Consider the following 114995-nt stretch of genomic DNA (forward strand, 5'->3'; position numbering starts at 1 on the left):
CCCCGACAGCGACACGCGCTCGTTGGACAGGGTGTTGCGGGCCACCCGCCAGCCGTCGTCCACCTCGCCGACGACGTGTTCCTCGGGGACGAACACGTCGTCCAGGAACACCTCGTTGAACATGTTCTCGCCGGTCATCTCGGTCAGCGGCCGGACGGTCACACCCGGGGCCTTCATGTCCACCAGGAAGTAGGTGATGCCCTTGTGCTTGGGTTTGTCCGGGCTGGAGCGCGCGATGCAGATCGCCCACTGGGCGACGTGGGCGATGGAGGTCCAGACCTTCTGGCCGGTGAGCCGCCATCCGCCGGGCGCGCGCTCGGCGCGCGTCGACAGGGAGGCCAGGTCGGAGCCCGCTCCGGGCTCGCTGAAAAGCTGGCACCAGATCATCTCGCCGCTCAGGGTGGGCGGCAGGAAACGCTCGCGCTGCTCGGGCGTGCCGTAGGCGACGAGGGACGGGACCACCCACGCGCCGATGATCAACTGCGGCGGGCGGACGCCCGCCGCCCGCAGTTCCTGGTGAATGAGAACCTGTTCGAGCGCGGTCGCGTCGCGGCCCCAGGGCCGGGGCAGGTGCGGCATGACGAAGCCGCTCGCGGCCAGCGCCCGCCGCTGCTCGACGCCGCCCAGGCCGGCGATCTCGGCGATCTCGGCGCGCAACCGCTCTCGGGCGGGCTGCGCCTCCGCCGGGAGGTCGATCTCCATCTTGCGCGTCACACCGGCGAGCGCCCGCCCGGCCACGGCCGAGGCCCAATCCGCCGACGGCCCGAGCAGGGCCCGGATGGTGAGGGCACGCCGGTAGTACAGGTGGACGTCGTGCTCGAAGGTGTACCCGATGCCGCCGAAGGTCTGGATGGCGTCCTTCGCACACTGCGACGCGGCATCGGGCGCCGTCACCGCCGCGACCGCCGCGCTGAACGCCGCCTCCTCCCGACCCGAGCCGTCGGAACCGCCAAGGGTGGCGGCCCTGGCGGCGTCCCAGACGGTGGCGCGGGCCTTTTCCAGCTCTACCCGCATGCGCGCGATCTTGTGCTTGATGCCCTGGAACTGGCCGATGGGGCGGCCGAACTGTTCGCGCACCCTGGCGTACGCGGCGGCCGAGGACACGCACCAGGCGGCGAGCCCGGCGGCCTCCGCGCCGAACAGGATCGCCGCGAGGTCGCGGACCAGGCCGCGCCGTAGCCCGCCGAGCACCCGCTCGGCCGGGACGGCGGCGCCGTCCAGCGTCACCCTGGCGACGCCGCGCGTCAGGTCGAGCGCGGGGATCGGGGTCGCGGTCGCGCTCTCCCGCCCGACCGCGATCCACTCCTCGCCGCGGTCGGTGGTCACCGGCAGCACGAGCAGGTCGGCGTCGGCGCCACCGAGTACCGGCTCGATCGTCCCGGTGACGGTCAGCGGCCCGTCGCCGTCGCCGTCGCGGACGCCGGTGAGGCCGCGGCCGAGCGCCACGGCGCCGGCCAGCGCGCCGCCGGCCATCCCGGGCAGCAGCTCGGCTGGTGCCTTGCCGCCCGAGGCGAGGACGGCGGCGCCCGCGAGCACGGTGGGCAGGTAGGGACCGGGGGCCACCCGCTCGGCCAGTGCCTCGACCGCGACGGCCGCCTCCAGCAGGCCGTATCCGGAGCCGCCGTGCTCCTCTGGCAGGTGCAGGCCGAGGAGCCCCTGGGAGGCCAGGCCGTCCCAGAAGCCGGGTCGGACGGCCGACGCGGACGGATCGCCCTTCGCGCGGGTCACGACCGCACGGACCACCTCGGCGGGGATGTTCCGCTCGGCCCAGCCGAGCACGGACTCCCTGAGCGCCTGGTGTTCCTCGCTCAACCCGATCGCCATTGTTCACCTTCCCCGCGGGTGACCCGCTCGGCTCGCGCTCTCCCTCGCTCCCAGAATCATATTCTGGAATATCGTTCCATTGCGAGCCCGGAAAATGAGGATTCCGCCCTAGCGGATCGTGATGCCGTTCACCACCTTGGCGATGTCGGGCCACAACGCCTTGCGGGTGTCGGGGACCGTCATCAGCACCATGCCCGGCTTCGCGCGGCCTATGTCGGCCACCGCGATCGCCGTGCGCGAAGTGCGCTTCCTGCCGTCGATCTGGTAGGTCGCCGTGTAGGTGAGCGCCCAGCCCTTACCCCCGGCGATCCGGGCGCTGCCCGTCCAGGCCAGCGTCGCCCCCGCCGGATGGTAGGTGCGCAACGCCCACTTGGCCCCGGAGACGGCGGCCTTGCGCAGCGCCGCGTCGCCGGTCAGCGACTTCGGGGCCGTGCCGGGCAACTGCCCGGACACCAGCATCGTGTACGGCGCGCGCCACTTGCCCACGCGCTGCGCCGTCGAGAACGGCGTGGACGCCGCCGGAACCCAGGGAGCCCCCAGCCGCGAGTAGCCGAGCCCGGCCTTGGCGTCGTCCACCAGGCCGATCACCACGCTGCCCGCGCCCGCGTAGACCGGCAGGGCCTTGGCCTTCGGGGCGGCCGGCACCACGATCGCGGCGGGGCTGGGCGTCGCCGCGCCGGAGTCGCGGACCACGACCTCGGCCCCCGCCTGGCCGTCGGGCTTGTTCCGCGCCTCGTCGCCGGAGAAGACCACGAAGATCAGCAGCACGATGACCACGGTCGCGATGGTGGCCCCGACCGTGTAGACGATGCGCACCGGCAGTTCGGAGGCACGACCCAGCAGGCCGCGCGGCCCAGGTGCGGCGGCGGCGGGCTTACCCGGGGCCTTACCGCCGGAGCCGCCGGAGCCGCCGGGGCCACCGGGGCCACCGGAGGCGCCGTACTGGCCGCCGCCCGGCAGGAGCGAGGAGAACTGGCCCGGCGGGCGCGACGGCGGGGCGGGCGGCAGCCGGCGAGGGAACGATCCAGCGGGCTTCGACGAGCGGAGGTCGGCGGTGGTGTCGATGTCGTCGGCCCCCACGACCTCGACGAACATCTGCGCCCGCGACTTGGCGTCCTCCCTCCCCCGCACCCCGGTCGCGGCGCCGGAGCCTCCCGCACGCGACGCGGCGACCGAACCCCCCGATGCCGCCGCCGGCTCCCGATCACCGGAGGCCGGCTCACGCTTACGGGAGGCCGTCTTGTCGGGGTCGGGGCCGGAAGAGGACGACGGTAGATCGGCGGGCCTGCCGTCGGCGCGCACTCGGGGCATTGGGGCTGTGGCATCGTCAAGGTCCGCCATGGCCGCAGGCTACGTCACCCGGGGCTCGCCCGCAGCCCCCCGCCCCCTCGTTAACGACGCCGTGGAGCCCGTGCGTAACCGCGCGACTACTCATCGCCGGGACGGGGAACGTACCGGGGATGGGGAAGGGATGGGGAACGTGACTCGGCGGCTCGTGTTCGCCCTCTGCGCGGTCGCGCTGGCCGTGAGCGCGGGATGCGGGGCGCCCATCGGCGGCAGGCAGACCGCGACGCCGACGGTGACGGCCACCGCGACCCCCGGCACGCCGACCGGAACGCCGGCGACCCCCGGCGCCACCCAGACGGCCGGGCCGCCCGTGACCCCTCCCGACAGCGCGCTCGCCGTCGAGCAGACCAACGAGAAGGTCATCGCCGCCGTGCTGCCGTCGATCGTGCAGATCACCACCAAGACCGGCCTCGGGTCGGGGGTCATCTACGACACGGCCGGGCACATCATCACCAACGCCCACGTGGTCGGCGGCGCGCGGACCTTCCAGGTCACCCCCGCGACCGGCGGCTCGCCGCGAGACGCCGTGCTTGTGGAGGCCTTCTCGATCGGCGACCTCGCGGTGATCAAGGTGTCCGACGCCCGGGGGCTCATCCCCGCCAGGTTCGGCGACTCCGGCGAGCTGCGGGTGGGCCAGATGGTGCTCGCCATGGGCAACCCGCTGGGCCTGTCCGGCAGCGTCACCAACGGCATCGTCTCGGCGCTCGGCCGTACGGTCTCCGAGCCCGAGAGCAGCGGCACGCCCGGCGCGACGATCACCAACGCGGTGCAGACCTCCGCCGCGATCAACCCCGGCAACAGCGGCGGCGCGCTGGTCAACCTGCAGGGCGAGGTGATCGGCATCCCCACGCTCGCCGCCACCAACCCCGAGCTGGGCGGCGGCGCGGCCCCCGGCATCGGCTTCGCGATCCCGAGCAGCACGGTGACCGACATCGCCAACCAGATCATCACGCAGGGCAAGGTCAGCAACACCCGCCGGGCCGCGCTGGGCGTCACAGTCAGCGGCGCGGTGGGCGCCGACGGCAGCCCGGCCGGGGTCAACATCGTCCGGGTCGCCAAGGGCGGGGGCGCCGACCAGGCGGGCATCCGGGCGGGCGACATCGTGCTGTCCGTGAACGGCACGGAGACGCTGACCGTCGCCGCCCTGTCCGAGGTGCTGGCGACCCTCAAACCCGGTCAGACCGCCAAGGTCAAGGTGATGCGCCCGGACGGCTCGACCCAGACGGTCGACGTCAAGCTGAGCGAGCTGCCCAGCGACTAGCCCCCTCACCGAGCGGGGGCCGGTCGCCGGGCCCCGGCGCTAGGCCAGGCTGTCCAGCCACGCCTGGTGCAGGCCCGCGAAGCGTCCCGAGGTGGCGATGAGCCGGTCGGGCGAGCCGTCCTCGACCACCCGCCCGCCGTCCATCACCAGCACCCGCTCGGCGATCTCGACGGTGGACAGCCGGTGCGCGATGATCAGCGCCGTGCGGTCGGCGAGGATCGTGCGCAGCGCCCGCTGGACCAGCCGCTCGCTCGGCACGTCCAGGCTGGAGGTCGCCTCGTCCAGGATCAGCACCGCCGGGTCGGCGAGGAAGGCCCTGGCGAAGGCGATGAGCTGGCGCTGTCCCGCCGACATCCGCCCGCCGCGCTTGCCGACCTCGGTGTCGTAGCCGTCGGGCAGCCCGGCGACGAAGTCGTGCGCGCCGATGGCCTTGGCCGCCGCCACGATCTCGGCCCGGGACGCCTCCGGGCGCCCGAACCTGATGTTCTCCGCCACCGTGCCGGTGAACAGGAAGTTCTCCTGGGTCACCATGACCACCGCGCGGCGCAGCGTGACCTCGTCGAGGTCACGCAGGTCCAGGCCGTCCAGCAGCACCCGCCCCGCGCGCGGGTCGTAGAAGCGGGAGATCAGCTTGGCCAGCGTGGTCTTGCCCGCGCCGGTCGCGCCCACCACGGCGACCGTCTGCCCGGCCGGGATGCGCAGGTCGAGCCGGTGCAGGATGGGGATCTCCGGCACGTAGGAGAACTCCACCCCCTCGAAGGTCACCGCTCCCCTGGGCTCCGGGAGCGGCGACGGCGACGCGGGCTCGGCCACCTCCGGCTCCTCCTCCAGCACGCCGGACAGCTTCTCCAGCGCCGCGCCCGCCGACTGCAGGGTGTTGTAGAACTGGCTGATCTCCTGCATCGGCTCGTAGAACTGCCGCAGGTACAGCATGAACGCGGCGAGCACGCCGACCAGCACCTCACCCTGGACGGCGAGCCACCCGCCGTACACCAGCACCACCGCGATGGTGGCGTTGCCGATCAGCTTCACCCCCGGCATGAAGACCGCGACCAGCCGCATGCTCCGGGCGTTCGCCTCCCGGTAGTTCTGGTTCAGCTCGCCGAAGATCTCCTGGTTGCGCGGCTCCCGCCGGAACGCCTGCACGGCCCGGATGCCCGTCATCGACTCCACGAAGTGCACGATCACCAGCGCGACCGTCTCGCGGGTCCTGCGGTAGGCGACGGCGGACTTCCGCCGGAACCATCCCGTCAGGAACAGCAGCACCGGCAGCGGGAGCAACGCGACCAGGCCCAGGTGGACGTCGAGGACGAGCAGCAGCACGGCCGTCCCGGCCAGCGTCAGCACGGCGGTGACCAGGCTGTCGAAGCCGGACTGCAGGAGTTCGGCGATGGCCTCCACGTCGGAGGTCAGTCTGGAGATGACCCGCCCGGAGGTGTAGCGCTCGTGGAAGGCCATGGACAGCTTCTGGAAGTGGTCGAACACCCTTCTGCGCAGTTCGAGCAGGATGTCCTGGCCGATCCGTCCGGACAGCGTGAGGAACGCGCGCCGGGTGAACGCCTGGATCAGCGCCGCCGCCAGGATCAGCCCGACGATGAGCAGCAGTGTGCCGGAGCCCCGGCCCTCCAGCATCGGCGGGATGCCGTCGTCGATGCCGATCTTCACCAGGAACGGGATGGACAGCGCGGCGGCGTTGCACACCACGATGATGACGATGAGCACGGCGATGGCCCTGCGGTGGGAGCGCAGCAGCTCGCCGAGCAGCCGCCGGGAGCGGGCCCGCAGCAGCACCGAGACCTGTTCGGACAGCTCGTCCTGGTTCTCACTGGCGACGCCGCGCCAGTCCTGCCCCTCCGGGGCGGTCTGGGTTTCGGAGACGGTCATCGCAGCGCCTCCCGCTGGTCCTCGCTGTCGAGCCCGGCGTCCTGGGCCAGCAGCTCGCGGTACTCCGGCACCCGGGCCAGCAGTTCGTGGTGGGTGCCGACGTGGGTGACCGTGCCGTCGCGGAGCAGCGCGACCTTGTCGGCGAGCAGCACGGTGGAGGCCCGGTGGGCGACGATCAGGCCGGTGGCGTCGCGCAGCACGTTGCGCAGCGCCTCCTCCACCAGCGCCTCGGTCTCGACGTCGAGGGCCGACAGGGTGTCGTCGAGGACCAGGATCCTCGGACGGCTGAGCACGGCCCTGGCCAGCGCGAGCCGTTGCCGCTGCCCTCCGGACAGCGAGAGACCCTGCTCGCCGATCCGCGTGTCGAGCCCCCACGGCAGGTCGTAGGCGAACCCGGCCTGGGCGATCTCCAGCGCCTCGCGCATCTCCTCCTCGGTCGCGTCGCGGCGGCCCAGCGACAGGTTCTCCCGCACGCTCATCGAGAACAGCGTGGGCTCCTCGAACGCCGTCGCGACCGCCGAGCGCAGCACGGGCAGGGGCAGGTCGCGCACGTCGTGCCCGTCGATGGTGACCCGCCCCCCGGTGACGTCGAGCAGCCGGGGCACCAGCGCGGTCAGCGTGGTCTTGCCGGAACCGGTGGCCCCGACCACGGCGACGGTCTCCCCCGGACGCACGTCCAGCCACACGTCGCGCAGCAGCGGCCGGTCCTCCTCCCCGGTGAAGTGGAAGCCGACGCCCTCGAACCGCAGGTGCCCGCGCGGCAGTTCGACGGAGGCGGGGCCGCCGACGATGTCCGGCTCGGTGTCGAGGACCTCCATGACCCGGTCGGCGGCGGTCATCGCCTCCTGCCCCATGGCCAGGATGTGGCCGAGCGAGGCGATCGGCCAGACCAGGGACAGCATCAGGGTGGTGAACGCGACCAGGGTGCCCAGGGTCAGCGTCCCGCTCCCGACGCCGAGCGCGCCGAGCAGCAGCACCAGGGCGAGCGTGAAGTTCGGCAGGACGGTGAGGAAGGTGAAGAACCTGGCCGACAGCCGCACCTTGTCCATCGAGCTGCGGAAGAGCCTGCGCGCGGACTCGTCGTAGATGTCGTAGACGTGGTGCCTGCGGCCGAACGACCGGATGGTGCGGACGCCCACCGCGGCCTCCTCGACGAACGTGGCCAGGTCGCCCTGCTCGTCCTGCACCTGCCGGGAGATGCGGATGTAGCGCCGCTCGAAGCGCAGCGACATGACCACCAGCGGGACGGCGGAGGCCGCCACCAGCAGGCCGAGCGGCCAGTGCAGGTGCAGCAGCAGGCCGGTGACGATGACCAACTGGATGATGTTCATCACCAGGAACAGCATCCCGAAGCCGAAGAAGCGCCGGATCACCGAGAGGTCGGTGGTCACCCGCGACAGCAACTGGCCGGACTGCCAGGCGCCGTGGAAGCTCATCGGCAGGCGCTGCACGTGCTCGTAGATGTCGTCCCTGATCACCGTCTCCAGGCCGAGGACCGGGCCGATCTGGGTCCAGCGGCGCAGGAAGGTGAGGAACGCCTCGGTGCAGCCCAGCGCGAGGGCCAGCAGGCCGAGCGGGAGCAGTCCACTGGGGTCGCGGTGGGCGATGGGGCCGTCCACGACCTCACGGCTGACCAGCGGGATCGCGATTCCGGTGGCGATCCCGAGCGAGGCCGCGAGCCAGAGGACGATCAGGCGGCCGACGTAAGGGCGGAGGTACGACTTCATCCGCCACAGGGAGTTGGCGGCGAGCCGGGATCGGCCGGCGGGGACGGAGGTAGGGGAAGCGGGATCAGGAGTAGGGGCCGGGGGCGCGGAGGTTCTGCTGTCGGAAGTCATCGCTGGGCGGGGCACTCCTCATCGACGCGGGGTTCGGGCTGATGCAGGACTGACTGATTCGCGCAGGCGGACACGATCGAGTACGGACGGAGGACGGGAGGCGGGGCGGCCGGGGTCGGGCCGGGGGCGTGGGTCGGGGTGGATGGGGATCGGGCCGGAGGGCGCGGTAGGGACGGGCCTCGGGCGTGGTGGACCGGGCGGCATAGGGCCGGCGCTCCGGCGCGCGGGCGTGGCGCGGCGGACCCCGTGCGGGCGTTTCTGCGGCCGGAACATGGCGGAGCGGACCTGAACGGACGTGCTGAGCAGTGCGTACCTGGTCGTGGCACCACTGAGCCCGGCAGCGGTGTTCCGGCGGTGTCACGACGTTTTCCGGTGGTGATCCGGCGATGATCCGGCGACGCGGATCGGGGCCGTTCGGCAGACCGCGCCTGGTTTCCCCCCTCGGCGGCCCCTCGTCTGACGCTCCTGCCTTAACAGGGTATTACGACCGATCAAACGATTTAAGAGCGCCACCACAGAACTGACTTCGGCGACCACGCATTGTCACCATTACAGTCTTGTCGCGCAGCGTGATCGCATGAACGATCTCCGTTATGACCTACCGCACGCTCGACGAGATCCGTGAGACGCTCAGCCCCGCCGAGGAGCGGTTCGAGCGCGCCCGCCGTACGACCGGGCTGTGGCTCGCGCCGCTGACGGGGGCGGGGGTCTGGCTGGCGGCCTCCGGCCTGCCCGGCGCGCAGCGCGGGCTGGCCGCGATCCTCGGCGTGGTGGTGGTGGCCTGGATCACCGAGGCCGTGCCGATCCCGATGACCGCGACGCTCGGCCTGGCGCTGTGCGTGCTGACCGGCGTGGCCCCGGCGGCCGAGGTGTTCGGCGCGTTCGCCAATCCGACGATCTTCCTGCTCATCGGGAGTTTCGTGATCGCCGAGGCGATGACGCGGCACGGCCTGCACCGCAGGTTCGCCTACCGGATGCTCTCGCTGCCGGGCGTGGCCGCGTCCACCCACCGCACGATCATCGTGTTCGGGGTGACCACGATGGCGCTGAGCGCCTTCGTGTCCAACACGGCGACCACCGCCATGCTGTTGCCGACCGCGCTCGGCGTGGTCTCGGCGCTGTCCGGGTTCATGACGGCGGGCGGCCCCGCCGGGTCCGCGCGGCCCCGGTTCGCCGCCGCGACCATGCTCATGCTGGCCTACTCCGCCTCCATCGGCGGCCTGCTGACGCCGATCGGCTCGCCGCCCAACCTGATCGGCCGCCGCCTGATCGAGGACGCCACCGGCCGGCCGATCCCGTTCTTCACCTGGGTCGCGGCCGCGGCCCCGATCGTGCTGGTGATGTTCGCGGTGCTGTGCGTGGTGCTGCTGCGGCTCAACCGGCCGGAGTCGCGCCGGATCGACGGCGCCGCGGCCTACGTCGCCGCCGAGCGGGCGCGGCTGGGCCGGATGTCGGCCGGGGAGCGCAACGCCCTGGTCGCGTTCGGCACGGCGGTGACCCTGTGGGTGCTGCCCGGGGTGGTCGCGCTGGCCGCCGGAGACGACTCGGCGGCCTACCGGGACGTGCTCGCGCACCTGGACGAGGGGGCGGTGGCCGTCCTCGCCGCCGTGCTGCTGTTCGTGCTGCCGGTGGACTGGCGGGCCAGGCGGTTCACGCTGACCTGGAACGAGGCGGTTCGGATCGACTGGGGCACGATCCTGCTGTTCGGCTCGGGGATCGCGCTGGGCGGGCTGATGTCGCGGACCGGGCTCGCGGCGAGCGTGGGCGACGGCGTGGCCGGCCTGCTGGGCGCGTCCTCGACGCTCGGCCTGACCGTGCTGGCCACGGTGGTGGCCATCGTGATCAGCGAGACGACCAGCAACACGGCGAGCGTGGGCGTGGTGGTGCCGATCATCCTGCCGATCGCGGCCGCCGCCGGGGTCGATCCCGTCGTCCCGGCGCTGGCGGCGATCTTCGGCGCGTCCTACGGGTTCATGCTGCCCGTCTCCACCCCGCCCAACGCGATCGTGTACGGCTCGGGCATGGTGCCGATCGGCCGGATGCTGCGGTCCGGCCTGGTCTTCGACGTGCTCGGCGCGATCGTCATCGTCGCGGGCGTCACGCTGATGGCCCGCCTGGCCGGCCTCGCATGACGACTCCGGAGGGCGAGGCGGCGGATGTCATCACTTGGGCGCATAATACAGTTCGCAACCCTGACGAAGGCCGGAGAACGACCTAGGGGGTTTGACGGTGGATCGGTTGCGGTCCGAGGCCCGTTCGAAGATCGCTATTGGCGTGGCCGGCCCCCACGACCTGGTCGAACAGCTCATCCACATCGGCGCGGAGCTGCCGGACGCCGCCGCGTTCCGACTGGTCGGCGCGCCGCACGCGGGCGAGGACGAGGCCCACGAGAAGCTCGCCAAGATCGTGGACGGTGTCGACGCGGTGCTCTTCACCGGGCCGCTCCAGCACGACCTGGCCAGGCGGTCGGGTGAGCTCACCGTCCCGGCCACGTTCGTGCCGGTCGGCGGCGCGGTGCTGTACTCCGGGCTGCTGCGCGGGGTGCTCGCCGGGAAGGCGGACCCGGCCAGGGTGAGCGTCGACTCGGTCTGCCGCGCCGACGTCGCCGAGGCGTACGCGGAGATCGGCGTGCCGATCGAGGGCGTGCACGTCTCGGAGCACCAGCGGCCCGAGTCGGCGCGCGAGCTCATCGACTTCCACGTCGACTTCCACGAGAAGCTCCACCGCGACGGGGCCACCTCGGCCGCGCTCACCACGATCCGCGCGGTCGCCGGGAGGCTGGAGGCCGTCGGGGTGCCGGTGGTGCGGATGACGCCGCCCGCGCACACGCTGCGGCTGGCGCTCAACACCGCCGTCCTGCTCGGCACCGGCAACCGCATGGCGGAGTCGCAGATCGCGATCGTGCTGGTCGAGCTGGCCGCCGCGGTGCGGCCGGGCGACTCCGGGCCGGGCAACTACTGGCAGCAGGAGCTGAAGCTGTCGCTGCACCGGGCGCTGCTGGCCGAGGTCCGGCTGCTGGGCGCCACCGTGGTGCCGCGCGATGAGAACGGCTACGTGGTGACGGCCACCGTCGGCGCGCTGGCGCGGATGACCGACGGCTTCCGCGTCGCGCCGTTCATGGACCGCGTCCGCGCCGAACTCGGGGTGGCGGTGGAGGTCGGCATCGGGCTCGGCCACACCGCGCGCGACGCCGACGCCAACGCGCTGGCCGCGGTGGAGCGGGCGCGCGGCACGGGGGCCACGGCGGCGTTCCTGATCGGCGGCGACGGCGCGGCGCTGTCGCTGCCGGTGCGCCCGAGGCGCGGCGAGCCGGTCAGCGAACCGGCGGCCGGGGCCAAGGCGCTCAAGGTGCTCGACCGGTTGGTCACCCGGCTCGGCGACGGGCCGGAGGCGATGGTGGTCGACGCCGAGACGGTGGCGAGGGTGCTCGGGGTCGCACCGCGCAGCGCGCGGCGGGTGCTGCAGAACCTCGCGGAGGAGGGCCTGGCCTGGGCGCTGCCGCCGGTCAGGAACTCCCACGCGGGACGGCCGCGCCAGCCCTACCGCCTGATGGCCGAGCGCACGACGAAACCCCAGTAGCCCCCCACCGCCCTGGTCACTGGCGGTAGCCCGCGAGGAAGCGGCCGATCCGGCTGATGGCGGCGTCGAGGACGTCGGCATGGGGCAGGGTCAGGATGCGGAAGTGGTCGGGGCGCGGCCAGTTGAAGCCGGTGCCCTGGACGACCTGGATCTTCTCCCGGAGAAGCAGGTCGAGCACGAACCGCTCGTCGTCGTGGATCTTGTGCACCGCGGGGTCGAGGCGGGGGAAGGCGTACAGCGCGCCGCGCGGCTTGACGCAGGACACGCCGGGAATCTCGTTGAGCCGCTCCCAGGCGCGGTCGCGCTGCTCGCTCAGCCGCCCGCCGGGCAGCACCAGGTCGTTGATGCTCTGCCGGCCGCCCAGCGCGGCCTGGATGGCGTGCTGGCCGGGCACGTTGGGGCATAGGCGCATGCCGGCCAGCGTGTTGAGCCCCTCGATGTAGCCCTTGGCGTGCTGCTTGGGGCCGGACAGGAGCATCCAGCCGGAGCGGAACCCGGCCACCCGGTAGCCCTTGGACAGGCCGCCGAAGGTGGCGCAGAAGACGTCGGGCGCGAGCGTGGCGACGCAGTGGTGGACGGCGTCGTCATAGAGGATCTTGTCGTAGATCTCGTCGGCGAACACCATCAGGTTGTGGCGGCGGGCGAGGTCGAGCACGCCTTCCAGCAGCTCACGGGAGTAGACGGCCCCGGTGGGGTTGTTCGGGTTGATGATCACGATGGCCCGGGTGCGATCGGTGATCTTCGAGGCCATGTCGTCGAGGTCGGGGAACCAGTCGGCGCCCTCGTCGCACGTGTAGTGCACGGGCCGGGCCCCGGCCAGCCGGGTGACCGCCGTCCACAGCGGGAAGTCGGGGCTCGGGATCAGCATCTCGTCGCCGTCGTCGAGCAGGCCCTGCACGGCCATCGCGACCAGTTCCGACACGCCGTTGCCGAGGTAGATGTCGTCGACCTCGACGTCGGGCACGCCCGCCCCCTGGTAGTACTGCGCGACGGCGCGGCGCGCGGACAGGATGCCGCGCGAGTCGCTGTACCCGTGGGCGGCGGGCAGCGTGCGGATCATGTCCTGGAGAATGGCGTCGGGGGCCTCGAAGCCGAACAGCGCCGGGTTGCCGGTGTTGAGCCGCAGCACGCTGTGCCCGGCCTCCTCCAGGGCGTTGGCCTGCTCGATCACCGGACCCCTGATCTCGTAGCAGACCCCGGACAGCTTGCTCGACTGCCTGAACTCCATCGCGACGGCCTCCACCTCGATTTCGCGTTACTTGGTTCTACCAAGTATCTCCTTGGAAAGTCCAAGTCTTTGCCTACAATGGTGCCATGGGACGCCGCAGCTATGACCAGCACTGTGCGATCGCCCGCGCCCTCGACGTCATCGGGGAGCGCTGGGCGATGCTGATCGTCCGTGAGCTGCTGTCCGGGCCACGTCGCTACACCGACCTGCACGCCGACCTCCCCGGGGTCAGCACCGACGTCCTGGCCGCCCGGCTGAAGGAGCTGGAGGGCGACGGCGTGGTCGAGCGCCGCCGCCTGCCCTCGCCCGCCACCGGTCACGCCTACGACCTCACCGCGCGCGGGCGGGCGCTGCTCCCGGCGCTGTCCGCGCTCGCCGAGTGGGGCGGCGCCGAGCTGGGCGCCCCCCGCCCCACCGACGCGGTCCGCGCGCACTGGTCGGCCATTCCGCTGATCCGCCGCCTGGGCGGGGTGGCCGCCGAGGGCATCCTCGACGTGCGGCTCGACGAGGGGGCCTTCCACCTCGACCTCACCCCCGCCGGCGCCACCTACCACGACGGCGCGGCCCCCAAGGCCGACGCCACGCTCACCCTCACCCCCGACGCCTGCCATCTCCTGGTCACCGGCGCGGCGGAGCCGCACGACGTGACCGGCGCCCGGGTGCAGGGCGACACCCCGCTCGCCGACGCCGTCCGCGCCGCCTTCTAACTTTGTCTCTCATGTTGACGATGTTCTAGCGGGGCGCTAGCGTCGTGGTAGTTAAAGAACCATGACCGAGCACTATCTGGGCGTCATCGGCGTCGCCGGGGAACTGGGGGTGAGCAGGCACGCCGTGCACAAGTGGCGTTCACGCCACCCGGAGGGCTCCGATCACCCGTTCCCCGCTCCCGACGTCGAGGTGGACGGCACGCCAGGCTGGCGCCCCGACCGGGTGAGCGAGATCGTCCGATGGCGCGACGGCCTGCCCGGCCGGGGTGCGGGCGGCGGCCGTCCCACCCTCGCCCGCCGCGACTACCTCAACGCGGCGATCGCACGCGGCCTTGACAACGACGAGGCGCTGCGCGCCCTCGCCACGTTCGCGGCCGAGTTCCCCGAGATGACCGAGCCCGAACTCTGCGCCTGGATAGTCGGAAAGTGGCGCGACTGACCTGAACCGCACCATGAGAGGCGATGACGCATGCCCGAGATCGATGGGGAGACCGCACCGGGGTTCGAAGAGGTGCGCGAGGTGTTCGCGGCCGGCCTGGGCGAAGGGGGCGCCGCCGTCGGCGTCTACCTGCACGGACGGAAGGTCGTCGACCTGTGGGGCGGCCTGGCCGACCCCGGGCGCGACCGCCGCTGGGAACGCGACACCGTGCAGGTGGTGTACTCCACCACCAAGGCCGTCACCGCCGCGTGCGCACACCTCGCCGCCCAGCGCGGCGAACTCGACCTCGACGCGCCCGTCGCGGCGTACTGGCCCGAGTTCGCCGCGAACGGCAAGGCGGACATCCCGGTCCGCTGGCTGCTCACCCACCAGGCCGGGCTCGCCGCGTTCGACCACCCGCTGACCCCCGCCGACGCCGTCGCCTGGGAACCCGTGGTGTCCGCGCTGGCCGCGCAGCGACCCAACTGGGAGCCCGGCACCGATCACGGCTACCACGCCCACACCTACGGCTGGCTGGTCGGCGAGGTCGTCCGCCGCGCCACCGGCCGCACGATCGGCACGTTCCTGGCCGACGAGATCGCCGCCCCCCTCGGCCTGGACCTGTGGATCGGCCTGCCGGAGTCCGAGCACCACCGCACCGGCCGGGTCATCGCCACGCCGCTCGACATGGAGGCGTTCGCCCGGATCGACCTCGACGCCCTGCCCGAGCCGATGCGCGACATGATGGCCGCCTACGCCGACCCCACCTCGCTCACCAGCCGCGCGACGTTCGCGTTCCAGCCCGCGCTCGACCACAACGACCCCCGCGAGCTGGCCGCCGAGATGCCCTCGACCAACGGCGTCTGCACGGCACGCTCCCTGGCCCGCTTCTACGCCGCGCTGATCGGCGAGGTGGACGGGCACCGGATCCTCAGGCCCGACGTCCTGGCGGCGGCCATCGCCGAGCGGGCCGCCGGGCTCGACCGGGTGCTGCGCGTGCCGTCCCGGCTGGGCACCGGCTTCGGCCTGCCCACCCCCGACGCCTTCTGGTACACCACGGCCGCCTTCGGCTTCCCCGGCTACGGCGGCTCGCTCGGCTTCGCCGACCCGGCGAGCGGCCTGGCCTTCGGCTACGTCATGAACCGGATCGTCGCGGGCCCGCCCGACTCCCGCGCCGCCGATCTGCTGGCGGCGGTCCGCAAGGCCATGTGATCCGGTTCTTTGCCGGGGCGATACCGAATGATCCCAGGTCAGGCGACACGCGGTACATAGACTCGACGCGCACCGGATCAACCAGGAGTTCCCGCCGTGGCCGAGTTCGACCCACCGGAAAGCGTCGTGCTGGCGATGGTGACCTTCCTCGCCGCGAGCGAGCGGGTCACCGAGATCGCCGCCGGGCATCCGCCGCCCACCAAGGTCGCGGCCGGGGAGGCGCGGGTCACCGACGAGCAGCGCCACGACCTCGCGACGGCGCGCGCCGACGAGCAGCGCGCGGCGCGCGAGCTGCGCTACCACGAGTGGTGGGCGTCCCTTGAGCCCGAACACCGGGTCGAGGCCGACATGTACGTCCGCCGCCTGGCCCAGGACCGGATGCGTCAGAGCTGACGGCCGCGCGCTCCCCGGTCAGTGCACGTGGGCGCGCGGGAGATCCTGGGAGCTGAGCAGCCGCTGCAGGCGTTCCAGCCCGGTCTGGAGGCTCTGGTCGTCCAGGGCGTAGGACAGGCGCAGGCAGCCGGGGGCGCCGAACGCCTCACCGGGCAGCAGCGCCACCGACGCCTCGTCCAGGATGAACGTCGCCAGTTCGGCGGTGTTCGCGAAGGAGTGGCCGAGGATCGACTTGGTGAGCAGGCGCTTGACGGAGGGGAAGCAGTAGAAGGCGCCCTGCGGGGTGGGACAGTCGACGCCACGGATGCCCTGCAGGACGTTCACCATCAGGCGGCGGCGCCGGTCGTAGGCGGCCAGTACGCCGTCGAACCCCGGGCGGCCGTTGCGCAGCGCGCAGATCGCGGCGACCTGGGCGACATTGGTGACGTTGGACGACATGTGCGACTGGAAGTTGACGGCCGCCTTGATCGCGGCGGTGGGGCCGTAGATCCAGCCCACGCGCCACCCGGTCATCCCGTAGGTCTTGGACACCCCACCGATGACGAGGCACCGGCCGGCCACCTCGGGGGCCGCGGCGGGCATGGACCGGGCGACGGCTCCGTCGTAGACGAGATGCTGGTAGATCTCATCGCTGATCACCCAGATGCCGCGCCGCGCCGCCCAGACGCCGATGGCCCGGGTCTCCTCCGGGGTGTACACGGTGCCGGTCGGGTTGGCGGGCGAGCCGAAGAACAGCACCTTCGTCCGCGGCGACACGTGCGCGTCCAGGAGTTCGGGCGTCACCTTGTAGTCGGTGCGATCGCCGGTGTGGACGGTGACGGGGGTCGCGCCGGCCAGCCGTACGGCTTCGGGGTAGGTGGTCCAGTAGGGGGCGGGGATCAGCGCCTCGTCGCCGCCGTCGAGCAGGACCATGCAGGCGAGGTAGACGGCCTGCTTGGCGCCGTTCGTCACCAGGATGTCGCCGTCGGCGACGGTGAGGCCGGTGTCCGCCAGGATGGTCTCGGCGACGGCCCTGCGCAGTTCCGGCAGTCCCGCCGCCGAGGTGTAACGATGGTTGACGGGGTCTCCGCAGGCCCGCTGGGCCGCCTCGACGATGTGTCCGGGGGTGGGGAAGTCGGGCTCACCCGCGCCGAAGCTCACGATGCGATGCCCGGCGGCCCGCAGCTCGGCCGCCCGCGATGAGACCGCCATGGTCGCGGAGCCCGCGATGGCGCCCGCTCGTTCGCTCAATCCGATGGACATGGTTTCTCCGTTCACGATGACGAGTCGGCGAGGGTTCTGAGGAAGGCGTCGTTCTCATCGGGACTCCCCACCGTCACGCGCAGCCAGCCGGCCGGGCCCAGATCGCGGACGAGCACACCGTGCGCGGCGAGCCGGGACGCCACGTGCGTGGAGTCGCCGCCGGTGTCGAAGAACAGGAAGTTCGCGTCGCTCGGCGCGACGTCGTGTCCCGCGCGGACCAGCGCGTCGCGCACCCTCCGGCGCTCGGCGAGGATGCCGGGGACGTGCGCCAGGAGTTCTTCGGAACGTTCCAGCGCGGCGAGCGCGACCGCCGTCGTCAGCGTCGACAGATGGTACGGCAGCGCGACCAGGCGCAGCGGCTCCAGCACGCCCGGCGCGGCGAGCAGGAAGCCCGCTCGGATCCCGGCGAAGCCGAACGCCTTGGACATGGTCCGGGAGATCACCAGCCGAGGGTGATCGGAGAGCATTCCGGCCCGGCTGCCCAGGCGGGAGAACTCGACATACGCCTCGTCGAGGACGACGAGCCCCGGCGCCGCGCTCAGGACGGCGTCCAGGGTCGCGGGGTCCAGCGGCGTTCCCGTCGGGTTGTTGGGCGCGCAGAGAAAGACGAGGTGCGGCCGGTGCGCCCGCACGGCGGCGGACGCGGTCTCTGCGTCGAGGCCGAAGTCGCCGCCGCGAGCGCCCGCCGCCCACCGGGTGCCGGTGATCGCGGCGATCCGCTCGTGCATGGAGTACGTGGGACCGAACCCGAGTGCCGTGCGGCCGGGGCCGCCGTAGGCCAGCAGGAGATGGAGCAGCACCTCGTTGGAGCCGTTGCCCGGCCAGACCATGTCGGGCCGTACGTCATGCCCGACATATCGGGCCAGTGCCGTGCGCAGGGCTGTCAGGTCGGTGTCCGGGTACCGGTTGGTGGTGGCCAGCGCCCCGGCGGCGGCGTCGCGCAGCGCCTCCAGGTGACGGCCCCGTGGCGGGAACGGGCTCTCGTTGTTGTTCAGCGGCGCGACCGGAGCCCCGGCCGAGGGGAACGGGCGGTTGTCGTACGGGCGGGCCGTCCGCAGATCAGCACGGACCAGCAGGGGTGACATTCATTCTCCGGTGTCGTCTGATGTCCCGTTGATCCGCGCGAGCAGGCGGTACATCGAGGTCTTCCAGTTGCTCTCCAACTCGCGGGCGGCCGCGGCCAGATCCCGGGCGGCCAGCGCCTCGGCGATGCGCGTGTGCTGGTGAAGCGACTCCTGGACACTCTCCCGATCGCCCAGGTAGGCGTGTTCGTAGCGATGGACCACGCGTTTCGTGTCGTTGATCATGTCGATCAGCCGGCCGTTGGGGCAGACCTCCAGCAGGCTGGCGTGCCACTCGTCGTCGGCGCGCTGTGTCTCGCGGACGTCGCCGGCCGCCGCCATCCGCTCAGCGAGCTCGATGAGGCGCGGCGCCAGGGCGGCGAGCTCATCGGGGTCGGAGAGGGTGATCGCGAGCACTTCGAGCTGCGCGATGATCGGGTAGCTCTCGCGGATGTCCCGCTCGCTGAGCGCCGCGACCCAGTAGCCTCGGTTCGGGCGGGCGTCGAGGATGCCTTCCTGCGCCAGGCTCGCCAGCGCCTCGCGAAGCGGGGTGCGGCTGACGCCGATCTCGGCGGCCAGATGGACCTCGTTGATACGAGAGCCCACGGGAAATCTGCCTTGCAGGAGACGATCGAGGATCTCGTCTCTCACTTGCTCACGCAAGAGCTTGCGGGCGACCGCCATCTCGTCTCCAGGGCATGCTTTCGGTGATGTAGTCATGAGAATACTACATACTGAACTCAGAGTGCAGCAGCGCTACTCTGATCGCGATTCCCATCCCGCCCCCTCCCGGAGGCCGTATCATGCCCGATTTCGCCCTTCACAGATCACCGAGAGTCACCAGAACGCCGGGCCTCGGCGAGGATCCCCGCGACGCCCCCCGACGATTCCACCGGTCGATGCCGGGCTACGCCCCCAGCCCGCTCGCCGACTCCCCCGAGCTGGCACGGCGGATGGGGGTGGGCAGCGTCCTGATCAAGAACGAGCAGACCCGCCTCGGGCTGCCCTCGTTCAAGATCCTCGGGTCGTCGTGGGGCATTCATCGTACGTTGTGCGAGCGCCTGGACCTGGATCCCGGCATCTCCTTCGAGGAGCTGCGCCGGGCCGCCGGGCCGCTCCGGGACCACCTGCTGACCTGCGCCACCGACGGAAACCATGGCCGGGCCGTGGCCCACATGGCCAGGCTCCTCGGCCTGCGCTCCCGCATCTACGTGCCGGTGGACGTGTCGGCGTCACGGGCCGCGGCGATCGAGAGCGAGGGGGCGGAGGTCGTCCGGGTGTTCGCCGGATACGACGACGCGGTGCGTTACGCCGCCGTGCAGGCCGACCGCGATCCGCACGCCATCCTGGTCTCCGACACCGCCTGGCCGGGATACGAGACGGTGCCCAGGCGGGTGATCGAGGGCTACTCGACGATCTTCCTCGAACTGGACGAGCAGCTCGTGGAGCGCGGGCTCGATCCCGAGGCCGCGGTGGACCTGGTGATCGTGCCGGCCGGGGTGGGCGCCTTCGCCGCGGCCGTCTGCCTGCACTTCGGCCCGCGCCCGGCGACGCGCGTCGCCACCGTGGAGCCGGACAGCGCCGACTGCGTGCACCGCTCGCTGCGGGCCGGCGTCCGCACCACCGTCCCGGGGCCGCACTATTCCATCATGGCGGGCCTGAACTGCGGCGAGACGAGCGTGGTGGCCTGGCCGATCCTGCTCGGCACCGTCGGCGCGTCCATCACGGTGGACGACCGGGCGGCCCGCGAGGCCATGCGGATCTTCGCGGAGAGCGGCGTCGAGTCGGGAGAGAGCGGCGCCGCCTCACTCGCGGGCGCGCTGCTGGTGTCGGAGGACTCCGGCATCCGGGCCGAGCTGGGCCTGACGCCCGAGAGCACGATCCTGCTGCTGAACACCGAGGGCGCCAGCGACCGCGAGAGCTACCGGCACATCGTGGGAGCCCTTTCCACCGTGACCGACCACCCGGACACCGCCAGGCTATTTGCGGGGTAATGTCCGATTCGGCGGGCGTTTTCCCAGGAAAGTTCTTCCCGACACCTTCTTGACACCGGCGCGCACACATCTGCATTCTGTGTGCAGAACGCAGTTAGAAGCGTGTGGGGGACCTGCCTCGACTGCCCGTTGTCAACCGACCGCCTGATCCGGCGTCCATCGACGAAACCAACAGAGGTGGGAGGATTGTGTTCCTTCGCGCCAGAGGCCTTGCGGCCGTCGGCATAGTCTCAGTTCTGTCCTTGTCCATCGCTTCCTGTGGGAGCGCCCCGGCCGCAGGCAAGGAGGGGTCGTTCTCCGCGGCGATCCTCGAACCCTCCTCGCTGCTGCCGGCCAACTATTCAGAGGTCTACGGCTCGCAGGTCGTGTCCGCGCTGTTCACGCCACTGGTGACGTTCGACGTCAAGACCAACCAGATCCGGCTGGACGTCGCCCAGAGCATCGAGAGCGACGACAGCAAGCACTGGAAGGTCACCCTCAAACCGGGGTGGAAATTCCACAACGGCGAGGCGGTCACCTCCCGCTCGTTCGTGGACGCGTGGAACTTCGCCGCCGCCAAGAAGTCGGCGCAGCTCAACGCATACGTCTTCGGCGACATCGAGGGCTACGCCGACGTCAGGTCCGGAAAGACGGACAAGATGACGGGCCTGAACGTCATCGACGACCTGAACTTCGAGATCAAGCTGTCCCGCGCGTGGTCGCAGTTCAAGCAGTTGCTCGGCTACCCGGCGTTCTCGCCGCTGCCGTCCGTCGCCTACGCCGACCCCCGGGCGTTCGAGCAGCGGCCGATCGGGAACGGTCCTTTCGCGATGGCGGACGCCTGGCAGCACGACCAGTTGATCACCCTGCGCCGCAACGACTCCTACGCCGGCGTCAAGGCCAAGGCGATGGGCGTCAACTTCAAGATCTACCAGAGCTTCGACACCGCCTACAACGACCTGCTCGCCGGCAATTTGGACGTGCTGCCCGCCGTGCCCACCGCGCGGATCACCGAGGCCAAGGGCCAGCTCGGGGACCGCTTCGGCGAATCTCCCAGCGGCCGGATGGAGTACCTCGGCTTCCCGGTGAAGAGCGAGAAGTTCAAGTCGGCCGGAGTGCGCAAGGCCGTCTCCATGGCCATCGACCGGGACGCCATCACCAAGGCGATCTTCAGAGGCACGCGCACGCCCGCGACCGGCTTCGTCCCGCCCGTCGTCCCCGGCGCCGCGCAGGACGCCTGCGGCACGCTGTGCCGTCACGACGCCGCCGCGGCCAAGGCGGCCTTCGACGAGGCCGGCGGTGTTCCCGGCGGCTCCTTCACCATCGGCTACAACAGCGACGCGCCCGAGAACAAGGAATGGGTCGAGGCCGCCGCGCGGCAGATCTCCAAGTCCCTTGGCCTGAACGTGCAGACCAAGGCGTATCCCAAGCTCGCCGTCCTGCTCGGCGACCTGGGCAGCGGGAAGGTCGACACCGCCTTCCGCACCGCCTGGACCTTCTACTTCCCCAGCCCGGAGAACTACCTCAAGCCGCTGTTCACCCAGGACGCGGGAGAGAACTTCTCCGGCTACGCCAACGACGAGTTCGAGAAGCTGCTGCGCGACGGCGCCGCCGCCCACGACACCGAGACCGCCACCGCCAAGTACGCCGAGGCCGAGAAGGCGCTTTTGCAGGACATGCCGTACGTGCCGCTGTGGTACCAGGGCACGATGTCCGGGCACTCCAAGCGGGTCGGCGACGTGAGCGTGGACGCCTTCCGCAGGCTGCGGATCGAGTCCGTGGTCGTCAAGTAGCCAGAGGATCGACCGTGCTCCGTTACATCACGAGCCGCCTCGCCCAAGCGGTGCTGGTCCTCGTCGGCGCGACCTTCGTCATCTTCGTCATCACCTTCGCCCTGCCGGGCGACCCGGTGCAGGCCCTGGCCGGCGAGCGTGCGGCCGACCCGGCGTTCGCCGAGGCGATCCGCGCCCGCTACCACCTGGACGAACCGCTCATCCAGCAGTACGGCCGCTTCCTTTTCGGGGTCGTCCAGGGCGACCTGGGACAGACCTTCAGCGGGCAGGACGTGGCCCAGATGCTCGGCGAGCGGATCGGGGTCAGCGCCAGGCTCGCCGCCGTCGCCCTGGCGTTCCAGATCGTCATCGGCGTGGGCGCGGGCGTCGTGTCCGCGCTGCGCCGCAACGGCGTCGCCGACGCCGGCGTGCGGATCATGACCCTCGCGGGCCTGTCCGTCCCGTTCTTCGTGACCGCCTTCGTGCTCCAGCTCGTGGTGGGAGTACAGCTCGGCTGGCTACCGGTCGCCGGCACCGAGGACGGCCTGCTCAGCTACATCCTGCCCGGATTCGTGCTCGGCTCGCTGTCCACGGCCTACGTCGCCCGGCTGACCCGGGGCCAGCTCGCCGAGTCGCTACGCGAGGACTACGTGCGGATGGCGACCGCGAAGGGGGTGAACCGGGTCCGGGTCGTCGTGCACCACGCGCTGCGCAACAGCCTGATCCCGGTCATCACGTTCCTCGGCCTGGAGATGGGGGCGCTGCTCAGCGGCGCCGTCATCACCGAGAGCATCTTCAACCTGCCGGGCATGGGCCAGGCCATGGCACGTGCCGTCTACCTGGGCGAACGCACCACGGTCGTGGGGGTGGTCACCGTCTTCGTGCTCGTCTACGTGGTGGTGAACCTGATCGTCGACCTGCTGTACGCCGTACTCGATCCGAGGATCCGCTATGCCTGAGCTCGCCACGGCCACCGACGTCCCGCAGTGGACCGAGGCCCCGCCGCGCGGGCGGCGGCGTTCGGTCTGGCGCAGGCTGTCGCGCAGCCCCCTCTTCTACGTGTCCGCCGCGCTGCTCGTCGTCATGGGGCTGATGGCCCTCGCGCCCGGCCTGATCGCCACCACCGACCCGCAGGACTGCGACCTGGGCAGGACGCTCGCCCCGGCGGACGCCGGCCAGTGGCTGGGCCGCGACCTGCAGGGCTGCGACGTGTTCTCGCACAGCGTGTACGGCGCGCGCGCCAGCCTCGGCATCGGCGTCGCCGTCTCCCTGCTGACCGGCCTGATCGGCGGCGTGATCGGCGCCGCGGCCGGGTACTTCGGCGGCTGGATCGACGGCGCGCTGTCCAGGATCACCGAGATCTTCCTGGCCATCCCGCTGCTGCTGGGCGCGAGCGTGCTGCTGACCCTGTTCGGCACCTCGGGCAGCGGCGCGTGGATGGTGATCGTCGCGTTGTCCCTGCACGGGTGGCCGCAGGTCGCCCGGATCACCCGCTCCTCCGTGCTGGAGGTCAGGCAGCAGGACTTCATGGTGGCCGCCGCCGCCATCGGCTGTTCACGGTTCAGGGCGCTGGTCCAGCACGTCGTGCCGAACAGCCTCGGCCCGTGGCTGGTGGTCGTGACCACGAACCTCGGGGTGTTCATCACCTACGAGTCGATCATCTCCATGCTGGGCGTCGGGCTGCGCCCGCCGACCATCTCGTGGGGCCAGATGATCCACGACGCCCAGGCGCGCTTCCTGGAGGCCCCCCTCCCCCTGCTGGGCCCGGCGCTGTTCCTCAGCGTCACCGTGCTGGCCTTCATCCTGCTCGGCGACGTCGTCCGGGACGCCATCGACCCGAGAGGTTCATCATGAGCGGGCATCTGCTGGAGGTCGACGGGCTGCGGGTCGAGTTCGTCTCGGACGACGGGCCCGTGCGGGTGCTGCGCGGGGTGAGCTGGCATGTGGACCGCGGGGAGACGCTCGCCATCCTGGGCGAGTCGGGTTCGGGCAAGAGCCTGACCGCTCAGGTGATCATGGGGATCCTGGAGACGCCGCCGGCCAGGATCAGCGACGGGAGCGTCCGCTGGGACGGCCGCGACCTGCTCCGCCTGCCTGAGTCGGGGCGTCGCGAAGTGCGCGGGCAGGGCATCGGCATGGTCTTCCAGGACTCGCTGTCCGCGCTCAATCCGGTCGTTCGCGTCGGCCCGCAGATCGGCGAGACGCTGCGCACCCGGCTCAGGCTGTCCCGGTCCGAGGCCAGGGCGCGGGCCGTCGAGCTGATGCGGCAGGTGCGGATCCCGGACGCGGAACGGCGCTACCGCCAGTACCCGCACGAGTTCTCCGGGGGCATGCGGCAGCGCGCCGTCATCGCGATGGCGCTGGCGCTCTCCCCCGGGGTGCTGATCGCCGACGAGCCCACGACGGCGCTGGACGCGACCGTCCAGGTCCAGATCCTGCGGCTGCTCCAGACGCTGCAGCGGGAATCCGGCATGGGCCTGGTGCTGATCACGCACGACTTCGGCGCGGTCGCGTCGATCGCGGACCGGGTGGCGGTGATGTACGCGGGCCGCGTCGTGGAGACGGGCGCGGTGCGCGACATCTTCCGGCGTCCCGCCCATCCCTACACCAGGGCGCTGCTCGATGCGGTGCCCCGGGCCGATCGCCGGGCCGGACGGCTGGCCGCCCTGCCCGGCCAGCCGCCCGTGCTCGGCGGGGAGACCACCGGCTGCGCGTTCCGCTTCCGCTGCGCCGCCGCCCACGCCGCCTGCGAAGAGCGGGAGCCGGAGCTGACCGAGCACGCGCAGGGCCGGTGGAGCGCCTGTCACATGGGAAAGGAGATGCTCGCTCATGTCCCCGCCGATTCTTGAGGTCTCCGGCGTCACCCGCCACTACGCGGTCGGACGTCGATGGCCGCTGGGCCCCTCGACGCGCGTGCACGCCGTGGACGGGGTGTCCTTCACCCTGGGCGAGCGGGAGACGCTCGGCCTGGTCGGCGAGTCCGGCTGCGGCAAGTCGACGCTCGGCCGGATGCTCGTGGCCCTCGACCGGCCCACGTCCGGAACCATCAAATACCGTGGCGAGGACATCCACCGGCTCAGCCGGGCGGGGCTGAAGGCGCTGCGCCGCAAGATCCAGATCATCCTGCAGGACCCGTACACCAGTCTGGACCCTCGGATGAGGGTGGGCGACATCGTCGCCGAGCCGCTGGTCGTGCACGGCGAGGGGACGGCGGCCACGCGGCGGCGCCGTACGCAGGAGCTGTTCGAGCTGATCGGGCTCAATCCCGACCACATGAACCGCTACCCCCACGAGTTCTCCGGCGGGCAGCGCCAGCGCATCGGCATCGCCCGCGCGCTGGCCCTGGGGCCGGAGGTCGTCATCTGCGACGAACCCGTCTCGGCGCTGGACGTCTCGATTCAGGCGCAGGTGCTCAACCTGCTGGCCGACCTGCAGGAAGAGCTGAACCTCTCCTATGTCTTCATCGCCCACGACCTGACCGTCGTCCGGCAGATCAGTCACCGGGTGGCCGTGATGTACCTCGGGAAGGTCATCGAGATCGGCGCGGAGGACGCGGTCTACGGGCATCCGGGGCATCCCTATACCCAGGCGCTGCTGTCGGCCGCACCGCCGACCGATCCGGATCTGGCTCGCGAGCAGGACGTGATCATGCTTGAGGGCGATCCGCCGAGCCCGGCCTCGCCGCCCAGCGGCTGCCGCTTCCGCACCCGCTGCTGGAAGGCGGAGGAGGTGTGCGGGATCCACGAGCCCGAGCTGGTGGAGGGCATCGACGGGCGCAGCCGTACGGCGTGCCACTTCGCCACGGCCGCCCCCGCTCCTCCCGCCGCGAACTGAGGCTCCGGCGCGACCCGCGTAACGATCATCCATTACTGTATTCTGTACACAGAATTCTGGAGGAAATGTGAATCAGGCCCCGCACGACCGTCAGTACGCCGTACGCGCCGCCCGCGTGCTGGACCCCGCGTCCGGTGAGTACTTCGAGAACGCCGGCGTCGTCGTCGCCGATGGCCGGATGGTCTCCGTCGTCGACACCCCGCCGGCCGACGCCGAGATCATCGACGTGGGCGACCTCACCCTCATGCCGGGCCTCGTGGACTGTCACACGCACATGCTGCTGCGCCCCGAGGACCAGGTGTGGCCCCCGGCCATCCTGTTCAAGACGCAGGTGTACCGGGTGATCGAGGGTGTCGCGGCGTGCGACCGGGCGCTGCAGATCGGCTTCACCAGCGCCAGGGACACCGACAACGAGCAGGTCTGGCACGGTGACACCGCGCTGCGCGACGCCATCGAGGCCGGCATCATCCCCGGGCCGAGGATGGCCGTCGCCTCCGACGGCATCTCCATCACCGGCGGCGACATGCGCATCGACGACAAGGTGAACCCGGAGCTCCACCTCCCCGACGTCGCGGGAATGGTGGACACCAGGGACGAACTGATCAAGGAGGTCCGCCGGCAGATCAAGATCGGCGCCGACTGGGTCAAGATCTACGCGACCAGCACCCGCAAGGACGTCGAGCCTGAGGAGCTGGAGCCGCTCCACCAGTTCACCGAAGAGGACATCGCCGCCGTGGTCGCCGAGGCCAAGCGGTACCGGCGCGACGTCGCCGCGCACGCGTACGGCAAGGACGGCGCGCAGGCCGCGATCCGCGGCGGCGTCCGCACGCTGGAGCACGGCCCGCTGCTCACCGAGGAGGACCTGCAGGCCATGCTCGAATTCGGCACCTTCTGGGTGCCGACCATGGGCACCTACTACAAGCGCCAGCACACCGAGTTCGACCGGCGCTTCGTGAAGCGGCACGAGGGCGCCTTCAAGCGCGGCCTCGAACTCGGCGTCAAGATCGCCTTCGGCACCGATGTGGGCTCCTTCCCGCACGGGGAGCAGATGGACGAGTTCAGCCTGATGGTGCAGTACGGCATGAAGCCGGTGGACGCGATCAGGTCGGCCACCGTGGTGGCGGCCGAGGTGCTGCGCAAGGAAGGGCAGATCGGCACGCTCGCCGCCGACTCCCACGCCGACCTCATCGCGGTGGAGGGCGACCCCCTCCAGGACATCGAGGCGCTCAAGCGCGTGGCGTTCGTGATGAAGGGCGGCCTCGTCCACCGTGACGACCGCGCGGTGTCCGCGAAGACCCCCGAGGTCCAGTGGACTCCGGCCCGCTGAGTCCCGGGACGAGGAGCAGGCCGTGAACCGGTCGAACGACGTCCTGGCGGTGTTCGCCGGACGGCTGCGCACGGACCCGTGGGCGACCGACCCCGGCCCGGCGTGGCTGCTCATCAGGGACGGTCGCTTCGCGGCGATCGTCCCCGGTCCCACCAGACCGGCGGAGTGGCCCGCCGCCTGGCCCACCCTCGATCTGGGGAAGGCCGTGGTCCTCCCCGGGCTCGTGGACTCTCACGTCCACCTGACCGAGTCGGGCGACGGTGCCGGCGAGGAGGACTCCGCGGCCCGCACCCTCGCCGAGAAGGTGGAGCTGGGCGTCGAGAACGCCCGGATCGCGCTGCGCGCGGGCGTCACCACCGTCGCGGACTGCGGCGGCCCGGCCGAGGCCGTGCTCGCGGTGCGGGCCAGGGCCGCCGCCCTGCCCGACCGCGCCAGGGCGGTCGTGTCCACGCCGCCGATCACCTCGGTGCGCGGCCACGGCTGGCGCTTCGGCGGCGAGGCGGCCGACGCCGGGCAGGCCGAGGAACTGGTCGCCCGATTCGTCGCCGCCGGGGCCGACTTCGTCAAGGTCATGGCCTCCGGCGGGGGCACGGCGGGCGCCCCGCCCTGGGAGCCGGGCTTCCCGCAGGACACGCTCCGCGCGCTGGCCGGCAAGGCCGCCACGCTGGGCCGTCCGCTGAAGGTGCACTGCCTGTCGGCCGATTCGATGCGCGCCGCCGTCGCGGCGGGCGTCAGGCTGATCGAGCACGGCAAGTTCCGCACCGCGGCCGAGGACGGCGGCGGCTTCGACCCCGCCGTGGCCGACCTGCTGGCCCGGACCGGCACGGTCGTCTGCCCCACCCTCTCCGTCGGTCACCACGTGCTCGCCGTCCCGCCGGAGGTCGCCGGGGAGGCCGGCCGGATGTGGCGGCGGCGTCACCCCCACGACCTGGAGCACCTGCGGCGCCTGGTGGACAGCGGGGTCCGCATGGTGAGCGGCACCGACGCCGGCTGGCGGTTCACCCCGTTCGACGCGCTGCCCAACGAGCTGCGCCTGATGGCCGGGGCCGGGATGACGAACCGGGACGTCCTGGCGGCGGCGACCACCGACGCCGCCGCCGCGCTGGGCATGGGCGACGCCATCGGCCGGATCGCGCCCGGCCACCAGGCGGACTTCATCGCCGTCGACGCCGACCCCGTGGACGACCTGTCCGCGCTTGAGCGGATCCAGGCCGTCGCCCGCGACGGCCTGGTCGTCCGGTGACCTCCTCTGATCCCATGCGCCTCCTGCTCTCCTGGCAGGCGGCGGCCCGGGAGGCCGGTGATCCGCAGGCCGACCTGATGGCGCTGAGCACCACGGACGCCAGCGGGGAGCCCCGCCTGCGCAACGTCTCGATGAAGCCGATCGAGGACCACCTGATCGGCTTCGTCACCGACGGCCGTTCGGGCAAGGCGCGTGACATCGCCGCCCGGCCCCGGGTGGCGGTGATGTTCACCTGGATGACGCTGCGCCGCCAGGTCACCGTCCGCGGTGCCGCGGTGCGCATGAGCGAGGAGCGGGCGGCGCGGGAGTTCCACCGCCGCTCCCGGCCCGCCCGGCTCGGGAGCTGGGCGAGCCACCAGTCCGCGCCCATCACGGACCGCGGCGTGCTGGACGCGGCCTTCGCCGCGGCCGAGCGCCGCTGGCCCGAGGGAACGCCGGTGCCGGTGCCGCCGCACTGGACCGGATACGTGATCGACCCGGCGGAGTTCGAATTCGTCCAGGCGGGCCGCCCCGACCGGCTGCACGATCGAGACCGGTACCGGCTCGCCGGGGACACCTGGGTACGGCAAGTGCTCGGGTCCTGAGCCCACCCGAACGGAAGACGAGCATGAAACGTCGACAACTGCTGGCCGGTACCGTGCCCGGCGTGATCGCCGGCGCCACCGGCGGCCTGGCCCTGACGGATGACCAGGGCCAGGGCATCCGCGTACGCGAAGTGGGCGGTTTCCACATCGGTGGACGCCCGGTCACCCTGACCGACGCCGAGACCAGGGACGCCTTCGTCGCCGAGGGACAGCCGCCGGTGCGCGTGAATCCCAACGGCGACTTCGAGACCGGCCAGGTGTACGTGCAGTACGTGCGCCTGGCCCGCCCCGGCGGTCCGCCGCCCGTGCTCATGTGGCACGGCGGCGGCCTGAGCGGCGCCTCCTTCGAGACCACCCCGGACGGACGGCCCGGATGGCAGCAGCTCTTCCTGCTCCAGGGGCATGACGTCTACGTGACCGACGGGTTCGGCGCGGGCCGCGCGACCTCGCAGCGGTATCCGGAGGTCGTCCCGGCCGAGCCGCTCTTCCGCACCAAGCGGGAGCTGTGGGAGCTGTTCCGGATCGGGCCCGCGGGCTCCTACGCCACGAATCCGCCCGAACGCCGCCCCTATCCCGGCACGCTGTTCCCGGTGGACGCGTTCGACACCTTCGTCAAACAGGTGACACCCCGCTTCCGCAGCTACGACAGGTCCACCCAGGCGGGTTACGACGCCCTGGTGGCCAAGGTCGGGACGAGCGTGGTCCTCACCCACAGCGCCGCGGGCCCGCTCGGCTACGCGGCGACCATCGCCGCCCCCGACCGCGTCCGCGCCCACGTCGCGATCGAGCCGTCCGGCGCGCCCGACCCGTCCACCGTGGACATGAGCCGGCTGCGCCACATCCCGCATCTCGTCATCTGGGGCGATCACCTGGAATCGGACGCCTCGTGGGGCGAGCTGTACTCCTCGGCCAGGCGCTTCCACGACGCGCTACGCGCCGCCGGGGGCAGGTCCACCTGGATCGACCTGCCGGACCGGGGGCATCGCGGCAACTCTCACATGATCATGATGGACCGCAACGGGCACCGGGTGGCCCAGATGATCACCTCCTGGCTGGCGGGGCAGGTGAGGCACCGGTAGCGACATGCGATGATCGTCTGGGCGCTCGCCGCTCCGCCCGACGCCTACGCCTGCGAGCTGACGGTGCTCCCGTCCCCCTGATCCTCCGCCCAGACGGTGGTATACGCCCTGACCAGCCATTCGTCGGCGCGGGCGTGATCGGGGTGTTCCGGCAGGTCGGAGGTCGTGACCAGGGCCTCCAGCCGGGCTTCGAGGTCGGTGGCCAGGGCCAGCGTCTCCTCCTTGGTATGCCCACCCTGCCGCAGGCTCACGATCCAGGAACGCCACGGCTCGGGCATCGGCAGCGTGATCCGCCCGGTGGTCAGGAGCTCCACGCCCTGCAGGCCGAGACGCACCATGTGCGCGGCGAACTTGACGTCGAAGCCGTATTTGTCGACGAGTTCGGGACGGTTGGTGCCCTTCCCCTCCGGGTGGGCCACCATGCGGTCGCGCTGCGCGCGCAGGTACCCCAGGAAACGCAGCCCGGCCTGCCGCCACAGGATGAACTCCGGGCCGTCGCGGAGCAGCTCCCGGCCCAGGCCGGTGATCGCGACGATCTCCTTCTCCGGGGCGAACAGCGGGATCAGCACGGTGGGGTTGCCGACCAGGGCGAGGGCCATCCACTTGCGCAGCGAGTAGACGGTGAGATCCAGGTCTCCGACGCCGGACCGGACGCCTTCGGGCTGGGACCGGTAGACGTACTGGTCGAACGCGCGCAGCCCGATGACATAACGCGCGGGCTCCACGCAGATCCCCATCTCGTCCCGGTCCCCCGCGCCCGGAACGTTGGTGCCGTGCACCCCCGAGCCGATCTGGCACCGCAGGATGGTGAACCGCTCCGCGATCGCCTCGAACTCAGGCCCGGAGTGCTTCGTCCAGCTCAACGTCCTTCCCCTTCTCCGGGTGGGCCTGGCGCCCTGCCGTCCCCACCAGGGGACGGCAGGACACGGACGGTCAGGCGGTGAGGCGTTCCGCCTCGTGGTGCAACGCCTCGATGAGTAGCAGTTCTAATCGGATGTCCTGATCGAGTCCATCGATTACCTCCATACCGGGCCTCCCGGTAGGCAGACGTGGAGAACGGGGTAAAAGTTCACGCCTGTCACGGATTCCCCACTACTAACATCAAAGACCCATCCCACCGGGTGGGTTCTGAACGAGCGGGCAGCAGCTCCCACTCGTAGTCCCGGCCGACCAGCGAGTAAAAGACCTGGTGGGCGACGTAGCGCGGGTACCCGTGCCGATCGGCGACCGCGAGCGACTTCATCGCCTGCCAGCCGGGGAAGTTGGAGACGCCGACATAGCGGACCTTCCCCGCACGCACCAGGTCGTCGAGCGCGGACAGCACCTCCTCGACGGGCGTGACCGCGTCGAAGGCGTGCAGTTGGAGCAGGTCGATGTGGTCGGTGCCGAGCGTCACGGGTCGGCTTGAGTAGAGAGCCATGCCGCCATGAACGACCAAAAGTGGGCGGCACGGCCGGAAAAAGAGCACAGAAAGGGCTGCCGAGTGGTCACCGGTGCCACCGAAGCTGGTCTCACCCAACCGGAAGGTGACGAAAATGCCCTTATCGCTTATCTCGACGACCTGGGCGACCATTAGGCCCTGATTTCCGGATCGCATGATCTCGGCCATCGCGCGGTGCGCGCGATGGCCGAACCCGAATCCGGAGGCCGGTAGCGGAGAAAGAACTGAACCGCGGCCGACATGGCCGCCGCCGGCCTCGACCTCTCCCCCAACCTCTGGCGCGCCCAGCACGGCCCCTGGACCCGCCCCGAACTCTCCGCCGTCGAGGCGACGCTGCTCCTGCTGGCCGACAACATCAACGACATCGCCCAGGACGACGACCAGGCCGTCCGCATGGTCTCCGATGTCCTGCACGCCCACTCGTGACCCCCTGTCGGGGCGGCGATGAAACGGGCCTTGACAGACCGGACCCGCCAGCTAAGTTTCGGTTAGGAAACTTTCTTAATAGAGAAGACGGATTCGGTCCGTCGCGCGGAAGGAGCAACGCTCATGAGTGTGAAAAGGGCCGCCGCCATCCTGTCCAGTGGGGTACTCGTCGCTGCCACCGTTATCACCGGTATGGCGTCGCCCGCCTATGCCCTGCCCGACTCCTGTTCAATCACCTATCAGGACGGGTGGTACTCCTCGTACTGCTCCAGTGGCACCGGCTACCATCAGATCTCGGTCTACGGTTGCTGGGTCAACCCGCAGGTGAACTACTGCCAAACGGATCGAGGTCCTAAAGTCCCTGTGGGCTCCGTCTCCTCAGTTCAGCCCGCCGGCGCGAGAAGCAATACCCCCGCGATCATAAAGTACGAAAGCTGAACGGCTGACGAACGGACACAAAAGGGCGCCTCCGGTCCCGGATTGACGCGGGCCGAAGGCGCCTTACTTGGGCGGAGGTGGGGGGAATGCGCCCCGACGACAGGAGAGCCATGCTCATCGTGGTCTACACCGACCGCCTGTGGGAATGCGCCGACTTCTACTCCGGCATCGGCCTGCCCCTGCGGCCCGAACAGCACGGGAACGGCCCCGAGCACCACGCCGCGGAGCTCGACGGCATCGTGTTCGAGCTCTACCCCGCCTCCGAGCGCCGCCCCGCGACAGGCAACCTGCGTCTCGGCTTCACCGTCCCTACCCAGACCGTCGCCCACCTCCAGCCCGGCCGCCACCTCCTCACCGACCCGGACGGCCGAACGGTCGAACTGCGGATCACTCGTCCCGCAGCGCCTTGATGTGTCTGCGGATTCACCGCCGTCGTCGATTGTCAGCGATATGTCCGCCCGCACGGCTACGCTCCGGCGTCGATGAAGACCATCCGAAGCGGCCGGCGCGCGATCGGGGCCGCCTTGCTCGGCGGGGCCCTCGGAGCGGCGATCTCAGTGGTCTACGACGTAGCCGAGTCCGCGGGCCGGCGGGAGTGCCTGAGCGTGAACACGCCGTGTTTCGGCACGGCGCCCGTGGTCGGTTTCGTGGGCGGCGTAGCAGTGGTGATCATCGTGTGCTGGGCCGGCTTCGCCGCGTTGGAGGTGCGACCGCTCACGCAGTCCGTACCGCTCGGCGTCGGGGCGTTCGCGGTGGCGACGGTCGTGTACATGGCGGTGGTCGCCGTCGGCCACCTGATCCGCTGCCCGCGTTCGCCGTGGTCACCGCCCTGACGTGAGGGCTGCTCGCCGCAGCGATCGGCAGGGACCATATCTGATCACAGGAAAACCGCCTCCTACCTTGTTCGGTAGGAGGCGGTCTGGCTTGGTGGAGGTGGCGGGAATCGAACCCGCCTCTACACGCCCTTTCACCTGGGCTTTTATCCATCATGCCAGGCGGGGCCGGACTAGACGATACGAATCGATACGCGGCAGTACGGGGTCGGACGACCGGTGCACCCACAGGGAGCACCGATGATCTTGAGCTGTCTGCTTCGCGTCGAGCTGTGACACTAGACCGCGCCGCACTGCACAGTACGGCCCGTGACCAGAACGCACAGGACCACACGAGGCACCCGCCCCACCATGCGCAAGCCGCTCCCCACTCCCGAGATGAAGCCCACGTTGAGCGTCCCAGAGGCGGGAACGTACCTCGGGCTGTCCAAGAGCTCCTCCTACGACGCGGCCAAGCGCGGCGAGATCCCCACGATCCCGTTCGGCCGACTGCTCCGGGTGCCGACCGCTACCCTCCGGCAGATGCTCGGGATCGACCCCGTCCCGGTTACAGAACCAGGAACCCTCGGACACGACCCCCGCGGGGAGTAGGCGACCTGCCGGGGACCTCGCGGACGCCCCGCCGCACGACCCCAGCGGGGGGTGGTCACTCGCTGCGCAGCGCTTCGACTATGTCGCGGGCAAGGTCGAGGCTGGAGGCGGCCACGAACATGTCCCGGCGCTCCATGGCCTTCACGATCTCCTCGACCGTGCCGAACCCGTAGTCCAGCGGGCGCGACTCGCCGTCCAAATCGACCACGACGCCTCCGGCCGCGTTCAGGATGTAATGGCCGGGCGCGAGGTCCCACACGGCGAACCCCTTTGCGAACTCGATCGTGGCGTCGCTGAAGCCGGCCGCGACGTGGCACAGGCTGACCGATCCGAAGTCCACACCGATCCGGCCGCGGCTCGCGCCGTCCGGTGAGGGGCGGCTCAGTTGTTCGATCAGGCGGGTCTGCTGGGCGAGCGCTGCGAAGCGCTCGGTTGGCTTCATCAGGTAGTTGGTGACCAGGGCCTCAGATAGGGGGACCTGTCGGTCCAGTCGCAGCGTGTGCTGGTCTCCGTCTCTGGTGATCAGGAACGCCTGGTCTTCGCCGGCGTCGTCGCGGCCTGCGGCGTAGAGCTGGATGTGGTGGTAGATGTCTCCCACCACGGCGGCGACGGGGCGGGCGAGGCTGCGGGAGTAGACCAGGACATGGGTGTAGCCGTACAACGCGCGGACGGCGAGTTCGCTGGTGTCGAGGGGATCGACCAGGACGCACAGGTCCGGGTCGGGGTCGTCTCCGATGACCTGCGGGTCGGCCTCCTCGGAGGCGTAGACGAACGAGGGGATGATCTGGGTCATCAGCTCCTGGTATCGGCGGTGCATCCACATGTCGTAGTCGGACAGGAAGTTGTCGGCGTGCCGGACGTTCGCGTGCTCTGCGCGGTCCCCGGACAGGGCCGCCTGGATCAGCCGGGGTCGGATCTCGCCTATGACGGAGGCGACCAGCTCGGCGACGTCTTGCGCCAGGCCAGGCAGAGACGGTTGCGAAGACACGATGCGCTTCCCTTCACACGACATTACCGAGCCGTACGGGCCTGCTCCCACTCGGGCGCGAGGATGGAGTGGACGACTGAGTCGCGGTAGGCACCCCGGACCATGATGTGCCCCCGGATCCGCCCCTCTTCGACCATGCCCGCCTTGTCCATTACGCGGCGTGAGACATCGTTCTCTGGCGAGCGGGCGCCCCAGATCCGGTACAGGCCGAGGGTGTTGAACCCCAGCGCCAGCAGCAGGCCCACCGTCTCGCCGCCGATGCCGCGCCCCCACTGGTCGGCGCGGAGCGCGAACCCGATCTGCCCGCTGTTCTGTCCCGGGTGCTGGGTGTCGATGGCGAGCCGGGCGAACCCGACCAGTTCGCCATCGTCCTGGCGGACCACGGCGAGGGAGAACTCCCGGCGGGGGTCTTGCTCGGCGGCGGCGGTGACGGCCGCGATAGTGGCCTCCACCTGCTCCAGGGTCCGGGGCTCGAAACTCATGTGCTGGACCACCTGCGGATCGCCGTAGATCCGCAGGAGAGCCGGGGCATCGGACGGGGCGAACTCGCGCAGGGCCAGCCGACCGGAGGCGGAGGTGATCGTCACGGGGTTCATGGAGGGGAGGCTAGCGGCCCGGGGGTAGCGCAGCGCGCACCGAGACCTGCCCATACTGCTCGATCTCCTCCCGCAAACCGCGGGCCAAGACCCCGCCGAACTCCGGCCCGCGCAGCGCGTCATGGACGCGCATGGCGCTCGCCACGATCCCGGCGTTCCGCATCTCCATGGGCAGGTCGAGCACCGGCCGCAGGGCCTCTGCGGCGCCGTCCAGGTCACTCATCTGGACCCTGGCCAGCGCCTGATCCGCGCGGGCGCCGGCCTCGTCTCCGAACGCCCGGTCTGCGGGGTCGGCCGCCTCGTAGGCGGCGAGCGCTTCAGCGGCGGTCTGGTCCGCCCGCTGCTCATCGCCCGGGAGCCATGTGAGAGTGTCCGCCGTGTAGTAGATCTGCCGTGGCCCGGGGAACGTCATGATGCCGCCGAGGTCGTCCAGGTCGTCAGCGCCCGCCGCCTCCCGGGCGTCCTTGGCCCGCTGAATGGCCGCGAGCGCGCCTTCCCGGTCGCCCAGCACCGCGAGCGCGCGGCCCTCCTGAGCCGGGAGCCACACCGAGGCGGTGCCACTGGTGCGCCGCGCGAACTCGGCCCCTCCCGCCGCGTAGCGGGCCGCTTCCTGCGGCCACCCCGCCCAGTAGCAGATCAGCGACTGCAACCCGCGTGTCCAGGCGCGCAGACCGTCGTGGCCCGCGTTGTCCGCGCAGACGAACGACGCGCGGGCCTGGGTGAGAGCCGAGTGCGGATCCCCCATGTCGTGGCTCGCCTTGGCGAGCATCCCTGACACCACACCGGCCAGCAGGTACATCTCCTTGGACTGGTCCGGGCGCTGCCGCCCCTCCAGTAGACGGAACGCCACGTCCTGCACTTCGGACAGATCGAACAGGACCGTCGGCAACGGCTGACGCGGGTACGCCTGCGCCAGTCGGGCGATCTCAGCGCGTAGCTGATCGATCGTCTCCTGGCCGACGTTGCTTCCCTCGGATTGGCTGAGGAACTTCAATGCTCTGCGTGCCGCCATCTCTACCTCCGTGCGCAGGCCGCCTGATCTCGGGTCCAAGGGCGGCGGTGGTGGCTCGACGCTTCCAAGGGCTGGCAGCGATAGTGCCGCATGCCCCGGATCACAGCGAAGGATGATCTCCCGTTCGCCCGGAGGCATGCGGTCCAGAGCCTCCGGATCCAAAAGACGTCGTGGGGTTGTCCCGTAGATTCCCGCAAGCGTGATGACCTGTGAAGCCAGCGGCGGACGAGACGACGGCCCCGGGAACAGCTCCACCCAGGACAGCGTCGGCTGCGTTATGGGTGCGTGCGACCGGCGAGTCTGATCGGCGACCTCGGATTGGCTGAGGCCCTTCGCGAGGCGGTACGAGGCGAGAAGAGACTGCCCGGTCTTCGCACGGATTTCTCCGGCGATTTCCTCCACACTCCGTCCTTGGGCGGTCATCTGCATCCGCAGCCGATTGACGTCCTTCCTCCCCCATTGCTTCATACGACTCCTTGTCACGGGACTCTGATTGAAGGGTTGCCCGTTTTGCCGCTTGCCAGCAACTACTCAAATCGGACAGCGATGAGCCGGGCTGCATATAAGTCAGAGACATCACGGAAAAGCGCAGGTCAGAGACGGTGAGCAGTGTGTAAAAACTATATCTCTACATGGGGTGACCGGGTCGGCACGGACGGCATTTACTAGCGGGCACTGACGCCACCGACGGCAGAAGTTGTGCTCTCCGCCTTCTAGAGGTCCCCGATGACGCGAAACTTCCCTGACCCGCCAGTAGCCGCCGAGACCACCAGCAGCAGCCGCGACTTAGTCGTTCCCGGGCCGCCAATACCCCAGGGGACGCTAGCCGCGGTCGGGGGGCCGCTGCCCTGGGGGCTGGTGGTCGTGTGGGTGGTCGAGGCGGGAGGTCGAGGGTCCTCTGGGGTGACCCGCGACCCCGACGAAGGCGAGCAGGCGATGCTCGCGGCGCTCGACACCTTGCCCGGCGGCGAGGGCTGGGCAAGGGTCGCGCGGATAACCGGGCTGAAGAAGGGCTACGCCTACGGGCCGACGCTCCGCAGCGCGCACCGCGAGGGCGACCTGATCGTCACCGGGGACGGTGAGCCGTGGACGCATTCATGAGCGGCGGCCCGTGGTGGACGGGGCGCCCGTCGCCGGTGGCGAAGGCTGCGGCGGACCTGGCGTCTGCGCTGGCGGAGCTCGGGATCGTCGCCGACGTCAACGGCGGCGGGGACCGGGTGATCGTGTCCCTGCGGGACGGGCTGGTCGCCATCGTGGACGCCGACGGGATCTACTGGTGCAGCCCGCGACTCAGCGCACGCGGCAGGCGGTTGTACGGGCTGCGCGCCACCCCCGCGAGCGCTGCCACGGCGCTCGCGGGAGATTACGAGCTGCTCCGCAGACGCGAGCAGGAGCCGACCAGCAGAGCGGCGCATGCCACGCCCGCTTGACGAGGCCGCGCGCCAGGTCGCCGAGAAGCTACAGCGCCAAGCCAACGGCCGCTGGTGGGTGATGTGGCTGCCCTACCGGCAGGCGCTCGCGGCGTTCTTCTGCGGCCCGTCCGTGAACGGCCTCCAGGTCGAAGCCAAGGACCCGCGCGACCTGTGGCAGCAGATGCTCGCCCACGATCCGAGACTCTGGCCGGCCGTCCCCGCCGAGGCCGGTGGCGGCCACTCACGAGGTGGACCGCGACCGGGGCCGGCCAGCACCAACCGCGTGGTCCCGGGCAGCCGCCCGGGGCCACGCACCAACCCGCCCGGTCCGCCTGATCCGGAGCCGGGGAAGAACTCCCCGTGATCTTCGCGACAGGACTACGGGCCGCGCACAGCGGACGATCCGGGCTGCGATTCCCCTCACCCGACAGCAACGAACACCCTGCCAGGAGTTTATGATGCACGTATGGGACCAGGTCCGCACCCGCGAGGGTACCGACGCCCTCGCGGCGCACCTGACCGCGCGGGGGCTCATCGACCCCCACGACTTGAACAGCCGCGCTTGGGTGGCCGGTCTGCACCAGGTGCCCCGGCACCTGTTCATCCCTCCGACGGCGTACGCCGCCGCCTACCAGCCGGGCGAGTCGTCCCGGCCGATCGACCGGCAGGCGGACCCGGCAGGCTGGTGGCGCGCCGCCTATTCGGACTTTTCGATCATCACGCAGCGGGACGACGGCCAGCGAGACCCTGCCGACACTGGCGGGGCTCCGACGTGTTCGCTGTCGGCGCCGTCGATCGTGCTGCCGATGCTGTCCCTGCTGGATGTGGCCGACCATCACACGGTGCTGGACATCGCCACCGGCACCGGCTGGACAGCCGCCATGCTGGCCTGCCGTCTCGGCGACGACCAGGTGGTCACCGTCGAGGTCGATCCCGTCCTGGCGCAGATCGCCGCCGCGAACCTGAAGCGAGCCGGGCGGGATCCCGGGCTGGTGAACGGCGACGGCGCCGACGGCGTCCCGGGTGCGGCCCCTTATGACCGGATCCATGTCACCTGCGGCGTGCGTACGGTGCCGTACGCGTGGGTGGAGCAGACCCGCCCGGGCGGGCGGATCGTTTTGCCGTACATGCCTGCCCCGACGGCGCACTACGGCGGGCAGCAGCTCGTGCTCACCGTCGGCGACGACGGGACCGCCGTGGGGCGGTTTCACGGCCCGGCGGCGTTTATGATGCTCCGCGCCCAGCGGCGTACCGTGTCCGAGCAGGCCGGGCACAGCGAGGCGCTGACCACGACCCGGTTCGACCCGCGGACCCTCGCCGAACCGCCGGGCGGGCTGATGTTGATGCTCGCCGCGGTGGCCGGGGACATCGTCACCGCCACCGAGCGGGTACGGCGCGGCGCGGCGTGGAGCCACGTGACCCGTCTGGAAGACCTCGCCGGGACGTCGTGGGCCGCCGTGGAGACGGTGCCCGGCCAGGTGGACGCGGAGGTCGTGCAGGCGGGTGATCGGCGGCTGTGGGACGAGGTCATGGCCGCGTACATGGCCTGGCTCCGCGCCGGGCAGCCCGGACCGGACCGGTTCGGGCTGAGCGTGAGCCCGGAGGGGCAAGAGGTGTGGCTCGATCATCCCGGCCGGGCGCTCACTCCGCTGTACGGGCCGCTCGCGAACTGACCTGAAGGGCAACGTCCGAACCTGCGTCGCCGACTTAGGGCGTGTATTTGGTCGTGATCAACTGGTGGTCCGGGTGAGGTCCTTGACCCAGATCATTGAGGCGCGCAGATGGAGGCCGGCGAGGTAGCTGCCCGGGGTCTTGTCGTATCGAGTGGCGATGCCTCGCCAGGTCTTGAGCTTGTTGATCAGGCGCTCGACGGTGTTCCTCTCCTTGTAGAGGCCGGCGTCGTGGCTGACAGGCCGACCGCCCGCACAGCCCTTCTTCTTCCGGTTGGCGGCCTGGTCTCTCTTCTCCGGGATCACTGCCTTGATACCGCGTCTGCGCAGGTGGGCCCGGTTACCGCGGGAGGAGTAGGCCTTGTCGGCGGCAACCGCGTCCGGCCGGGTGCGGGGGCGGCCGACGGGGACGCGGACCCGTATCTTCCCCAGCACGGGGATGAACTGCGGGCTGTCGGCGGCCTGGCCTGCGCTCAGCACGAACGCCAGTGGGCGGCACTTGCGGTCGGCGGCCAGGTGAACCTTGCTGGTCTGCCCGCCCCTGGAGCGTCCCAGGAGGGCGGCCTTCAGCCGGAGTTTTCGCCGGCGCCGGATACGCCGTCGCTCCTCCCACCCGGGATCGATCTCGGCGTCCTGCCCGTCTTGTTCTTCGCCACTGCCCCTTTTGACCTGGCCTTCTCCGCCTCGGCGGCTGCCTCCTCCAGTGCGCCGAGGACGTCCTCGCCCAGGTGCATCCCGGCCGCGTCGTGGTGAGCACGCGCCGTGGTGGAGTCGATGCCGACCAGGGACAGGTCCACATCACCCCGCTTCGCAGCTGCCGCGATCAGGCCCTCCAGCAGGGCCTCGAAGACGCCGGCGTCACGCCATTGCCGGAAGCGGTTGTGGACGGTTGACCAGGCACCGAACTCGGCCGGCATCTCCCGCCACTGCCCGCCGGTCCTGAACCGCCAGATCACACCTTCGAACTGCTGCCGTAACCGCTCGGGGTAGGGGCCGTACTCGCCGATCGGCAGGTACGGCCCGATGAACTCCCACTCCGCGTCGGTCAGTTGCGCTCGCGTCACGGGACAAAGGTCTACCGGCCCAGGCCTCACCATGAGGGCGAATCGACAGATTGATCACGACCCAATACGCGCCCTAGGAGGATCTATGAAACTGGTGGTGGCCGGTTACAACATCGACGAGGGCGGGCTCGATGACGGCAGCGAGGCCAGACTGCTGAAACAGCTCGACCAGGTCGCCCCGCTGAAGCCTGACTTGTTCGGAGTCGAGGAGGCCAAGCGCTGGAACAGCGGTCCCAAGGACGACAACGACCGGCTGCTGAACCTCGTCGCTACCCGGCTCGGGATGTCCTACCGCACCCTGGTGCCCTCCAACCATCACGGCTGTCACCTCGCGATGTTCGTCCGGAAACGCACCGGCCTGCGGGTGGTGCGTGAGCATCACGACCACGCCACGCCGTGGTGGCACGCACAGGGCGCCGTGGAGTTGTTCGTGGACGGCTGGGGACCGTTGTGGTTCCTCAACGTCCACCTCGCGCCCGCCTCCCCAGAGATACGGCTCGCTGAGGCGGAGGCGTTCGACCTTTACAGCAAGCGGCCGGCCGTCATCGTCGGCGACTTCAACGCGGCGCCAACCGGTGAGGCACCTCGGGCAAACTCGGGGGTTTCCCAGGAGAAGATCCGCCGTAAGGGCGATCAGCGGGCAGCAAGCGCGATCGAGGGATCCGGGTTCGTCGATCTCGCGAAGCACTTCGGAGACCTCACGCCCACTGTGGGCCATCGTGATGGCCTCTACTACCGCGCGGATCGGATCTACAGCAATCTCCCCGAGGAGGTGTGGGAGAGCTACGCCGTGGTGGAAGAAGACGGCGAACCGCTGTCGGATCACCGCTTGGTGGTGGCCAGGTGCAACCTGGCCAGATAAGGGGGCTCGGATGGCATCGGTCCTGCCCCCGCCGGTTCGCACGGTGGTCCTCGACTACGGCGAAACCCTCACGTTCGGCCCTCGCACGGACCCACGGCGCCCGGTGGACCCCTACGCTGCGGCGGCGCTGCACGTCCTCCACCGCGCGGGCAAGCGCCTGATCCTGGCCTCCAATACCCGCCCGGACCAGGACCGCCACGCCGCCCTACGCCGAGGCGGCGTGGACCATCTCTTCCACGAGGTGTTCCTGTCGGCCGAGCTGGGCGTGGCCAAGCCCCATGCGGAGTTCTACCGGCGCGTCCTGGCCGCCGCCGGCTGCGAGCCGCCCGAGGTGCTGTGGGTCGGGGACAGCGTGCAGAAGGACGTGATCGGGCCATCCCGCCACGGCATGCGCCCGGCGCTGGTGGGCCGCGCCGAGCTGCCGGATGGCGTTGTCGTGCCTGGGGAGGTGATGTTGATCCGCCACGTCCGTGACCTTCCCGCTCTCCTCACAGGCGGCCTGCCTGCCACGTCTGCGCCCGAGGGCCTGGATGCCCTCGGGGTGCGTCCGTCGGCGAGGGTATCGGGCCGTCCGGTCTCACGGGGGTGACAGCGACCCAGTCGGGCGCCGGCGGCCAGCCGCTCGACGAGGCCCTTCGATATGCGTACTGCCATGCCCGACAGCATGCCTGGGGGGACGGCGTGGGGTCCGGCCCCGCCCAGACCGTGACGGCCGGACGGGGCCGGGAGGGTCACGTCGCCGGTTGGTCCGGGGACTTGATGAGCGCGGACAGGTCGAGCGCGCCTATGGCTTGCCCGATCGCGTTGGTGAGCAGCGCGGCGACCTCCGGCGGGAGCTGGGCGGCGCCGTCGGCCGTGGCCGCTGCCGGTGTCGTCTCCTCGTCGGCAGTGCTGGTGGTGGTGTCGGCGGCCACGCCGGACAACGCCCTGTCGATGGCCTTGGCGGTCTCGGCGTCGGCGTCCGGCGTCAGGTGGGAGTACACCGCGCTGGTGATGGTGACGTTGGCGTGTCCCAGCCGCTTGGACACCTGCTCAAGGCCGACCTTGGGGATGAGATCGCTGGCGTGTGAGTGCCGCATCGCTTTGATCGTGGGCTCCTTGGTGAGCCCACGCTCGGCGGCGATGGCGCGGACCTTCACCCAGCGGTGCTCCCGGAAGTTCGCGTTCCTCCACCACACACCTCCACGGGTGCCCGGCGCCGGGAACAGCAACGCCTCCCCGTGCCGCCCCTGCACACGCCGTTCGAGCATGCGTAAGGCCGTGGCCGGCAACATGATGGTGCGGAACGCGTGCGGGCTCTTGCCCTCCAGGGTCTCGATGTAGAGCTGCCGGTCCTCGTCCTCTCGGATCACCTGGTTGACGGTCAGGGTGCCCACCTCGAAGTCGATGTCGCAGACACGTAGCGCTGTCAGTTCGCCCCAGCGCAGGCCGGTAGCGAGCAGCATGAGCGTGATGTCGCCGGTGTCCTCGTCCACCTCGTAGGCGCATGCGATCCACGAGGCGATCTCATCACCGGCGACGAGTTGGGCGGGGGTGACGGTGCGGCCCTTCCGTTCGGGGAGGACGACGTCGCGGCACGGGTTGTGACCGAGGTAGCGCCTACGTACGCCGTACTCGAAGACCGGGGAGGTCACCGTCCCGTGAATGTTCATGATCGTCTTCGCCGAGTAAGGGCGGGCCACGTTCTTGCCGTACGTCTTGGACTGCATGTAGACCACCCACCCCTGGACGGCCTCGTCGGTGAACAGATCGACCGGGACCTTCCCCAGCGGCCCGAACGGCAGCCCGCCGGGCAGCTCGACCACGGCGGGGTAGACGTGATCGGCCAGCTTGCGCCGATACTCCGCCAAGGTCCGCCGCTCGGCGTTGACCAGCTTCCGCAGATACTCCTCCGCGACGTCCTCGAACGTCTTCACATCGGTGGGCTGCGGCGCCAGGCCCAGCATCTCGGCGAACGCAGGGTTGTCGTAGGGGTCGCGGTAGCCGTTGGCCACCAGCGCCGCCCGGAACGTCTTCGCCTGGTCGAGGTCGTCGAAGGTGTAAGAGCCGATCGGTCCGTTCCTTCGCCCGCCCTCACGCCAATGGACTCGGTACGAAACCTCACCGTTCTTCTTCTTGCGGTACTCGACGCCTTCGGCGCGTCGAGGTCGTGCTGACACGGAACCACCAGTCCCTTTTCGTCGGGGGGAGGTTCCGGAACGTAGAGCCCGATGGGGGTTAAGGTCCTGCTCCGGCAGGCCCGTGCACCCATGGTGCACCCACGAACGCGAAACCGCCCCTCTCCTGCGATGTATCCGCAGGTGAAGGGCGGTCTGGCTTGGTGGAGGTGGCGGGAATCGAACCCGCGTCCTTCAACCCCAAGTCAGGGCTTCTCCGGGCGCAGCCTGCTTCGAGTTTCTCAGCCCCGGTGATCACGCAGGCGTGTCGCCGACGGGCTCAGCCACTGTTTGGTTTCCCGATCAGCCCCGTGGCCGGGTCGAACGGTTTAGCCTCCTAGCGATGCCAGGTCCGGGCCGGAGGCGATCCCGGGCTGGCAGAGGTCACTCGCTACTTAGGCAGCGAGGCCCAGGCTGGCCTGGGAGACCTCGGAGTGCTTCTTATTGGCACTTGTTGTTTGCGGTCACAGGATTAACGAGGTTATGTCCGCCGTCCTCGGCCCGCTTCCCACTGCCTTGCAAGGTCAAAGTCGAAGCCGGTCACCCCCATGTTCGGTTGTTCGATCTGACGATACCCTTCACAACGCCCCTCATGCCAACCTAATTCCCTGGATCCGGTGCGCGGAGAGGTGTTCGAGGATGACCGAGGTGCCGCAGGACCTGCCGATTCGGGAGCGGGACGCCGTACGGGTGGTCGTACGGGACACCACGGACCGCATCCTGCTCTTTCATACCAGGGAGCCCACCTACCCCGAGTTGGGTACGTGGTGGGAGCTGCCCGGAGGCGGGATGGATCCCGGGGAGACCTACCTGGAGACCGCGGTGCGGGAGTTGCGGGAGGAGACCGGGATCGTGGTGACCGCCGATCAGGTGGGGGCGCCGACCTGGCGGCGGAGGGCGACGTTCAAGCATCGGATGTACCGGCATGTGCAGAACGAGGTGGTCGTGCAGGTGCGGCTGCCCGGGCCGGGGCCCGATGTGGACGGGGCGGAACGCCTGGACTACGAGGTGGAGGACTACTTCGGCTTCCGCTGGTGGCCGATTCCGGAGGTCGTGGCCAGCCGGGAGGCGTTCTATCCGCGGAATGTGCCGGGGTTGCTCGAAGCGTTCCTCCAAGGAGCGGAGATCGACGAGCCGTTCGAGATTTGGTCGTGAAAGCGTGAAGCCCCGGGAGCGCGGCACGCACGCGCGCGCTCCCGGGGCCGACCGGCAGGGTCGCGCCGGTCCGGACGGCAAGGCTTCCCCCGAGATGAAGCCTTGTCTCATCACGGCGACTGAGTCCGCAACCCCCCAAGCGGTGCTCAGTCATCTAGTAAGACGCCAGAGGGTGCACCGATGGTTGCTCGGGGTGATTCGTTTTTTTCGCCGTCCTTCACGCCGTCGCGTGCAGCAAGTGGAAGAAGCGTCCCGCGATGGCCGCCGGGTCGGCGTTCTCGGTCAGTACGGCCACCGCCACGTCGTCCTGGTAGCCGATGAACCACGACTTGTCGCTCATGATGCCCGTGGTGATGCCGTGCACCGGTGAGCCGTTGGCGTTGGCCGTGGCGGCGGTGCCCTTGGCGACTCCGGCGCGCATGAGGGCGCGGAGGGCGGCGACGCGCTTGGGGTCGAGCTTGATCGGGTCGGGCTGGCGCGCCGGCGCGGTCTCGGCCTCGGGGTCGGGTGAGGCGGGCTGCTTGACGAGCAGCGGCGGGTGCCAGGTGCCGTGCTTGACGGCGCCCGCGATCAGGGCCATGGTCAGCGGGCTGACCCGCACGTTCTGGCCGACGATGGCCTTGGCCCGCGCGGCGTTGCCGGCCATCTTGGGCATCGAGCCGGAGAACGACTTGAGCGGGAGCTGCCAGTCGCTGCCGATGCCGAAGCTCTCGGCGCTGGCCTGGAGGGCGAGGGCGTCCACACGGCGGCCCAGTGCGGCCAGGGCGGTCACACAGCCGTTGGCGACGCTGCCCTGGAAGGTCGGGGTGCCGATGACCGGCCCGGCCGTCTGCTGGAATCGTGCGCCGCCCACGGAACGCTCGACGGGGCAGGGCAGCCGCTGCTTGGCGGTGACGCCGGACTTGAGCAGCGCGTCGGCGGCCACGATGGAGAACACGCTCCCGGCGGGGAACTTCCCTGCGAGGGCGTCCTTCTCCTGGTGCAGGCGCCGGGTGCTGACCGCGAGGATCTCGCCCGTGGACGCCTTCACCGCGACCATCGCCCCGACGCTGGCGCTGCTCATCGCGGTCTCGGCGGCGCCCTGCACGCGCGTGTCGATGGTGGTCAGGACGGAGGTGTTGGGCCGGCCCTCCCACTTGGCGAGTTCGGCGACCTCTTTGCCGGTCTTCAGGTCGAGGGTGATGACCCGGATCGCGGTGGCCCCGGTGAGCTGGTCCTGGTACGCCTTCTGCAGGCCGCTCAGGCCCACCGAGTCGCCCGCCCGCTGCGGCCCGCCGAGCTGCTGCTCGCTCTCGGGGGTGACCGCGCTCACGCGCCCGACGATCTGGGTGGGCGCGTCGGGGTCGACCGGCTGCTTCTGCGGGATGATCTTGATGCCCTGGATGGCCTCCAGCTTGGGGCGCAGCTCAAGGTACTTGCGGATGCCGAAGGTGACCAGCGGCGCCAGCTCGTTCGGCGGGGCCGAGCGGATCCGGCTGAGCAGCCGGTCCTGGGCGAAGCCGGTCACTTCCGACAGTTCCTCGCACAGCCGCTCGGGATCCTTGAGGTTGACGGGGGTGACCCCGGCGACGTACAGCTCGGCGTCGCGCTGCAACGGCTCGCGATTGCGGTCGAGCACCGGCTGCCGACTGTCGGAGCTGGGCGGTACGGCGAAGCGCTGCCCCTCCTTGAGCTGCGGGTGCAGCACGCTCGGCGACCAGCGGACCTTCCACGTGCCGTTCACCAGGTGCAGCGGCAGCCTCCCCTGGTACACCCAGAGCGGGTTGTTCTCCCCCAGGTCGACCTCGGCGCGGAACCCGGCCTCAGAGCCGTCGCCGGTCCGCGACACGCCGGTCAGCTTGAACCGCAGCGACGCGGCGTCGAGTTGCAGCCGCACGTCTTCCAGCGCCTTGGCCACGACGGCCGGGTCGCCGTCGGTACGGCGCGCCGCCGTGAGGTAGTCGCCGGACTGCCAGCCCACCAGGAAGTCGCGCACCGCCTCGTGCGCCGAGGGCTCCTCGAAGCACCCGGAGAGCAGGGGGGCCGTGGCGACAAGGGCCACGGCCGCGGCGAGGGTCTTCCTGGCGGGCACCCGCGCGGGTACACCGCGTGCCCCGGTCACCTGTACCTGTGCCTCGTCTCTCGGGCCATCTCGCGCTTGGCCTGCTTCTCGGCGAGCGCGTGCCGCTTGTCCCAGTCCTTCTTGCCCCGGGCGAGCCCCAGCTCCACCTTGGCCTTGCCGTCCTTGAAGTACAGCGCGAGCGGCACCACGGTCAGGCCGCCCTCCTTGGTCTTCATGGTGAGCTTGTCGATCTCCTTGCGGTGCAGGAGCAGCTTGCGCGTACGGCGGGCCGCGTGGTTGGTCCACGTGCCCTGCGTGTACTCGGGGATGTGGACGTTGATCAGCCACATCTCGCCGTCCTTGACGGTCGCGTAGCCGTCCACCAGCGAGGCCCGGCCGGCACGAAGGGACTTGACCTCCGTGCCCCGAAGGACGAGACCCGCCTCGAAGGTGTCCTCGATGTGGAAGTCGTGGCGGGCCCGCTTGTTCTGGGCGATGTTCTTGCGCCCGGTCTCACGTGGCATGTCTTCGAGCCTACCGGCCGCTCTCAGACCCGGAGGTAACGGCGGAGCGTGACGAACGACGCCAGCACACAGATGATCACGCCGACGCCCATGGTGAGCAGGATCACCGAGGCCACGTCGTCCCAGCCGAGCGCGCTGTTGCCCGGTAGGTACTGGGCGAGGCTCTCGAACAGGAAGACCTTGGCGACGATCAGCATGCTGGCCGCGACCACGCCGCCGACCAGGCCGGCGATCATGCCCTCCATCACGAACGGGAGCTGGATGTACAGGTTGGAGGCGCCGACCAGCCGCATGATGCCGGTCTCCCGGCGGCGGTTGTAGGCCGACAGCCGGACGGTGTTGCCGATCAGCAGGATCGCGGCGAAGACCAGGATGAACGCCACGGCCAGGGCCGCCCAGCGGAGCCGTTCGAGCAGGCCGAAGAACTGCTCAAGGATCTCCTTCTGGTTCACCACGTTGGAGACGCCGGGCTGGCCCTTGAGCGTCTCGATGATGGTGCCGTAGTTCTCCGGGTCCTTCAGCTTGACCCGGAACGACTCGGGCATGTCCTCGACCTTGACGGCGTTCACGAGCACGCTGTCGGCGCCGTACTGGAGCTTGAAGTTCTCGTATGCGGCGGCGGCGTTCTCGTAGAAGACGTCGTGGACCTCGGGAAGCTGCTTGATCTGGCCGCGCAGCGCCTCGCGCTCCTGGGCGGTGACGCCGCCGCTGTTCTTGCACGCCTCGAACGGGGAGTCCTTCGAGCAGAGGAAGACGGAGATCTCCACCTTGTCGGCCCAGAAGTTCTTCATGTTCGACACCTGGGCGTTGATCATCAGTCCGACGCCCAGCAGCGCCATGCCGATGGCAACCGTGACGACCACCGCGATCGTCATCGTGAGGTTGCGGCGAAGGCCGATCCACACCTCGGAGAAGATGAAATTCGCCCGCATGCTTTTCCTGTAGCTCCTGGTCCGGTCAGAGGAACGTGGTCAGTACGCCTGGCCGTACACTCCGCGCGACTGGTCACGGACGATCTTGCCGTCCTCCAGCTCGACCACGCGCTTGCGCATCGAGTCGACGATCGCCGCGTCGTGTGTGGCCATGACGACCGTGGTGCCGGTCCTGTTGATCCGGTCGAGCACCTTCATGATGCCGATGCTCGTCGCCGGGTCGATGTTACCCGTGGGCTCGTCGGCGAGAAGGATCATGGGCCGGTTCACGAACGCGCGGGCCATGGCGACCCGCTGCTGCTCGCCACCGGAGAGTTCGTCGGGCATCCGGTGCGCCTTGCCCTCAAGGCCGACCAGTTCGACGACTTCCGGGACCACCTTACGGATGAAGCGCCTGGGCTTGCCGATCACCTCCAGGGCGAACGCGACGTTCTCGTACACGTTCTTGTTGGGGAGCAGCCGGAAGTCCTGGAACACGCAGCCGATCCGGCGACGCAGATGGGGGATCTTGAAGTTGGACAGGCGGGCCAAGTCCTTGCCGGCGACATGGATCGCCCCGGCGTTGGGCCGCTCTTCCTTCAGGACCAAGCGGAGGAAGGTCGACTTGCCGGACCCCGAGGGGCCGACGAGGAACACGAACTCCCCCTTGTCCACATCCACGCTGACGTGGTCTAGGGCCGGGCGGTTCTGGTTCGCGTAGACCTTGGTGACGTTATCGAAATGGATCACGGGCGCATCACGGCATGTCAGTCTAGGGGTTTGGGACGGTCGCGGGGGTGGTAGTGGCCACTTCCCGCCGTTCGCCGGCCGGGGGCGTAGATCTTTACCCTTGATCGACGTTCCGGTTGGCCAGAGCACAGTCTAGGGGGAACACTGGCATGGAAGGTCCATAACGGAAACAAAACGATTCCGCATATACCATCGGTAGGGCAATGAGGAGGGGAGCTCACCATGAGCTGCGATCATCTGATCTGCGCCCAGTGCGCCCGGCCGGTCGTCGAGGGCCGCTGCCCGGTCTGCCGCGCGGGCCGGGAGAAACTCCACGGCCGCGGGCCCGGCGGTCTCCCGCCGGCGCTCATCGTGGCGATCCTCATCGGCGCGTTGTTCTTCTCCCTGGCCCTGCGCCACTTCGTGCTCGGCTGAGCGCCCGGCCGGGCCCCCAGGGAGGCCCGGCGGATCACTCCGCCTCGGCGGTCTCCTGCCTGCGCATCCAGCGGATCTCGGCCTCGATGAACTCGTCGAGCTCGCCGTCGAGCACGGAGGACGGGTTGCCCGCCTCCACGCCGGTGCGCAGGTCCTTCACGATCTGGTATGGGTGCAGCACGTAGTTGCGGATCTGGGTGCCCCACGAGGTGGTCGCCACGCCGCGCAGCTCGGCCATCTTCTCGGCCTCCTCCTGGCGCTTGCGCTCCAGCAGCTTGGCCGAGAGCACCGCCATCGCGGTGGCCTTGTTCTGGAGCTGGGAGCGCTCGTTCTGGCAGGAGACCACGATGCCGGTGGGCAGGTGGGTCAGCCGCACCGCGGAGTCGGTGGTGTTGACGCCCTGGCCGCCGGGACCCGACGAACGGTAGACATCGACCCGCAGGTCTTCCTCGTTGATCTCGATGTGGTCGGTCTGCTCGACCACCGGGACCACGTCGACGCCGGCGAAGGAGGTCTGGCGGCGGCCCTGGTTGTCGAACGGGCTGATGCGCACCAGGCGGTGGGTGCCGTGCTCGCCGCGCAGTGTGCCGTAGGCGTAGGGCGACTTGACGGCGAACGTGGCGGACTTGATGCCCGCCTCCTCCGCGTAGGAGGTGTCGTAGACCTCCGTGGAGTAGCCCTTGCGCTCGGCCCAGCGGGTGTACATCCGCAGCAGCATCTCGGCCCAGTCGGCGGCGTCTACGCCGCCCGCCTGGGAGTTGATGGTGACCAGCGCCTGCCGCGAGTCGTACTCGCCGGACAGCAGGGTGCGGACCTCCAGGGCGCTGACGTCCGCGCGCAGCGTGGCCAGCTCGCGGTCGGCCTCCTGGCGCGTGTCGGGGTCGTCTTCCGACTCGGCCAGCTCGTAGAGCACCGCGACGTCGTCGAGCCGGCCCGCGATGCCCGCGACGCGGTTGTACTCGGACTGCAGGTGCGAGAGCCTGCTGGTGACCTTCTGCGCCAGGTCGGGGTCGTTCCACAAGTCGGGCGCGGCAGCCTGCTCGCCCAGCTCCTCGATCTGCCTGCGCATGCCGTCGAGGTCGAGCACGTCTTTGATGCCCTTGAGCGTGCCGACGAGCTCGTTGATCTCTTCTGACGGATCGATTACTGCCACGCTTGCCAAGGGTACGCGACCCGCAACCCCTGTCAGGCATCCAGCAGGCCGTAACATGGGCTGCCGGGCGAGGTCGGGGAGGCCGAGGGGTGCGAGCGAACGGGCGGCGTGGGGTGCTCGCCACTGCCCTGGTGCTGGTGTCCGCCGTGCTCACGGGGTGTTCCGGAGGCGGGCAGGGCAAGGGCGAGCCGACGCCGGTGGCGGCCACCACTCCGGCGCGCACGACCGCGGCCACGCCGGTGCCCGAGCCCGTGGTCGGGCTCGACGAGGCGCAGCGGGTGCTGACCAGGATGCTCGCCACCGACGACGTGCTGCGGGCGGGCGGCGACCTGCGGATGGCGCTGGAGATCGTGCGCGACGGCCAGACCGCGCTGACCACGGCGGCCTACCGGGCCACCGACATGGCCCCGCCGCGTTACACCTGGGGTCACGAGTCCGTGTTCGTGCCGCGTCTCGACCGCCCGCCGTACTGGTTCACGGCGGTGGTCGAACGGCGCGACGCGGGGCAGGCCGGGCGCTCCGGGCGTAAGGCCGTCGCCGCGCCGCGTCCGGCGATCCTCACCTTCATGCGGCAGGACGACGAGTCGCGCTGGCAGCTCAGCTTCGCCTCGCTGCTCTCCCCCGGCGAGTCCGCGCCGCCGGTCGCGCTCGACGCCGAGGGCTACGCCACGGCCCTGTCCACGCGTGACGAGACCCTGGAGATCAGCCCCCAGCTGATGGCCCCGCTGCACGCCACGGTGGCCGAGGAGGGCGCTCAGGGCTTCTCCGCCGCCCTCATCGCGCCGGGCGACCACACCACCGGCTACTCGGCCCAGATCGCCGAGCGCAAGCAGCAGGCCCGGCACGACGGGCTCAACTACGACTCGATCTTCGGGGCCACCCAGGCCCCGGTGTTCGGCCTGCGCACCCGCGACGGCGGCGGCCTGGTCCAGTACGGCATGACCCGCACGACCACGCTGAGCGCCAAGCTGCCCAGCGCGCCGTGGATCGAGGTCCCGAAGGACGCCCGGTGGGCCTCGGAGGATCCGGCGATGGCCAAGGAGATGCGCATCGTCGAGACCCACCAGTACGCCGCGCTGGTGCCCGCGCTGAACGCCCGCGAGCCGGCCGAGGTGATCGCCTTCGACGGGGCGATCACCCGGGTCACCGGCCGCTGAGCCGTCCGCTGGAAGGGCCGCCGCCTACGCCTCGGTGTGCGGCAGCCCGCTGGTGGCCACCAGGGTCCTGATGGCCCGCAGCGCCACCGACAGCGTGGCGAGGTCGAAGGTGTCGCTCTCCCAGATCTCCGACAGTGTCTGCCGCGCCCTGGCCACGGCCGCCGAGTTGGCCTCCGACCAGTGCGCGAGGCGTTCCTCCGGCGACAGGCCCGGCTTGCTGTGCGTGAGCACGTCGCGGGTCAGCGCCGCGTGGGCGGCGTAGAGGTCGTCGCGCAGCGCCGCGCGGGCCACGGTGTTCCAGCGGTTGTCGCGGGACAGCGCGATCACGCGTTCCCGCAGCCTGGCCAGTTGCAGCCGGTCGGCGAGGTCGAAGTAGACCTCGGCGACCTCGCCGACCGGGCGTCCGGTGAGCGAGCCCACCTCGACCAGGTCGAACGTGGAGTAGGCGGGTACCATCGCGGCGACCCGCTCGGCCAGCTCGTACGGCACGCCGCGCGCCACGAACCCGTCGCGCCTCTCCTCGAACGCGGCCAGGTCGGGCCCCGTCAGCAGCTTGGGCAGGTGCGGGATGAGGCCGTTCATGCCCTTGGCGAAGAAGCTCACCGTGGACGCGAGGTCGAGCGGCGGGCGGCGGTTGGCGAGCAGCCAGCGGGTGCCCCGCTCGGTGAGCTTGCGCGCCTCCAGCAGCATGGCGAGCTGCGTGCTCGTGTCCACCTTGTTGTCCAGCGCCTCGACGGCACGCCAGAAGGTGGGCATGTCGAACACCTCGCGGGCCACCAGGTAGGCCCTGGCGATGTCGGAGGTGGAGGCCCCGATCTCCTCGCCGAACCGGAACATGAAGGTGGTGCCGCTGGAGTTGACCATGTCGTTCACCACGCGGGTGGTGATGATCTCGCGGCGCAGCGGGTGCGACTTCATGTGCTCGCGCAGGCGGTCGCGCAGCGCCGAGGGGAAGTACGAGACCAGCCACGACGCCAGGTAGGGGTCGTCGGGCAGGTCGGAGCCCAGCAGTTCGGCGTCGGCCACCAGCTTCGTGTAGGCGAGCAGTACCGAGAACTCCGGCGCGGTGAGGCCGAGCCCGGCCTGTCGGCGCTCGGCGAGCGTCTTGTCGGACGGCAGGAACTCCAGGTTCCGGTCGACGAGCCCCTGGCGTTCCAGCTTGCGCAGGTAGCGGCCGTGGATGTGGAGCATGGACAGCGCCTGGGCCCGGGAGGAGGCGAGCACCACGTTCTGCGAGTAGTTGTCGCGCAGCACCAGGCCGGCGACCTCGTCGGTCATGTCCATGAAAAGCTGGTCGCGCTGCTTGTCGGTCAGCTCGCCGTCGCGGACGACCCGGTCGAGCAGGATCTTGATGTTCACCTCGTGGTCGGAGGTGTCGACTCCGGCGGAGTTGTCGATGAAGTCGGTGTTGATCAGCCCGCCGTTCAGCGCGTACTCGATCCGGGCGAGCTGGGTGAAGCCCAGGTTGCCACCCTCGCCGACGACCTTGGCGCGCAGGTCCGCGGCGTTGATCCGCAGCGCGTCGCTGGCCTTGTCGCCGACGTCGGCGTGGCTCTCGCTGGACGCCTTGACGTACGTGCCGATGCCGCCGTTCCACAGCAGGTCGACAGGGGCCGCCAGGATGGCCCTGATCAGCTCGTTGGGCGGCAGCGCGGTGACGTCGCCGCCGAGGCCGAGCGCCTCGCGCACGGGCGGGGTGATCGGGACGGACTTGGCGGTTCGCGGCCACACCCCGCCGCCCGGTGAGAGCAGCGACCGGTCGTAGTCGTCCCACGAGCTGCGCGGCAGGGCGAACAGCCGGGCACGCTCGGCGTGGGAGCGGGCGGAGTCGGGCTCGGGGTCGATGAAGATGTGCCGGTGGTCGAACGCGGCCACCAGGCGGATGTGCTGGGACAGCAGCATGCCGTTGCCGAAGACGTCGCCCGACATGTCGCCCACGCCGACGACGGTGAAGTCGGTGGTCTGGGTGTCCACGCCGATCGAGCGGAAGTGGTACTTCACCGACTCCCACGCGCCCCGGGCGGTGATGCCCATCGCCTTGTGGTCGTAGCCGATCGACCCGCCGGACGCGAAGGCGTCGCCGAGCCAGAAGGAGTAGTCCTTGGCGACGGCGTTGGCGATGTCGGAGAAGGTGGCGGTGCCCTTGTCGGCGGCGACGACCAGGTAGGTGTCGTCGCCGTCGTGCCGTACGACGTCGGGCGGCGGGGCCACCTGGTTGTCGACGAGGTTGTCGGTGATGTCGAGCAGGCCGGAGATGAACATCCGGTAGCAGGCGATGCCTTCGGCCAGCACGTCCTCCCGCGCCCCGGACACCGGCGGTCGCTTGACGACGAACCCGCCCTTCGACCCCGTCGGGACGATCACGGTGTTCTTCACCATCTGCGCCTTGACCAGGCCGAGGATCTCGGTGCGGAAGTCCTCCATCCGGTCGGACCAGCGCAGGCCGCCCCTGGCGACCTTGCCGAACCGCAGGTGGACGCCCTCCACGCGCGGCGAGTACACGAAGATCTCGTACTTCGGCCGGGGCGGCGGCAGCACGCTGATCGCCTGCGGGTCGAACTTCAGCGACAGGTACGGCTTGCGCCGCCCCGAGGCGTCGGTCTGGAAGTAGTTCGTCCGCAGGGTCGCTTGGATGACCTCCAGGTACGCCCGCAGGATCCGGTCCTCGTCCAGCGAGGCCACGTCGTCGAGCGCACCGAGGATCTCCTCGCGCAGTGCCTCGCTGACCTCGTCGTGCACCTCCGCGCCGCGCCGGGGGTCGAGCCGCGCCTCGAACAGGCGCACCAGCAGGCGGGCCAGGCGCACGTTGCCGAGCAGCACCGACTGCATGTAGTCCTGGCTGAAGGTCGAGCCCGCCTGGCGCAGGTACTTCGCGTACGCCCGCAGGATCGAGACCTGCTCCCAGGTCAGCCCGGCCTGGAGGACCAGCGCGTTGAAGCCGTCGGCCTCGATCTCGCCGCACCACAGGGCGGTGAAGGCGTCCTGGAACAGCTCCTTGAAGGCGTCGCGGGCGACCTCGCCGGACGCGCCGAAGCGCAGCCCGAAGTCGTAGATCCAGGCGTTCCTGGGACGGCCCTCGCCATCTGCGGCGGCCCGGTGCACCTCGTAGGGCCGCTCGTCCACGACCTCGACGCCCAGCCGCTGCAGCAGCGGCAGCACGTGCGACAGCGAGATCGGGTCGTCCAGCTTGTAGATCTTCAGGCGCCGCTCGCCCCCGGCGGCGTCGTCGGGCTCGTAGAGGTCGATGTCGATGTCGCGGGAAGCGCCCGCGAGCGCCTCCAGCCTGCGCAGGTCGGCGACCGCCACCCCCGGCGGGTAGTCGGCCTTGTACGCCTCGGGGAACGCCGGCTGGTAGCGCCTGACCAGCCCGGGGGCCTCATCGCCGCACAGCTCGGCGATGGCGTCGCCCAGGTCGTCCTCCCACGAGCGGGTGGTCGCCGCGAGCCTGGCCTCCAGCTCTTCCGCGTCGGCCCCGGAGTCGGGCAGCGGGGTGCCCCGCTCGCCGCGCACGACCACGTGCAGCCGGGCGAGCGCGGACTCGCCGATCATCACGCTGTAGTCGAACGAGGTGCCGCCCAGTGCCGTGAGCAGCACCTCCTGCATGCGCTTGCGGACCTTGGTGGTGTAGCGGTCGCGCGGCAGGTAGATCAGGCAGGAGATGTAGCGGCCGTAGTCGTCGCGGCGCAGGAACAGCCTGACCTGCTTGCGCTCGCGCAGCCGCAGCACGCCGAGCGCCATCGGGACCAGCTCTTCCACCGAGATCTGGAACAGCTCGGCGCGCGGGAAGGTCTCCAGCGTCTCGATGAGGTCCTTGCCGTCGTGGCTGTTGGCCTCGAACCCGGACAGCTCCAGCGCGTCGGCCAGCTTGCGGCGCAGCACCGGGATCCGGGAGATCGACTCGCTGTAGGCCATGTGGGTGAACAGCCCGAGGAAGCGCCGCTCCCCCACGACCTCGCCCTCGGGCGAGAACAGCTTGACGCCCACGTAGTCGAGGTAGGCCGGACGGTGCACGGTGGCGCGCGTGTTGGCCTTGGTGATGATCAGGATCTGCATCTCCCGGGCCTTGGCGCGCAGCTCGGGCGGCATCGCGGCGAAGGAGTCGGATCCGGCCTTGTCCATGCGCAGGATGCCCAGGCCGGTGCCGGGGACGGCCAGCAGCGCCTCGCCGTCCTCGGCGTCGGACAGGCGGTACTCGCGGTAGCCCAGGAACGTGAAGTGGCCGTCGGCCAGCCAGCGCAGCAGGTCGAGGCTGTCCTCGACCTCGGCGGGCGACAGCGGCGGCGGGGTGATCGAGAGGTCTTCCGCGGTCTGCACGGCCAGCGCCCGCATCTTCGGGAAGTCCTCGACCGCGTAGCGGACGTCGGCCAGGACCCGCTGCAGGTCGCCTTCGACCTGCTTGAGCACCGTCGGGTCGGCCTGCCGGTCGATCTCGATGTGCATCCACGACTCGGCCAGTTCCTGCCCGGTGACGTCGGGCCCGTCCGCGCCGAGCATCCTGCCGGTCATGTCGCGGTGCACCCGCATCTGCGGGTGGACCACCAGGCGCACCCCGATGCCCAGCCGGTCGAGCTCCATGGTCACCGAGTCGACCAGGAACGGCATGTCGTCGGTGACGACCTCGACCACCGAGTGGCCCGGCTCCCAGCCCTGCTCCTCGCGCGTGGGGGTGTAGGCGCGTACCAGCGCCCTGCCCTGGGGGCGGTGGGCGGCCAGGCGGCGGTGGGCCATGGCGGGGCCGTACAGGCCGACCGCGTCGCGGTCGAGCAGGTCCTCTGGGGCCACGTGACGGTAGTACGTCCGCAGGACGGCCAGCGCCTCGTCCACGCTCATCGAGTCGCCGCCGAGCGCGTGCGCGCAGGTCTCGGCGGCTCCTCTCAGCAGCTCGTCCTTGGCCTCATCGAGCGACATGTCGCTTCTCACTCCTTTGTGAGGGGGTCACCTTGGGGGTCACAACCAGGACCGCATTTCCCACAGCAGGGGGAAGTAGTGCAACAGGGCCCGCCCTCTCAGATACGGCGCCCCGGAGGAGCCGCCCGTACCGGATTTCGTGCCGATCTGGCGCTCCACCATCTGCACGTGGCGCATCCGCCACAGCGCGGCGGTCTCGTCATGGGTCAGCAGATCCTCGGCCAGCCGCCACAGATCGTCATGCGATCCCCGGTCGCGGGCCACGGTGAGCAACGACTCCATGATCTCGTCGTCGGAGACGGAGAGCCCTCGCTGGGAGAGCGCGGTGAGATAAGCATCCCACAATGTGGGCTCGGAAAGTCGGCGCCGGAGGCGGGTGGTCTCCGCGTCGCTCGCCCCGCGCAGGCGGTCGAGATACGCCGGATCCTTGGCTCCGGAGAGGAACTCCAGCTCCCGGAACTGCACCGACTGGAACCCGCTGGCGGGCGCGAGCACCGCGCGGAACTCCATGAAGTCCTGGGGGGTCATGGTCTCCAGGACGTCGACCTGCTCCACGAGCACCCGCTCCACGGCGTGCACCCGCGAGAGCAGGTGGCTCGCGCGCCACAGCTCCCCGCCGACCATCGCGTCCCTGGCCGCCTCCAGCTCGTGCAGCAGCAGCTTGAACCAGAGTTCGTAGACCTGGTGAACCGTGATGAACAACAACTCGTCGGGCGCCGAGGAGTGCGGTACTTGCTGGGCCAGGACCTGCGGCAGCCGCAGGTAGGCGCCGTAGGACAGGCGCGCCCCCTCCTCACCGAAACTGCGATGAGGCGGGACGGCTCTCGCCGGCTCCCGGCCGCCCGGCACGGCACTCACCTGGCACCCCCATTCCACCCGATCGCCATTGACCGGGTGCGATATCTCGCCGTACCCGATATCACCTGAAAAGACGCTGCACGTCAACGCGCCACTCACCGCCACACCGGCCCCCGTCCGGCCCCTCAGGCGACGTTACCGGGCTCCTCGACCGCCCGGGACTCAATGCCTGCGAACATTGCACCGGCCCACGGATGGGAGAACAACCCCTTTGCGGGACATATGGGTGAGTCACTCAGCGGAGCGCCGGCCGTACCGGGGTCGGCCCCACCATGAGCCGCCGCACGGTCGCCCCGGCCCGCAACCGGATCGCATGGTCCGCGCCGGGGTCCAGCAGCAGGTCGAACCCGTCGGGCAACAGGTCGAGCAGATCCTGCCCACGCGCGCTGAACCACCCCGTACGACGCGTCGCGAACCGCACCAGCGCGTCCTGGGCGGCGAACCCGGCGAGCGCCTCCAGCGAACTGAAGACCGGGATGACCATCCCGCCCTCGATCTCCCGAGCCACGAACCCGGGCGCCCGCGCGGCCTCACAGAACACGTCCGAAGCGCAGAACACGGCATGCAACCGCCCGGCGTCCAGCGTCCCCCCCACATACCGCCCGGCCGCATCCGCCAACCCCGCGTCCCCGCCCCCCTCCGGCGACGCTACCGCCCTTTTGGGTCACCCGGACCCGTAGGGCCCTCACCCCCGAACCTCTCCCGGAACAGCTCCATGATCCGCTCAGCCTCCCCGGGCGAGATCTCGATCAGATCACCGACGGCGTCACCGCGTTCCCATTTGAAGATCTCAGCCGTGGGACGCCACTGAAGGTCTCGATGGAGGGCCTCATCGACTTCGACGCCGTCCGCCCCCACCCGGCGACGGGCAAGTCCGGAGGGATTCTCCCTGTCGTCAGGCCCGGTGAGCAACACCATCGCGTAGTACTGGATCCGCTCAACCACCTGCACCACTAGTCCTTACTGGAGAAATCAGGAAGATCCGCAGCCCCTTCGGGCACCGGAACCGCGTCGAAGATCTCCGACTCCCAGTCGTCGATGCGATCCAGCTCCTCCTGCGGCGTGGTGGGATCTTCCCGCTTCTCATAGGCATCATGGGTGATCTGCTTCGCATGCCAGCTCTCGGGTGTGTGGAACTGCAACTCGAACTGCTGCCCGCTCTCCGGGTCACGCCATCTGGTGTTGATCCCCTTGTAGCCGGGCGTGCCCCAGGAAGATTTCTGGTAATACTGCCGGAATCCACTGCGTTCAAGGGCCTCCTTGACTCGCTTGAAACCCTCGGTGTAACCCTCGCCGGGAAACGTAAAGGTGTATCTGATGCCATCGTGGATGTTCGCGGCGATGGCATTCGGGTCGGCGAGCGGCCTTTCCCCGATCTGCTTCGCCGGCTTCTCCTTGAAGCGGTCCTCCCCCTTGAGCACGAACTCCGGATACCCCTCCATCTTCGCGCCGAGGTCCTTCGCCGTGGATCGCACGATCGGGGAGATGCGCTGCTCGGCGGCCCGGATCCTGGAGAACACGCCCTCGACCATGCGGTTGATCTCCGGTCCGAGGGTCAGCCCCCTCCAGGACCAGGTGCCGTCGGGGCGAACCTGGGCGGGTTCGGCGATCTTGGCGATCTCGCCAAGGTCCGCGACGTCCTCCGCCGCACGGGCGGCGCGGCCCGCTCCCGCCGCGGCTCCGCCTGCTCCTGCGGTGGCGGCGGAGAGGAGGAGGTCGGGGGTGAGGTGGCCGAAGGCGCGGTCGGGGTTGGTGACCCAGGTGTCCCAGTCGGTGATGGCCTTGAGGAACTCGACGGGGTGTTTGACGCCGTAGACGAGGCCCTCGGCGGAGTCTCGGGGGTCGCGGATCCAGCCGTCGGGGTCGATCATCTGGCGGACCTGGGAGGTGTTCCACAGGAAGCCGCCGAAGCCGGCGATGCTCTCCACCGCTCCCTTGGCGATCTCGGCGGCGGAGTCGCCGGAGTTCTGCTCGGGGTCGGCGATCGCCTGGAGCTGCTGGCCCGCCCGGTCCCAGAGGTCGCCCATGACCGGCAGCGGGACGCCCGGGGCGAAGACGGCGGGGTGGACGTAGACCGGCGCGCCGTTGGCGAAGCGTCGCGGGTCCTGGGTCTCCAGGCGTTCCAGGAGGAGTAATCGGCGGTGGATGTCGGGGACCTTCTGGCCCGCCCACATGCTCAGGCGGCGGATCGTGTCGGCGTGGGCGGTGGCGAGCCCGGCCCGTTGCAGCAGGCTCCACAACTCGTTTCCGGCGGACTCCAGCGCGGACTCCGCCTTGCGTAACTCCTCCGACAGGGCCCGCACTCCGGCGGGGATCATGCCTTCGAGTTCCATCCGGCTACTCGGGGGTCCGGGCCAGCAGGGCGCGCAGGTCGTCCACGACGCCAGTGCACGCCCCGAGCAGCACGACCCGCTGGGCGGCCAGCTCGCCGCCGAACGCGTCGGCGGCGGGGCCCGTCCAGACCTGCTGCGCCATCAGCCCCACCGCGCGGTCGAGGTCGTCGCGCACCTGTGCGGCGAGCTGCTCGGCCCTGCGCAGGGCCTGCTCCACTTGCTCCCGAGTCATGGGCCGCTCCCCTGGCTCCCTGTGCCGCTCGGATACCCCGGTTCGTGGTGCAAGGGACATTGCATCGCGCTTACGGGTGGGAGAACAAGCCCTTAGTGGGTCACTCGGGAACGAAGTGCGAAAGAACCTCCGGGTTGGCCATCGCGTCGGGGTTGGCGGCCTGCTCCACCGGGGTGCCGAGCAGGATCTTGCGGACCGGCACCTCCAGTTTCTTCCCGGACAGCGTCCTGGGGATCCCGGGCACCTCGTGGATCGAGTCGGGCACGTGGCGCGGGGACAGCTCGCCGCGCAGCGTGGTGCGCAGGCGGGTTACCAGGTCGTCGGACAGCACCGCGCCCTCGGCCATGGTGACATAGAGGAGCAGTCGGCCCTCCTGGCCCAGGCGGCCGGTGTCGATCACCAGGCTGTCGGCGATCTCGGGGAAGCGTTCGACCACCCGGTAGAACTCGCTGGTGCCCATCCGCACGCCGCCCCGGTTGAGCGTGGAGTCGGACCTGCCGTAGATGACGCAGCCGCCGCCGGGCAGCACCTTCAGCCAGTCGCCGTGCCGCCACACCCCGGGGTAGTCGGCGAAGTAGCTGTCGCGGTACCGCTCGCCGTCCGGGTCGTTCCAGAACATCACCGGCATGGACGGCATCGGCGCGGTCACCACCAGCTCGCCGACCTCGTCGATGACCGGCCGGCCCTCCGGGTCGAAGGACTCGACCCGCGCGCCCAGGCAGCGGCACGGGATCACGCCCGCGCTGACCGGCAGCAGCGGGACCGCCCCGAGGAACCCGGTGCAGACGTCGGTGCCGCCGGAGAAGGAGCCGAGCTGGACGTCCGGCTTGACGTCGGAGTAGATCCAGGCGAACCCCTCGGGCGGCAGCGGCGAGCCGGTCGAGCCGATGCCGCGCAGCCGGTCGAGGCCGGTGGGGCGCAGCCCCTCCTTGAGCGAGGCCATGATGTACGGCGCGCCCGTCCCGAAGTAGGTGACGCCCTCCTCCGCCGCGACCTTCCACAGCGCGTCCACGCCCGGGTGGGCGGCGCTGCCGTCGTAGAGGACCACGGTGGCCCCGGTAAGCAGCCCGCCGACCAGGTAGTTCCACATCATCCAGCCGGTGGTGGTGTACCAGAAGAAGACGTCGCCCTCGCCGAGGTCCTGGTGGAACGCGATGGTCTTCAGGTGCTCCAGGACCACGCCGCCGTGGCCGTGCACGATGGGCTTGGGCAGCCCGGTGGTGCCGCTGGAGTACAGCACCCACAGCGGATGGCCGAAGGGCACCGGCTCGTAGGCCATCGGCGCGTCCTCGGCCCGCAGGTCCGCCCACTCGGTGTCGCCCTCGGCGGGCGCGGAGCCGAGCGAGCGGATCCAGACCGTCGCCCGCAGGCCGGGCAGTTTGCCGGCGACGTCGCGTACGGCCTGCGTCCGGTCGAACCGCTTGCCGCCGTAGCGGTAGCCGTCCACGGCGATCAGGACCTTCGGGTCGATCTGCGCGAACCTGTCCGTCACGCTCGGCACGCCGAAGTCGGGCGAGCAGGACGACCAGATCGCCCCCAGCGACGCGGTGGCCAGCAGCGCGACCAGCGCCTCCGGCAGGTTGGGCAGGTAGCCCGCGACCCGGTCGCCGGGGCCGACGCCCAGCCGCGCGAGCCCCGCGCGGACCCTGGCGACCTCGTCGCGCAGCTCGCCGTAGGTCAGGGCGGACCGGGCGCCGCTCTCGTCGCGGAACACGACGGCGGTGCGGCCCGGCTGGGTGTCGGCGCGGCGCAGCACGTTGGCGGCGTAGTTGAGGGTCGCCCCCGGGAACCAGGAGACCTCCGGCATGGCGCCGGTCAGCACCGGCCCGTCGCCGCGCTCGCCGACCACGTCGAAGTAGTCCCAGACGGACTGCCAGAACTCGGCGGGCTCGTCCACGGACCACTGCCAGAGTTCCTGGTATCCGGCCCCGCCACGGCCAAGCCACTCGGCGTACCGGGTGATCCTGGCATCGCGTATCACTTCTTCGCTCGGCTCCCAGAGCAGCGCGCCTTCGTCAACGCCCTTCGCAACCATGGGGCCATCCTGTCGCCGCGCCGCGCGAAAGTCACCACCAGCGGGTCCTGTGCCGCTCTCTCACCGGGCGCGCAGGTGCTCGATGGCCATCCGCGCGGCGCCGCCGATCACGGCGTCGGCCCGGGGCTGGTTGAGGGCGGTGCCGTGCGAGCGGGTGAACACCGCGACGGCGTACCGCCCGCCGTCCGGATACTCCACGACCCCGGCCTCGGCCCGCAGGGTGGGCAGCGTGCCGGTCTTGCCGCTGACCGACACGTCGTCATAGGGGAAGCCCGCCGACAGCCGGTGCGGCCACACCTGCAGGCCGAGCAGGCGGCGGACGAAGGCGCAGGCGTCGGGCCCGGCGGCCTCGTCGCGCCAGATCATGGTGAGCAGGCGGGTCAGCTCGGCCGGGGTGCTGCGGTTGGTCCGCGCCGGGTCGAGCACCCGCAGCCCGGCGATCGTGATCGGGTCGGTGACCGGCCACTCGCCGCCGGTGTCCTCGTCCATGCTGACGGCAAGGCCCCGGCAGTCCTGCACCACGCGGGTGGCGGTCAGGCCGAAGCCGTCCAGCATGGCGTTGACGGCGTCCATGCCGACGCGGCGCAGCAGCACGTCGGCGGCGGTGTTGTCGCTCACCGCGATCATCAGGTAGGCCAGGTCGCGCAGCGAGGCGGTGACGTCGTCGAGCATCGCCGAGGTGCCGGTGGGGCCGAACACGCGGTCGGTGCCGCGCACGGTGACGCGTTCGGCCGGGTCGAGCAGGCCCGCGTCGGCCTGGCGCACGAAGGCGACCAGCAGCGGCAGCTTGAACACCGAGGCGGTCGGCACCGGGGTGTGCCCGCCGAAGGAGGTCTCCTCGCCGGAGTCGATGTCGGCGGCGTGCAGCCAGCCCGTCACGCCCGCCGCCCGCAGCAGCCCGCCGGGGTCGAAGCGCCCGTCGGCCGTCGCGCCGGGTTCTCGCCGGCGGTCCGCGGTCATGCCAGGAACCCGCTCGCCGGACGCTGCCTCGTCCGCCGCTTCGGGACCGAGCCCTCGTCGACCATCCCGGCATTGTCCTTCAGGACGCGGGTGGCGACCACCGCGAACTCCTCCGTCACCTCCGTGGAGTCGCGCCAGGCGGCGGAGATCCGCCAGGCCAGCGGCGAGCCCAGCAGGGGACGCCAGCGGACGCCGGGGGCGGCCTGCCCGGCCGGGCCGAAGGCGACGGCCGACCCGGCCAGCACCAGCCCGAGCGACATCCCGTGGTGGACGACGGGCGGCACGAACCCGTGTCGGCGGCACTCGGCCAGCGTCTCGGCGTGCGGGCCCGGCTCGCCGTCCTGGGGGAAGAGCACCAGGTCACGCCCGGCGAGGTCGGCCAGGTGGACGCTGGCGGCGCTCGCCAGCGGGTCGTCGGACGGCAGCAGCACCCCGGGCGTCTGCACCAGCACCGGCCCGAAGCGCAGGCCGGGCGCGGTGACCGGATGGCGGACCAGCCCGACGTCGAGGGCGTCCTCGGCCAGGGCGGTCACCTGGTCGGCCGTCCACATCTCGGCGGGCGCGGGCCGCGCCTCTGGGACCCGCTCGCGCAGCCCGGCCACCAGGGCGGCGATCACCCCCGCGCCCAGGTCGGGCGGCACGCCGATCTTCAGCGCGCCGCCGATGCCGTGCCTGGCCAGTTCCATCAGGCGATCGGCCCGCGCCACGATCTCCTGTGCCTCGCCGAGCAGCAGCCGGCCCATCTCGGTCAGCCGCACCTGCCGCCCCGACCGGTCGAACAGCCGGACCCCGAGTTCCTGCTCAAGCCGCTTGATCCGCTGGCTGAGCGGCGGCTGGGCCATGCCCAGCCGGATCGCGGCGTTGCCGAAGTGCAGTTCCTCAGCGACCACGGTGAAGTACCGAAGGTGCCGGACAAGGTCCATGAAGAGCAATGATATCCAAATACTTATGTGATCCTGATAGATAGCCATATTGGACATGACCGCCGACCTCTGATGTTCTCGGAAGCTCACACAGGACATCGGGGGAAACACATGCACGAGCAGCTCACCGGCCTTAGCGCGGCCGGGACGCCGCCCCGGCGACGACGACGCGGGCCGTGGACGGTCATCGCCGTCACGGCTCTGGTCGCGGTGCTGGTGTCGGGGGGCGTGCTCTGGGCGCTGCGCACCCAGGGATCACCCGGCGAGACCGCCGAGCAGTACCTGGCGGCCTGGGCGCGCAAGGACTACGCGGCGATGCGGGCCCTGAGCGTCGATCCGCCGGCCGACTTCGACCGCTGGCACCGGTCGTTCGGCGACGGCCTGAAGCTGACGTCGGCGGCGTTCCGCGCCGGGGAGTCCGAGGACGTCGAGGACGGGGCCGAGGTGGGCTTCCACGCGACGCTCGCCGGGACGGTGAACTGGTCCTACGGCGGCGCACTGCGGCTCGTGGAACACGAACGGGCCTGGCGGGTGGCCTGGACCCCGGCGGCGATCCATCCGGAGCTGCGGGCGGGCCGTTCGATCAAGGCGGTCACCGTCCAGCCGGAGCTGGCGCCGATCACCGCGGCGGGCGGCGAGCGGATCGACACCTCCACCGCGCCGGGCTCGGTGCAGCAGCTCGTGCAGGGGCTCCAGGAGACCTACCGAGGACGGCTGACCGGCTCGGCCTCCGGCCGGATCGTCCTCTACGAGGGCAAGGAGACGGTGAAGACGCTGGCCAAGACGGGTGCCCGCAAGGGCGAGCCGCTGGCCACGACCATCGACCTGAGGGTGCACGAGGCCGGGGCCAAGGCGCTCGACCAGGTGAAGAAGCCCGCGTCGCTGGTGGCGCTGCGGCCGTCCACCGGCGAGGTGCTGGCCGCGGTGAACAAGCCGGGCGGGTTCAACCGCGCGCTGCTCGGTAAGTACCCGCCGGGCTCCACGTTCAAGGTCGTCACGGCGTCGGCGCTGGTCGCGGGCGGGGTGGAGCCGGACAAGTCGGTCAACTGCCCGCCGGAGCGGAACATCGGCGGGTTCCGCTTCCACAACGCCGGGTTCCACGACTACGGCACGCTGTCGTTCCGGGACGCCTTCGCCCACTCATGCAACACCACGTTCGGGGAGCTGAGCGTCAAGCGCCTGGACGGCGGGCGGCTCGGCCAGGTCGCGGCGGGCTTCGGGTTCGGCGCGCCGATCACGCCGGGGGTGCCCGCCGTCCGCGCGGAGTTCCCCGTGCCGAAGGACGCCACCGACCTGGCCTCGGCCGGGATCGGGCAGGGCCGGGTGCTGGCCAGCCCGCTGAACATGGCCGCGGTGGCCGCCGCCATCGCCGACGGCACCTGGCGCCCGCCGAGGCTGGTGGCCGGGAAGCTGGTGCCGGAGGGCGGCGCGCAGCCGCGCAAGGTGGAGGACGGCGTGGTGCGCGCGCTGCGCGACCTCATGCCCGCCGTGGTCAGCGAGGGCACGGCGGAGTCCGTGCGGTTCCCCAAGGGCACGGCGGGCAAGACCGGCACCGCGGAGTACGGCTTGGGCAAGGAGCCGCCCGCGCACTCCTGGTTCGTCGGCTACCAGGGCGACCTGGCCTTCGCGGTGATCGTCGAGGGCGGCGGAGCCGGCGCGGCGGTCGCCGCGCCGATCGCGGCGCGCTTCCTGTCGGCGCTGAACTGATCGCGCTGAACTGATCGGTGCTGAACTGATCGGTGCTGAACTGAGCCGGGTCGCTGCGCCGGCGGTCTATCGGGTGGCGGGGGCGTTCTGGGTGAGGCGGGCGACGGCCGCGACGACCTCGGAGGGGTTGGCGAGGTCGGGCAGCACCAGGTCGGCGCCCGCCTCGCGGAGCTCGGCGTCGGTGGACCGGCCGGAGGCGACCGCGATCATGGCCGCGCCGCCGATGGCCGCCGCCTGCGCGTCACGGGTGGAGTCGCCGATCAGCACGGTGTTGGCCTTGGTGAACGGCGTGCCGTACTTGGCCCTGGCCCGCCCCTGGGCCACCTGGAGCAGGGTGGCCTTGGGGTAGACCTCCTCGCCGTAGCCACCGACCTCGAAGTCGATGTGCTCGGCCAGCGCGAAGGCGTCGAGCTTGAGCACCGCGTTGCCCTTGATCGTGCCGGTCAGCACCGACTGCGCCGCGCCGTCCAGCCGCGCCACGCCGGCCAGGGCGTCCTTCGCCCCCGGCATCATCCGCCCCGCCTCGGCCAGCCGATGCCGCCGGGCGGCGAAGCTCGTGCCGAGCGCCTCGATGAACCGGGGCAGGTGGTCGTCTCCGGCGTCGATGCCGTTGATCGCCAGCGTCTCGAAGATGATCTCGGAGTCGGGGCGGCCCATCGCGGGCGCGAGCTTCACCAGCGGGCGGCCGGTCACCTGCCGGAACGCCTCCGCGTAGGCGTCGCGGGCGACGATGGTGACATCGACCAGGGTCAGGTCGATGTTCCACAGAACGAGGCGGTTAATCGGGGCCTCCGGGGGGTGGCGGATCGCACTGCTCGTCGCGGGACGCGGACGACCCCCCAAGAGTACGGCGGGCGCCGCGACCGGGTCGCGTCACCCGCCGTTTCCGTGATGCCCGGCCGGAGGCGTGCTCAGGCGTGCCCGAGCGCCTCGGCGAGGCTGTCGACCACCGGCACGCCGAACGACTCCAGCTCCGTGCGGAGCGTCATGCCGCCGGTGTAGAGGACGGCACGCGCGCCCGCGTGCTGCGCGGCGTGCGCGTCGTCCAGGCTGTCCCCGATCACGAGGACCTGCGCCGGGTCCACGCCCAGCGCCTGGATGTGGGCCACCATGTGCTCGGCCTTGTGCCCTCCGGCGGCCGAGCGCAGGCCGTCGATCCGCTCGAAGTGCCCATGCAGGCCGAACTCGGTGACCTTGGGCACCAGCCGTTCGTGCGCCCACATGGACAGCAGCGACTGCGAGCCGCCGCCCCGCTCCCACTCGCGCAGGCTGTCGCGGCAGTCGGTGGTCAGGCCGCAGTCGAGCATCAGCCGGTGGTAGTGCTCGTGGAAGCCCTCGTCGAGGACCTGCCACTCCCCCTCGTTCAGCGGACGGCCGAGCATCCGCTCGTAGGCGATCCAGATGGGACGCGTGTAGACCTGCCGGAAGCCGTCGGGGGTGATGGGAGGAAGCCCGTAGGGACGGAACAGTTCGTTGGTCGCTCCCACCACCGCGTCGATGTCGTGGAAGAGCGTTCCGTTCCAGTCCCAGACAATGTGTTTGGTGACGTTGTCGTGCTTCATATCGATATAGAGCCTAACCAACGCGAACGACATTCCAGTTAACCGAGGATGTCGTCGATCTCCTGGGTGGCGTACCAGAGCAGTTCGTGCGCCTCCGCGCCGTCCACCGTGAACCGCGCGTCGTCGTCGCCCCGGTCGGCCGAGGGCAGCGCCGCGATCGCCGCGTCGACGTCGGGCACGGCCGACAGATCGTCCACGTGGACCGAGGCCATGGCGGCGAGCGGGATCTCCTCGGCCAGGCGCACCCGGCCCCGGTCTTCGAGGTCGGCGCCCATCCGCACGTCGGCGTCGGCGACCTCGGCGGAGATGACCACGCGCCGGGCGGCGACGGCCACGCCGTCGGCCCGGTCGGCGACGAGCATCCGCAGCGACGCGCGCGCCGCCTCGGTCAGCGCGACGTATTCGAGTTCCTCGGTGTCGCCGGAGACGTACCACTCCACGAGCGACGGCGTCACGGCGTAGCCGGTCAGCGGGGCGGGGCCGAGACGGCCCGCGGCGGCGACGCGAGCCAGCGCGGGCAGCGTGCACGGCAGATAGACGCGCATGTGTTCCTCGGAGCGGTGTTACCGGATGGGGCGGTGTCGAAGGCCGGCGCCCGAAGGCGCCGATCATCCAAAGAGTGTGCCAGCACCGGCGGCGCGGCGCGCGGACAACCGCGCAGACGCGCCGCCCCGGGCACATCGGGGGCAGGTCAGGGGGTGCGCAGCGGCACCCCGAGCAGGCCCTCCAGTCGGACGATGGTGTCGCCGGGGTCTTGGTGGTGGATGCCGGTGATGCCGAGCACCTTGGCGGCCTCCACGTTGGCCTCCACGTCGTCCACGAACACGCACTCCTCGGCGGACACGCCGAGACGGCCGAGCGCGTGCTCGAAGATGCGCGGCTCCGGCTTGCGCATCCCGACCTCGCCGGAGATGACGATGTCGTCGAACGCCTCGTCCCAGCCCTCGCGCGGGTAGTCGTTGCCCCATGAGTTGGACAGCAGGCAGGTGCGCAGGCCGTTCGCGCGGGCGGCGGCGAGCATCGCGTACATCGACTCGATCCGCTCGAAGCCCAGGAACATCCGGGCGATCAGGCCCTCGGCGACCGGCGGCACGCCGTCGACGGTGACCAGCCGGGCCGCCAGCGCGCGCTCGAAGTCGCCGGTGGCCAACTCGCCGCGCTCCAGGGCGTGCACGATGTTGTTCACGGCCGGGTCGTCCGTGGCGCGCTCGCCGTCGTAGGCGTGCCTGACCAGCCCGCGCATCACGTCGCCGTAGTGCGAGGCGTCGATCCGGTCGGCCGCGATCCAGCCGCCGATGGCCTCGGCCAGGCCCGTGGTGAGCACCCCGCCCCAGTCGATCAGCACACCCTTGAACATCGCGCCTCCATTCCCCCCGCCACTGCACGCTCGTCCCAAAAGGGTACGCAATCCACAGCAAGCCGCAGGTTGCGAAACGTTTCAGTCAGAGGAACGTTCGACTATACGGCGGGCCACCTTGCGGTGCGCCGCCGAGTCGACCACCCGTTCGGCCTTGGCCGCGTCGGCCACCGGAGCGCGTTCCAGGAAGCCGCGGGCCGACTTGAGGGTCAGCAGGCGGCGGACCGACTCGTCGAGCCGCCGCTCCGGAATGCGGCCGGACTTGACGGCCTTGAGGACCGCGGCGTGCGCGCGGGGCAGGTCGGGCGGCATGAGCAGCAGGTCGGCCCCGGCCAGGATCGCCCGGACCGCCACCTCGCCGTCGCCGTACTTCTTGCGGACCCCCGCCATGTCGAGCGCGTCGGTGGAGATGACGCCCTTGAAGCCGAGCTTGTCGCGGAGCAGGCCGGTGAGGATGGGCTTGGACAGCGTGGACGGGTCGCCCGAGGGGTCGAGCTTCGGCATCACCACGTGGGCGCTCATCACGGCGTCCACTCCCGCGTCGATGGCCGCCTTGAACGGCGGGGCGTCGAGCCGCCGCCACTGCGCCGGGGAGTGCTTGATCACAGGCAGCCCGGTGTGGCTGTCCACGTTCGTGTCGCCGTGACCGGGGAAGTGCTTGGCCGTCGAGGCCACCCCCGCCTTGTGGAAGCCCTTGACCGCCGCCGCCACCATGCCGGCGACCTTCTGCGGGTCGGACCCGTAGGCGCGCGGCCCGATGACCGGGTTGCGCGGATTGATGTTGACGTCGGCCACCGGGGCGAAGTCGAGGTTGATGCCGAGTGCGCGCAGTTCGGTGCCGGTGACCTCGGCCGCCTGCCTGGCCAGGGCGGGATCGCCGGTGCGGCCGATCACCGAGGCTGCCGGGATCTTGGTGACCAGCGGCGCGAGCCGGGACACCGGGCCGTTCTCCTGGTCGGCGGCGACGACCAGCGGGACGGCGGGCGACGACCGCTGCAGGCCGTTGGTCAGCGCCACGATCTGCCCGACGCTCTTCACGTTTCCCGCCCAAGGGAAGAGGATCACACCGCCCGGCCGGTACTTCTTGATCACCTTGGCGGGCGTGGGCGTGCCGTACCTGCTCTGGTTCTCCGGCGAGGAGGCGTCGGCCCCCGCGCCCCACAGCACGGGCACGAAGAGCTGCCCGACCTTGTCGGGCAGGCTCATCCCGGCCAGGGTGCGCTCGACCGGGGAACTGGCCGGCGTGGGCGAGGCGGCGCCGGTCGCACTCGCCCCCACGGGCTCGGCCGGCGGCGCGCCGGTGGTCGTCGCGGTCGTCGCGGTCGTCGCGGTCGTCGCCGAAGCCGAGGCCGGGGACACCCCGCCCGCCTGCCCCGAGGTGCCGCAACCCGTCGCGCCACCTGCGAAAAGGGCTGCCACACCCAGCAGGCTCGCCGTACGCATCAACCTGACCATGCGACCCACGCTATCCGGTGGGCGGCCCTTCACAAGCTGACGCGCATGGAGACGGCGCCGTCAGAGGGCCGTCAGAGGGCCGTCAGAGGGCCAGATCGGCCAGGCCCGGCAGCAGCGCGCGCGCCGCCGCACGGGCCTCCTTCGCCGACCCCGCCGCCCGCGCGGCCTCCGCCGCCTGCCCGCACTGCGCCCAGGTGTGCCTGGCGAGCACCGCCCGGACGGCGGGCAGCGCCGCCGCCCCCATCGACAGCGAGGTCACCCCGAGCCCCACCAGCACGCACGCCAGCGCCGGATCGCCCGCCGCCTCCCCGCACACCCCGCACGGCCTGCCGCCCGCCGCCGCACCCGTGGCGGCGGCGTGCACCAGGTCGAGCAGCGCGGGCTGCCAGGGATCCTGCAGCGCGCCCAGCGAGCCGAGCTGGCGGTCGGCGGCGAACGTGTACTGGGCCAGGTCGTTGGTGCCGATGGAGACGAAGTCCACGGCGGCGGCCAGGGCGGCGGCGCGCAGCGCGGCCGACGGGATCTCGATCATCACGCCGGTCTCTGGCAGGCCGGCCGTCCGGCAGGCCGCGGCGAACCACTCGGCCTCCTCACGGGTGGCCACCATCGGGGCCATCACGCCGAGCCGGGCGGGCGCGCCGTCGGCCGCCCTGGCCAGCGCGGCGAGCTGGGTCTCCAGTACCCGCGGGTGGGTCCGCGCCAGGCGCAGCCCGCGCTCGCCGAGCGCCGGGTTGGGTTCCGCGCCGGGCGGGGGCAGGAACGCGAGCGGTTTGTCGGCTCCCGCGTCGATGGTCCGGACGATCACCCGGCCGCCGGGGAAGGCGTCGAGGACCTCGCGGTAGGCGGCGTACTGCTCGTCCTCGCCCGGTGCGTCCTCGCGGTCGAGGAACAGCAGCTCGGTGCGGTAGAGGCCGACGCCCTCGGCGTCGTGTTCCAGGGCGGCGGCCAGGTCGGCGGGGCCGCCGATGTTGGCCAGCAGCGGCACGGGCCGGCCGTCGGCGGTCGTGCCCGGCCCGGTGGCCTCGGCGAGCGCGGCGTTCCTGGCGTCGCCGGCCGTGCGCGCGGCCTCGATGTCGGCGGGCGACGGGGACAGGGTGACCACGCCGGTCGTGCCGTCCACCAGCGCCCGGACGCCCTCGGCGATCCCGGTCGCCCCCGGGCAGGCCACCACGGCGGGCACGCCCATGGCGCGGGCCAGGATGGCCGTGTGGCTGGTCGGCCCGCCCTCCTCGGTCACCAACGCGGCGACGGTGTCGCGGGACAGCAGCGCGGTGTCCGCCGGGGCCAGGTCGCGGGCCACCAGCACGTACGGCCCGCCCGCCCGATCAGGCGGGCCAGGCAGGTCGATCCCCGAGAGGACGGCGACCGCGCGGTCGCGGACGTCGTCGAGGTCGGCCGCGCGGCCCGCCAGGTAGCCGCCCGCCGCGACCAGCGCGGCCCGGTATGTGCCGAAGGACTCGTAGACGGCGCGGGCGCCCGCCGTGCCGGAGTCGACCAGCGCGTCCACCGCCTCGGCGAGGGCGGGGTCGCGGGCCATCATGGTCTGGGCGGCCAGCACGTCGCGGGCCTCGGGGAAGGCCGAGCGCCCGCGCGCGGTGAGGTCGGCCGCGACCTGTTCGAGCGCGGCGTGCACGCGGGCCCGCTCCGCGACGGCGTCGCCATCGTGGCGAGCGCCCCGGGGCGGCTCGGGCACGCTGTCGGCCAGCACATGGACCGGGCCGTGGCCGACTCCCGGGCTGACGCCCGTGCCGGTCAGCGCGCCGGGCCCCTCGGCCGGCACGACGCTCAGGGCGCCCCGGCGATGGCGGCCAGGGTGTCGAGCACCTCGTCCGCCCCCTCGCCGTCGGCCTGGATCACGATGGTCTCGCCCTGGCGCACGTCGAGGGCGAGGACCGACAGGATGCTCTTGGCGTTCACCGGCGGCCCGCCCAGCTTGCCCACGGTGACGTCCACGCTCGCCTTGGCGGCCGTCTGCACGAACGTCGCGGCGGGACGGGCGTGCAGCCCGACCTCGGCCACGACGGCGACCCTGCGCTCTGCCACATTTCCTCCAGATCGGTGTGTTATCGCGGGCCGTCCCCGGACGGGCCGGGGGGCCATTCGACGGTGGTGAAGTCGGCGACCACCAGGTCGGCGCCGGTCAGCTCCACGTGCGGGTGAGTGGTCGCCACCCCCACGCAGGTCATGCCCGCCGCCTTGGCGGCGGCGATCCCGGCCACCGAGTCCTCGAAGACGACGCATCGCCCGGGCAACGTGGACAGCAGCGCGGCTCCCATCAGGAAGCCGGACGGATCGGGCTTGCCGATCTCGACGTCCTCGGCCGTCACCAGGGTCTGGACGTAGTCGCGCACCCCGACCTCGCGCAGCCGGCCCTCCGCCCACCGGCGGCCGGCCGAGGTGACCACGGCGATCGGCGAACCGTGCTCGACGACGCGCCGGACCAGTTCCACCGCCCCGGGCACCGGCACGATGGCGGGCAGCCCGGGATGCTCCTCGTAGGTGAACACCTCGGCGATCAGGTCGGGCACGCTCCGGCCGGGGAAGAGGCCGAGCATCTCCGACAGCACGTCCTTGCCGCGCCTGCCCATGAACCGGCGCAGCAGCGCGTCGTCGTACGGCACGTCGTTGTTGACGAAGAGCCGTTCCCAGATCGCGACGTTGCGCGGCTCGGTGTTGATCAGAGTTCCGTCGAGATCGAAGATCGCGGCCTTCATGCTCGCTTTCCTGGTCGAATCAGGCACAGGGGAGTCAAACCCATTCGAACAGGGCGTCTCCCGCCTCGATCCTGCCATGAGCCCTCGGGACGACCGCCTCCGAGGGGGCGTCGAGGGCCACCACCGGGCAGACCGGCGAGCGCCCGCTCGCCTCGACCGCCGCGGGGTTCCAGGCCACGACCGGCTCCCCCGCCCCGATCCGCAGCCCCTCGGTGGCGAGCACCCGGAAGCCCTCCCCTTTGAGCTGGACGGTGTCGATGCCGAGATGGACGAGCACGCCCCGGCCGTCGTCACCGACGATCACGAAGGCGTGCGGGTGTAATTTCATGATCTTGCCGCTGATCGGCGCGACGGACACGACAGGCTCGCGGGGCGGATCGATCGCCAGGCCCGGACCGACCATCCCCGCCGAGAAGACGGGGTCGGGGACGGCCGAGAGCGGGGCGGCCATGCCCCCCACCGGCGCACGAACGGTGGTGCTCATGGCAGCCCCTCAGCCCTTCGTCAGCCGAGCCTGGGAGGGTCACCCGGCGATGCCCTCGATGAGTTCCTCGATGTCGCTGGCGATCGTGTCCGCCTCCGGCCCGACGACCACCTGGACGATGTTGCCCGCCGCCATGACGCCATGGGCCCCGGCCGCGCGCAGCACCGCCTGGTTCACCTTCGTCGCGTCGTGGACCTCCGTGCGCAATCGGGTGATGCACGGCTCGATCTCGATGATGTTCTCAGCACCACCCAGACCAGCGATGATCGCCCCGGCGTCTGCCGCCATGACAGCCCTCCTCAGTGTCCGTGACCAGGCTAAACGAAGCCACCCGGCAGAGCCGTGAGCACGGCGGGGTCACTTAGTCGGTCTGTGTGACCTTGTTGAGGCCGCGCGGTGCGTCCGGGTCGATCCCCAGCCTGCGGGCAAGTGCCTCGGTGAGCAACTGGCCGGGCACGATCAGTCCGAGGGGGGACACCCACTCCGGCAGATCCGGGCCGTTCAGCGCCGCCGTCGCGGCGGTGGCCAGGCCGGTGCCACCGCCGACGCCGTAGGCCGCCGCGCCCGCGCCGGTCACCCGCTCGGCCAGCGCGATCGTGCCGGGCAGGGTCGGGCCCTCGCCCGCCGCGATCAGGATGGCGGGGGTGTCCTCGTCCACCACGGCGATCGGGCCGTGCAGCAGGTCGGCGTAGGAAAGGCCCATGGCGTGCAGATAACAGGCCTCCTTCAGCTTCAGCGCGGTCTCAAGCGCGGTGGAGAACGCCAGGCCGCGGCCGGAGACGACCACGCCGGGCTTGCCGGCCAGGCCCTCGACGACGGCTTCGAGGTCGCCCGGGTCCTCGATCAGCTTCTCCACGGCGTCCGGCACCCGGTCGAGGTCACTGGGGTTCACGTCGGCGCCGAGCCCCAGCGCCAGCACGGCCAGGGCGGCGAGCTGCGTGGTGTAGGTCTTGGTGGCGGGGACCGCCTTCTCCTCGCCCGCCTCGGTGCACAGCGCGAGGTCGGCGCCCTGGGCCAGGGGGCTCGACGGGCCGCCGTTGGTGATCGCGACCGTCTTGGCCCCGCAGGCGCGCGCCCAGGCCTGGGTCTCGACGATCTCCTCGGTCCTGCCGGACTGGGACAGCGCGACGGCGAGCACGCCCTCCAGGTCCACCTTGCTCTTGTAGGTGGTGGCGATGCTCGGCGCGGCCAGCGTGGCCAGCCGTCCGGTGCGGGCCTCGGTCAGGTAGCGCCCGTAGACGGCCGCGTTGTCGGAGGTGCCGCGCGCGATGAAGAGCAGTTGCCTGGTCTCCCTCGCCAGCGCCGCCACCTCGGCGATCCGCGGCAGAAGCGAGTCGAGCGTGGCTCGCAGCGCCGCGGGCTGCTCACCGATCTCCCTGCGCATCAAGGTCGTCATCTTCCGCCCTGTCCCCTTCAGCCTCGCTGAATCCGTGGCGAGATCGGCCTGTTATCGATCCGTCGCCGGGTCACACGTTGACACCCATTTCCGACGTGTGGTCTAGTCCGGACTAGACCAGTACGAACCATAACTCATGCTCCCTCGCAGATCGAGGGGAGGGATCGTGGCAGAGATCGACCCGGACAGTCCGGTGCCGAAGTACTTTCAGCTCCGCGAGATCCTCCTCGACCTGATCGAGAACAACGAGCTGCCGATCGGCGCCGCCATCCCCTCCGAGCGGGAGCTGTGCCAGCGGTTCGGACTGTCACGCATGACGGTACGGCAGGCCGTCGACCACCTCGTCTCCGAGGGGCGGTTGCACCGGGTCGCGGGCAAGGGCACCTTCGTGGCCCGGCCGAAGATCGAGATGGCGATCCGTCTCACGTCCTTCAGTGACGACATGCGCGCCCGCGGCCTGGAGCCCGGGTCCCGCGACCTCGACCGGCGGATCGTGCGGGCCAGCGCCCATCTGGCCCGCGAACTGGGCATCCAGCCGGGTGACGAGGTTCACTTCATCGAACGGCTGCGCACGGCCGACGGCGAGCCGCTGAGCATCGACCGGTCGCACATCCCGGTCTCGCTCGCGCCCGACCTCTCCGCCCACGACCTCGCCAACCGCTCGCTCTACAGCCTGCTGGAATCCCGCTACGGGCTCATCCTGGACGGCGGCGAGCTGACCATCGACGGGGGCATCGCCGATCCGGGCGACGCCGACCTGCTCAAGCTTCCGAGGGGCGGCGCCGTGCTGTTGCTCCAGCGCCGCTCCTTCGCCGGCGGCGTCTGCGCCGAACTCGGGGTCTCCACCTACCGCGCCGACCGCTACCAGCTCCGCACCGTGCTCGAAATCCCGCAACGGCGCGGCTGACTCCTCCCCCATCCTTCCCCAGGAGGAATCCCGATGAGTTCCACCTCAGACGCGGGCCTCCCCGCGCCGCCCAGGTCACCCTCCGCAGTGATGGGCGTGCTGTCCCGTATCGGCCGCTCGCTCATGCTGCCGATCGCGGCCCTGCCCGCCGCGGCGCTGCTCTTCCGCCTCGGGGAGAACGACCTGCTGGGGCGCACGGACAACGTGACGATGGACCAGATCGCGGGGATCGTCGGCGGCGCGGGCCGCGCGCTGTTCGAGGCGCTGCCGCTGCTGTTCGCGGTGGGGGTGGCGATCGGCTTCGCGCGCAAGGCGGACGGCTCGACGGCGCTGGCGGCGGTGGTCGGCTATCTGGTCTTCGACCGCATCACCAAGCTGATGTTCTTCCAGTCGGATCTGAAGGACCAGGTGTCGCAGAAGGTCGTGGGCGCGAACGGCGTCGCCACCGACACCATCAATCTGGCCGCCGAGAACCCCACCCGGGTGCTCGGCGGGATCCTCATCGGGGTCGTCACCGCGCTGCTCTGGCAGCGGTATTACCGGACCAAACTGCCCGCCTGGCTGGCGTTCTTCGGTGGACGTAGGTTCGTACCGATTTTGACGGCCCTCGCAGCACTTGTCCTTGGTGTCATTTTTGGCCTGATCTGGCCACCCATCGGCGACGCCCTGCGCGAGTTCGGCGACTGGCTGGCCGCCAATTCGACCCTCGGCGCGGGTCTTTACGGACTGTTCAATCGTTTCCTGATCCCCCTTGGTCTGCACCACTTCCTGAATTCCATCGTGTGGTTCACGATCCCCGAGTGCCAGGCCGGCGTGGAGGGCACCGTCACGAACGCGGCGGGCGACCTGAACTGCTACTTCGCCGGACACGTGGGCTCCGGCGAGTTCATGGCCGGGTTCTTCCCGGTCATGATGTTCGGCCTCCCCGCCGCCGCCCTGGCGATCTGGCGTGCCGCGCCGCCGCACCGGCGGGCGAGCGTCGGCAGCATCATGTTCTCGGCCGCACTGGTCTCCTTCGTCACGGGCATCACCGAGCCGATCGAGTTCGCGTTCATCTTCGTGGCTCCGGCGCTGTTCATCGCGCACGCCGTACTGACCGGTCTGTCCATGGCGATCACCGCGGCCATGGACGGCTGGCTCGGCTTCGGCTTCTCGGCGGGCCTGATCGACGCGGTGCTCAACCTGCCGAAGGCCAACACGAACAACTACTGGCTGATCATGGGCCTCGGACTGATATACGGGGTCGTGTACTATGCGATCTTCAGTTTCCTGATCAGGAAACTGAACATAATGACCCCCGGCCGGGAACCCGATCCAGAGGCGGCCGACACCCGAGAACCGGCGGCGGCGACGGCGGAGCCGCCTCCAGAGAAACGCGCCGCCCCCTGACCCTCGGCCTCCGGGGAATTCTCACAGCAGTGGTCAACGAACGCCGCACCGGCAGAGCCGGTGCGGCGTTCAACTGAATCCGCCGCATTTAACGATACGATGAATGGCCGCGCATAAACGCCCACACCATCCCGGCCGAATAGCGTTCAAATATTCAACGTATTCATGCGAGCCGGTATACCCCGTCGCGAAGGCGAGCCGCCCCACAGCGCACGGTGATCGCCGGATCCGGTAGCCCGCCGGCGACGCTGCGCCATTCCCGCATGACGGCGGCCCCGGCCGGGAGAAATCGAATACGCACGGTGAATGCGTGGGATCTGGGCGGCGCGACATGGCCCGCCGATATGGCTAAAGACGGCATAAAGACAATGGCGACGATTCCCGCACTCGCGAGTTAGGCTTTGGCCCGTTCACGACTCCGGCACTTCCAATAACAAAAGGCGGCCGGCGGAACTCCCACTGCCGGGCCCCACTCAATGGAGGCGGAATCAATGCAGGGACAGGTCAAGAAGGCAATCTCCGCGATGATCGCCCTCGCGTCCGCGGCGGCGATCACCCTCTCGTCGGCCGGGACCGCGACGGCGGCGAGTTCCACGACGACCACGCGGCCCGCGGCGGCCAAGACCACTGCCACCGTGCCATCACTGCGCGCCTTCGGGATCAGCGGTGACGGAAAACTGATGGCCACCTTCCTCACCGACGATCCTGGGGAGCTCAACTGGGTCAGGCGGATCAGCGGGCTCGTCGGCGACACCGCCGCGATCGGAATCGACTTCCGCGTGCAGGACGGCAAGTTCTACACCGTCGGTAACCGCGGCGGCATCTACACGATCACCTTGCCGACCGGTAGCTCCGACGTGATCGTCACCAAGGTCTCCCAGCTCAGCGTGGGACTGCGGGGCACCTACTTCGGCGTGGACTTCAACCCCGCCGCCGACCGGCTGCGCGTGGTCAGCGACACCGGCCAGAACCTGCGGCACAACCTCGCGACGAACACCACGGAATCCGACCCGGCCCTGAACACCGGTCCGTGCGCCCCGGCGGTCACCGGCATCACCGCCGCCGCCTACACCAACAACGACCTCAGCGGCGCGACCGGGACCACGCTGTTCGACATCAACACGAGCACCGATGAGGTCGTCCTGCAGTCACCGGCCAACCTCGGCCTGCTGGCCACGGTCGGCGCGCTGGGCGTGGCCGCCGACGCCAACGCGGGCCTCGACATCTACAGCGACCTGAGCGGCGGCAAGACCGTCTCCAACGCGGCCTTCGCCACCCTCGTCGTCCCCAACGGCGACGCCACGCTCAACTCGGTCGACGTCCTCACCGGCGCCGCCACCCCGATCGGCGACCCGTTCCCGATCGCCATCACCGACATCGCCCTCGCCCTCGACACCAACTGACCCAAGCCGACACCACCTTCGAACAACCGCTGAACCACCCTTGAACCACCGCGCCCGCGCCGGTCCCACCGGCGCGGGCGTTCTGCCGCCCGCCGGTCGTGTACAAGTGGCAGAGACACGCACTTGCACCAGTGCCGCCGGCCACGGGCCCGCTCAGCGGCGCTGGAACTCCGCCAGCCAGCAGTTGACGGTGGGGGCGTCGGGGTTGGGCAGGCTCTCGACGCTCACGGCTCCGAGGCCGTCGTCCGCGAACGACTCGACCTCGGAGCGGACCAGCGGCCACGGCGGGCCCTGGACGTGCGCCGTCGCGGGGTCGTCGGCGGTCGCCACCACGACGAGCGTGCCGCCCGGCCCCACCATGCGCCGCACGTTCGCGATGGCCTCGGGGCGCACCTCACGGGGCAGCGCCTGCACGGTGTAGACCTCCACGACGAGGTCGAACGCCCCCTGCCACTCCGCAGGAGGGGCCAGCAGATCGGCCACCACATACCGCACGGCCGAGGCGGGGAACCGCGCCCGCGCGGTGCGGACGGCGGTCGGGGACACGTCGAACGCGTCCGTGGTGTACCCGAGCGAGCAGACGTACTCGGCGTCGTGCCCGAGGCCGCAGCCGACCACCAGCGCCCGCCGTCCGGCGCCGTCCGCGTCCCGCTCCCTGGCCCAGCGGGCCAGCAACGGCCGCGGCCCCGCCCGGTCCCACGGCATCGTCACCGCCCCGCGCTCCCCCGCCGCGTAGAGCCGCTCGAACCACCCCGTCGGATCCCCTTCGGCCAGCGACTCGGCCGCGAGCCGATCCGCCTCCTCGTCCCAGCCCGCAGGGCCACCCGCTCGCGCATTCATCATGCGGGCCACCCTGACGCCCCGCCACCCCGAATTCAATAGCCGATTCGGGGCGTCAGGGGACCGATTCGAGCTGAGCGACGGCGCCGCTACCGCGCGTTCTCGGCGGGCAACGCCGGCGCGTCCTCCAGGGGCGTCTCGTCGGCCGGTTCGTCGTCGGTGGCCTGCTGGTCGAGGGGGTGGGCGAGCTCGTCGGCGGGCATCCGCGCCAGCACGATCGCCAGGATTGCGATGGGCAGCGGGATGAGGCCCGCGATGATGAAGGTCGCGTTGAGGCCGAGCACGGAGCTGACCGGGCCCGCGAGGGCCATGGAGATCGGCATGAAGACCAGCGAGACGAAGAAGTCGAGGCTCGACACCCGGCCGAGCAGGGCGGGCGGCACCCGGCGCTGCAACAGCGTGCCCCAGATCACCATCGGGGCGTTGAACAGCGCGCCGAGCGCGAACGCGGCCAGCACGATCACCCACACGTTGCCCGCCACGCCGATCAGCACGAACGGGAGACAGGCGACCCCCCAGGTCAGGTTCATCACCGTCAGGTAGCGCCTGGGCATCCGCCGCGACGCCATCACCAGCGAGGACAGTGCGCCGCTGATGCCGAAGGCGGCCATCACGATCGCGTGCTCGCGCGGCCCGCCGCCCGCGCCGTCCTTCACCGCGAACGGGATGAGGACCTCCATCGGCCCCATGATGACCAGGATCATCAGCGAGGCGAACAGCAGCGTGGCCAGCAGCCAGGGCGTCTTGAGCATGTAGACGAAGCCCTCGCGGATGTCGGCCAGCATCGACACGACGGGATGCCGCGCCTGCCCGCCGTCCTGACCGTCCTGTTCGCGTTCGGCGCGCAGTGCGACCGGCCGCATCAGCACCAGGAAGACCGTCGCCACGACCTGCGAGAGCGCCCCCACGCTCAACGCCAGGCCCGGCGAGTGGGCCGCCACCATGAGGCTGGCGATCGCGGGCCCCGCCGCCTGCATGATCACCGGCCGCAGCATGTTCTCGACGCCGTTGGCCGCCATCAGATTGTCGGCCGGGACGATCGCGGGCAGCATCGCGGAGTAGGCCGGGAAGTAGAACCCGCTGCCGATGCCCCGGACCAGCGCGATCAGCGCGAGGTGCCAGACCTCGATCACCCCGGACATCGCGAGCACCGCCCCGAGAACGGCCGCGCTCGCCAGGATCAGCTCGGTGGTCAGCAGGATGCGCCGCTGCGGCACCCGGTCGGCGATGGCCCCGCCGAGCAGGACGGTGACCACCATGCCCACGGCCGTGCCGGTGGTGACGAGCGACAGCTCCCCGGCTTTGCCGCCGAGCGCGATCACCTGCCAGACCATGGCCATCAGCCACAGTCCCTCACCGAACATGGAAGCGGTCAGCGACCCGACGAGCATTCGATACTGGCCGTGCTGGAACGGCTGGAGCGGCCCACGCAGCCAGCGCGACCCCGCGGCTTCAGCGACGGTCGGTTCGGACATGTCAGGTGCCTCCAAGCACGGCTAGAGCTGCGAACGATCGGCACCAAGGTAGACCCGGCCACTGACAGATTGTCATCCGTTGTCCCGCGCGATCCACCGAATATCTCCCCGGGGTCAGCGTGGTGTGGGCAGCGGGGCGTCCGGGGTGAAGTGCTGGTCGTCGAGGTGCGCGACGGCGTAGTCGATGGCGCCGGTGACCACGCACTCGTCGCCCAGCGTCGAGGCGCGCAGGTCGGGCAGGCGCATGCAGGCGCGTTCCAGGCGCGCGCGCAGCGGCGGCAGCAGTACGTCGGCCGAGCGGGAGAACCCGCCGCCCAGCACGACGACCTGCGGGTCGAGCAGGAGCACCATCGCGCTGGTGCCGACGGCAAGGTCCTCGACGTACTGCTCGACCGCCGCCAGGGCCACCGGGTCGCCCGCGCGGGCGGCGGCCAGGGTGTAGCCGGCGGCGTCCGCGGGCGGGGTGCCCTCGGGGATGATCGCGCAGTTCTGCAGGTGGTCGGACGCGTCGAACAACTGCGCCTGCGGCAGCATGGCGATCTCGCCGGCCGCCGCGCCGAACCCGCGGTGCACCTTGCCGTCGATGATGACCGCCGCGCCCATCCGGCGGCCGACGTGCAGGAACACCACGTCGTCGACGTCGCGTGCGGCCCCGCGCACGGCCTCCGCCCTGGCGGCCAGACGGCTGTCGTTCTCGACGAGCACCTCGCAGGGGAACAGCCGGCGCAGGTGCCCGGCCAGGTCGAACCCGGTCCACGCGGGGATGGCCGCGCAGTACAGGATGCGCCCCTCCGCGGTGATCACGCCGATCGTGCCCGCGGCGAGGATCCAGACGTCCTCGATGGTCTTGCCGCCCAGCGTCAGGCAGCTCGCGACCGCGCGCTCGATCGCGGCCAGCCGCTCGGGAAGGGGGGTGTCCGGCTCCACGGGCTGGCGGGTCTCGGAGAGGATCACGCCGTTCAGGTCCGCCAGGGCGGCCCGGATGTTGTGACCTCCTATGTCGAGCCCCACCAGGTAGCCGCTTCCCGCGCGGAACCGGTAGCGGCGGGCGGGCCTGCCGACCGTGCCCTGCGCGGGCGGGGTCTCCTCCACCCAGCCGAGCGTCATCAGCTCGTCCACGACCTCCTTGGTTGAGGGACGCGACAAGCCGGTCCGCTCGGCCAGGGTCGACAGCGTCAGGGGCCCGGCGGCACGCAGCGCCGCGATCGCGGTCAGGGCGTTGAGCTGCCTGAGTCGTGACAGGTCGCCGCCGCGAAGTGTGGGGGGCATCGTCGTCCTAACGCAGGTCTCCTCGATAAGGCCGAGGCTCATTATGCCAGCCCGTCGAGGTCCGAATGTGATCGAAGTCAGCCATTCCGAGCAAGAATGAGCATTGACCCTCACTCTGGGCCGATGCTAATAATGAAGCGCTCCTTCGTAAAGGGGGTCGGGCCCCACCCACGGCGCGGCCCTCCCGCCGGCGGGCGCCGTCGGTCACACCCGGGAACGCGCCCGGGGCGAGGAGTCTCCTTCATCAGTTCCGAGAGGCCGGTTAATGATCGTCCCCAAGCCCCTGCGACACGAGGCCAGACCGGGCCGCTTCGTCATCGACCGGAGCACCGCGCTCACCGCCGATCCCGCGCTCGGCGAGATCGCCTCCTGGCTGCGCGGGGAACTCAGCCCGGTCACCGGCGGCGAGCTGCTGCCCGGCGGCCCGGGATCGGCGACGATACGGCTCAGGCTGGACGACCTGCCTCCCGGCGCCTACCGGCTGACCGTCACGCCCGACGAGGTCGCGCTCGACGCCGGGTCGGCGGCCGGCGCCTTCTACGGGGCGCAGACGCTGCGCCAGCTCCTGCCGCCCGCCGCCTTCCGCCGGGCGGGCGCCGGCGTGCCACTGGAGCTGCCCGCCGTCCACGTCGAGGACCGCCCCCGCTTCGCCTGGCGCGGCACGATCCTCGACGTGGCCCGGCACTTCATGACCAAGGCGGACGTGCTGCGCTTCATCGACCTGATGGCCATGCACAAGCTGAACGTCCTGCACCTGCACCTGACCGACGACCAGGGCTGGCGCATCGAGATCAAGCGCTACCCGCGCCTCACCGAGATCGGCTCCTGGCGCGAGGAGAGCCAGGTCGGCTGGCTGGGCGAGATGGACGGCCGGCCGCACGGCGGCTTCTACACCCAGGACGACGTCCGCGAGATCGTCGCCTACGCCGCACGCCGTCACATCTCGGTCGTGCCCGAGATCGACCTGCCCGGCCACACCCAGGCGGCCATCGCCGCCTACCCCGAGCTGGGCAACCTCGACACCCCGCTCGGCGTGGGCACCACCTGGGGCGTCGGGCACAACGTGCTCAACGTCGAGGACTCCACGATCGAGTTCTTCAAGAACGTCTTCGACGAGGTGCTCGAACTGTTCCCGGGACCCTACGTGTGCGTAGGCGGGGACGAGTGCCCCAAGGACCAGTGGCGCGCCAGCCCCGCGGCCCGCCGCCGCATCGCCGAGCTGGGGCTGCGCGACGAGGAGGAACTGCAGAGCTGGTTCATCCGCCGCTTCGACGACTACCTGACCGCGCGCGGGCGGCGCCTGGTCGGCTGGGACGAGATCCTGGAGGGCGGGCTCGCCCCCGGCGCGGTGGTGGCCTCCTGGCGGGCCGACCTCGGCGCGGTGGCCGCCGCCCGCGCCGGGCACGACGTCATCAACTGCTCCAACACCGACGTCTACCTGGACTACCGGCAGAGCGAGCGCGACGACGAGCCGATGCCGTTCAGGACCGTGCTCACCCTCGAAGACGTCTACGCCTTCGACCCCGTCCCGCCCGCGCTGCGCGGCGACCCGGCCGCGGAACGGGTCCTGGGCGCGCAGTGCGGCATCTGGACCGAGCTGATCGACTCCACCCGGCACATCGACTACATGGCCTTCCCTCGGCTGGCGGCCTTCGCGGAGACCGTCTGGTCGGGCCCCGAGCGGGACCTCGCCGACTTCCGCCGCCGCCTGGCCGCCCACCTGCCGCGCCTGGACGCGATCGGCGTCGAGTACCGGCGCGAGTCCGGCCCGCTGCCCTGGCAGCGGCGCCCGGGCGTGCCCGGCATGCCCGAGGAGCGCGACGAGTGGCAGGCGACGCTCGACTCCTGGACGGCCAACCTCAGGGACGCGCTGTGACGACGCCGACGACAGGCCGGATCGCCGACCTGTGGCAGCGCACCGTGCCCTGGCGCTGGCTCACGCCGAGCACGCTGCTCATCGCCGCCGTCGTCGGCTTCCCCGCCCTTTACATGGTCTACCTCTCCTTCCTCGACATCACCAGGATCGGGCTGGTCAGGGGGATGGCCGGGCTGGACAACTACGCCAGGCTCCTGCAGGAGGACGCGCTCGGCCCGGTCGTCGGCAACACGCTGCTGTGGCTGGTGATCGTCGTCGGCCTGACCATGCTGCTCTCGCTCGCGCTGGCGCAGTTCCTGTCCAAGCCGTTCTTCGGCCGAAAGTTCGTCCGGCTCGCGCTGGTCGTGCCGTGGGCGACCTCGCTGGTGATGACCGCGACCGTGTGGCGGTTCATCTACGAGGGCGGCAACGGCCTGCTCAACCGCCTGCTGATGGACCTGTCGATCATCTCCGCGCCCGTCGACTGGTACAAGGACCCGGCCACCGCGCTGTACTCGATCATGGCGGTCGGCATCATCACCTCGATGCCGTTCACCACCTACGTGCTGCTGTCCGGGTTGCAGACGGTGCCGCACGAGGTGCTGGAGGCCGCGCGGATGGACGGCGCGAGCGCCTGGGCGACCTGGCGGCGGGTGACGCTGCCGATCCTGCGGCCCTCGCTGATGGTCGCGCTCGTGCTCAACATGCTGCACGTCTTCAACGCGTTCACGGTCATCTGGGTGATCATGGGGAAGACGGCCGGCAACCACGCCGACACGACCGTTACCTGGCTCTACAAGATCGCGTTCACGGCCCAGCTCGACTCGGGCGAGGCGGCGGCGCTCGGCGTGCTCAACGTGGCCTTCCTGCTGCTGCTCATCCTGGTCTTCGTACTGGTCCTGCGCCCTCACCGCGACCCCGCGGCGAGCGACAAGCCCCCCGCGCCCGCCCCGGCCCCCGCGCCTGTCGCCGCGTCGGCGCCTCCCGCCACCGCACCGAACGGCCCGGCCCCCGTCAGGCGGAGCAACCCCACCCTGGTGCGCGCGGGACGCGGATGGGCGCGGATCCGGCCCGTCATGCTCCCGATCATCGGATTCGCGATCGCGCTGTTCTTCCTCGCCCCATACGCCGCGATGCTGCTCGGATCGCTCAAGACCGACGCCGAGCTGTTCGCCGTCCCGGCCGACTACCTGCCCAAGAGCTGGGCGTGGTCCAACTACGCCGACGTCTGGCGGCGCATCCCGCTGGCCGACTACTTCCGGGTCAGCCTGACCATCGCGTTCGTCTCCACGGCGCTGGTGCTGGTCGTCGGCGCGCCCGCCGCCTACGTCCTGGCCCGCTTCAGGTTCAAGGGACGCGCGACGTTCCTCAGCGTGATCCTCGTGACGCAGATGTTCCCCGCCGTCGCGCTGCTCATCGGCCTGTACCGGCAGGCGGTGTTCGTGGACGGCGTGAACAGCTACTTCGTGATCATCGCCATCAACTCGGCCTTCAACCTCGCCTTCGCCGTCTGGATCCTGCACGCCCACTTCGGCTCGATCCCGGTGGAGATCGACGAGGCCGCCATGATGGACGGTCTCGGCAAGTTCCGGATCATGCTGCGCATGATCCTCCCGCTGGCGGCGCCCGGCCTCGCCACCGTGGTGATCTTCACCTTCATCCAGGTGTGGAACGAGTTCGTCATCGCGCTGACGCTCTTCAACGACCCGGCGAGCGGACGGGTGCCGCTCACGGTCGGGGTCCAGCAGTTCGTCGGCCTGTATGAGACCAACTACCAATACCTCTTCGCCGCGGCGCTGATGGCGATCGTGCCCGCGGTGATCTTGTTCGCGTTCATCGAGAAGCATCTGGTCAGCGGCCTCACCGCGGGCAGCACCAAGTGACAACGAGAAAGATCGGTGTGACATGACCCCCACAAGACGACGACGGCTCGGCGGCCTGGCCGCGTTCACCGGCCTCGTGCTCGCGCTGACCGCGTGCGGCGGCGGGTCGGGCGACGCCCAGGGCGGCGGCTCCGGCGGCGGCCAGAACTCCATCAAACTGGTCGTGGCCCAGTACACCGAGGGCACCCGGCCCTACTGGGACGAGCTGATCGCCTCCTTCAAGGCCAAGAACCCCGGCAAGAACGTCGAACTGCAGGTGATCGACTGGGCCAACCTGCAGAGCCAGGTCAACACCATGGTCCAGACGAAGCAGTTCCCCGACATCCTCAACGGCAACGTCTTCGCCGACTACGCCGAGGCCGGGCTGCTGTACAAGGCCGAGGAGGTGGTGTCCAAGGAGGTGCTGTCGGACTTCCTGCCGTCCTTCGCGGAGAACGCCTCCTACGACGGAGTCCAGCACGGCCTGCCGTTCGTGGCCACCGTCAACGGCATGTACTACAACAAGAAGATCCTCAAGGAGGCCGGTCTCGACAAGCCGCCGGCCACCTGGGACGAGCTCCGCACGGCGGCCAAGGCGATCAAGGCCCTGCCCGGCGGGTACGTGCCCTACGCGCTGGCGCTCGGCGCCGAGGCCGGCGGCTACGAGTTCGGCACCTGGCTGCGGGCCAACGGCGGCGACTGGCGCACCGACGGCAAGTGGGCCGTCAACGGCGAACGCGCCGTCGAGACACTGGACTTCCTCAAGGCACTGACCAAGGACGGCTACACCCAGCCGAACCCCGGCCAGACCAACCGCGCCGACGGCACCTGGCCACTGTTCGCCCAGGGCAAGGTCGGTATGGTCTACGCGTCCTTCGGAACGCGGGCCTTCCTCGACCAGGTGGACAAGGCGGACATCGACTACGGCACCGCCCCGTTCCCCACCAACCACGGCGCCGAGCCCGCCACACACGGCATCCAGGACTACCTGATGGCCTTCAAGAAGGACGGCAACCAGGAACTGGTCCGCCAGTTCCTCGACTACTTCTACCAGGCCGACAACTACACCAAGTACCTCAAGGTCGAGGGCCTCCTCCCGACCACCACGTCCGCCTCGGCCCTCATGCGCAAGGACCCCAAGGTGACCCCCATCGTGGACATGGTGGCCAAGGCCCGCTTCGACCCCACCTCAGAACCGGTCTGGGCAGAACTCCGCGGCACCCTCGCCGCCGAACTCGGCGCCACCCTCGCCCCCAACGGCGACACCCGCGCCGCCCTGACCAAGTTCCAACAGATCGCCGAGCGTTCCTAACCCCAAGCGCAGTCCGCTGAGCTGCGGAATCACGATGGGACGGCCCCTCCCGTCCGCCCCGACCAGAGCCGCGCGACCAACGGCCGCGCGGCTCACCCATTTCACCACGACGAGATGGCCCAGCCCTGTCTGGACACTGTACATACTAGTATGTATGGTCTTGGTATGACCGCGACCGGCACCGCCCACGAGCCCCTTACGCACTACGCGAACCTGCTGAAGGTCGCCGCGCAGTTACGCGCGCGCATGCTCACGCCAGTGGAACTGACCGAGACCCTGCTGGCGCGGATCGACGAGGTCGATCCGCTGCTGCGCAGCTACGCCACCGTGACGGCCGACGTCGCCCTCGCCCAAGCCAGGAACGCCGAGGACGAACTGAAAGCGGGCCGGTACCGAGGACCTCTGCACGGCGTGCCGATCGCCGTGAAAGACCTCTGCTTCACCGCCGGTATCGTCACCGCAGCGGGCACCACCATCCACTCTGGACACGTGCCCACCTACGATTCGACGGTGGTTCGGCGTCTATCAGAGGCCGGCGCCGTCCTCCTCGGCAAGCTGCAACTCACCGAGGCCGCGTTCGCCGAACACCACCCGTCCGTCACACCACCCCGCAACCCGTGGAACCCTGATTACTGGTCTGGGGCCTCGTCGAGCGGTTCCGGCGTCGCGGTCGCGGCAGGCCTGGCATTCGGATCCCTGGGCACCGACACCGGCGGCTCGATCCGGTACCCCTCCGCGGCCAACGGCGTCACCGGCATCAAACCCACGTGGGGAAGAGTGAGCAGGCACGGAATCTTCGCACTCGCCGCCAGCCTCGACCACGTCGGTCCGATGGCGCGCTCGGCGGCCGACGCGGGGGCGATCCTGGGAGCGATCGCCGGAGCGGACCCGCACGATCCGACCACGGTCCCCGTGCCGGTCCCCGACTATCTGGCCGGCCTCGGCGACCAGTTGGCTCCGATACGCGTCGGAGTGGACCGCGCCTACAACGAGACACGCGTCGACCCGGCGACCATCGGCATGCTCGATGAGGTCATCGCGGTACTGCGCCACCTCGGCGCGACCATCGTCGAGATCACTCTGCCCGACACCAGCGCCGTCAACGCCATGTGGCCGCGCTACGCCGGGGTCGAGGCCGCGATCGCGCACCAGGCGACCTTTCCGTCGCGAGCCTCGGAATACGGCTCGGCCGACACACCGGGGTCGATCGCCGGACTTATCGCGCACGGTCACACCGTCTCCGCGATCGAGCTGATGGAAGCACACCATCAGCGGCTCGCGTTCACCGGCCGCCTGGCGCGTACGCTGTGCGAAGTGGACGCCCTGCTGACGCCGGTCCAGCCGACCACCAGCCTGACACTCGAACAGAAGGAGGCGGTGTACGGCGACCCCGATGCCCTGACCGACTACCTGCGCTTCGTCACCCCATTCGACATGGCCGGCACACCGACGATCACCTTGCCCGGCGGTCGCGGCGAGGACGACATGCCGCTGGGGTTCCAGTTCGTCGGCCGCCCGTTCGAAGAGCGGCTCCTGATCCGGCTCGGCCACGCCTATCAGCGCGAGACGGGCTGGCACTTGCGGCACCCCGACCTGTGACCCGGCCGCGAGGACAGTGCACCGCATCGCCAGGAGGCGACCATGAAACCGAACGCTCGGGACCGCCTGATCGAGAGCACGCGCCAACTGCTGTGGGAGCGTGGATACGTCGGCACCAGCCCGACCGCGATTCAGCAACGCTCGGGCGTCGGCCAGGGCAGCATGTACCACCACTTCGACGGCAAGCCGGACCTGGTGTTGGCCGCCGAGCGGCGCAGTGCGGAACTCATGCAACGACAGATCGCCGAAGCCCTCACCGGTCCGGGCACCGCGCTCGAACGCATCGCGGCATATCTGGGGCGCGAACGTGATGCACTGCGCGGCTGCAGCGTCGGACGGCTCACCGCCGATCCGGAGGTCATGGCCGACGACACGTTGCGCGCGCCGATCCGGGAAACCTTCGAGGTGCTGCACCACCACCTCCGGCGCACGATCGACGAAGGCGTGGCGGCCGGCGAGCTCGCCGCTGATCTTGACATTGACGAGACCGCTTCCGCCATCGCCGCCGTCATCCAGGGCGGCTACGCCCTCGCCCGCGCGGCGCAGGCGGTCGAGCCCTTCGACCGCGCCGCCAGAGGAGTGCTGTCGCTTCTGCGCGCAAGCGCTCCCCGTACGCACTGAGCGACAGCTTCCACCACCCATCGACACGACCCCATCAACGGTGCCCGGCCCTCTACGAGCTCGACGGGTCCTCCTTCCCCCATGCGCGTGACACGCGGGCCGGCTTAGGCGCTCAAGGCCACTGGCCGCCCGCGCCCGGCCATGGCCCGCTCCCGTAGCGACACCACGAGCACCCGGAAGCCCGCTTCGCTCATGCGACTTCCCCGGCCTCCGCGCGGCCCAGCGCCTCCCCACGCCGTGTCTCCCGGCGTAGACGCCGCTTCTCATCTCCATCGGAGTGACCGTGTCCCCTGACGCTGCCCAAGAACAGACATCACCACCCGCCTCTGCCATCGACCGGACACTCGGCCTGACCGGTCTGTGCCTGGGCACCGCCCTGATCATCATGGAAGCGAACGTCACCAACGTCGCGATCCCCGCGATACGCACCGACTTTCACGCCGGCCCGGCCGAGGGCCTATGGGCCATCGACGCCTACACGCTCGTGTTCGCCGCCCTGCTGTTGTCCGCCGGCCGACTCGGGGATCGGATCGGTGCCCGACGCGGCTACCTGACCGGACTCGGGGTCTTCACCGCCGCGTCGATAGCCTGCAGCCTCGCTCCCGACCCGGGAATGCTCGTCCTCGGCCGTGCCTGCCAGGGCCTGGGGGCAGCGCTCCTCGCTCCCGCACCACTGACACTGATCAGCCGCATGTTCACAGCGACGGCCGAACGCACCAGAGCCATCTCGATCTGGGTGAGCGTGGGCGGCATCGGCTTCATGATCGGCCCCTTCATCGGCGGGCTACTGCTCGACACCTTCGGCTGGCGGAGCATCTTCCTGCTCAATGTCCCGGTCGCCGCCGCCACCGGCTGGCTGGTCGTGCGATACGTGGCAGAGGTCCCGCTTCAACGCGTGTCCTTCGACATCCGCGGGCAGGCCATCGCGATCACCGGCCTCACCGCCACGGTGTGGGCGCTGGTCGAGTCGAGTGTCGCAGGCTGGCTCGACCCCGCGGTGCTCACGGCTCTCGTGGGCGGCATCGCGGCCCTCCTCGTCTTCATCGCGGCCCAGTTCTCCTGGGCACGAGGCGGACGAGAGGTCCTCCTGCCGCCCGCCCTCATCGCCGAGCGTCCGGTGCTCGCCGGTCTGCTCGCCGGTGCGACGTACAACTTCTCGCTCTACGGGATGCTGATCGTCTACACGTTCAACTTCCAGCAGGTACGCGGCTACTCGGGCTTGCAGGCCGGGCTGGCCTTCCTGCCCTTGACCGTGGCCGCCACCCTCGCCTCGGCTTTCCTCGGCGCTCGTTTCATCACCGCGTTCGGACCCCGAACCAGTCTGGCCACAGGCATGACCCTCTCGGCGATCGGACTCGGATTCCTCACCGTCGCCTCCGCCCCGTATCCGCTCATCGCAGCCGGCCTGTGCGTCTTCTCCACCGGCATGGGACTGTCCGCACCCTCCCAAACACTGGTTGTCATGACATTCGCCCCTGACCGGTTCCAGAACATGGGCTCCAGCGCCCTGAACACAGCCCGGCAGACAGGCGGCGCGATCGGGGTCGCCCTACTCGGTGCGATCGTTACCGCCGATCCCGCCAGGGGCACTCTCGCGGCCATCACCATCGCCATCGTCACATGCCTGATCACAGCCACGGCCGCCCTACGGCTCATCCCCGGCCGAGCCCCGACCGCCGGTACGTAGCAGAGCTTGGACGAGGTTGTCACTCCAGGAGCGACACCCCCCGCCCAGTCGGCCTCTGCCGGTCGGGCTGCCCCACCAGGGGAAGGAAGAGCCTCCCCAGGGGGCCCTTGTCAGCCGGTGCGGTAACGGCGGGAAGCGACCACGCCTGGCGAACGCCGGGCACAGGGCCGGTACCGGCTACGGCGGGGAACGCCCGTGTCGGTGAACGCCGGCCTTGTCCAGCCCCGGCAGGCTCTGAAGGAAATGCCATCGACAGGGCGTTGGAGGGCCCCTATGGTGCAGACCATGACAGACAGCCCCAGCATGGATAAGTGCGAGTGCGGTGCGGCTGTCGGTCCGCTGGGCGGGTGCGTGGACTACTATCACGCGATCCTGGCCGAGGAACAGGCCGATCCACAGATGTACAAGTGGCACACGGTCGTGGTCTGCGCATATCTCCTGCAGCATCCTTCCAAGGCCCATGAGAAGTACCTCGACGTTCAGTTCCGCCTGCTCCAGTTCTACCTGGACAAGGGCATTGACGCGCTGCTCCGCCTGGCGGCTCACCAGGTGGCGCGAAACAAGCACAGGGCACGGTCGGGCTACGATATGGCGCCCCTCGCGGAGTATGCGCCGCTCCCACAGAGCGGATCGCCCGGACCCTTCCGTGCCGCCTTCTGCGGGTTGCCGTTCAAGGACGGCAGCTTCGTGTCCGATGGGCATCCGGCATACGGATGCCGCATCGAAATCATCACCGAAGCGACTGTGGAATCCTGGAAAACCCTCCAGAGCTGATGCTCGACCCCGCATTCTCAGCAGGGTATGCGGGCCGCTGCCAGGCACCGGGTAAACACGATCAGAATCTCTCCGAGATGTGCGAAGTCTCCCGCCGCCCAGAACGGAGTGCCAGCACCATCAGGGCCACTGCGGCGAGTTGATAGAGGTCTCCGCCGACCGCGGAGAAGACGGGCCATTGTGGGCCCCTGGCCATGGCCTCCGCCGACCCCTCCACCAGGAAGAGCACGAGATGCAGGCTGTACATCGGGACCAGTGCGGCTGCGAGGAGTCCGGCGACGATTCGACCGGTCCGTGGTCGGCCCAGTTGAGCGCCGAGCAAGCACATCCCGAGCCCGAGCAGCACGTACGGCACAACGCCGAAGATCCCGGTGAACTGCACGTGGCGGATCAGTACGAGAACTTTCAGGAGACGACCACCGGAGAAGAGCTGAACCATCCCGTAGAGCTGCCCGTCGTACTCCCCCGGCGGAGCCTGTGGAGTCAGCGGTTCCTGCGTCTCCAGGAAGATCAGGTAAGCGGCCGGAACCGCCGCCCACAGCAGGGCGGCGGACCACAGCATCCGTGATCGTCGTGTCATGCCGGGCGACTCCAACAACCCCTATCGGAATGATCAGCGGACGAGGCTCCGCCGACGGATGATCGATGCGGCCGGCGTCATGAAGGCCACGCGCCGACCCCGAGGGGAACGCCGTTGCCGTCCGCGATCACATGGCGCTTGGAGCCCATCTTGCCGCGGCCGACCGGGCTCGGATGGGCGTGGCAGTGCGCGGGAGGCGGCGCCACGGTGTGGCGGCCAGGAGGATCAAGAACCTGTGCGCCAGGAGTGGAGGTAGGACTCTTGGTCAGGGGTCAGAGCGTCGACCTCGATGCCGGCCGCCGCGAGTTTGAGGCGGGCGACCTCGGTGTCGACCTCCGGAGGGACGTCGTAGACGCCCGGAGTGAGGCGGACGCGTTCGCGGGCCAGCCAGGTCACCGCGAGGGCCTGGGCCGCGAAGGACATGTCCATGACGGCCGCCGGGTGGCCCTCGCCCGCCGTGAGGTTGACCAGGCGGCCCTCGGCGAGCAGCAGCAGGCGGCGGCCGTCGGCGAGGACGTATTCGTCGGTGTTGGGGCGGACGTTGGGGTGGATGGCGTCGGCGAGGTCCTCCAGGGCGCGGACGTCGATCTCGATGTCGAAGTGGCCCGCGTTGGCGAGGATGGCGCCGTCCTTCATGACGGCGAGATGTTCGGCGCGGATGACGTCGCGGTTGCCGGTGACGGTGACGAACACGTCGCCGTGCTCGGCGGCGACGGCCATGGGCCGGACGTCGTAGCCGTGCAGGATGGCGTCGAGGCCCTTGACCGGGTCGATCTCGGTGACGACGACCCGCGCGCCCAGGCCCCTGGCGCGTTCGGCGACGCCCCGGCCGCAGTAGCCGAATCCGGCCACGACGACGGTCTTGCCCGCGAGCAGGGTGTTGGTGGCGCGCATGATGCCGTCGAAGGTGGACTGGCCGGTGCCGTAGCGGTTGTCGAACATCCGCTTGGTACGGGTGTCGTTGACCGCCACGACGGGGAAACGCAGCGCGTCCTCGGCGGCCATCTGGCGGAGCCGGATGATCCCGGTGGTGGTCTCCTCGCAGCCGCCGGTGACGCCGGGGAGGAGCTCGACGCGTTCGGTGTGCAGGGTGTTGACCAGGTCGCAGCCGTCGTCGAGGACGATCTCCGGGGCGATGTCGAGGGCCTGGTGGATGTGCCGGTAGTAGGTCTCGCGATCGACCCCGGCCCGCGCGTGGACGGCGACGCCGTAGTCGGCGAGCGCCGCCGCCACGTCGTCCTGCGTGGAGAGCGGGTTCGACGCGGCGAGGGCGATCTCGGCGCCGCCGGCCCGCAGTGCTCCCATGAGCACCGCGGTCTCGGCCGTCACGTGCAGGCAGGCGGCGATGCGCATGCCGTCGAGCGGCCGCTCGGCGGCGAACCGCTCGCCGACCGCCCGGAGGACCGGCATGGCGCGGGCGGCCCAGTCGATCCGCCGCTCGCCGGCCTCTCTGGCATCCCCGATGTCCAACATCTCCCCGATCGCCGCCCTGCCTTCGCCGTGCCTGTCAGTAGCGGTAGTGCTCGGGCTTGTACGGGCCCTCGACGTCGACGCCGATGTACTCGGCCTGCGCCTTGGTGAGCTCGGTGAGCTTGACGCCCAGGGCGTCGAGGTGCAGCCGGGCGACCTTCTCGTCGAGGTGCTTGGGCAGCGTGTAGACGCCGAGCGGGTAGGTGTCGGTCTTGGTGAACAGCTCGATCTGCGCGATCACCTGGTTGGTGAAGGAGTTCGACATGACGAACGAGGGGTGACCGGTGGCGCAGCCCAGGTTCATCAGGCGGCCCTCGGCGAGGACGATGATCGAGTGGCCGTCCTCGAAGATCCACTCGTCGACCTGCGGCTTGATGTTGTTCCGCTTGATGCCGGGCAGCTTCGCCAGGCCGGCCATGTCGATCTCGTTGTCGAAGTGGCCGATGTTGGAGACGATCGCCTGGTGCTTCATCGCGGCCATGTGGTCGGCGCGGATGATGTCGTAGTTGCCGGTCGTCGTGACGAAGATGTCGGCGATGCCGACGACGTCCTCCAGGGTGGTGACCTGGAAGCCGTCCATGGCGGCCTGGAGGGCGCAGATCGGGTCGATCTCGGTGACGATGACCCGGGCGCCCTGGCCGCGCAGCGCGTCGGCGCAGCCCTTGCCGACGTCGCCGTAGCCGCAGACGACGGCGACCTTGCCGCCGATGAGCACGTCGGTGGCGCGGTTGAGGCCGTCGATGACGGAGTGGCGGCAGCCGTACTTGTTGTCGAACTTCGACTTGGTGACCGAGTCGTTGACGTTGATCGCGGGGAAGCGCAGCGTGCCGTTCTTGTGCATCTCGTAGAGGCGGTGCACGCCGGTGGTGGTCTCCTCGGTGACGCCCTTGACGCCTTCGGCCACGGCGGTCCACTGGCCGGGCTTCTCCGCGATGCTCCGGCGGAGGGTGTCGAGGATGATCTTCCACTCTTCGGGGTCGTCCTCGGCGGCGGCCGGGACGGCGCCCGCCTTCTCGTACTCGGCGCCCTTGTGCACGAGCAGCGTGGCGTCGCCGCCGTCGTCCAGGATCATGTTGGGGCCGCCACCGTCAGGCCAGGCCAGCGCCTGCTCGGTGCACCACCAGTACTCCTCCAGGGTCTCGCCCTTCCAGGCGAACACCGGCACGCCCTTGGGGTCGTCGACGGTGCCATTGGGGCCGACGACCGTGGCGGCGGCGGCGTGGTCCTGGGTGGAGAAGATGTTGCAGCTCACCCAGCGCACGTCGGCACCGAGCTCGACAAGGGTCTCGATGAGCACGGCGGTCTGGATCGTCATGTGCAGCGATCCCATGATGCGCGCGCCGTTCAACGGTTTGGCGCCCGAGTACTCGCGGCGAACCGCCATGAGGCCGGGCATCTCATGCTCGGCGAGGTGGATCTCCTTGCGTCCGAAGTCCGCAAGCGACAGGTCGGCCACCTTGAAGTCCATGTGATTCCCCTCTGGCTAATGTCGTCGTCTGCGAGTTTATGGGCCACCTACGGCACAGCGCACACCAGAAGGCCGAAAGCTGACATAAGATTGTCAGAATGCGGATCACGGAAGCGGCGAAGCGCCTCGGCATGTCTCCTCGGATGCTGCGCTATCGGGAGGCGCTCGGCCTGTTGCCGCAGGTCAGGGGGCGCGGTTCGCACCGCAGGTTCGAGGAGGACGACCTGGCCGCGGTGGCGCACGGGATGGAGCTGGAGCGCCGGTTCGACGTCTCCCCCGCCGAGCTGGCCTTCGCGATGCGGGTGCTCAGCGAGCCGGGCGTGGCGCACGCCGTCCGTGACCTGGGGCTGCGCATCGGGCGCATCCAGGCCCCGCGCCGCGCCCTCGACTTCGAGAAGGAGAAGGCGCTGCGCCTGCTGCGCGGACGGTCGCCCCGAGCATGATCGTCACTCGAAAGAGTGACGACAGGCCCTCGCCCCAGCGCCACAATTCTGGACATGTCCTTCTCGTCCCGGTTAGACGAGGCTGAACGTGCCATGGCCTCCCTCGACCTCCAGAAAATCTTGCGGTCGCCGTTGCTCGACGTGGCCATCGGCGCGGCACTGACCGTGTTCGTGCTCAACGACCGTTCCTACTACGGCATGCCGGAACTGGGCGCCAGTCTGCTCGCCACGGCGCCGCAGATGGTGCGCCGGCGCTTCCGGGTGGGCGTGCTCGTGCTGACCGCACTGGGCGCGGGCATCCTGGTGGCGATCGGGGAGCTGCCGGAAGGCGCGAACATGGCGGTCTACCTGTCCGGCGTCCTCTCGACCTACACGCTGCTCACCCTGCTCCCCCGATATCTGCGCTGGGCCGGGGGCCTCAGCGCCGCGGCGGGAGCCGTCCTCCTCACCAGCGGGTATCCGGGGACGCAGTCACTGGGGCTGCTCGTCGCCGTCACCATCACGGCGGTCACCTTCCTCGCCGACCTGCGGGGCAGCAGGGTGGAGATCGGGCGGGTCAAGGCCGATCATCTGGAGCAGGTCAGGGAGCGGGCGGCCATGGCCGAGCGGGCCAGGATCGCCAGGGAGATGCACGACGTGGTGGCCCACTCGGTGTCGATGATCGCGGTGCGGGCGGAGACCGCGCCGTTCACGCTCGCCGAGGCCGGGGAGACCCTGGGCGAGGCCACCCGCGGCGAGCTCGCGGACATCGCCGCGAACGCCAGGGACGCGCTGGCCGAGATGCGGCGGCTGCTCGGGGTGCTGCGGGCCGACATCCCCGACGGTCCCGAGACCGCTCCGCAGCCGGGCCTGTCCCGGCTGCCCGAGCTGATCGAGAGCCACCCCGGGGAGGTGGACCTGGACGTGATCGGCGAGGAGCGCCCGCTGCCGCAGGCGGTGGACGTCAACGCCTACCGCATCGTGCAGGAGGCGCTCGCCAACGCCCGCGTGCACGCTCCGGGCTCCAGGGTCTCGATCGAACTGGCGTATCGTCCCACTCTGCTGGCCATACGCGTCGCCGACAGCGGCCCCGAGAGTGGCACTGGCGGCGCGGGTGGAGTGGACGATGCGAAGGAGGCCGTGGTCATGGGCGAGGAGTCCACGGCCAAGGCCCCGGAGGAGGGCGAGGGCACCGGCGGCCACGGGCTGATCGGCATGCGCGAGCGGGCCCTCGCCCTCGGCGGCTGGTTCAACGCGGGGCCGGGGCCGCACGGGGGCTTCCTCGTCCAGGCCGGGCTTCCCACGGAATGACCTCGCCATCCGTCACCACCGTGCTGGTCGCCGACGACCAGCCGGTGGTGCTCCGCGGTTTCGCGGCGGTGCTCGCGGCGCAGCCGGACATGGCGGTCGTGGGCACCGCCTCCGACGGCGCCGAGGCCGTGCGGCTGGCCGCCGAGACCGCACCTCACGTGGCCCTGCTGGACATCCGGATGCCCGCGATGAACGGCATCGAGGCCGCCCGCCGGATCATCGAGGCGCACGACACGAAGGTCATCATGATCACGACCTTCGACCTGGACGAGTACGTCTACGCGGCGCTGTCCGCGGGGGCCAGCGGGTTCCTGCTGAAGGACGTGCGCTCGGGGGATCTGGCGGACGCGGTGCGGACGGTGGCCGGCGGCGACGCCCTGCTGTCGCCGAAGATCACCAAACGGCTGATCGCCGGGTACGCCCGGCCGCGTCCGGCCGCCTCGTCCACCGGGCTGACGCCGAGGGAGAACGAGGTGCTACGGATGATCGCCAGGGGACTGTCCAACGCGGAGATCGCCACCGAGCTGGTCGTGACCGAGCACACCGTGAAGACGCACGTGGCGCGCCTGCTGGGCAAGCTCGGCCTGCGCGACCGCACCCAGGCGGTGATCCACGCCTACGAGACGGGCCTGGTCACGCCGAGCCAGGCGTGGTAGGCGTGCTCTCGTCCGAGGAGCCGGAGCCCTGCGCGGCCCGGTTCGCCCGATAGAGGTCGGGCTCCAGGTAGATGACCCGCGCGATCGGCACGGCGGTGCGGACCCGCTGCTCGGCCTCGTCGATGCCCCGGGCGACCTCGCCCGCCGTCTCGTCGTGGTCGATCGCGATCTTCGCGGCCACCAGCAGCTCCTCCGGACCGAGGTGCAGGGTGCGCAGGTGGATGACCCTGGTCACCTCGGGGCCCGCGGTGAGCGCTGCGGTGATCTCGTCCTCGATCTCGCCGCCCGCGCCCTCGCCGATCAGCAGCGACTTCATCTCGACGGCGAGGACCACGGCGATGACCGCGAGCAGCACGCCGATGCAGAGGGTGCCGATGCCGTCCCAGACGCCGTTGCCGGTGATGACGGCCATGCTCACGCCGAACAGGGCGAGGATCAGGCCGACCAGCGCGCCGAGGTCCTCAAGGACGATGACCGGCAGTTCCGGCGACTTGGAGCGCCGGATGAACGAGACCCACGACTGCTTGCCGCGCACCGCGTTGGCCTCGCGGATGGCGGTGCGGAACGAGAACGCCTCGGCGATGATCGCGAAGATCAGCACGCCGAAGGCGACGATCGCGTTGTCTACCGGATGCGGGTCGCTGATCTTGTGCCAGCCCTCGTAGAGGGAGAACAGCGCGCCCACCGTGAACAGCACCACGGCGACCACGAACGCGTAGAAGTAGCGCTCGCGGCCGTAGCCGAAGGGGTGCTTGGGAGTGCGGGCCCGCTGCGCCCGCTTGCCGCCGACCAGCAGGAGGACCTGGTTGCCCGAGTCGGCGACGGAGTGGATCGACTCGGCCAGCATCGACGACGAGGAGGTGATGATGAAGGCCACGAACTTGGCCACCGCGATGGACAGGTTCGCGATCAGTGCCGCGACGATCGCCTTGGTGCCGCCACTCGCGCTCACGTGTGGTCTCCACTCCTAGTCGTCCGGGCGGGTACTCCGGAGAACGCCACTGGGATCCTATTCGGAAAGCCGGGTCTCCAGTTCGCGGACCGCGGGGACTGGGGACGGATCGATACCGTACCCCAAAGCCAGATAAACGCTCCCATAATCCATCAAACCGACCAGCCCGGCGATCCTCTCCAAGGGGTGCAGGCCCTCCGCCTGGATCTCGGTGACCGGCACGCCGCGGTCATGGGCCATCCGGACGCAGATCTCGCGGCGGCGGGCGACCCTCTCGTGCTCGTCGGTGTCGCGGATCATCACCAGCCGCAGTGCGCGGGCCGACTCGTCGGCGAAGATGTCGCGCACGGCCAGCGGGCCGTCCAGCGCAGCCGCCTGGTCGTGGCACACGTCGGGGATCTCGCCGTGCAGGGCGGGATAGCCGGCGTTCTGGTTGAGCTGGGCCGCGAACCGGCTCGCGGCGACCGCCGCCGACGGCGAGGAGCTCCAGATCATCGGTATCGTCTCGGCCAGTTCCAGGGCCAGGTTCTTGCCCGGGTTGATGAACGACTCGCTGCCCGGACGGCAGCGGTGCGCGGTGTCCTCAAGCCGTTCGGCGACCGCCTCGAACAGCCCCTCGTCGGCCTGGGTGAGCCGGATCGCCGAGGCGGCGCAGACCAGCGGCACCGCCAGCGCCCACAGCCCGGCGCGGGCCTGCCCACCGGCCTCGACCCGCGCGAACGGCGCGCCCGCCTGCCGGGCCACCGCGTGCAGCGGGGAGTCTTCCCGGCCGATCGCGAGCAGCCGGCAGCCACGGCGGACCGCCTCCCGGGCGAGCGCCACGGTCTCCTCGGTCCGCCCGTCGAAGGACACCGCGACGACCAGGTCGGCGGCGCCCACCCAGCCGGGCAGCCGGTAGGAGCGGACGGTGAGCACGGGCACGGGCACCCCGGGGCCGCACACGGCCGCCAGCAGGTCGCCCGCCACGGCCGACACGCCCGCGCCCGCCACCACGACGGCGCGGGGCCTGCCCTCGGCGGCCAGGGACTCGCCGATGCCCGCGGCCGTCCACGCCCTGCGCGCGACGCGGACCTGCGCCGCCGAGGAGGCGACGGCGGGCAGCATGCCGCCGGGGTCTGCCTCGACCAGATGAGCCTGATCGTCGAGCCTATCCGGATCCCACTGGCGGTCAGGCGACAACGTCACGGCTTGCGGGCCTCGTCGACGAGCAGCACGGGGATGTCGTCACGAACCGGGTAGACCAGCCCGCACGCGCCGGAGGTGCAGGTCAGCTCGTCGGCGTCGGGCTCGGCCCGCAGCGGCGACCTGCACGCGGGGCAGGCCAGGATCTCCAGCAGCCAGTCGTCGATCTTCACAGCTATCTCCTCACGAGGGCCAGGACCTCTTCCCTGACCTCCGCCATCTGATGCTCGTCAGCCGCCTCGGCGTTCAGCCTGAGCAGCGGCTCGGTGTTGGACGGGCGAAGGTTGAACCACCAGCCGCCGCCGGTCACGGTCAGGCCGTCGAGTTCGTCGAAGGTGACCCCCTCACGGCCCGCGAAGGCGGCCCTGACCCGCTCCACCGTCGCGACCTGGTCGTCGACGGTGCTGTTGATCTCGCCGGACGCGGTGTAGCGGGAGAAGCGGGCGACGACCTGCGACAGCGGCCGGTCCTGCTCTCCGAGGGCCGCCAGCACGTGGAGCGCAGCGAGCATACCGGAGTCGGCGAACCAGAAGTCCTTGAAGTAGTAATGGGCGGAGTGCTCGCCGCCGAAGATCGCCCCGGTGCGGGCCATCTCGGCCTTGATGAAGGAGTGGCCCACGCGGGTGCGGACCGGCACCCCGCCGTGCTCGGCGACGATCTCGGGGACGGCCGCCGAGGTGATCAGGTTGTGGATGATCTTGGAGCCGGGGTGCTTGGCCAGCTCGCGGGCCGCCACCAGCGCGGTCACCGCGGACGGCGAGACCGACTCTCCGGTCTCGTCGATCACCCAGCACCGGTCGGCGTCGCCGTCGTAGGCGAGGCCGATGTCGGCGCCGTGCTCGACCACGGCCTTGCGCAGGTCGATCAGGTTGGCCGGTTCGATCGGGTTGGCCTCGTGGTTGGGGAAGGAGCCGTCGAGCTCGAAGTAGAGCGGGATCAGCTTCACCGGCAGCCCGGAGAACACGGCGGGCACGGTGTGACCGGCCATCCCGTTGCCCGCGTCGACCACCACGGTGAGCGGGCGCATGCCCGTGAGGTCGACCAGCGTGCGCAGGTGGCCCGCGTAGCCGGGCAGCAGGTCCTTGGCGACGACCTTGCCCCGTTCACCGCCGCCGGGGCCGCCCGCGGCGATGATCTCGGCCGCGCGGTCGCGGATCTCGACCAGGCCGGTGGCCTCGCTGATCGGCACCGCCCCCGGGCCGCACAGCTTCATCCCGTTGTAACGGGCCGGATTGTGGCTGGCGGTGAACATCGCGCCGGGGCGCCCGAGGCTGCCACTGGCGTAGTAGAGCAGATCGGTGGAGGCGAGCCCGATGTCGAGCACCTCCGCGCCGCGCGCCGTCGCGCCCCTGGCGAACGCCGCCGCCAGCGGCGGCGAGGAGACGCGCATGTCGCGCCCGACGACGATGGAGTCGGCCCCGGTCACCTCCGCGAAGGCCGCCCCGACCGCTTCGGCGACCTCCTCGTCGAATTCGTCCGGAACGACGCCGCGAACGTCGTAAGCCTTGAAGATCCTGGCGAGGTCGCCCACTCCCAGCTCCGCCCTGGTGATCGATTGCCCAATCTGGCCCCGAGAACGCTTCGAGCCTACTAGCGGTCACGCTGAGGTCGCGCGGAGCGGAGCACCCGGAGATGGCCGCGCCGGCCCACCTCGACCCCTTGGCCGACCGGTTCGCCGGTGCCCGGGGAGGACGGCTTGGCCGCCTCGCGGACCGCGTTGGCGAGAGCTTCGAGATCGTCACTGCTGGGCCGCGCGGCCTCGCTGGGCAGGCGCACGACCTCCCATCCGCGAGGAGCGGTCAGCCGCTCGGCGTGTTCGGCGCACAGGTCATAGCAGTGCGGCTCGGCGTACGTCGCCAGCGGGCCGAGCACGGCGGTCGAGTCGGCGTAAACGTACGTGAGCGTGAAGACGGCAGGCTGACTGCAGGCGGTGCGCGAACAGCGGCGGACGGGGCTCACGGAGGGACCGTATCCCCTAAGAGACCGAGGCGCCACTATCCAGGCGGCTCTTAACGAGCGTGTCGCCACAATTCGGGCAGGTGTCACGGGTTCCACCGTCTTGCCCCTTGTCCCAGGGGTGCCACCGGTCCATCACCGAAGGCGCATCGAGATCGGCACGGCAGGACCTAAACTTTGATCCGTGAGCTCCGCTACAGCAGGGGCGCCGGGTGGCGCGCCACGGCCCCGCGGCCCGCGCAGGCGCGACCGGCACGGCCGCGGCATGCGCGGCCCGCTCGCGCCCCAGCAGGTGCCGATCGCCAGGTCCAGGAGCGAGCGGTTCGACGACTTCGTGCTCGACGCCGTAGACCGGCTCAAGCCCCGGTGGGGCGACCAGCTCGCCTCGGTCGAGTTCTCCGTCGAGGAGGTCCCTCCGGTGAGCGAGCTGGGCGACGGCCCCGGCCGGGTCGGCGGCGAGCCGATCCCGTTCGGGCGGGCCCGCGCCGCCGCCGGTTCCGACCCGGCGGCCGTGGTGGTCTACCGGCGGCCCCTGGAAGCCCGGGCGCGCGACCGCGACACGCTGGGCGCGCTGGTCCACGACGCGGTGGTCGAGCAGGTGGCGAGCCTGCTCGGGCTGTCACCCGAGACCGTCGATCCCGGCTACGACGACCGGCACTGATCCACTGAGGGCCGGTCGCGACCCTCAGGGCAGTACGGTCGCCGCCGAATCGGTCATCGGGGGCACGAGAGTCCAGGCCCGGCCGAGTGCCAGCGGCTGGACGCTGAGCAGCGGGCCGTCCTCGGTGCGCTCCTCCAGCACACGCCCGCCGTAGACGGGGCCCGAGCCGGGCAGCGGGGTGATCACCAGGCCGTAGGAGCCCTCGATCTTGGGGAGTTTCACCTGGCGGGTGCGTGCGGCGGGCACGTCCGCGTCCACGGGCGCGGGCGCCGTCCCCTTGGACGGCACGACCTGCACCCGCACCCGGGCCGCGCGGTCCGGCGCGGTGAGGATGAGCCGGGTGGTGCGCCCCTTGCCCGACCGGTTGTCGGCCACCGAGCTGCCCAGGTCGATCGGCGGCGCCCCGGCGCTGAAGGCGACGTCCGGCTTCTCGCCGGGACCGGTCACCACCACCCCGGCGACCACGGGCACGGGCGCGGTGAGCACGAGCGCGGCGGCCTGCCCGCCGATCCCGGTGGAGACGTCGAGCGTGGCGACCGACCCGGCGGGCACCTCGACGTTCTCGCGTCCCTTGAGCGCGTAGGAGCCGTCCTCGGTGACGGCCTTGACGCCGACCACGACGTCGGTCTCGCCGGGCGCGGCGACGTAGAGCTCGCGCCTGCCGCCACCGCCGGGCAGGCCGGGCACCACGACCTTGGTCGCGGGCGGCGCGGCGGCGGGCAGCCAGTCCACGCCGCGCCCGTCGCCGAGGTCGGCCCGGGCGGCGACGGCCACCCGGCCGGTCCTGGTGCGCACCTCCACGGCCATCACCAGCGGTGAGGGGGCCAGGTCGGCGAGCCGCACCGAGCGGTGCTCACCGGGGGCGAGCGCGAGGCCGTGATCGCCGACCACCGGCCCCTCCCCCGCGTAGATCGCCAGTTCCACGGTGGCGACGGCGCTGTCGGCGTTGGCCAGGTGCAGCCTGACGTCGTGGGCGGCGGCCGGGCCGGGCCCGACCAGCCAGGTACTCGACGAGGGTTCCACGCAGCGCACGCCGGACAGGCCACGCCCGCCGCCCGTGGTCACGGTGGTGGTCTGCGCCGCCTCCAGGCCCGCGGCCGGGGTTCCCGCCCCGGTCACCAGGACCGGCCCTGAGCGGTCCACCTCCTTCTGCCAGAGCGGCCCCGGACGGTCGATCACGCTGGGCTTGCCCTTGCCGCCCTGCTCGGCGACGGTCACGGAACCCGTGCCGCGCGCCGCCGGGGTGAGCACGCTGATCGTGCTCCGCGCCGGATCGGGGCACACGGCGGTCACCGACTGCACGGCGACCCGGGCGCGCGGCGGCGCGGCCTTGGCCTGAGGCGCGGGCCCAGTGATGTGCGTGGTGAGGTGGGCGAGGCCGAAGAGGACGGCGAGGGCGATCAGCACCACCGCGATCGGCCCGAAACGGTTCTCGATCAGGGCCTTCACCGTGCCGCCATCTCCTTGCGCCTGCCGCGCCGGGACCGGCCGCCCGCCGCGGGCGTCTCGCCGTAGTCGGGTGGGGGCTCCTCGGAGCGGCGTCCCGGCGAGGCCAGCACCAGGACCACGGCGACCAGCGCGGCCTGCGTCCACAGCCAGCCGCGCCGCCAGGGGTCCTCGTGGGTGATCCGCGCGGTGGCCGCGCCCTGGCCCAGGCGGAAGCCCTGCGCCCAGCCGTCCACGGTGGCCGGGGACAGCTCCCCCGTGTCTCCTGTGCGCGCCGTGGCGTGCCATCCGCCGCCCGCGGGTTCGGCCAGCACGAGCGTACGGCCGGGGCCGCCCGCCGGTACGGCGGCCGTCAACGCGCCGCCGGGGGCGGTGGCGATCTTGACCGGGGTGCGCGCGCCCGCCTGGTCGGCGATCCAGGCGAGGCCGGTCGGCGCGGCCGTCCGCCACACGCCGGTGGTCTCCGACAGGCTCAGCCGGACGAGCGCGGGCTGGGAGTCCAGCGCCCGGCTGACCTCGGGATCGACGACGCCGCCCGCCGGGGCGCGCAGGGCCACGAAGCGCACGCCGTAGGTGGCGAGGACGGCGGCGTCCGCGCCACCCCTGCCCGACACCAGACCCGCCGCCGCGAGGGCCAGACGGGTCCGTGCGGCGTCGGGCGCGGGCAGGTCGGACTCTCCGGCCAGCGGCACCCTGCCGCGCAGCACCGTGTAGGTGAGCCCGGCCGTGGCGGTGCCGCGCAGCAGCAGGGTGCGCTCGCCGCCCCGCGAGCCCGACGCGGCGAGCGCGGGCAGGACGTCGGGCGCGTCGCCGCGCAGCGGCCCGGTGACGCCCTCGGTCACCCAGTGGGCGGCGGCGATCAGCGGTGTGGACAGCGCCACGGCGGCCGTCAGCAGGGCCGCGAACCGGCGCAGGCCGCCAGCCGCGCGCAGGTCGGCCAGACGGTCCGCGATCAGCGCGGCGGCGACCAGCAGGCCGAGCGCGGCGAACGCCAGCGGCACCCCCGGCCAGGCCGGGGCCTGCTCGCCACCGCCCTGCGAGGTCACCGTGACCCGGCTGACCAGGATCGCCACCAGCAGCCCGAACAGGGCCGTGCCCCACGCCGCCGCGACGGCGATCCGCCTCCGCCGCATCAGCGGCGCTGCCAGGGCGACCGCCAGCAGCCCGGCGACCGTCCACAGCGGCGGCATACCGGGCCCGCCGGGGGCCAGCGTGAACAGGGAAGCGGCCGGCAGCGCGGGGTCCACCAGCGACGGCAGGTGCGGACCCGCCTCCAGCAGGATCCGCCCCGGACGGCTCAGCAACCGACCCCACCAGGGCAACAGCAGCGCCACCGGCACGGCGAGCGCGACGCCCGCCGAGAGCATCACGCCGCGCCTGCCGATCAGGAACGCGACCACGCCCAGCGGCATCGCGATCATCACGTAGACGAGGGGCACGAAGGCGGCCCCGACGGCGAGGAGCAGCCCGAGCCCCCAGGCGGCCCGCCGGGCCCCTCTGCCACGCCCGGCGAGCACCACGGCCACCAGGTGTGCGTAGACGGGCAGCAGTACGAACACCACGGCGGTGCCCAGCCGTCCGGCGGCGACCGTGCCCGTGGCGACCGGCAGCAGCGCGTAGGCGGCGGCGAGCCACACCCGCGCGCCCGCGCGGGGGATCATCCGGCGCGTGGACAGGTAGGCCGACACCCCGGCCAGCGGCACGCAGCCGAGCAGCAGGACCGTGACGGCCGGCCAGGTCTGGCCGAGCGTGAGCGTGGACAGGGCCGCGAGCACGGCCACGTACGGCGGCGTCCACGTGTCGCTCCCGAGCCCGCCCGCGTGGAAGCTCTCGATGTAGAGCCGCCACAGGTCGGCGGCCCCGCCGGCGACCGGCGCGAGCGCGCCGCCGCCCAGCCGTCCGCCCCCGGCCAGCCGCCACTCGGCCGCCACGGTGACCGCGAGCAGCGCCAGGAACAGCAGCACGCCCGGATTGCCGAAGATCCGCTGCATCGGCCCGATGTCGCCGATCAGGAGCTCGTCGCCCTCCTCCGCGCCCCGCCCGGCGGATGCGGCGTGGTGGCGTCCGGCGGACTCCATGGGCCCGGCGCCCGACAGATAGCCCTGGATCATGTCGGTGAAGCGCCGCACGACCGCCCCCGGCGGGGTGAGCAGCTTCTTGATCTGGGCGTAGTTCTTCCCGCGCCCATAGGCGCGGGCGCGGCGGGCCCGCAGCAGGCGGAAGGGACGGCGCAGCACCGATCCCAGGGCGGTGATCTCGTCGAGCGCGCTGCCCGGCTGCTTGGCCAGCACCAGCAGCAGCGTGCGGAAGATCGAGCCGAGCACGTTGCGTGGCAGGATCCACAGCAGGGCGCGGAACGGCACGTTCGCCATCACGACGAACAGGGCGTTTCGGCGGTCCATGCGCCGGGGGTGGTGGTCGCCGACGGTGATCCGCCTGCGGCGGCGGGCGGACGCCTCGGCGTGCCAGGCCACCGCGTGGCTGACGTTGAGCACGCGGTATCCGGCGTTCCTGGCCCGCCAGCACAGGTCGAGGTCGTCGCGGAAGAGCGGCAGGTCGGGATCGAGCCCGCCGAGGTCCTCCCAGACGTCGCGGCGGATGAGCATCCCGGCCGTGGAGACGGCCAAGACCTCGCGCACCTCCTCGTGCTGCCCCTGGTCGTACTCCCTGGCCTCCAGGCCGGTGTCGCGGCGCCCGGTGCGGTCGACAGTGACGCCGACCTCCAGCAGCATCCGGCGGTCGAGCCAGTCGCGCAGCTTGGGGCCGAGCACGACGGCCCCCGGGTCCTGCTCGGCGGCCCACAGCAGCGCCTCAAGGGCGCGGGCGTCGGGCGCGCAGTCGTCGTGCAGGAGCCAGATCCACTCCTGCTCGGGACGGGTCGCCGGCAGCCGCTCCAGGACCTCTTCGACGGCGTCGCCGAAGCCCGTGGAGCGGGGCAGCGACAGGACGTTGCCCTCGCCGAGGTATCTGGTGAGCAGGTCGGCTCCGCCGTCACGGCTGCCGTTGTCGACGCCGACGAGACGGTCCGCCGGTCTGCTCTGGCGCAGCACCGCGGCGAGTGTGTCGTCGAGCCAGCGGGCTCCGTCGTGGGCGACCACGATCGCGGTGACCACTGCTGGCACGGGGGTTCCGATCGCGCTGGACATGTGTCCTGTTTGCCGGGCTAGTACGAAATGCACCGTTGATCGGCGCCCGACAAAGATACGGCACGACCGGCCCGCGCACGTGGCAATGCGAGATCCGGCTCAGGTCACCTGGTCACACCACGTCGAACGACCGTGTGCGAGCAGGCCGAGCCCACCTCAACCGGCCTCGCGCTTGATCCGACGGCGCTCCCGCTCTGACAGGCCACCCCAGATGCCGAACCGCTCGTCGTGTTCGAGCGCGTACTCCAGGCACTCGGCACGGACCTCACACGCGCGGCACACCTTCTTGGCCTCACGGGTGGACCCGCCCTTTTCCGGAAAGAACGCCTCCGGGTCGGTCTGCGCGCACAGGGCGCGCTCCTGCCAGCCAAGATCTTCAGCACTGAGCGCCTGTGCATCGACCAGGTCGGCCATTGCACACCTCCCTGCCGCCCGCCCGCAATGGAGCCCCCCTTATGAACGCCCTCCGTCATACCCACCCGGTGGAGGGCGTAACTACACGCCTGTAATTACACTCACGCGCCCGGTGTGACGTCAAGCGGCATACCGGTATCCGGGGAAAGACCCGCTCTCCCCGGTTCACAGCCGTGATGCTCTTCATCGCGGCGAACGCTACCCCCGTGACAGGTACCGTGCCTTGTTCAGCGCTCTCGCCGGTCGGAAACGTACCAGGACATGTTCTGGCCGTGACCCGGGCTCACCTTCTCTCTGCGAACCGATTGCCGAGTCATTACGTCCTGGGATCGCCGGGCGTGTAAATGGCCGTCGGGTCGATGGGCTCCGCGCCCGGGTGACCCTGCTGGCCCTGCTGGCCCTGCTGGTTCTGGTTCTGCTGATTGGGCTGGTCACGGTAGGCGTTGGGGTCGAACCGCATCGTCGACTCACCCGGGGTCTCCGGGGTCCAGCCGCCCTGACCGGTGTCGTACGAGCCGGCGCCCTGTGGGTGGCCGAACGGGGTGTCGTAGGCCGTGCCCTCACCCGTGTAATTGATCTGCGGCTGGGTGCCGGTCTGGCCGCCGGGCTGGGTGCCGCCCTGCTGGGTGCCGGGCTGGGTGCCCTGCTGGCCGTACTGCGGCTGCTGGCCGGTCTGGTAACCCTGCTGGGGCTGGTAGCCCTGGTAGCCCTGCGACTGGTAATTGTGCGCCTGCTGGTACGCCTGGGCGAGCTGCTGGGCGCGCGGGTCGGCCGGGTTCGGCTCGCCGTAGCCCTCGTCGGGCTGCCGGCCGTACTCCTGGCTCTGGTACGACGGCTGGGCGGGCTGGGCCGCCGGCTGGCCGTAGGAGGCGGAGGCGTAGGAACCGCTCTGTCCCTGGTAGCCCTCGTACGACTGGCCGGTGTCGGGGTACTGCTGGCCCGTGTCCGGATACTGCTGACCGGTGTCCGGGTACTGCTGCCCGCCGAAGGCGCCCTGCGGCGGGTCCGCCGGGTACGACGGCTGCGCGGGCTGGCCGTAGGCGTCCTGGCCATAGGAGGACTGCTGGCCGTAGTTGGAGTACTGGCCGTAGGAGGACTCCTGGGCGCTCTCCGCCGGGGGAAGGGCGGGCAGGCCGGCGGGAGGGGTGTAGCTGGGGGGAGCCGTCGGCTCGGGGTGCTGCGGCTGGACCGGCGACGCGTAGGTGGGGGCCGCGTGCGGCTGGGCCTGCTGAGCGTCCTGCGGGACCTGCTGGTGAGCCGCCTGCTGATGAGGCTGCTGGCCCTGCTGGCCCTGCTGGCCTTGTTGTCCCTGGCCGAACTGCTGGCCGTAGGGCTGCTGGCCGTAGTCGGGCTGCTGCGGCTGGGGCTGGCCGTACTGCTCCTGCGGCGGGGCGTACTCCGTCTGCTGGCCGTAGTCGGGCTGCTGCTGGCCGTACTGCTGTTGCTGGGGGGCGTACTCGGGCTGCTGCTGCTGGCCGTACATGGGCTGCTGCTGCGGCCCGCCGTACGGCGGGACCTGCTGACCGGGCTGACCCGGCTGACCCGGCTGCCCGGGCTGGTTCGGCTGGCCGGGCTGGCCGGGGTAACCGCCGAAGCCCTGCTGCGCGGGGGTGCGCGGGGTGGCGGGGAACGCCTGCGGGAGCAAGTAGAGCAACGCGATCGCGAGCAGCGCCAGGCGCGCACCGCCGGACAGGAACATCTCGACGTTGCTGCGCCCGCTGAGGTCGCCGGAGACGAGCCCGCCGAACAGCGCGATCACGCCGAAGAGTCCCGCGACGCCCAGTGCCACGACCGAGCCAAGGGTGACCGGCCGAGCGGCCTTGGTCGCCTCACCGAACCTGGTGGTCAGCACGACGGCGCCGATCAGCAGGGCGATGTTGACGGGCGACAGCAGGGTGCTCTGGCTGCCCAGCGCGCGCCCGCCGAAGGAACCGCCGAACGTCTCTGAGATCAGCAGGTCTCCCACGCCGAGCAGGATGCTGATGGCCGCCACGGCGAACATGATCCATGCGGCCGGATCACGGAGCCGGCTCGCTTCGATTCTGATCACAACTTGCCCCCATCAAGGTCCATATGGCACAGGGAAGTTTTGCACAAGGTCGACATGCATGTCGGGACTCCCAGCAACCTCATCCAACCCAATAGGCTCTCAAACAGTTACATTTCCCGGAATTTTCGTGATACTTGGGTGGGTTTCGGACAGCCTGGCGGCAGGTGACGGCCCCTCCGCGAAGGGTCCGGCGGACAGTGGGAGACTGGCCGGATGCGCATTGTCTCCCTCGCCGGCGGGATCGGCGGCGCGCGCTTCCTGCGCGGACTCAAGGCCGCGGTCCCCGAGGCGCGGATCACCGTGATCGGCAACACCGGCGACGACATCACTCTCTTCGGCCTGCGGGTATGCCCCGACCTCGACACCGTCATGTACACCCTCGGGGGCGGCATCGACGAGGACCAGGGCTGGGGCCGGGCCAAGGAGTCGCACGTCGTCAAGGAGGAACTGGCCGCCTACGGCATGCAGCCGCAGTGGTTCGGCCTCGGCGACCGCGACTTCGCCACCCACATCGTCCGCACCCAGATGCTCAACGCGGGCTATCCGCTGTCCGCCGTCACCGAGGCGCTGTGCGACCGGTGGCGGCCGGGCGTGCGGCTGCTGCCCATGACCGACGACCGCGCCGAGACCCACGTCGTCATCGAAGACGACGAGGGCAGGCGCGCGATCCACTTCCAGGAATGGTGGGTGCGGCTGCGCGCGTCGGTGCCCGCCCTGGAGATCGCCCTGGTCGGCGCCGCCGAGGCCCGGCCCGCCCCCGGCGTGCTCGACGCCGTCGCCGAGGCCGACCTGGTGATCCTGCCGCCGTCGAACCCGGTGGTCAGCATCGGTACGATCCTGCAGATCCCGGGCATCCGGGAGGCGCTGTCGGAGAAGACCGTCGTCGGCGTCTCCCCCATCATCGGCGGCGCGCCCGTGCGCGGCATGGCCGACGCGTGCCTGACCGCGATCGGCGTGGAGACCAGCGCGCAGGCCGTACTCGAACTGTACGGCGCGGGCCTGATCGACGGCTGGCTGGTCGCCGAGCAGGACGCGGGCGTGCGGCTCGACGGCGTCCGCGTCGAGGCCCGGCCGCTGATCATGCACGACGACGAGGCGTCCGCCGACATCGCCCGCGCGGCCGTCACCATGGCCGAGGAGCTGGCGTGATCACCATTACCGCCCTGCCGGGCATGCCCGAGGTGCGCCCGGGCGACGACATCGCCGAACTCATCGACCGCTGCGCCGACGACCTGCGCGACGGCGACATCGTGGTGATCACCTCGAAGATCGTCAGCAAGGCGGAGGGCCGCGTGCTGGCCACCGCCAACGGCCGCGACGAGGCCATCGCCATGGAAACGGTCAGGGTCGTCGCCAGGCGCGGCGAGACGGTGATCGCGCAGACCCGCCACGGCCTGGTCATGGCCGCCGCGGGCGTCGACGCCTCCAACACCGAGCGCGGCACCGTGCTGCTGCTGCCGGAGGACCCCGACGCCTCCGCCCGCGAGATCCGGGCCGGGCTGCACGCCCGCCGGGGCGCGCGGGTGGGCGTGATCCTGTCCGACACCTTCGGGCGGCCCTGGCGCAACGGCCTGACCGACGTCGCGATCGGCGCGGCCGGGGTCATCGTGACCGACGACCTTCGCGGCAAGTCCGACGCCTACGGCAACCCGCTGGCGATGACCGTCACCGCGCTGGCCGACGAGATCGCCGCCGCGGCCGAGCTGGTCAAGGGCAAGCTCGCGGGCATGCCGGTCGCGGTGGTGCGCGGTCTTTCCCCGCTGGTCACCGAGGGCGACGGCGAGGGGGCGCGGCTGCTGGTCCGCCCGGCCGACGAAGACATGTTCCGCCACGGCTCGCGCGAGGTGGTGTTCGCCCGCCGCACGATCAGGGAGTTCTCCGACGAGCCGGTGGACGGCGAGGCCGTCCGCAGGGCCGTCGCCGCCGGAATCGCCGCCCCCGCCCCGCACCACACCACCCCGTGGCGGTTCGTGCTGGTGGAGAGCGCGGCGGCCCGGCGCGAGCTGGTCGACGCCATGCGCGAGGCGTGGATCGCCGACCTGCGCGCCGACGGCTTCTCCGAGGAGTCGGTCGCCAAGCGCATCCGCCGTGGCAACGTGCTGCGCGACGCGCCCTACCTGGTGGTGCCCTGCCTGGTCATGGACGGCTCGCACACCTACCCCGACGCCCGCCGCAACGCCGCCGAGCGGGAGATGTTCGTGGTGGCGACCGGGGCGGGGGTGGAGAACCTGCTGATCCAGCTCGCCGTCGAGGGGCTGGGGTCCGCGTGGGTCTCCTCGACGATGTTCTGCCGCCCGGTGGTGCGCGAGGTGCTCGACCTCCCGGCGTCCTGGGACCCGATGGGCGCGATCGCGGTCGGCCACGCCGCCGCACCGCCCAGGGAGCGCCCGCCGAGGAACCCGGACGACTTCATCGTCACCCGGTGACACTTCGAGGGGCGGGCGCGTCAGCGCCCGCCCCTCGAAGTTCTACGCGCCGGTCAGCGGTAGGGCGCGGCGCACGCTCTGGCAGACGCCGTCGCTGGCCGCCGCCGCCGCGCGGCGCTCGGCGTCCGGCTCGCCGTAGCCGGTCAGCCGCTGCCGCAGCGGACGCCCGGTCGGGGCCACCATCGCGGCGATCTCGCTGATCGTCTTGTACGAGCCGTTCTCCGACCCGGCCATCCGGCTGATCGTCTCTTCCATCAGCGTGCCGCCCAGGTCGTTGACCCCGCCCTGGAGCACGTCGCGGCACAGGTCGTCGCGGAGCTTGACCCATGAGCACTGGATGTTGCCGATCGCCCCGTGCAGCATGATCCGGGCCAGCGCGTGGACCGCGCGGTTCTCGCGGGCGGTCGGGCCGGGCCTGGCCACCCCCGCCAGGTAGATCGGCGCGCTGTGGTGCACGAACGGCAGCAGCACGAACTCACTGAAGCCGCCGGTCTCCTCCTGCATGGTCCGGATCAACCGGATGTGCCGCACCCAGTGCGCGTGCGTGTCCACATGCCCGTACATCATGGTCGAGGTCGTCGGGATGCCGATCCGGTGCGCGGTGCTGATCACCTCGATCCACTCGCGGGCCGGGAGCTTGCCCTTGGTCAGCACCCACCGCACGTCGTCGTCGAGGATCTCGGCCGCCGTGCCGGGCAGCGAGTCGACCCCGGCCTCGCGGGCCGCGTGCAGCCACTCCTCGATCGACAGGTTCGTGCGACCGGCCCCGTTCACGACCTCCATCGGCGAGAACGCGTGCACATGGACGCCGGGGACGCGCTCCTTGACCGCCCGCGCGATGTCGAAGTACGCCGTGCCCGGCAGGTCGGGGTGGATGCCGCCCTGCATGCACACCTCGGTCGCCCCGGCCAGCCACGCCTCGTGGGCGCGGTCGGCGACCTGGTCCAGGGAGAGGGTGTAGGCGTCGGCGTCGGTGCGGCGCTGGGCGAACGCGCAGAACCGGCAGCCGGTGTAGCAGACGTTGGTGAAGTTGATGTTCCGGTTGACCACGTAGGTCACGTCGTCGCCGACGGCCTCGCGGCGCAGGCCGTCGGCGATCCGGCACAGTTCGTCGAGCCCGGCGTCGTCGGCTCCGGCCCCGGACGGGTCGCCGGCCAAGCCGAGCAGGGTCAGCGCGTCCTGTTCGCTCAGCCCGGCGGGGTCGGACTCGGCGTGGGCGAGCGCCTGCCGTACGTCGCCGCGGACCGCGCCCCCGCTCGTGCCCTTGCCGGTCACGGCGGCGGCCCGCTCGCGCAGCGCGTCCCAGTCGCCGTAGACGTGGTCGAAGTCGTCGCGGCGGTCGGCCGAGCGCCCCTCGGTGTCCACCTCCACGTGCAGGTCGGTACGGCCGGACGCGGCGTACCCGCCGTCCGGCTCCTGCCACGGACGGCCGGTCAGGACGGCGTCCTCCCTGGCCAGCCCGGTCTCCGGGTCCGCCAGCGCGGACACGTGCCCGAACAGACGCGGGTCGAGCCACGGCTCACCGGCCCGGACGTACTCCGGGTAGATCGTCAGGCGTTCGCGCAGCTCGAACCCCGCCTCGGCGGTGCGCTCGGCCAGCGCCTCGATCTGCGGCCACGGACGCTCGGGGTTGACGTGGTCGGGCGTGAGCGGCGAGACCCCGCCCCAGTCGTCGATGCCCGCCCGGATCATCAGCGCGTACTCGGAGTCGACCAGGTTCGGCGGGGCCTGCACCCGCATCCCCGGCCCGAGCACCAGCCGCGTCACCGCGATCGTGGCGGCCAGCTCCTCAAGGTCGGCGTCCGGCATCCCGCGCATCGCCGTGTCCGGCTTGGCGCGGAAGTTCTGCACGATGACCTCCTGGACGCCGCCGTACTCGCGGGCCACCCGGCGGATCGCGAAGATCGACTCGGCGCGGTCGGCGATCGTCTCGCCGATGCCGATCAGGATGCCCGTGGTGAACGGCACGCTGGTGCGCCCGGCGTCCTCAAGGACGCGCAGCCGTACGGCGGGGTCCTTGTCCGGCGAGCCATAGTGCGGCTGCCCCTTCTCCTCGAACAGGCGGCGCGAGGTGGTCTCCAGCATCATGCCCATGGACGGCGCGACCGGCTTGAGCCGCTGGAGGTCCTGCCAGGTCATGACGCCCGGGTTGAGGTGCGGCAGCAGTCCGGTCTCCTCCAGCACCCGGATCGCCATCGCCCGCACGTAGGAGAGCGTGTCGTCGTAGCCGTGCGCGTCGAGCCATTCGCGCGCCTGGTGCCAGCGGTCCTCCGGCCGGTCGCCGAGGGTGAACAGGGCCTCCTTGCAGCCCATCGCCGCGCCCTGGCGGGCGATCTCCATGACCTCGTCCGGGCTGAGGAACGGGCTGGGCAGCTTGTTCGGCGCGGTGGCGAAGGTGCAGTAACCGCAGCGGTCCCGGCACAGCCGGGTCAGCGGGATGAACACCTTGCGGCTGTAGGTGATGACGCCGGGGCGGCCCGCGCGGGCCAGGCCCGCGTCACGCACCCTGGCCGCGTGGTCGAGCAGGGCGCCGAGGTGCTCGCCCCTGGCCTGGAGCAGCACCGCGGCCTCGGTGGCGTTGAGGGTCTTGCCGTCACGGGCCCGGGCGAGGGCACGACGCATCGCGGAGTCTGCGGGCACGGGGTCAGTCATACCCGGCACACTACGACCCGGCCTCTCGTGAGTTTCGGCAGCCCCGTCCCTAACAGCGCGGGAGGCCCGCCGTCCTCGGACGAAGACCTCAGAGGGAGCGGTAGTCCCGCGCGGCCATCCGGGGGCCGCGCGGCGGCGGGCGCAGCCCGCTCAGCTCCACCAGCCTGGCCACCCGGTGCCGGTGCCCCCGGTACGGCGCGAGCAGCTCCAGCATCCCGGCGTCGTCGGTCTTCTCGCCGGTCAGCGCCCAGCCGACCAGCGACGGCAGGTGGTAGTCGCCGACCGAAACGGCGTCCGGGTCGCCGTACGCGCGCTGGCGGATCTCGGCGGAGGTCCACACGCCGATGCCGGGCAGCGCCCGCAGCAGCCGGTCGGCCTGCCCGCTCTCGGCGGCGGCCTCCAGCTTCCCGGCGTGGCGGGCGGCGTTCACGATGGTCCTGGCGCGGACGGCCTCCGCGCCCGCGCGGTGCCAGTCCCAGCTCGGGACGGCCCGCCACACCTCGGGCGGCGGGAAGACGCGCATCTCCTCCGGGGTGGGGCCGGGGGCGGGCTCGCCGTACCGGCGCAGCAGCCACCGCCACGCACGGAACGCCTCCCTGCCCACGACCTTCTGTTCCAGCACGGCGGGCACCAGCGCCTCGAACACACGCCCCGAACGGCCGATCCGGAAGCCGGGGAAGCGCCGCGCGGTGTCCCTGATCACCCCGGCGGCGGCGGCGAAGCCGGAGGCGTCGTCGTCGGCCCCCAGCATGGCGGGCAGCGCGTCGAGCGCCCAGTCGGCTCCGCTCCCCCAGGCGACGCCGACCACGGCCCCTTCCGCGGCCCGCACCGACACGCGGAGCGTGGCCGGGCCGTCAGGGGTGCGGGTGGTCCGCCAGACGGCGGC

Annotated in this window: 103 protein-coding genes, 1 other RNA gene and 2 pseudogenes (2 of these 106 cut by a window edge); 48 read left to right on the forward strand and 58 right to left on the reverse strand. The window is 71.0% G+C overall.

Going from position 1 to position 114995, the window contains the following annotated elements; translation table 11 throughout:
* On the reverse strand, nucleotides 1-1824 hold the 5' portion of the coding sequence (locus tag P3X83_RS00310) for an acyl-CoA dehydrogenase (RefSeq protein ID WP_277303174.1). Its footprint begins 426 nt before the window's first position; 1824 of the gene's 2250 nt are visible here — the first part of the coding sequence; it begins with the start codon at nucleotides 1822-1824; the stop codon falls past the left edge of the window.
* A 108-nt stretch (nucleotides 1825-1932) separates the two neighbouring features.
* Nucleotides 1933-3165: a hypothetical protein gene (locus P3X83_RS00315; protein WP_277303175.1), complete on the reverse strand. Its 1233-nt coding sequence runs from the start codon at nucleotides 3163-3165 to the stop codon at nucleotides 1933-1935.
* Between the two features lie 130 nt (nucleotides 3166-3295).
* Here P3X83_RS00315 and P3X83_RS00320 point away from each other — a divergent pair, with 130 nt between their 5' ends.
* Entirely contained in the window at nucleotides 3296-4432 is a 1137-nt protein-coding gene (locus P3X83_RS00320) for a trypsin-like peptidase domain-containing protein (RefSeq protein WP_277303176.1), read from the forward strand.
* A 39-nt stretch (nucleotides 4433-4471) separates the two neighbouring features.
* On the opposite strand, the gene P3X83_RS00325 is transcribed toward P3X83_RS00320, so the two are convergent.
* Together P3X83_RS00325 and P3X83_RS00330 are read right to left on the reverse strand one after the other, a co-directional pair.
* Nucleotides 4472-6316 carry an ABC transporter ATP-binding protein gene (locus P3X83_RS00325; protein ID WP_277303177.1) on the reverse strand — a complete coding sequence of 615 codons (1845 nt, stop codon included), beginning with the start codon at nucleotides 6314-6316 and terminating at the stop codon, nucleotides 4472-4474.
* On the reverse strand, nucleotides 6313-8043 hold the full coding sequence (locus P3X83_RS00330) for an ABC transporter ATP-binding protein (RefSeq protein ID WP_277303178.1): 1731 nt from the start codon (nucleotides 8041-8043) through the stop codon (nucleotides 6313-6315). The genes P3X83_RS00325 and P3X83_RS00330 overlap by 4 nt, the downstream gene beginning before the upstream one ends.
* 704 nt (nucleotides 8044-8747) lie before the next feature.
* Here P3X83_RS00330 and P3X83_RS00335 point away from each other — a divergent pair.
* A complete protein-coding gene (locus P3X83_RS00335; RefSeq protein WP_277303179.1) occupies nucleotides 8748-10286 on the forward strand; it encodes a DASS family sodium-coupled anion symporter in 1539 nt (512 codons plus the stop codon).
* Nucleotides 10287-10383: 97 nt separating this feature from the next.
* A complete protein-coding gene (locus P3X83_RS00340) occupies nucleotides 10384-11733 on the forward strand; it encodes a GTP cyclohydrolase IIa (protein WP_277303180.1) in 1350 nt (449 codons plus the stop codon).
* A 16-nt stretch (nucleotides 11734-11749) separates the two neighbouring features.
* On the opposite strand, the gene P3X83_RS00345 is transcribed toward P3X83_RS00340, so the two are convergent.
* Nucleotides 11750-12961: a pyridoxal phosphate-dependent aminotransferase gene (locus P3X83_RS00345; RefSeq protein ID WP_277303181.1), complete on the reverse strand. Its 1212-nt coding sequence runs from the start codon at nucleotides 12959-12961 to the stop codon at nucleotides 11750-11752.
* An 86-nt stretch (nucleotides 12962-13047) separates the two neighbouring features.
* Between P3X83_RS00345 and P3X83_RS00350 the strand changes: the two genes are divergently transcribed.
* From P3X83_RS00350 to P3X83_RS00365, 4 genes are all read left to right on the forward strand, one after another.
* Complete coding sequence (locus P3X83_RS00350) at nucleotides 13048-13668, forward strand: winged helix-turn-helix transcriptional regulator (RefSeq protein ID WP_277303182.1); 621 nt, start codon at nucleotides 13048-13050, stop codon at nucleotides 13666-13668.
* A 61-nt stretch (nucleotides 13669-13729) separates the two neighbouring features.
* Nucleotides 13730-14107, forward strand: a complete 378-nt coding sequence (locus P3X83_RS00355) for a hypothetical protein (RefSeq protein ID WP_277303183.1) — start codon at nucleotides 13730-13732, stop codon at nucleotides 14105-14107.
* A gap of 30 nt (nucleotides 14108-14137) precedes the next feature.
* Nucleotides 14138-15298 carry a serine hydrolase domain-containing protein gene (locus P3X83_RS00360; protein ID WP_277303184.1) on the forward strand — a complete coding sequence of 387 codons (1161 nt, stop codon included), beginning with the start codon at nucleotides 14138-14140 and terminating at the stop codon, nucleotides 15296-15298.
* A gap of 96 nt (nucleotides 15299-15394) precedes the next feature.
* Nucleotides 15395-15691 carry a hypothetical protein gene (locus tag P3X83_RS00365; protein ID WP_277303185.1) on the forward strand — a complete coding sequence of 99 codons (297 nt, stop codon included), beginning with the start codon at nucleotides 15395-15397 and terminating at the stop codon, nucleotides 15689-15691.
* An 18-nt stretch (nucleotides 15692-15709) separates the two neighbouring features.
* On the opposite strand, the gene P3X83_RS00370 is transcribed toward P3X83_RS00365, so the two are convergent.
* The 3 genes from P3X83_RS00370 to P3X83_RS00380 are packed head-to-tail and all read right to left on the reverse strand — an operon-like array spanning nucleotide 15710 to nucleotide 18678.
* Nucleotides 15710-16933: a pyridoxal phosphate-dependent aminotransferase gene (locus tag P3X83_RS00370; protein WP_277303186.1), complete on the reverse strand. Its 1224-nt coding sequence runs from the start codon at nucleotides 16931-16933 to the stop codon at nucleotides 15710-15712.
* 11 nt (nucleotides 16934-16944) lie between these two features.
* On the reverse strand, nucleotides 16945-18018 hold the full coding sequence (locus tag P3X83_RS00375) for a histidinol-phosphate transaminase (protein WP_277303187.1): 1074 nt from the start codon (nucleotides 18016-18018) through the stop codon (nucleotides 16945-16947).
* Nucleotides 18019-18678, reverse strand: coding sequence for a GntR family transcriptional regulator (locus tag P3X83_RS00380; RefSeq protein WP_277303188.1), 660 nt, complete (start codon nucleotides 18676-18678; stop codon nucleotides 18019-18021).
* A 119-nt stretch (nucleotides 18679-18797) separates the two neighbouring features.
* Between P3X83_RS00380 and P3X83_RS00385 the strand changes: the two genes are divergently transcribed.
* From P3X83_RS00385 to P3X83_RS00430, 10 genes are all read left to right on the forward strand, one after another.
* Nucleotides 18798-19988, forward strand: coding sequence for a diaminopropionate ammonia-lyase (locus tag P3X83_RS00385; RefSeq protein ID WP_277303189.1), 1191 nt, complete (start codon nucleotides 18798-18800; stop codon nucleotides 19986-19988).
* 242 nt (nucleotides 19989-20230) lie between these two features.
* Nucleotides 20231-21760: an ABC transporter substrate-binding protein gene (locus tag P3X83_RS00390; RefSeq protein WP_277303190.1), complete on the forward strand. Its 1530-nt coding sequence runs from the start codon at nucleotides 20231-20233 to the stop codon at nucleotides 21758-21760.
* 14 nt (nucleotides 21761-21774) lie between these two features.
* A complete protein-coding gene (locus P3X83_RS00395; protein ID WP_277303191.1) occupies nucleotides 21775-22698 on the forward strand; it encodes an ABC transporter permease in 924 nt (307 codons plus the stop codon).
* Nucleotides 22691-23593, forward strand: a complete 903-nt coding sequence (locus P3X83_RS00400; protein ID WP_277303192.1) for an ABC transporter permease — start codon at nucleotides 22691-22693, stop codon at nucleotides 23591-23593. Before P3X83_RS00395 ends, P3X83_RS00400 begins: the two co-directional genes overlap by 8 nt.
* Nucleotides 23590-24588: an ABC transporter ATP-binding protein gene (locus P3X83_RS00405; RefSeq protein WP_277303193.1), complete on the forward strand. Its 999-nt coding sequence runs from the start codon at nucleotides 23590-23592 to the stop codon at nucleotides 24586-24588. The genes P3X83_RS00400 and P3X83_RS00405 overlap by 4 nt, the downstream gene beginning before the upstream one ends.
* Nucleotides 24569-25573 carry a dipeptide ABC transporter ATP-binding protein gene (locus P3X83_RS00410; protein ID WP_277303194.1) on the forward strand — a complete coding sequence of 335 codons (1005 nt, stop codon included), beginning with the start codon at nucleotides 24569-24571 and terminating at the stop codon, nucleotides 25571-25573. Before P3X83_RS00405 ends, P3X83_RS00410 begins: the two co-directional genes overlap by 20 nt.
* A gap of 67 nt (nucleotides 25574-25640) precedes the next feature.
* On the forward strand, nucleotides 25641-26900 hold the full coding sequence (locus P3X83_RS00415) for an amidohydrolase family protein (protein WP_277303195.1): 1260 nt from the start codon (nucleotides 25641-25643) through the stop codon (nucleotides 26898-26900).
* A gap of 22 nt (nucleotides 26901-26922) precedes the next feature.
* Entirely contained in the window at nucleotides 26923-28143 is a 1221-nt protein-coding gene (locus P3X83_RS00420; protein ID WP_277303196.1) for an amidohydrolase family protein, read from the forward strand.
* Nucleotides 28140-28727 carry a pyridoxal 5'-phosphate synthase gene (locus P3X83_RS00425; protein WP_277303197.1) on the forward strand — a complete coding sequence of 196 codons (588 nt, stop codon included), beginning with the start codon at nucleotides 28140-28142 and terminating at the stop codon, nucleotides 28725-28727. Before P3X83_RS00420 ends, P3X83_RS00425 begins: the two co-directional genes overlap by 4 nt.
* A gap of 23 nt (nucleotides 28728-28750) precedes the next feature.
* Complete coding sequence (locus P3X83_RS00430; RefSeq protein ID WP_277303198.1) at nucleotides 28751-29806, forward strand: hypothetical protein; 1056 nt, start codon at nucleotides 28751-28753, stop codon at nucleotides 29804-29806.
* A gap of 44 nt (nucleotides 29807-29850) precedes the next feature.
* On the opposite strand, the gene P3X83_RS00435 is transcribed toward P3X83_RS00430, so the two are convergent.
* Both P3X83_RS00435 and P3X83_RS00440 read right to left on the reverse strand, forming a co-directional pair.
* On the reverse strand, nucleotides 29851-30669 hold the full coding sequence (locus tag P3X83_RS00435) for a nucleotidyltransferase domain-containing protein (RefSeq protein WP_277303199.1): 819 nt from the start codon (nucleotides 30667-30669) through the stop codon (nucleotides 29851-29853).
* A gap of 275 nt (nucleotides 30670-30944) precedes the next feature.
* Nucleotides 30945-31196 (reverse strand): annotated as a pseudogene (locus P3X83_RS00440) (aldo/keto reductase); the annotation flags it as partial.
* Between the two features lie 36 nt (nucleotides 31197-31232).
* Here P3X83_RS00440 and P3X83_RS00445 point away from each other — a divergent pair.
* The 5 genes from P3X83_RS00445 to P3X83_RS00465 all read left to right on the forward strand — a co-directional run bounded on the left by P3X83_RS00445 (nucleotide 31233) and on the right by P3X83_RS00465 (nucleotide 33535).
* Nucleotides 31233-31382, forward strand: coding sequence for a hypothetical protein (locus P3X83_RS00445; protein ID WP_277303200.1), 150 nt, complete (start codon nucleotides 31233-31235; stop codon nucleotides 31380-31382).
* Nucleotides 31383-31487: 105 nt separating this feature from the next.
* The gene (locus P3X83_RS00450; RefSeq protein ID WP_277303201.1) at nucleotides 31488-31673 is read left to right on the forward strand and encodes a hypothetical protein; all 186 of its coding nucleotides are present in this window, start codon (nucleotides 31488-31490) and stop codon (nucleotides 31671-31673) included.
* Between the two features lie 524 nt (nucleotides 31674-32197).
* The gene (locus P3X83_RS00455) at nucleotides 32198-32521 is read left to right on the forward strand and encodes a glyoxalase/bleomycin resistance/dioxygenase family protein (protein ID WP_277303202.1); all 324 of its coding nucleotides are present in this window, start codon (nucleotides 32198-32200) and stop codon (nucleotides 32519-32521) included.
* A 72-nt stretch (nucleotides 32522-32593) separates the two neighbouring features.
* The gene (locus P3X83_RS00460; RefSeq protein ID WP_277303203.1) at nucleotides 32594-32944 is read left to right on the forward strand and encodes a hypothetical protein; all 351 of its coding nucleotides are present in this window, start codon (nucleotides 32594-32596) and stop codon (nucleotides 32942-32944) included.
* 309 nt (nucleotides 32945-33253) lie between these two features.
* Entirely contained in the window at nucleotides 33254-33535 is a 282-nt protein-coding gene (locus P3X83_RS00465; RefSeq protein ID WP_277303204.1) for a helix-turn-helix domain-containing protein, read from the forward strand.
* A gap of 55 nt (nucleotides 33536-33590) precedes the next feature.
* Here the strand turns inward: P3X83_RS00465 and P3X83_RS00470 are convergent, their stop codons facing one another.
* From P3X83_RS00470 to P3X83_RS00480, 3 genes are read right to left on the reverse strand one after another with little or no spacing between them, the layout of a single operon-like run.
* Nucleotides 33591-34523 carry an inositol monophosphatase family protein gene (locus P3X83_RS00470; protein ID WP_277303205.1) on the reverse strand — a complete coding sequence of 311 codons (933 nt, stop codon included), beginning with the start codon at nucleotides 34521-34523 and terminating at the stop codon, nucleotides 33591-33593.
* Between the two features lie 23 nt (nucleotides 34524-34546).
* Entirely contained in the window at nucleotides 34547-35119 is a 573-nt protein-coding gene (locus tag P3X83_RS00475) for a GNAT family protein (RefSeq protein ID WP_277303206.1), read from the reverse strand.
* A gap of 10 nt (nucleotides 35120-35129) precedes the next feature.
* Complete coding sequence (locus tag P3X83_RS00480) at nucleotides 35130-36131, reverse strand: hypothetical protein (protein WP_277303207.1); 1002 nt, start codon at nucleotides 36129-36131, stop codon at nucleotides 35130-35132.
* Between the two features lie 903 nt (nucleotides 36132-37034).
* Between P3X83_RS00480 and P3X83_RS00485 the strand changes: the two genes are divergently transcribed.
* From P3X83_RS00485 to P3X83_RS00500, 4 genes are all read left to right on the forward strand, one after another.
* On the forward strand, nucleotides 37035-37232 hold the full coding sequence (locus P3X83_RS00485) for a hypothetical protein (protein WP_277303208.1): 198 nt from the start codon (nucleotides 37035-37037) through the stop codon (nucleotides 37230-37232).
* On the forward strand, nucleotides 37229-37561 hold the full coding sequence (locus P3X83_RS00490) for a hypothetical protein (RefSeq protein WP_277303209.1): 333 nt from the start codon (nucleotides 37229-37231) through the stop codon (nucleotides 37559-37561). Before P3X83_RS00485 ends, P3X83_RS00490 begins: the two co-directional genes overlap by 4 nt.
* Nucleotides 37545-37907 (forward strand): hypothetical protein, encoded by a 363-nt coding sequence (locus P3X83_RS00495; protein WP_277303210.1) that lies wholly within the window; start codon nucleotides 37545-37547, stop codon nucleotides 37905-37907. Before P3X83_RS00490 ends, P3X83_RS00495 begins: the two co-directional genes overlap by 17 nt.
* A gap of 94 nt (nucleotides 37908-38001) precedes the next feature.
* Nucleotides 38002-39216, forward strand: a complete 1215-nt coding sequence (locus tag P3X83_RS00500; protein ID WP_277303211.1) for a methyltransferase domain-containing protein — start codon at nucleotides 38002-38004, stop codon at nucleotides 39214-39216.
* A 57-nt stretch (nucleotides 39217-39273) separates the two neighbouring features.
* Here P3X83_RS00500 and P3X83_RS00505 read toward each other — a convergent pair.
* Nucleotides 39274-40277, reverse strand: a pseudogene (locus tag P3X83_RS00505) (IS5 family transposase).
* An 85-nt stretch (nucleotides 40278-40362) separates the two neighbouring features.
* Here P3X83_RS00505 and P3X83_RS00510 point away from each other — a divergent pair.
* Together P3X83_RS00510 and P3X83_RS00515 are read left to right on the forward strand one after the other, a co-directional pair.
* Nucleotides 40363-41139 (forward strand): endonuclease/exonuclease/phosphatase family protein, encoded by a 777-nt coding sequence (locus P3X83_RS00510; RefSeq protein ID WP_277303212.1) that lies wholly within the window; start codon nucleotides 40363-40365, stop codon nucleotides 41137-41139.
* 10 nt (nucleotides 41140-41149) lie between these two features.
* Nucleotides 41150-41728 carry an HAD family hydrolase gene (locus P3X83_RS00515; RefSeq protein ID WP_277303213.1) on the forward strand — a complete coding sequence of 193 codons (579 nt, stop codon included), beginning with the start codon at nucleotides 41150-41152 and terminating at the stop codon, nucleotides 41726-41728.
* Between the two features lie 142 nt (nucleotides 41729-41870).
* On the opposite strand, the gene P3X83_RS00520 is transcribed toward P3X83_RS00515, so the two are convergent.
* Together P3X83_RS00520 and ssrA are read right to left on the reverse strand one after the other, a co-directional pair.
* A complete protein-coding gene (locus tag P3X83_RS00520) occupies nucleotides 41871-43298 on the reverse strand; it encodes a site-specific integrase (RefSeq protein WP_277303214.1) in 1428 nt (475 codons plus the stop codon).
* A gap of 159 nt (nucleotides 43299-43457) precedes the next feature.
* Nucleotides 43458-43843, reverse strand: a transfer-messenger RNA (tmRNA) gene (gene ssrA, locus P3X83_RS00525).
* A 91-nt stretch (nucleotides 43844-43934) separates the two neighbouring features.
* Between ssrA and P3X83_RS00530 the strand changes: the two genes are divergently transcribed.
* The gene (locus P3X83_RS00530) at nucleotides 43935-44450 is read left to right on the forward strand and encodes an NUDIX domain-containing protein (protein ID WP_277303215.1); all 516 of its coding nucleotides are present in this window, start codon (nucleotides 43935-43937) and stop codon (nucleotides 44448-44450) included.
* Between the two features lie 217 nt (nucleotides 44451-44667).
* Here the strand turns inward: P3X83_RS00530 and P3X83_RS00535 are convergent, their stop codons facing one another.
* From P3X83_RS00535 to ftsE, 4 genes are read right to left on the reverse strand one after another with little or no spacing between them, the layout of a single operon-like run.
* Nucleotides 44668-46551: a penicillin-binding transpeptidase domain-containing protein gene (locus P3X83_RS00535; RefSeq protein ID WP_277303216.1), complete on the reverse strand. Its 1884-nt coding sequence runs from the start codon at nucleotides 46549-46551 to the stop codon at nucleotides 44668-44670.
* A complete protein-coding gene (smpB, locus tag P3X83_RS00540) occupies nucleotides 46548-47015 on the reverse strand; it encodes an SsrA-binding protein SmpB (RefSeq protein WP_277303217.1) in 468 nt (155 codons plus the stop codon). The genes P3X83_RS00535 and smpB overlap by 4 nt, the downstream gene beginning before the upstream one ends.
* 23 nt (nucleotides 47016-47038) lie before the next feature.
* Nucleotides 47039-47947, reverse strand: a complete 909-nt coding sequence (ftsX, locus tag P3X83_RS00545) for a permease-like cell division protein FtsX (protein ID WP_277303218.1) — start codon at nucleotides 47945-47947, stop codon at nucleotides 47039-47041.
* A gap of 39 nt (nucleotides 47948-47986) precedes the next feature.
* Nucleotides 47987-48676: a cell division ATP-binding protein FtsE gene (ftsE, locus tag P3X83_RS00550; protein ID WP_277303219.1), complete on the reverse strand. Its 690-nt coding sequence runs from the start codon at nucleotides 48674-48676 to the stop codon at nucleotides 47987-47989.
* A gap of 222 nt (nucleotides 48677-48898) precedes the next feature.
* Between ftsE and P3X83_RS00555 the strand changes: the two genes are divergently transcribed.
* The gene (locus tag P3X83_RS00555; protein WP_277303220.1) at nucleotides 48899-49090 is read left to right on the forward strand and encodes a hypothetical protein; all 192 of its coding nucleotides are present in this window, start codon (nucleotides 48899-48901) and stop codon (nucleotides 49088-49090) included.
* 34 nt (nucleotides 49091-49124) lie between these two features.
* On the opposite strand, the gene prfB is transcribed toward P3X83_RS00555, so the two are convergent.
* Complete coding sequence (gene prfB / locus P3X83_RS00560) at nucleotides 49125-50243, reverse strand: peptide chain release factor 2 (RefSeq protein ID WP_277303221.1); 1119 nt, start codon at nucleotides 50241-50243, stop codon at nucleotides 49125-49127.
* 89 nt (nucleotides 50244-50332) lie between these two features.
* Between prfB and P3X83_RS00565 the strand changes: the two genes are divergently transcribed.
* Nucleotides 50333-51400: a hypothetical protein gene (locus tag P3X83_RS00565; RefSeq protein ID WP_277303222.1), complete on the forward strand. Its 1068-nt coding sequence runs from the start codon at nucleotides 50333-50335 to the stop codon at nucleotides 51398-51400.
* 24 nt (nucleotides 51401-51424) lie between these two features.
* Here P3X83_RS00565 and P3X83_RS00570 read toward each other — a convergent pair whose 3' ends face one another.
* From P3X83_RS00570 to P3X83_RS00610, 9 genes are all read right to left on the reverse strand, one after another.
* Entirely contained in the window at nucleotides 51425-56308 is a 4884-nt protein-coding gene (locus tag P3X83_RS00570; RefSeq protein ID WP_277303223.1) for an NAD-glutamate dehydrogenase, read from the reverse strand.
* 39 nt (nucleotides 56309-56347) lie between these two features.
* Nucleotides 56348-57166, reverse strand: a complete 819-nt coding sequence (locus tag P3X83_RS00575) for a tryptophan 2,3-dioxygenase family protein (protein ID WP_277303224.1) — start codon at nucleotides 57164-57166, stop codon at nucleotides 56348-56350.
* Nucleotides 57167-57401: 235 nt separating this feature from the next.
* Complete coding sequence (locus tag P3X83_RS00580; protein ID WP_277303225.1) at nucleotides 57402-57725, reverse strand: SseB family protein; 324 nt, start codon at nucleotides 57723-57725, stop codon at nucleotides 57402-57404.
* Between the two features lie 89 nt (nucleotides 57726-57814).
* Entirely contained in the window at nucleotides 57815-58117 is a 303-nt protein-coding gene (locus P3X83_RS00585) for a hypothetical protein (RefSeq protein ID WP_277303226.1), read from the reverse strand.
* A gap of 2 nt (nucleotides 58118-58119) precedes the next feature.
* On the reverse strand, nucleotides 58120-59499 hold the full coding sequence (locus P3X83_RS00590) for a hypothetical protein (RefSeq protein WP_277303227.1): 1380 nt from the start codon (nucleotides 59497-59499) through the stop codon (nucleotides 58120-58122).
* 4 nt (nucleotides 59500-59503) lie between these two features.
* Nucleotides 59504-59731 (reverse strand): hypothetical protein, encoded by a 228-nt coding sequence (locus tag P3X83_RS00595; protein ID WP_277303228.1) that lies wholly within the window; start codon nucleotides 59729-59731, stop codon nucleotides 59504-59506.
* Between the two features lie 100 nt (nucleotides 59732-59831).
* The gene (locus P3X83_RS00600) at nucleotides 59832-61766 is read right to left on the reverse strand and encodes an acetoacetate--CoA ligase (RefSeq protein ID WP_277303229.1); all 1935 of its coding nucleotides are present in this window, start codon (nucleotides 61764-61766) and stop codon (nucleotides 59832-59834) included.
* 60 nt (nucleotides 61767-61826) lie between these two features.
* Nucleotides 61827-62726: a serine hydrolase gene (locus tag P3X83_RS00605; protein WP_277303230.1), complete on the reverse strand. Its 900-nt coding sequence runs from the start codon at nucleotides 62724-62726 to the stop codon at nucleotides 61827-61829.
* Entirely contained in the window at nucleotides 62723-63649 is a 927-nt protein-coding gene (locus P3X83_RS00610; protein WP_277303231.1) for a LysR family transcriptional regulator, read from the reverse strand. The genes P3X83_RS00605 and P3X83_RS00610 overlap by 4 nt, the downstream gene beginning before the upstream one ends.
* A 111-nt stretch (nucleotides 63650-63760) precedes the next feature.
* Here P3X83_RS00610 and P3X83_RS00615 point away from each other — a divergent pair, with 111 nt between their 5' ends.
* Nucleotides 63761-65356 carry a penicillin-binding transpeptidase domain-containing protein gene (locus P3X83_RS00615; protein WP_277303232.1) on the forward strand — a complete coding sequence of 532 codons (1596 nt, stop codon included), beginning with the start codon at nucleotides 63761-63763 and terminating at the stop codon, nucleotides 65354-65356.
* A 66-nt stretch (nucleotides 65357-65422) separates the two neighbouring features.
* Here the strand turns inward: P3X83_RS00615 and P3X83_RS00620 are convergent, their stop codons facing one another.
* The 11 genes from P3X83_RS00620 to P3X83_RS00670 all read right to left on the reverse strand — a co-directional run bounded on the left by P3X83_RS00620 (nucleotide 65423) and on the right by P3X83_RS00670 (nucleotide 74324).
* Complete coding sequence (locus P3X83_RS00620; protein WP_277303491.1) at nucleotides 65423-66139, reverse strand: haloacid dehalogenase-like hydrolase; 717 nt, start codon at nucleotides 66137-66139, stop codon at nucleotides 65423-65425.
* A gap of 128 nt (nucleotides 66140-66267) precedes the next feature.
* Entirely contained in the window at nucleotides 66268-66918 is a 651-nt protein-coding gene (locus tag P3X83_RS00625; protein ID WP_277303233.1) for an HAD family hydrolase, read from the reverse strand.
* A gap of 38 nt (nucleotides 66919-66956) precedes the next feature.
* A complete protein-coding gene (locus tag P3X83_RS00630; RefSeq protein ID WP_277303234.1) occupies nucleotides 66957-67463 on the reverse strand; it encodes a hypothetical protein in 507 nt (168 codons plus the stop codon).
* A gap of 146 nt (nucleotides 67464-67609) precedes the next feature.
* Entirely contained in the window at nucleotides 67610-68275 is a 666-nt protein-coding gene (locus P3X83_RS00635) for an HAD family phosphatase (RefSeq protein ID WP_277303235.1), read from the reverse strand.
* An 81-nt stretch (nucleotides 68276-68356) separates the two neighbouring features.
* On the reverse strand, nucleotides 68357-69730 hold the full coding sequence (locus P3X83_RS00640; RefSeq protein ID WP_277303236.1) for a glycoside hydrolase family 3 protein: 1374 nt from the start codon (nucleotides 69728-69730) through the stop codon (nucleotides 68357-68359).
* An 82-nt stretch (nucleotides 69731-69812) separates the two neighbouring features.
* Nucleotides 69813-71510, reverse strand: a complete 1698-nt coding sequence (gene ptsP, locus P3X83_RS00645) for a phosphoenolpyruvate--protein phosphotransferase (RefSeq protein WP_277303237.1) — start codon at nucleotides 71508-71510, stop codon at nucleotides 69813-69815.
* A 5-nt stretch (nucleotides 71511-71515) separates the two neighbouring features.
* Nucleotides 71516-71773, reverse strand: a complete 258-nt coding sequence (locus P3X83_RS00650) for an HPr family phosphocarrier protein (RefSeq protein WP_277303238.1) — start codon at nucleotides 71771-71773, stop codon at nucleotides 71516-71518.
* 20 nt (nucleotides 71774-71793) lie between these two features.
* On the reverse strand, nucleotides 71794-72444 hold the full coding sequence (locus P3X83_RS00655) for an HAD family phosphatase (RefSeq protein WP_277303239.1): 651 nt from the start codon (nucleotides 72442-72444) through the stop codon (nucleotides 71794-71796).
* A gap of 34 nt (nucleotides 72445-72478) precedes the next feature.
* Entirely contained in the window at nucleotides 72479-72928 is a 450-nt protein-coding gene (locus P3X83_RS00660) for a PTS glucose transporter subunit IIA (protein WP_277303240.1), read from the reverse strand.
* 39 nt (nucleotides 72929-72967) lie between these two features.
* Nucleotides 72968-73216 (reverse strand): glucose PTS transporter subunit EIIB, encoded by a 249-nt coding sequence (locus P3X83_RS00665; RefSeq protein WP_277303241.1) that lies wholly within the window; start codon nucleotides 73214-73216, stop codon nucleotides 72968-72970.
* A gap of 73 nt (nucleotides 73217-73289) precedes the next feature.
* A complete protein-coding gene (locus P3X83_RS00670) occupies nucleotides 73290-74324 on the reverse strand; it encodes an SIS domain-containing protein (protein ID WP_277303242.1) in 1035 nt (344 codons plus the stop codon).
* A 166-nt stretch (nucleotides 74325-74490) separates the two neighbouring features.
* Between P3X83_RS00670 and P3X83_RS00675 the strand changes: the two genes are divergently transcribed.
* The 3 genes from P3X83_RS00675 to P3X83_RS00685 all read left to right on the forward strand — a co-directional run bounded on the left by P3X83_RS00675 (nucleotide 74491) and on the right by P3X83_RS00685 (nucleotide 78023).
* Nucleotides 74491-75231, forward strand: coding sequence for a GntR family transcriptional regulator (locus P3X83_RS00675; protein WP_277303243.1), 741 nt, complete (start codon nucleotides 74491-74493; stop codon nucleotides 75229-75231).
* A gap of 33 nt (nucleotides 75232-75264) precedes the next feature.
* Entirely contained in the window at nucleotides 75265-76620 is a 1356-nt protein-coding gene (locus P3X83_RS00680; protein ID WP_277303244.1) for a PTS transporter subunit EIIC, read from the forward strand.
* A 491-nt stretch (nucleotides 76621-77111) separates the two neighbouring features.
* Nucleotides 77112-78023 carry a DUF4394 domain-containing protein gene (locus tag P3X83_RS00685; RefSeq protein ID WP_277303245.1) on the forward strand — a complete coding sequence of 304 codons (912 nt, stop codon included), beginning with the start codon at nucleotides 77112-77114 and terminating at the stop codon, nucleotides 78021-78023.
* A gap of 153 nt (nucleotides 78024-78176) precedes the next feature.
* On the opposite strand, the gene P3X83_RS00690 is transcribed toward P3X83_RS00685, so the two are convergent.
* The 3 genes from P3X83_RS00690 to P3X83_RS00700 form a co-directional block, all read right to left on the reverse strand.
* Complete coding sequence (locus P3X83_RS00690) at nucleotides 78177-78866, reverse strand: class I SAM-dependent methyltransferase (protein WP_277303246.1); 690 nt, start codon at nucleotides 78864-78866, stop codon at nucleotides 78177-78179.
* A gap of 86 nt (nucleotides 78867-78952) precedes the next feature.
* Nucleotides 78953-80338 (reverse strand): MFS transporter, encoded by a 1386-nt coding sequence (locus tag P3X83_RS00695; RefSeq protein ID WP_277303247.1) that lies wholly within the window; start codon nucleotides 80336-80338, stop codon nucleotides 78953-78955.
* 114 nt (nucleotides 80339-80452) lie between these two features.
* Nucleotides 80453-81607, reverse strand: coding sequence for an ROK family transcriptional regulator (locus tag P3X83_RS00700; RefSeq protein ID WP_277303248.1), 1155 nt, complete (start codon nucleotides 81605-81607; stop codon nucleotides 80453-80455).
* 265 nt (nucleotides 81608-81872) lie between these two features.
* Here P3X83_RS00700 and P3X83_RS00705 point away from each other — a divergent pair, with 265 nt between their 5' ends.
* From P3X83_RS00705 to P3X83_RS00735, 7 genes are all read left to right on the forward strand, one after another.
* Complete coding sequence (locus P3X83_RS00705; RefSeq protein ID WP_277303249.1) at nucleotides 81873-83483, forward strand: beta-N-acetylhexosaminidase; 1611 nt, start codon at nucleotides 81873-81875, stop codon at nucleotides 83481-83483.
* The gene (locus P3X83_RS00710) at nucleotides 83480-85345 is read left to right on the forward strand and encodes an ABC transporter permease subunit (protein ID WP_277303250.1); all 1866 of its coding nucleotides are present in this window, start codon (nucleotides 83480-83482) and stop codon (nucleotides 85343-85345) included. Before P3X83_RS00705 ends, P3X83_RS00710 begins: the two co-directional genes overlap by 4 nt.
* Before the next feature lie 22 nt (nucleotides 85346-85367).
* Nucleotides 85368-86636, forward strand: a complete 1269-nt coding sequence (locus tag P3X83_RS00715; RefSeq protein WP_277303251.1) for an extracellular solute-binding protein — start codon at nucleotides 85368-85370, stop codon at nucleotides 86634-86636.
* A 165-nt stretch (nucleotides 86637-86801) separates the two neighbouring features.
* A complete protein-coding gene (locus P3X83_RS00720; protein WP_277303252.1) occupies nucleotides 86802-88235 on the forward strand; it encodes an amidase in 1434 nt (477 codons plus the stop codon).
* A 42-nt stretch (nucleotides 88236-88277) separates the two neighbouring features.
* A complete protein-coding gene (locus P3X83_RS00725; RefSeq protein WP_277303253.1) occupies nucleotides 88278-88856 on the forward strand; it encodes a TetR/AcrR family transcriptional regulator in 579 nt (192 codons plus the stop codon).
* Between the two features lie 283 nt (nucleotides 88857-89139).
* Entirely contained in the window at nucleotides 89140-90543 is a 1404-nt protein-coding gene (locus tag P3X83_RS00730) for an MFS transporter (RefSeq protein WP_277303254.1), read from the forward strand.
* A 273-nt stretch (nucleotides 90544-90816) separates the two neighbouring features.
* Entirely contained in the window at nucleotides 90817-91317 is a 501-nt protein-coding gene (locus P3X83_RS00735; protein ID WP_277303255.1) for a DUF5946 family protein, read from the forward strand.
* Between the two features lie 61 nt (nucleotides 91318-91378).
* Here P3X83_RS00735 and P3X83_RS00740 read toward each other — a convergent pair whose 3' ends face one another.
* The 3 genes from P3X83_RS00740 to ahcY form a co-directional block, all read right to left on the reverse strand.
* Entirely contained in the window at nucleotides 91379-91897 is a 519-nt protein-coding gene (locus P3X83_RS00740) for a hypothetical protein (protein ID WP_277303256.1), read from the reverse strand.
* Between the two features lie 225 nt (nucleotides 91898-92122).
* The gene (locus P3X83_RS00745) at nucleotides 92123-93370 is read right to left on the reverse strand and encodes an adenosylhomocysteinase (protein ID WP_277303257.1); all 1248 of its coding nucleotides are present in this window, start codon (nucleotides 93368-93370) and stop codon (nucleotides 92123-92125) included.
* A 34-nt stretch (nucleotides 93371-93404) separates the two neighbouring features.
* Nucleotides 93405-94835 (reverse strand): adenosylhomocysteinase, encoded by a 1431-nt coding sequence (ahcY, locus tag P3X83_RS00750; protein ID WP_277303258.1) that lies wholly within the window; start codon nucleotides 94833-94835, stop codon nucleotides 93405-93407.
* Between the two features lie 98 nt (nucleotides 94836-94933).
* Between ahcY and P3X83_RS00755 the strand changes: the two genes are divergently transcribed.
* From P3X83_RS00755 to P3X83_RS00765, 3 genes are read left to right on the forward strand one after another with little or no spacing between them, the layout of a single operon-like run.
* Entirely contained in the window at nucleotides 94934-95278 is a 345-nt protein-coding gene (locus tag P3X83_RS00755; RefSeq protein WP_277303259.1) for a MerR family DNA-binding transcriptional regulator, read from the forward strand.
* A gap of 54 nt (nucleotides 95279-95332) precedes the next feature.
* Nucleotides 95333-96568, forward strand: coding sequence for a histidine kinase (locus P3X83_RS00760; RefSeq protein WP_277303260.1), 1236 nt, complete (start codon nucleotides 95333-95335; stop codon nucleotides 96566-96568).
* Nucleotides 96565-97224 carry a response regulator transcription factor gene (locus P3X83_RS00765; RefSeq protein ID WP_277303261.1) on the forward strand — a complete coding sequence of 220 codons (660 nt, stop codon included), beginning with the start codon at nucleotides 96565-96567 and terminating at the stop codon, nucleotides 97222-97224. The genes P3X83_RS00760 and P3X83_RS00765 overlap by 4 nt, the downstream gene beginning before the upstream one ends.
* On the opposite strand, the gene P3X83_RS00770 is transcribed toward P3X83_RS00765, so the two are convergent.
* Genes P3X83_RS00770 through P3X83_RS00790 form a run of 5 tightly spaced genes read right to left on the reverse strand, consistent with a single transcriptional unit; the run spans nucleotide 97202 to nucleotide 101317 of the window.
* Nucleotides 97202-98176 (reverse strand): cation diffusion facilitator family transporter, encoded by a 975-nt coding sequence (locus P3X83_RS00770; RefSeq protein WP_277303262.1) that lies wholly within the window; start codon nucleotides 98174-98176, stop codon nucleotides 97202-97204. The two genes, P3X83_RS00765 and P3X83_RS00770, sit on opposite strands and share 23 nt — an antisense overlap.
* 57 nt (nucleotides 98177-98233) lie before the next feature.
* Nucleotides 98234-99361, reverse strand: a complete 1128-nt coding sequence (locus P3X83_RS00775) for an SIS domain-containing protein (protein WP_277303263.1) — start codon at nucleotides 99359-99361, stop codon at nucleotides 98234-98236.
* Nucleotides 99358-99531: a Trm112 family protein gene (locus tag P3X83_RS00780; protein WP_277303264.1), complete on the reverse strand. Its 174-nt coding sequence runs from the start codon at nucleotides 99529-99531 to the stop codon at nucleotides 99358-99360. The genes P3X83_RS00775 and P3X83_RS00780 overlap by 4 nt, the downstream gene beginning before the upstream one ends.
* A gap of 2 nt (nucleotides 99532-99533) precedes the next feature.
* Entirely contained in the window at nucleotides 99534-100889 is a 1356-nt protein-coding gene (locus tag P3X83_RS00785) for a phosphomannomutase/phosphoglucomutase (RefSeq protein WP_277303265.1), read from the reverse strand.
* Between the two features lie 59 nt (nucleotides 100890-100948).
* A complete protein-coding gene (locus P3X83_RS00790) occupies nucleotides 100949-101317 on the reverse strand; it encodes a DUF3499 domain-containing protein (RefSeq protein ID WP_277303266.1) in 369 nt (122 codons plus the stop codon).
* A 181-nt stretch (nucleotides 101318-101498) separates the two neighbouring features.
* Between P3X83_RS00790 and P3X83_RS00795 the strand changes: the two genes are divergently transcribed.
* Entirely contained in the window at nucleotides 101499-101975 is a 477-nt protein-coding gene (locus P3X83_RS00795; protein WP_277303267.1) for a metallopeptidase family protein, read from the forward strand.
* A gap of 24 nt (nucleotides 101976-101999) precedes the next feature.
* Here the strand turns inward: P3X83_RS00795 and P3X83_RS00800 are convergent, their stop codons facing one another.
* From P3X83_RS00800 to P3X83_RS00815, 4 genes are all read right to left on the reverse strand, one after another.
* The gene (locus P3X83_RS00800; RefSeq protein ID WP_277303268.1) at nucleotides 102000-103424 is read right to left on the reverse strand and encodes a DUF5719 family protein; all 1425 of its coding nucleotides are present in this window, start codon (nucleotides 103422-103424) and stop codon (nucleotides 102000-102002) included.
* Complete coding sequence (locus P3X83_RS00805) at nucleotides 103421-106567, reverse strand: glycosyltransferase family 2 protein (RefSeq protein WP_277303269.1); 3147 nt, start codon at nucleotides 106565-106567, stop codon at nucleotides 103421-103423. Before P3X83_RS00805 ends, P3X83_RS00800 begins: the two co-directional genes overlap by 4 nt.
* A 156-nt stretch (nucleotides 106568-106723) precedes the next feature.
* The gene (locus tag P3X83_RS00810; protein ID WP_111170288.1) at nucleotides 106724-106981 is read right to left on the reverse strand and encodes a WhiB family transcriptional regulator; all 258 of its coding nucleotides are present in this window, start codon (nucleotides 106979-106981) and stop codon (nucleotides 106724-106726) included.
* A 316-nt stretch (nucleotides 106982-107297) separates the two neighbouring features.
* Nucleotides 107298-109031 (reverse strand): hypothetical protein, encoded by a 1734-nt coding sequence (locus P3X83_RS00815; protein ID WP_277303270.1) that lies wholly within the window; start codon nucleotides 109029-109031, stop codon nucleotides 107298-107300.
* A gap of 213 nt (nucleotides 109032-109244) precedes the next feature.
* Here P3X83_RS00815 and cofD point away from each other — a divergent pair, with 213 nt between their 5' ends.
* Both cofD and P3X83_RS00825 read left to right on the forward strand, forming a co-directional pair.
* On the forward strand, nucleotides 109245-110180 hold the full coding sequence (gene cofD / locus P3X83_RS00820; protein WP_277303271.1) for a 2-phospho-L-lactate transferase: 936 nt from the start codon (nucleotides 109245-109247) through the stop codon (nucleotides 110178-110180).
* Nucleotides 110177-111457: a coenzyme F420-0:L-glutamate ligase gene (locus P3X83_RS00825; RefSeq protein WP_277303272.1), complete on the forward strand. Its 1281-nt coding sequence runs from the start codon at nucleotides 110177-110179 to the stop codon at nucleotides 111455-111457. The genes cofD and P3X83_RS00825 overlap by 4 nt, the downstream gene beginning before the upstream one ends.
* A gap of 42 nt (nucleotides 111458-111499) precedes the next feature.
* Here P3X83_RS00825 and P3X83_RS00830 read toward each other — a convergent pair whose 3' ends face one another.
* Together P3X83_RS00830 and P3X83_RS00835 are read right to left on the reverse strand one after the other, a co-directional pair.
* Nucleotides 111500-114109: a bifunctional FO biosynthesis protein CofGH gene (locus P3X83_RS00830; RefSeq protein ID WP_277303273.1), complete on the reverse strand. Its 2610-nt coding sequence runs from the start codon at nucleotides 114107-114109 to the stop codon at nucleotides 111500-111502.
* 88 nt (nucleotides 114110-114197) lie between these two features.
* Nucleotides 114198-114995, reverse strand: partial view of a DNA-3-methyladenine glycosylase 2 family protein gene (locus tag P3X83_RS00835; protein WP_277303274.1) — the 3' portion only. The gene runs 105 nt beyond the window's last position; only the last 798 of its 903 coding nucleotides appear in the window; its start codon lies beyond the right edge, outside the window; the stop codon is at nucleotides 114198-114200.

It is taken from the genome of Spongiactinospora sp. TRM90649 (assembly GCF_029382225.1).
Classification (GTDB): Bacteria; Actinomycetota; Actinomycetes; order Streptosporangiales; family Streptosporangiaceae; genus Spongiactinospora.

Coding starts and splice junctions, on each gene's coding strand:
- P3X83_RS00315 (WP_277303175.1), bottom strand. CDS start 3,165: ATGGCGGACCTTGACGATGCCACAGCCCCAATGCCCCGAGTGCGCGCC.
- P3X83_RS00320 (WP_277303176.1), top strand. CDS start 3,296: ATGGGGAACGTGACTCGGCGGCTCGTGTTCGCCCTCTGCGCGGTCGCG.
- P3X83_RS00325 (WP_277303177.1), bottom strand. CDS start 6,316: ATGACCGTCTCCGAAACCCAGACCGCCCCGGAGGGGCAGGACTGGCGC.
- P3X83_RS00330 (WP_277303178.1), bottom strand. CDS start 8,043: ATGAAGTCGTACCTCCGCCCTTACGTCGGCCGCCTGATCGTCCTCTGG.
- P3X83_RS00335 (WP_277303179.1), top strand. CDS start 8,748: ATGACCTACCGCACGCTCGACGAGATCCGTGAGACGCTCAGCCCCGCC.
- P3X83_RS00345 (WP_277303181.1), bottom strand. CDS start 12,961: ATGGAGTTCAGGCAGTCGAGCAAGCTGTCCGGGGTCTGCTACGAGATC.
- P3X83_RS00350 (WP_277303182.1), top strand. CDS start 13,048: ATGGGACGCCGCAGCTATGACCAGCACTGTGCGATCGCCCGCGCCCTC.
- P3X83_RS00355 (WP_277303183.1), top strand. CDS start 13,730: ATGACCGAGCACTATCTGGGCGTCATCGGCGTCGCCGGGGAACTGGGG.
- P3X83_RS00360 (WP_277303184.1), top strand. CDS start 14,138: ATGCCCGAGATCGATGGGGAGACCGCACCGGGGTTCGAAGAGGTGCGC.
- P3X83_RS00370 (WP_277303186.1), bottom strand. CDS start 16,933: ATGTCCATCGGATTGAGCGAACGAGCGGGCGCCATCGCGGGCTCCGCG.
- P3X83_RS00375 (WP_277303187.1), bottom strand. CDS start 18,018: ATGTCACCCCTGCTGGTCCGTGCTGATCTGCGGACGGCCCGCCCGTAC.
- P3X83_RS00380 (WP_277303188.1), bottom strand. CDS start 18,678: ATGGCGGTCGCCCGCAAGCTCTTGCGTGAGCAAGTGAGAGACGAGATC.
- P3X83_RS00385 (WP_277303189.1), top strand. CDS start 18,798: ATGCCCGATTTCGCCCTTCACAGATCACCGAGAGTCACCAGAACGCCG.
- P3X83_RS00400 (WP_277303192.1), top strand. CDS start 22,691: ATGCCTGAGCTCGCCACGGCCACCGACGTCCCGCAGTGGACCGAGGCC.
- P3X83_RS00405 (WP_277303193.1), top strand. CDS start 23,590: ATGAGCGGGCATCTGCTGGAGGTCGACGGGCTGCGGGTCGAGTTCGTC.
- P3X83_RS00410 (WP_277303194.1), top strand. CDS start 24,569: ATGTCCCCGCCGATTCTTGAGGTCTCCGGCGTCACCCGCCACTACGCG.
- P3X83_RS00430 (WP_277303198.1), top strand. CDS start 28,751: ATGAAACGTCGACAACTGCTGGCCGGTACCGTGCCCGGCGTGATCGCC.
- P3X83_RS00445 (WP_277303200.1), top strand. CDS start 31,233: ATGAACGACCAAAAGTGGGCGGCACGGCCGGAAAAAGAGCACAGAAAG.
- P3X83_RS00450 (WP_277303201.1), top strand. CDS start 31,488: ATGGCCGCCGCCGGCCTCGACCTCTCCCCCAACCTCTGGCGCGCCCAG.
- P3X83_RS00455 (WP_277303202.1), top strand. CDS start 32,198: ATGCGCCCCGACGACAGGAGAGCCATGCTCATCGTGGTCTACACCGAC.
- P3X83_RS00460 (WP_277303203.1), top strand. CDS start 32,594: ATGAAGACCATCCGAAGCGGCCGGCGCGCGATCGGGGCCGCCTTGCTC.
- P3X83_RS00475 (WP_277303206.1), bottom strand. CDS start 35,119: ATGAACCCCGTGACGATCACCTCCGCCTCCGGTCGGCTGGCCCTGCGC.
- P3X83_RS00480 (WP_277303207.1), bottom strand. CDS start 36,131: ATGGCGGCACGCAGAGCATTGAAGTTCCTCAGCCAATCCGAGGGAAGC.
- P3X83_RS00490 (WP_277303209.1), top strand. CDS start 37,229: ATGAGCGGCGGCCCGTGGTGGACGGGGCGCCCGTCGCCGGTGGCGAAG.
- P3X83_RS00495 (WP_277303210.1), top strand. CDS start 37,545: ATGCCACGCCCGCTTGACGAGGCCGCGCGCCAGGTCGCCGAGAAGCTA.
- P3X83_RS00500 (WP_277303211.1), top strand. CDS start 38,002: ATGCACGTATGGGACCAGGTCCGCACCCGCGAGGGTACCGACGCCCTC.
- P3X83_RS00510 (WP_277303212.1), top strand. CDS start 40,363: ATGAAACTGGTGGTGGCCGGTTACAACATCGACGAGGGCGGGCTCGAT.
- P3X83_RS00515 (WP_277303213.1), top strand. CDS start 41,150: ATGGCATCGGTCCTGCCCCCGCCGGTTCGCACGGTGGTCCTCGACTAC.
- P3X83_RS00530 (WP_277303215.1), top strand. CDS start 43,935: ATGACCGAGGTGCCGCAGGACCTGCCGATTCGGGAGCGGGACGCCGTA.
- smpB (WP_277303217.1), bottom strand. CDS start 47,015: ATGCCACGTGAGACCGGGCGCAAGAACATCGCCCAGAACAAGCGGGCC.
- ftsX (WP_277303218.1), bottom strand. CDS start 47,947: ATGCGGGCGAATTTCATCTTCTCCGAGGTGTGGATCGGCCTTCGCCGC.
- P3X83_RS00555 (WP_277303220.1), top strand. CDS start 48,899: ATGAGCTGCGATCATCTGATCTGCGCCCAGTGCGCCCGGCCGGTCGTC.
- P3X83_RS00570 (WP_277303223.1), bottom strand. CDS start 56,308: ATGTCGCTCGATGAGGCCAAGGACGAGCTGCTGAGAGGAGCCGCCGAG.
- P3X83_RS00590 (WP_277303227.1), bottom strand. CDS start 59,499: ATGGAACTCGAAGGCATGATCCCCGCCGGAGTGCGGGCCCTGTCGGAG.
- P3X83_RS00595 (WP_277303228.1), bottom strand. CDS start 59,731: ATGACTCGGGAGCAAGTGGAGCAGGCCCTGCGCAGGGCCGAGCAGCTC.
- P3X83_RS00600 (WP_277303229.1), bottom strand. CDS start 61,766: ATGGTTGCGAAGGGCGTTGACGAAGGCGCGCTGCTCTGGGAGCCGAGC.
- P3X83_RS00605 (WP_277303230.1), bottom strand. CDS start 62,726: ATGACCGCGGACCGCCGGCGAGAACCCGGCGCGACGGCCGACGGGCGC.
- P3X83_RS00610 (WP_277303231.1), bottom strand. CDS start 63,649: ATGGACCTTGTCCGGCACCTTCGGTACTTCACCGTGGTCGCTGAGGAA.
- P3X83_RS00615 (WP_277303232.1), top strand. CDS start 63,761: ATGCACGAGCAGCTCACCGGCCTTAGCGCGGCCGGGACGCCGCCCCGG.
- P3X83_RS00625 (WP_277303233.1), bottom strand. CDS start 66,918: ATGAAGCACGACAACGTCACCAAACACATTGTCTGGGACTGGAACGGA.
- P3X83_RS00630 (WP_277303234.1), bottom strand. CDS start 67,463: ATGCGCGTCTATCTGCCGTGCACGCTGCCCGCGCTGGCTCGCGTCGCC.
- P3X83_RS00635 (WP_277303235.1), bottom strand. CDS start 68,275: ATGTTCAAGGGTGTGCTGATCGACTGGGGCGGGGTGCTCACCACGGGC.
- P3X83_RS00640 (WP_277303236.1), bottom strand. CDS start 69,730: ATGGTCAGGTTGATGCGTACGGCGAGCCTGCTGGGTGTGGCAGCCCTT.
- P3X83_RS00655 (WP_277303239.1), bottom strand. CDS start 72,444: ATGAAGGCCGCGATCTTCGATCTCGACGGAACTCTGATCAACACCGAG.
- P3X83_RS00660 (WP_277303240.1), bottom strand. CDS start 72,928: ATGAGCACCACCGTTCGTGCGCCGGTGGGGGGCATGGCCGCCCCGCTC.
- P3X83_RS00665 (WP_277303241.1), bottom strand. CDS start 73,216: ATGGCGGCAGACGCCGGGGCGATCATCGCTGGTCTGGGTGGTGCTGAG.
- P3X83_RS00670 (WP_277303242.1), bottom strand. CDS start 74,324: ATGACGACCTTGATGCGCAGGGAGATCGGTGAGCAGCCCGCGGCGCTG.
- P3X83_RS00680 (WP_277303244.1), top strand. CDS start 75,265: ATGAGTTCCACCTCAGACGCGGGCCTCCCCGCGCCGCCCAGGTCACCC.
- P3X83_RS00685 (WP_277303245.1), top strand. CDS start 77,112: ATGCAGGGACAGGTCAAGAAGGCAATCTCCGCGATGATCGCCCTCGCG.
- P3X83_RS00690 (WP_277303246.1), bottom strand. CDS start 78,866: ATGATGAATGCGCGAGCGGGTGGCCCTGCGGGCTGGGACGAGGAGGCG.
- P3X83_RS00695 (WP_277303247.1), bottom strand. CDS start 80,338: ATGTCCGAACCGACCGTCGCTGAAGCCGCGGGGTCGCGCTGGCTGCGT.
- P3X83_RS00700 (WP_277303248.1), bottom strand. CDS start 81,607: ATGCCCCCCACACTTCGCGGCGGCGACCTGTCACGACTCAGGCAGCTC.
- P3X83_RS00705 (WP_277303249.1), top strand. CDS start 81,873: ATGATCGTCCCCAAGCCCCTGCGACACGAGGCCAGACCGGGCCGCTTC.
- P3X83_RS00715 (WP_277303251.1), top strand. CDS start 85,368: ATGACCCCCACAAGACGACGACGGCTCGGCGGCCTGGCCGCGTTCACC.
- P3X83_RS00720 (WP_277303252.1), top strand. CDS start 86,802: ATGACCGCGACCGGCACCGCCCACGAGCCCCTTACGCACTACGCGAAC.
- P3X83_RS00725 (WP_277303253.1), top strand. CDS start 88,278: ATGAAACCGAACGCTCGGGACCGCCTGATCGAGAGCACGCGCCAACTG.
- P3X83_RS00735 (WP_277303255.1), top strand. CDS start 90,817: ATGGTGCAGACCATGACAGACAGCCCCAGCATGGATAAGTGCGAGTGC.
- P3X83_RS00740 (WP_277303256.1), bottom strand. CDS start 91,897: ATGACACGACGATCACGGATGCTGTGGTCCGCCGCCCTGCTGTGGGCG.
- P3X83_RS00745 (WP_277303257.1), bottom strand. CDS start 93,370: ATGTTGGACATCGGGGATGCCAGAGAGGCCGGCGAGCGGCGGATCGAC.
- ahcY (WP_277303258.1), bottom strand. CDS start 94,835: ATGGACTTCAAGGTGGCCGACCTGTCGCTTGCGGACTTCGGACGCAAG.
- P3X83_RS00755 (WP_277303259.1), top strand. CDS start 94,934: ATGCGGATCACGGAAGCGGCGAAGCGCCTCGGCATGTCTCCTCGGATG.
- P3X83_RS00760 (WP_277303260.1), top strand. CDS start 95,333: ATGTCCTTCTCGTCCCGGTTAGACGAGGCTGAACGTGCCATGGCCTCC.
- P3X83_RS00765 (WP_277303261.1), top strand. CDS start 96,565: ATGACCTCGCCATCCGTCACCACCGTGCTGGTCGCCGACGACCAGCCG.
- P3X83_RS00805 (WP_277303269.1), bottom strand. CDS start 106,567: ATGTCCAGCGCGATCGGAACCCCCGTGCCAGCAGTGGTCACCGCGATC.
- P3X83_RS00810 (WP_111170288.1), bottom strand. CDS start 106,981: ATGGCCGACCTGGTCGATGCACAGGCGCTCAGTGCTGAAGATCTTGGC.
- cofD (WP_277303271.1), top strand. CDS start 109,245: ATGCGCATTGTCTCCCTCGCCGGCGGGATCGGCGGCGCGCGCTTCCTG.
- P3X83_RS00830 (WP_277303273.1), bottom strand. CDS start 114,109: ATGACTGACCCCGTGCCCGCAGACTCCGCGATGCGTCGTGCCCTCGCC.